At 54.2% G+C, this 115,343-nt stretch carries 107 protein-coding genes, 3 tRNA genes and 1 pseudogene (1 of these 111 running past the window's edge); 45 read left to right on the top strand and 66 right to left on the bottom strand.

Annotation, left to right across the window (positions count from 1 at the left end):
* The 6 genes from QOL67_RS18215 to QOL67_RS18190 all read left to right on the top strand — a co-directional run.
* Positions 1-281, top strand: the 3' portion of a protein-coding gene (locus tag QOL67_RS18215; protein WP_283427412.1) for a hypothetical protein. 151 nt of this gene lie to the left of the window's left edge; the window shows 281 of its 432 coding nt (coding positions 152-432); its start codon lies beyond the left edge, outside the window; its stop codon occupies positions 279-281.
* A gap of 68 nt (positions 282-349) precedes the next feature.
* The gene (locus QOL67_RS18210) at positions 350-1,336 is read left to right on the top strand and encodes a DUF2303 family protein (protein ID WP_283427411.1); all 987 of its coding nucleotides are present in this window, start codon (positions 350-352) and stop codon (positions 1,334-1,336) included.
* A gap of 106 nt (positions 1,337-1,442) precedes the next feature.
* Entirely contained in the window at positions 1,443-2,318 is an 876-nt protein-coding gene (locus QOL67_RS18205) for a DUF5131 family protein (RefSeq protein ID WP_283427410.1), read from the top strand.
* A complete protein-coding gene (locus QOL67_RS18200) occupies positions 2,315-2,455 on the top strand; it encodes a hypothetical protein (RefSeq protein WP_283427409.1) in 141 nt (46 codons plus the stop codon). Before QOL67_RS18205 ends, QOL67_RS18200 begins: the two co-directional genes overlap by 4 nt.
* A 1-nt stretch (position 2,456) precedes the next feature.
* A complete protein-coding gene (locus QOL67_RS18195) occupies positions 2,457-3,143 on the top strand; it encodes a nucleoside triphosphate pyrophosphohydrolase family protein (RefSeq protein WP_283427408.1) in 687 nt (228 codons plus the stop codon).
* 129 nt (positions 3,144-3,272) lie between these two features.
* A complete protein-coding gene (locus QOL67_RS18190; protein ID WP_283427407.1) occupies positions 3,273-4,352 on the top strand; it encodes a tyrosine-type recombinase/integrase in 1,080 nt (359 codons plus the stop codon).
* 80 nt (positions 4,353-4,432) lie between these two features.
* On the opposite strand, the gene QOL67_RS18185 is transcribed toward QOL67_RS18190, so the two are convergent.
* The 12 genes from QOL67_RS18185 to iscR form a co-directional block, all read right to left on the bottom strand.
* A tRNA-Arg gene (locus tag QOL67_RS18185) sits at positions 4,433-4,509 on the bottom strand.
* Between the two features lie 54 nt (positions 4,510-4,563).
* Entirely contained in the window at positions 4,564-5,784 is a 1,221-nt protein-coding gene (locus QOL67_RS18180) for a cysteine desulfurase (RefSeq protein WP_283427406.1), read from the bottom strand.
* Between the two features lies 1 nt (position 5,785).
* The gene (locus QOL67_RS18175; protein WP_283427405.1) at positions 5,786-6,367 is read right to left on the bottom strand and encodes a YIP1 family protein; all 582 of its coding nucleotides are present in this window, start codon (positions 6,365-6,367) and stop codon (positions 5,786-5,788) included.
* Entirely contained in the window at positions 6,364-6,849 is a 486-nt protein-coding gene (locus QOL67_RS18170; protein WP_283427404.1) for a YIP1 family protein, read from the bottom strand. Before QOL67_RS18170 ends, QOL67_RS18175 begins: the two co-directional genes overlap by 4 nt.
* Positions 6,849-8,135, bottom strand: a complete 1,287-nt coding sequence (gene sufD, locus QOL67_RS18165) for a Fe-S cluster assembly protein SufD (protein ID WP_430458969.1) — start codon at positions 8,133-8,135, stop codon at positions 6,849-6,851. Before sufD ends, QOL67_RS18170 begins: the two co-directional genes overlap by 1 nt.
* Positions 8,135-8,890, bottom strand: a complete 756-nt coding sequence (gene sufC, locus QOL67_RS18160) for a Fe-S cluster assembly ATPase SufC (protein ID WP_283427403.1) — start codon at positions 8,888-8,890, stop codon at positions 8,135-8,137. The genes sufD and sufC overlap by 1 nt, the downstream gene beginning before the upstream one ends.
* Before the next feature lie 55 nt (positions 8,891-8,945).
* Positions 8,946-9,260, bottom strand: coding sequence for a heavy metal-binding domain-containing protein (locus tag QOL67_RS18155; RefSeq protein WP_283427402.1), 315 nt, complete (start codon positions 9,258-9,260; stop codon positions 8,946-8,948).
* 1 nt (position 9,261) lies between these two features.
* Entirely contained in the window at positions 9,262-9,468 is a 207-nt protein-coding gene (locus QOL67_RS18150; protein ID WP_283427401.1) for a hypothetical protein, read from the bottom strand.
* A 6-nt stretch (positions 9,469-9,474) separates the two neighbouring features.
* Positions 9,475-9,672, bottom strand: coding sequence for a hypothetical protein (locus tag QOL67_RS18145; protein ID WP_283427400.1), 198 nt, complete (start codon positions 9,670-9,672; stop codon positions 9,475-9,477).
* Complete coding sequence (gene sufB, locus QOL67_RS18140) at positions 9,665-11,188, bottom strand: Fe-S cluster assembly protein SufB (protein ID WP_283427399.1); 1,524 nt, start codon at positions 11,186-11,188, stop codon at positions 9,665-9,667. Before sufB ends, QOL67_RS18145 begins: the two co-directional genes overlap by 8 nt.
* A 9-nt stretch (positions 11,189-11,197) precedes the next feature.
* Complete coding sequence (locus tag QOL67_RS18135) at positions 11,198-12,250, bottom strand: cysteine desulfurase family protein (RefSeq protein ID WP_283427510.1); 1,053 nt, start codon at positions 12,248-12,250, stop codon at positions 11,198-11,200.
* Entirely contained in the window at positions 12,247-12,723 is a 477-nt protein-coding gene (gene iscR, locus QOL67_RS18130; protein ID WP_283427398.1) for a Fe-S cluster assembly transcriptional regulator IscR, read from the bottom strand. The genes QOL67_RS18135 and iscR overlap by 4 nt, the downstream gene beginning before the upstream one ends.
* A gap of 165 nt (positions 12,724-12,888) precedes the next feature.
* Between iscR and QOL67_RS18125 the strand changes: the two genes are divergently transcribed.
* Genes QOL67_RS18125 through QOL67_RS18115 form a run of 3 tightly spaced genes read left to right on the top strand, consistent with a single transcriptional unit; the run spans position 12,889 to position 14,371 of the window.
* Positions 12,889-13,545 (top strand): alpha/beta hydrolase, encoded by a 657-nt coding sequence (locus tag QOL67_RS18125; protein WP_283427397.1) that lies wholly within the window; start codon positions 12,889-12,891, stop codon positions 13,543-13,545.
* Positions 13,545-13,793: a hypothetical protein gene (locus tag QOL67_RS18120; protein ID WP_283427396.1), complete on the top strand. Its 249-nt coding sequence runs from the start codon at positions 13,545-13,547 to the stop codon at positions 13,791-13,793. Before QOL67_RS18125 ends, QOL67_RS18120 begins: the two co-directional genes overlap by 1 nt.
* On the top strand, positions 13,790-14,371 hold the full coding sequence (locus tag QOL67_RS18115) for an HD domain-containing protein (protein WP_283427395.1): 582 nt from the start codon (positions 13,790-13,792) through the stop codon (positions 14,369-14,371). Before QOL67_RS18120 ends, QOL67_RS18115 begins: the two co-directional genes overlap by 4 nt.
* 1 nt (position 14,372) lies before the next feature.
* Here QOL67_RS18115 and QOL67_RS18110 read toward each other — a convergent pair whose 3' ends face one another.
* Both QOL67_RS18110 and QOL67_RS18105 read right to left on the bottom strand, forming a co-directional pair.
* Complete coding sequence (locus QOL67_RS18110) at positions 14,373-14,936, bottom strand: hypothetical protein (protein ID WP_283427394.1); 564 nt, start codon at positions 14,934-14,936, stop codon at positions 14,373-14,375.
* Positions 14,923-16,749: a glycerophosphodiester phosphodiesterase gene (locus QOL67_RS18105; RefSeq protein ID WP_283427393.1), complete on the bottom strand. Its 1,827-nt coding sequence runs from the start codon at positions 16,747-16,749 to the stop codon at positions 14,923-14,925. Before QOL67_RS18105 ends, QOL67_RS18110 begins: the two co-directional genes overlap by 14 nt.
* A 218-nt stretch (positions 16,750-16,967) precedes the next feature.
* Between QOL67_RS18105 and QOL67_RS18100 the strand changes: the two genes are divergently transcribed.
* The 5 genes from QOL67_RS18100 to QOL67_RS18080 all read left to right on the top strand — a co-directional run bounded on the left by QOL67_RS18100 (position 16,968) and on the right by QOL67_RS18080 (position 22,361).
* Complete coding sequence (locus QOL67_RS18100) at positions 16,968-18,182, top strand: NADP-dependent isocitrate dehydrogenase (protein ID WP_283427392.1); 1,215 nt, start codon at positions 16,968-16,970, stop codon at positions 18,180-18,182.
* A gap of 140 nt (positions 18,183-18,322) precedes the next feature.
* Entirely contained in the window at positions 18,323-18,943 is a 621-nt protein-coding gene (locus tag QOL67_RS18095) for a YitT family protein (RefSeq protein ID WP_283427391.1), read from the top strand.
* A gap of 15 nt (positions 18,944-18,958) precedes the next feature.
* A complete protein-coding gene (locus QOL67_RS18090) occupies positions 18,959-19,294 on the top strand; it encodes a DMT family transporter (RefSeq protein WP_283427390.1) in 336 nt (111 codons plus the stop codon).
* Between the two features lie 69 nt (positions 19,295-19,363).
* A complete protein-coding gene (typA, locus tag QOL67_RS18085; protein ID WP_283427389.1) occupies positions 19,364-21,184 on the top strand; it encodes a translational GTPase TypA in 1,821 nt (606 codons plus the stop codon).
* A 175-nt stretch (positions 21,185-21,359) separates the two neighbouring features.
* Positions 21,360-22,361 carry a ligand-gated ion channel gene (locus QOL67_RS18080; protein WP_283427388.1) on the top strand — a complete coding sequence of 334 codons (1,002 nt, stop codon included), beginning with the start codon at positions 21,360-21,362 and terminating at the stop codon, positions 22,359-22,361.
* Positions 22,362-22,365: 4 nt separating this feature from the next.
* On the opposite strand, the gene QOL67_RS18075 is transcribed toward QOL67_RS18080, so the two are convergent.
* The 6 genes from QOL67_RS18075 to recA form a co-directional block, all read right to left on the bottom strand.
* The gene (locus QOL67_RS18075) at positions 22,366-23,148 is read right to left on the bottom strand and encodes a class II glutamine amidotransferase (protein ID WP_283427387.1); all 783 of its coding nucleotides are present in this window, start codon (positions 23,146-23,148) and stop codon (positions 22,366-22,368) included.
* A gap of 254 nt (positions 23,149-23,402) precedes the next feature.
* A complete protein-coding gene (locus QOL67_RS18070; RefSeq protein WP_283427386.1) occupies positions 23,403-23,879 on the bottom strand; it encodes a hypothetical protein in 477 nt (158 codons plus the stop codon).
* Positions 23,880-24,022: 143 nt separating this feature from the next.
* The gene (locus QOL67_RS18065; RefSeq protein ID WP_164642773.1) at positions 24,023-24,310 is read right to left on the bottom strand and encodes a DUF1330 domain-containing protein; all 288 of its coding nucleotides are present in this window, start codon (positions 24,308-24,310) and stop codon (positions 24,023-24,025) included.
* A gap of 78 nt (positions 24,311-24,388) precedes the next feature.
* Positions 24,389-27,061, bottom strand: a complete 2,673-nt coding sequence (gene alaS, locus QOL67_RS18060) for an alanine--tRNA ligase (protein ID WP_283427385.1) — start codon at positions 27,059-27,061, stop codon at positions 24,389-24,391.
* A 131-nt stretch (positions 27,062-27,192) separates the two neighbouring features.
* On the bottom strand, positions 27,193-27,621 hold the full coding sequence (locus QOL67_RS18055) for an MOSC domain-containing protein (protein WP_283427384.1): 429 nt from the start codon (positions 27,619-27,621) through the stop codon (positions 27,193-27,195).
* 113 nt (positions 27,622-27,734) lie between these two features.
* Positions 27,735-28,808, bottom strand: coding sequence for a recombinase RecA (gene recA, locus QOL67_RS18050; protein ID WP_283427383.1), 1,074 nt, complete (start codon positions 28,806-28,808; stop codon positions 27,735-27,737).
* 195 nt (positions 28,809-29,003) lie between these two features.
* Between recA and QOL67_RS18045 the strand changes: the two genes are divergently transcribed.
* Positions 29,004-29,603: a sulfotransferase family 2 domain-containing protein gene (locus tag QOL67_RS18045; protein WP_283427382.1), complete on the top strand. Its 600-nt coding sequence runs from the start codon at positions 29,004-29,006 to the stop codon at positions 29,601-29,603.
* On the opposite strand, the gene QOL67_RS18040 is transcribed toward QOL67_RS18045, so the two are convergent.
* Positions 29,600-31,867 carry an ATP-binding protein gene (locus tag QOL67_RS18040; protein WP_430458973.1) on the bottom strand — a complete coding sequence of 756 codons (2,268 nt, stop codon included), beginning with the start codon at positions 31,865-31,867 and terminating at the stop codon, positions 29,600-29,602. The genes QOL67_RS18045 and QOL67_RS18040 overlap by 4 nt on opposite strands.
* 132 nt (positions 31,868-31,999) lie before the next feature.
* The gene (locus QOL67_RS18035; protein WP_283427380.1) at positions 32,000-33,148 is read right to left on the bottom strand and encodes an RsmB/NOP family class I SAM-dependent RNA methyltransferase; all 1,149 of its coding nucleotides are present in this window, start codon (positions 33,146-33,148) and stop codon (positions 32,000-32,002) included.
* A gap of 278 nt (positions 33,149-33,426) precedes the next feature.
* Here QOL67_RS18035 and QOL67_RS18030 point away from each other — a divergent pair, with 278 nt between their 5' ends.
* Positions 33,427-35,334, top strand: coding sequence for a methyl-accepting chemotaxis protein (locus QOL67_RS18030; protein ID WP_283427379.1), 1,908 nt, complete (start codon positions 33,427-33,429; stop codon positions 35,332-35,334).
* A gap of 85 nt (positions 35,335-35,419) precedes the next feature.
* Here QOL67_RS18030 and guaB read toward each other — a convergent pair whose 3' ends face one another.
* Positions 35,420-36,868, bottom strand: coding sequence for an IMP dehydrogenase (gene guaB, locus QOL67_RS18025; RefSeq protein ID WP_283427378.1), 1,449 nt, complete (start codon positions 36,866-36,868; stop codon positions 35,420-35,422).
* 273 nt (positions 36,869-37,141) lie between these two features.
* Here guaB and QOL67_RS18020 point away from each other — a divergent pair, with 273 nt between their 5' ends.
* Together QOL67_RS18020 and QOL67_RS18015 are read left to right on the top strand one after the other, a co-directional pair.
* Positions 37,142-39,181 carry an ASKHA domain-containing protein gene (locus QOL67_RS18020; protein ID WP_283427377.1) on the top strand — a complete coding sequence of 680 codons (2,040 nt, stop codon included), beginning with the start codon at positions 37,142-37,144 and terminating at the stop codon, positions 39,179-39,181.
* 50 nt (positions 39,182-39,231) lie between these two features.
* A tRNA-Gly gene (locus tag QOL67_RS18015) sits at positions 39,232-39,305 on the top strand.
* 87 nt (positions 39,306-39,392) lie between these two features.
* Here the strand turns inward: QOL67_RS18015 and pgi are convergent.
* From pgi to zwf, 3 genes are read right to left on the bottom strand one after another with little or no spacing between them, the layout of a single operon-like run.
* Positions 39,393-40,994 carry a glucose-6-phosphate isomerase gene (gene pgi, locus QOL67_RS18010; RefSeq protein ID WP_283427376.1) on the bottom strand — a complete coding sequence of 534 codons (1,602 nt, stop codon included), beginning with the start codon at positions 40,992-40,994 and terminating at the stop codon, positions 39,393-39,395.
* Positions 40,995-41,000: 6 nt separating this feature from the next.
* Positions 41,001-41,672 carry a 6-phosphogluconolactonase gene (gene pgl, locus QOL67_RS18005; protein ID WP_283427375.1) on the bottom strand — a complete coding sequence of 224 codons (672 nt, stop codon included), beginning with the start codon at positions 41,670-41,672 and terminating at the stop codon, positions 41,001-41,003.
* The gene (zwf, locus tag QOL67_RS18000; protein ID WP_283427374.1) at positions 41,669-43,123 is read right to left on the bottom strand and encodes a glucose-6-phosphate dehydrogenase; all 1,455 of its coding nucleotides are present in this window, start codon (positions 43,121-43,123) and stop codon (positions 41,669-41,671) included. The genes pgl and zwf overlap by 4 nt, the downstream gene beginning before the upstream one ends.
* A gap of 182 nt (positions 43,124-43,305) precedes the next feature.
* Between zwf and QOL67_RS17995 the strand changes: the two genes are divergently transcribed.
* Positions 43,306-44,247 carry a radical SAM protein gene (locus QOL67_RS17995; protein ID WP_283427373.1) on the top strand — a complete coding sequence of 314 codons (942 nt, stop codon included), beginning with the start codon at positions 43,306-43,308 and terminating at the stop codon, positions 44,245-44,247.
* Between the two features lie 11 nt (positions 44,248-44,258).
* On the opposite strand, the gene QOL67_RS17990 is transcribed toward QOL67_RS17995, so the two are convergent.
* Positions 44,259-44,999, bottom strand: a complete 741-nt coding sequence (locus tag QOL67_RS17990) for a lipid-binding SYLF domain-containing protein (protein WP_283427372.1) — start codon at positions 44,997-44,999, stop codon at positions 44,259-44,261.
* Between the two features lie 250 nt (positions 45,000-45,249).
* Between QOL67_RS17990 and gyrA the strand changes: the two genes are divergently transcribed.
* From gyrA to QOL67_RS17975, 3 genes are all read left to right on the top strand, one after another.
* Entirely contained in the window at positions 45,250-47,982 is a 2,733-nt protein-coding gene (gyrA, locus tag QOL67_RS17985; RefSeq protein ID WP_283427371.1) for a DNA gyrase subunit A, read from the top strand.
* Positions 47,983-48,119: 137 nt separating this feature from the next.
* Positions 48,120-49,691 (top strand): YARHG domain-containing protein, encoded by a 1,572-nt coding sequence (locus QOL67_RS17980; protein WP_283427370.1) that lies wholly within the window; start codon positions 48,120-48,122, stop codon positions 49,689-49,691.
* Positions 49,692-49,825: 134 nt separating this feature from the next.
* Positions 49,826-50,188 (top strand): hypothetical protein, encoded by a 363-nt coding sequence (locus QOL67_RS17975; protein ID WP_283427369.1) that lies wholly within the window; start codon positions 49,826-49,828, stop codon positions 50,186-50,188.
* A gap of 88 nt (positions 50,189-50,276) precedes the next feature.
* Here QOL67_RS17975 and QOL67_RS17970 read toward each other — a convergent pair whose 3' ends face one another.
* The 3 genes from QOL67_RS17970 to QOL67_RS17960 form a co-directional block, all read right to left on the bottom strand.
* On the bottom strand, positions 50,277-51,752 hold the full coding sequence (locus tag QOL67_RS17970; protein ID WP_283427368.1) for a carboxypeptidase M32: 1,476 nt from the start codon (positions 51,750-51,752) through the stop codon (positions 50,277-50,279).
* 16 nt (positions 51,753-51,768) lie between these two features.
* The gene (gene ctaA / locus QOL67_RS17965; RefSeq protein ID WP_283427367.1) at positions 51,769-52,920 is read right to left on the bottom strand and encodes a heme A synthase; all 1,152 of its coding nucleotides are present in this window, start codon (positions 52,918-52,920) and stop codon (positions 51,769-51,771) included.
* 107 nt (positions 52,921-53,027) lie between these two features.
* The gene (locus tag QOL67_RS17960) at positions 53,028-53,771 is read right to left on the bottom strand and encodes an RNA methyltransferase (RefSeq protein ID WP_283427366.1); all 744 of its coding nucleotides are present in this window, start codon (positions 53,769-53,771) and stop codon (positions 53,028-53,030) included.
* Positions 53,772-53,912: 141 nt separating this feature from the next.
* Between QOL67_RS17960 and QOL67_RS17955 the strand changes: the two genes are divergently transcribed.
* From QOL67_RS17955 to QOL67_RS17935, 5 genes are all read left to right on the top strand, one after another.
* Positions 53,913-54,242: a TfoX/Sxy family protein gene (locus QOL67_RS17955; protein ID WP_283427365.1), complete on the top strand. Its 330-nt coding sequence runs from the start codon at positions 53,913-53,915 to the stop codon at positions 54,240-54,242.
* Between the two features lie 84 nt (positions 54,243-54,326).
* Positions 54,327-54,950, top strand: a complete 624-nt coding sequence (locus QOL67_RS17950; RefSeq protein WP_283427364.1) for a thiamine phosphate synthase — start codon at positions 54,327-54,329, stop codon at positions 54,948-54,950.
* A gap of 13 nt (positions 54,951-54,963) precedes the next feature.
* The gene (locus tag QOL67_RS17945) at positions 54,964-55,872 is read left to right on the top strand and encodes a PfkB family carbohydrate kinase (RefSeq protein ID WP_283427363.1); all 909 of its coding nucleotides are present in this window, start codon (positions 54,964-54,966) and stop codon (positions 55,870-55,872) included.
* Entirely contained in the window at positions 55,869-56,786 is a 918-nt protein-coding gene (locus QOL67_RS17940; RefSeq protein ID WP_283427362.1) for a pseudouridine-5'-phosphate glycosidase, read from the top strand. The genes QOL67_RS17945 and QOL67_RS17940 overlap by 4 nt, the downstream gene beginning before the upstream one ends.
* 141 nt (positions 56,787-56,927) lie before the next feature.
* Entirely contained in the window at positions 56,928-57,611 is a 684-nt protein-coding gene (locus tag QOL67_RS17935) for a DUF502 domain-containing protein (protein ID WP_283427361.1), read from the top strand.
* Between the two features lie 16 nt (positions 57,612-57,627).
* On the opposite strand, the gene QOL67_RS17930 is transcribed toward QOL67_RS17935, so the two are convergent.
* From QOL67_RS17930 to QOL67_RS17920, 3 genes are read right to left on the bottom strand one after another with little or no spacing between them, the layout of a single operon-like run.
* Complete coding sequence (locus QOL67_RS17930) at positions 57,628-58,092, bottom strand: hypothetical protein (RefSeq protein ID WP_283427360.1); 465 nt, start codon at positions 58,090-58,092, stop codon at positions 57,628-57,630.
* Positions 58,089-59,114: a patatin-like phospholipase family protein gene (locus tag QOL67_RS17925; protein ID WP_283427359.1), complete on the bottom strand. Its 1,026-nt coding sequence runs from the start codon at positions 59,112-59,114 to the stop codon at positions 58,089-58,091. The genes QOL67_RS17930 and QOL67_RS17925 overlap by 4 nt, the downstream gene beginning before the upstream one ends.
* Positions 59,115-59,128: 14 nt before the next feature.
* Positions 59,129-59,902 carry a 3-hydroxybutyrate dehydrogenase gene (locus QOL67_RS17920; RefSeq protein WP_283427358.1) on the bottom strand — a complete coding sequence of 258 codons (774 nt, stop codon included), beginning with the start codon at positions 59,900-59,902 and terminating at the stop codon, positions 59,129-59,131.
* 294 nt (positions 59,903-60,196) lie between these two features.
* Here QOL67_RS17920 and QOL67_RS17915 point away from each other — a divergent pair, with 294 nt between their 5' ends.
* The gene (locus QOL67_RS17915; protein WP_430458968.1) at positions 60,197-62,014 is read left to right on the top strand and encodes an extracellular solute-binding protein; all 1,818 of its coding nucleotides are present in this window, start codon (positions 60,197-60,199) and stop codon (positions 62,012-62,014) included.
* A 101-nt stretch (positions 62,015-62,115) separates the two neighbouring features.
* On the opposite strand, the gene QOL67_RS17910 is transcribed toward QOL67_RS17915, so the two are convergent.
* Genes QOL67_RS17910 through QOL67_RS17900 form a run of 3 tightly spaced genes read right to left on the bottom strand, consistent with a single transcriptional unit; the run spans position 62,116 to position 65,484 of the window.
* Entirely contained in the window at positions 62,116-63,462 is a 1,347-nt protein-coding gene (locus tag QOL67_RS17910; RefSeq protein ID WP_283427357.1) for a cytochrome P450, read from the bottom strand.
* Entirely contained in the window at positions 63,459-64,676 is a 1,218-nt protein-coding gene (locus QOL67_RS17905; RefSeq protein WP_283427356.1) for a hypothetical protein, read from the bottom strand. Before QOL67_RS17905 ends, QOL67_RS17910 begins: the two co-directional genes overlap by 4 nt.
* Before the next feature lie 55 nt (positions 64,677-64,731).
* Positions 64,732-65,484 carry a cytochrome c biogenesis CcdA family protein gene (locus QOL67_RS17900; RefSeq protein WP_283427355.1) on the bottom strand — a complete coding sequence of 251 codons (753 nt, stop codon included), beginning with the start codon at positions 65,482-65,484 and terminating at the stop codon, positions 64,732-64,734.
* Between the two features lie 93 nt (positions 65,485-65,577).
* Here QOL67_RS17900 and QOL67_RS17895 point away from each other — a divergent pair, with 93 nt between their 5' ends.
* On the top strand, positions 65,578-65,799 hold the full coding sequence (locus QOL67_RS17895; RefSeq protein ID WP_283427354.1) for a sulfurtransferase TusA family protein: 222 nt from the start codon (positions 65,578-65,580) through the stop codon (positions 65,797-65,799).
* Between the two features lie 74 nt (positions 65,800-65,873).
* On the opposite strand, the gene QOL67_RS17890 is transcribed toward QOL67_RS17895, so the two are convergent.
* Positions 65,874-65,963, bottom strand: a tRNA-Ser gene (locus QOL67_RS17890).
* Between the two features lie 158 nt (positions 65,964-66,121).
* On the bottom strand, positions 66,122-67,489 hold the full coding sequence (locus tag QOL67_RS17885) for a class II 3-deoxy-7-phosphoheptulonate synthase (RefSeq protein ID WP_283427353.1): 1,368 nt from the start codon (positions 67,487-67,489) through the stop codon (positions 66,122-66,124).
* Between the two features lie 168 nt (positions 67,490-67,657).
* On the opposite strand from QOL67_RS17885, the gene QOL67_RS17880 reads away from it, so the two are divergent.
* Entirely contained in the window at positions 67,658-68,653 is a 996-nt protein-coding gene (locus QOL67_RS17880) for a GlxA family transcriptional regulator (protein WP_283427352.1), read from the top strand.
* Position 68,654: 1 nt separating this feature from the next.
* On the opposite strand, the gene QOL67_RS17875 is transcribed toward QOL67_RS17880, so the two are convergent.
* Both QOL67_RS17875 and QOL67_RS17870 read right to left on the bottom strand, forming a co-directional pair.
* The gene (locus QOL67_RS17875) at positions 68,655-69,002 is read right to left on the bottom strand and encodes a hypothetical protein (protein WP_283427351.1); all 348 of its coding nucleotides are present in this window, start codon (positions 69,000-69,002) and stop codon (positions 68,655-68,657) included.
* 115 nt (positions 69,003-69,117) lie between these two features.
* Positions 69,118-70,227 (bottom strand): PQQ-dependent sugar dehydrogenase, encoded by a 1,110-nt coding sequence (locus tag QOL67_RS17870; RefSeq protein WP_283427350.1) that lies wholly within the window; start codon positions 70,225-70,227, stop codon positions 69,118-69,120.
* Positions 70,228-70,384: 157 nt separating this feature from the next.
* On the opposite strand from QOL67_RS17870, the gene QOL67_RS17865 reads away from it, so the two are divergent.
* From QOL67_RS17865 to QOL67_RS17845, 5 genes are all read left to right on the top strand, one after another.
* A complete protein-coding gene (locus tag QOL67_RS17865; RefSeq protein WP_283427349.1) occupies positions 70,385-71,572 on the top strand; it encodes an ABC transporter substrate-binding protein in 1,188 nt (395 codons plus the stop codon).
* Positions 71,573-71,666: 94 nt separating this feature from the next.
* Complete coding sequence (locus tag QOL67_RS17860) at positions 71,667-72,449, top strand: ABC transporter ATP-binding protein (protein ID WP_283427348.1); 783 nt, start codon at positions 71,667-71,669, stop codon at positions 72,447-72,449.
* A 98-nt stretch (positions 72,450-72,547) separates the two neighbouring features.
* Positions 72,548-73,375: an ABC transporter ATP-binding protein gene (locus QOL67_RS17855; RefSeq protein ID WP_283427347.1), complete on the top strand. Its 828-nt coding sequence runs from the start codon at positions 72,548-72,550 to the stop codon at positions 73,373-73,375.
* A gap of 5 nt (positions 73,376-73,380) precedes the next feature.
* A complete protein-coding gene (locus QOL67_RS17850) occupies positions 73,381-74,391 on the top strand; it encodes a branched-chain amino acid ABC transporter permease (protein WP_283427346.1) in 1,011 nt (336 codons plus the stop codon).
* A complete protein-coding gene (locus QOL67_RS17845; RefSeq protein WP_283427345.1) occupies positions 74,388-75,692 on the top strand; it encodes a branched-chain amino acid ABC transporter permease in 1,305 nt (434 codons plus the stop codon). Before QOL67_RS17850 ends, QOL67_RS17845 begins: the two co-directional genes overlap by 4 nt.
* Positions 75,693-75,762: 70 nt before the next feature.
* Here QOL67_RS17845 and QOL67_RS17840 read toward each other — a convergent pair whose 3' ends face one another.
* Positions 75,763-77,310, bottom strand: a complete 1,548-nt coding sequence (locus tag QOL67_RS17840; protein ID WP_283427344.1) for a helicase HerA-like domain-containing protein — start codon at positions 77,308-77,310, stop codon at positions 75,763-75,765.
* Between the two features lie 482 nt (positions 77,311-77,792).
* Between QOL67_RS17840 and QOL67_RS17835 the strand changes: the two genes are divergently transcribed.
* Positions 77,793-78,398, top strand: coding sequence for an invasion associated locus B family protein (locus QOL67_RS17835; protein WP_283427343.1), 606 nt, complete (start codon positions 77,793-77,795; stop codon positions 78,396-78,398).
* A 77-nt stretch (positions 78,399-78,475) separates the two neighbouring features.
* On the opposite strand, the gene QOL67_RS17830 is transcribed toward QOL67_RS17835, so the two are convergent.
* Genes QOL67_RS17830 through QOL67_RS17815 form a run of 4 tightly spaced genes read right to left on the bottom strand, consistent with a single transcriptional unit; the run spans position 78,476 to position 82,756 of the window.
* A complete protein-coding gene (locus QOL67_RS17830) occupies positions 78,476-79,684 on the bottom strand; it encodes a beta-ketoacyl-[acyl-carrier-protein] synthase family protein (protein ID WP_283427342.1) in 1,209 nt (402 codons plus the stop codon).
* A gap of 32 nt (positions 79,685-79,716) precedes the next feature.
* Positions 79,717-79,980, bottom strand: coding sequence for an acyl carrier protein (locus QOL67_RS17825; protein WP_283427341.1), 264 nt, complete (start codon positions 79,978-79,980; stop codon positions 79,717-79,719).
* 44 nt (positions 79,981-80,024) lie between these two features.
* The gene (lpxD, locus tag QOL67_RS17820) at positions 80,025-81,116 is read right to left on the bottom strand and encodes a UDP-3-O-(3-hydroxymyristoyl)glucosamine N-acyltransferase (protein ID WP_283427340.1); all 1,092 of its coding nucleotides are present in this window, start codon (positions 81,114-81,116) and stop codon (positions 80,025-80,027) included.
* A gap of 32 nt (positions 81,117-81,148) precedes the next feature.
* Positions 81,149-82,756, bottom strand: coding sequence for a L,D-transpeptidase family protein (locus tag QOL67_RS17815; RefSeq protein WP_430458967.1), 1,608 nt, complete (start codon positions 82,754-82,756; stop codon positions 81,149-81,151).
* Positions 82,757-83,110: 354 nt separating this feature from the next.
* Between QOL67_RS17815 and mepK the strand changes: the two genes are divergently transcribed.
* Positions 83,111-83,656 (top strand): peptidoglycan L,D-endopeptidase MepK, encoded by a 546-nt coding sequence (gene mepK, locus QOL67_RS17810; protein ID WP_430458972.1) that lies wholly within the window; start codon positions 83,111-83,113, stop codon positions 83,654-83,656.
* A gap of 100 nt (positions 83,657-83,756) precedes the next feature.
* Here mepK and QOL67_RS17805 read toward each other — a convergent pair whose 3' ends face one another.
* Positions 83,757-84,698, bottom strand: a complete 942-nt coding sequence (locus tag QOL67_RS17805; RefSeq protein ID WP_283427337.1) for an ABC transporter transmembrane domain-containing protein — start codon at positions 84,696-84,698, stop codon at positions 83,757-83,759.
* 71 nt (positions 84,699-84,769) lie between these two features.
* A complete protein-coding gene (locus QOL67_RS17800) occupies positions 84,770-85,153 on the bottom strand; it encodes a hypothetical protein (RefSeq protein WP_283427336.1) in 384 nt (127 codons plus the stop codon).
* Between the two features lie 216 nt (positions 85,154-85,369).
* Here QOL67_RS17800 and QOL67_RS17795 point away from each other — a divergent pair, with 216 nt between their 5' ends.
* Positions 85,370-87,712: an ankyrin repeat domain-containing protein gene (locus QOL67_RS17795; RefSeq protein WP_283427335.1), complete on the top strand. Its 2,343-nt coding sequence runs from the start codon at positions 85,370-85,372 to the stop codon at positions 87,710-87,712.
* Positions 87,713-87,765: 53 nt separating this feature from the next.
* Here QOL67_RS17795 and QOL67_RS17790 read toward each other — a convergent pair whose 3' ends face one another.
* The 8 genes and pseudogenes from QOL67_RS17790 to QOL67_RS17755 all read right to left on the bottom strand — a co-directional run bounded on the left by QOL67_RS17790 (position 87,766) and on the right by QOL67_RS17755 (position 101,281).
* A complete protein-coding gene (locus QOL67_RS17790; protein ID WP_283427334.1) occupies positions 87,766-89,082 on the bottom strand; it encodes a TRAP transporter large permease in 1,317 nt (438 codons plus the stop codon).
* Positions 89,079-89,663, bottom strand: a complete 585-nt coding sequence (locus QOL67_RS17785; protein WP_283427333.1) for a TRAP transporter small permease — start codon at positions 89,661-89,663, stop codon at positions 89,079-89,081. Before QOL67_RS17785 ends, QOL67_RS17790 begins: the two co-directional genes overlap by 4 nt.
* 339 nt (positions 89,664-90,002) lie before the next feature.
* A pseudogene (locus QOL67_RS22095) lies at positions 90,003-90,343 on the bottom strand (integrase core domain-containing protein); the annotation flags it as partial.
* A 712-nt stretch (positions 90,344-91,055) separates the two neighbouring features.
* Positions 91,056-93,149 carry a glycosyltransferase family protein gene (locus QOL67_RS17775; RefSeq protein WP_283427332.1) on the bottom strand — a complete coding sequence of 698 codons (2,094 nt, stop codon included), beginning with the start codon at positions 93,147-93,149 and terminating at the stop codon, positions 91,056-91,058.
* 1 nt (position 93,150) lies between these two features.
* A complete protein-coding gene (locus tag QOL67_RS17770) occupies positions 93,151-95,454 on the bottom strand; it encodes a glycosyltransferase family 61 protein (RefSeq protein ID WP_283427331.1) in 2,304 nt (767 codons plus the stop codon).
* 2,760 nt (positions 95,455-98,214) lie between these two features.
* Positions 98,215-98,760 carry a hypothetical protein gene (locus QOL67_RS17765; RefSeq protein WP_283427330.1) on the bottom strand — a complete coding sequence of 182 codons (546 nt, stop codon included), beginning with the start codon at positions 98,758-98,760 and terminating at the stop codon, positions 98,215-98,217.
* Between the two features lie 3 nt (positions 98,761-98,763).
* The gene (locus QOL67_RS17760; protein WP_283427329.1) at positions 98,764-100,173 is read right to left on the bottom strand and encodes a hypothetical protein; all 1,410 of its coding nucleotides are present in this window, start codon (positions 100,171-100,173) and stop codon (positions 98,764-98,766) included.
* A gap of 145 nt (positions 100,174-100,318) precedes the next feature.
* Positions 100,319-101,281 (bottom strand): YcaO-like family protein, encoded by a 963-nt coding sequence (locus QOL67_RS17755; protein ID WP_283427328.1) that lies wholly within the window; start codon positions 101,279-101,281, stop codon positions 100,319-100,321.
* Positions 101,282-101,321: 40 nt separating this feature from the next.
* Between QOL67_RS17755 and QOL67_RS17750 the strand changes: the two genes are divergently transcribed.
* Both QOL67_RS17750 and QOL67_RS17745 read left to right on the top strand, forming a co-directional pair.
* Positions 101,322-101,777 (top strand): hypothetical protein, encoded by a 456-nt coding sequence (locus QOL67_RS17750; RefSeq protein ID WP_283427327.1) that lies wholly within the window; start codon positions 101,322-101,324, stop codon positions 101,775-101,777.
* Positions 101,770-103,428 (top strand): hypothetical protein, encoded by a 1,659-nt coding sequence (locus QOL67_RS17745; RefSeq protein ID WP_283427326.1) that lies wholly within the window; start codon positions 101,770-101,772, stop codon positions 103,426-103,428. The genes QOL67_RS17750 and QOL67_RS17745 overlap by 8 nt, the downstream gene beginning before the upstream one ends.
* Positions 103,429-103,900: 472 nt before the next feature.
* On the opposite strand, the gene QOL67_RS17740 is transcribed toward QOL67_RS17745, so the two are convergent.
* From QOL67_RS17740 to QOL67_RS17725, 4 genes are all read right to left on the bottom strand, one after another.
* Positions 103,901-104,557, bottom strand: a complete 657-nt coding sequence (locus QOL67_RS17740; RefSeq protein ID WP_283427325.1) for a CIA30 family protein — start codon at positions 104,555-104,557, stop codon at positions 103,901-103,903.
* A gap of 166 nt (positions 104,558-104,723) precedes the next feature.
* Positions 104,724-105,089, bottom strand: a complete 366-nt coding sequence (locus QOL67_RS17735) for a DUF4864 domain-containing protein (RefSeq protein ID WP_283427508.1) — start codon at positions 105,087-105,089, stop codon at positions 104,724-104,726.
* Between the two features lie 226 nt (positions 105,090-105,315).
* Entirely contained in the window at positions 105,316-106,479 is a 1,164-nt protein-coding gene (locus tag QOL67_RS17730; protein ID WP_283427324.1) for a DUF3095 domain-containing protein, read from the bottom strand.
* Positions 106,480-106,634: 155 nt separating this feature from the next.
* Positions 106,635-107,303 (bottom strand): SDR family NAD(P)-dependent oxidoreductase, encoded by a 669-nt coding sequence (locus QOL67_RS17725; RefSeq protein WP_283427323.1) that lies wholly within the window; start codon positions 107,301-107,303, stop codon positions 106,635-106,637.
* A gap of 408 nt (positions 107,304-107,711) precedes the next feature.
* Between QOL67_RS17725 and QOL67_RS17720 the strand changes: the two genes are divergently transcribed.
* Together QOL67_RS17720 and QOL67_RS17715 are read left to right on the top strand one after the other, a co-directional pair.
* Entirely contained in the window at positions 107,712-107,963 is a 252-nt protein-coding gene (locus tag QOL67_RS17720) for a hypothetical protein (protein WP_283427322.1), read from the top strand.
* A gap of 163 nt (positions 107,964-108,126) precedes the next feature.
* On the top strand, positions 108,127-108,651 hold the full coding sequence (locus tag QOL67_RS17715; protein ID WP_283427321.1) for a DUF3833 family protein: 525 nt from the start codon (positions 108,127-108,129) through the stop codon (positions 108,649-108,651).
* A gap of 259 nt (positions 108,652-108,910) precedes the next feature.
* Here QOL67_RS17715 and QOL67_RS17710 read toward each other — a convergent pair whose 3' ends face one another.
* The 4 genes from QOL67_RS17710 to QOL67_RS17695 all read right to left on the bottom strand — a co-directional run bounded on the left by QOL67_RS17710 (position 108,911) and on the right by QOL67_RS17695 (position 111,639).
* Positions 108,911-109,105 carry a hypothetical protein gene (locus QOL67_RS17710; RefSeq protein WP_283427320.1) on the bottom strand — a complete coding sequence of 65 codons (195 nt, stop codon included), beginning with the start codon at positions 109,103-109,105 and terminating at the stop codon, positions 108,911-108,913.
* Between the two features lie 635 nt (positions 109,106-109,740).
* Positions 109,741-110,265 carry a DUF3833 family protein gene (locus tag QOL67_RS17705; protein ID WP_283427319.1) on the bottom strand — a complete coding sequence of 175 codons (525 nt, stop codon included), beginning with the start codon at positions 110,263-110,265 and terminating at the stop codon, positions 109,741-109,743.
* A 164-nt stretch (positions 110,266-110,429) separates the two neighbouring features.
* A complete protein-coding gene (locus QOL67_RS17700) occupies positions 110,430-110,681 on the bottom strand; it encodes a hypothetical protein (protein ID WP_283427318.1) in 252 nt (83 codons plus the stop codon).
* A gap of 361 nt (positions 110,682-111,042) precedes the next feature.
* Positions 111,043-111,639, bottom strand: a complete 597-nt coding sequence (locus QOL67_RS17695; protein ID WP_283427317.1) for a TetR/AcrR family transcriptional regulator — start codon at positions 111,637-111,639, stop codon at positions 111,043-111,045.
* Between the two features lie 126 nt (positions 111,640-111,765).
* Between QOL67_RS17695 and QOL67_RS17690 the strand changes: the two genes are divergently transcribed.
* The 3 genes from QOL67_RS17690 (at position 111,766) to QOL67_RS17680 (ending at position 113,173) form a co-directional block, all read left to right on the top strand.
* Positions 111,766-112,212, top strand: coding sequence for a DUF4345 domain-containing protein (locus QOL67_RS17690; protein WP_283427316.1), 447 nt, complete (start codon positions 111,766-111,768; stop codon positions 112,210-112,212).
* Between the two features lie 219 nt (positions 112,213-112,431).
* The gene (locus QOL67_RS17685) at positions 112,432-112,854 is read left to right on the top strand and encodes a hypothetical protein (protein WP_283427315.1); all 423 of its coding nucleotides are present in this window, start codon (positions 112,432-112,434) and stop codon (positions 112,852-112,854) included.
* 82 nt (positions 112,855-112,936) lie between these two features.
* Positions 112,937-113,173 carry a hypothetical protein gene (locus QOL67_RS17680; protein ID WP_283427314.1) on the top strand — a complete coding sequence of 79 codons (237 nt, stop codon included), beginning with the start codon at positions 112,937-112,939 and terminating at the stop codon, positions 113,171-113,173.
* Between the two features lie 30 nt (positions 113,174-113,203).
* Here QOL67_RS17680 and QOL67_RS17675 read toward each other — a convergent pair whose 3' ends face one another.
* The 3 genes from QOL67_RS17675 to QOL67_RS17665 all read right to left on the bottom strand — a co-directional run bounded on the left by QOL67_RS17675 (position 113,204) and on the right by QOL67_RS17665 (position 115,305).
* A complete protein-coding gene (locus tag QOL67_RS17675) occupies positions 113,204-113,740 on the bottom strand; it encodes a luciferase domain-containing protein (protein WP_283427313.1) in 537 nt (178 codons plus the stop codon).
* A 427-nt stretch (positions 113,741-114,167) separates the two neighbouring features.
* Complete coding sequence (locus tag QOL67_RS17670; protein WP_283427312.1) at positions 114,168-114,566, bottom strand: hypothetical protein; 399 nt, start codon at positions 114,564-114,566, stop codon at positions 114,168-114,170.
* 418 nt (positions 114,567-114,984) lie between these two features.
* Entirely contained in the window at positions 114,985-115,305 is a 321-nt protein-coding gene (locus tag QOL67_RS17665) for a hypothetical protein (protein ID WP_283427311.1), read from the bottom strand.
* Positions 115,306-115,343 lie beyond the last annotated feature (38 nt).

Genomic DNA, 115,343 nt, shown 5'->3' with positions numbered 1-115,343 from the left:
AAGTGGCCATGGTGGACCACAAAGAGGAACACGGCGCTAAGGGTTGCAAAGGCTCCATGACGATCACCGTGAACTATGCCCTAGGCAAGCAAGGTGACCTGGACATGGGTGCAACGGTGAACTTCACCCACCCCAAAGCACCACCGTCATCTGCCGCCGCCTTTGTGGACGATAAAGGCAATCTGACCCTTTACAGCCCACTTATGAAACGCATGCGCCCCGGCCTGCGCGACGTCACCCCGCACGACCCGGAAACCGGCGAAGTGCGCGACATCGACTAACCCAATTTCATCCAACCAGAGGCCGCGCTTACGGCTTCAATTCACAACATCAAACCAAAGAGCACACCATGTCTGACACAGAAATTCTCGCTGAAAATCCCGCAGAAACCATGCGCAAAGCCATGGAGACGCTTGGCAGTCACGCCGACCTGAGCATCCCTGACAACTTCGACATGTCGCAACCGCATCTGGTGGTTCTGCCAGATGGCCGAAAAGTTGAAGACCTGACGGAACACCATCGCAAGCTTGCCGAGTTCCTAAAACCGATGCGCCGCAAGGGCACGGCAAACCCGAAAGACCTACAAAGCTTCATTGACTGGTCCAACCGCTTCAAAGGCGACACTTCCGCGATCTTCGCCAACCCGGTCATGAGCGACCCATCGCTGACCTGCATTGCAGACTACCACGCAGGGGCACCAGCGGATGTCACCACGCCAAACGGCGACCCCAGCGCGCGCCACTGCCACCACAAAGCCATCTACAACTTCCCGCTTTCAGACGAATGGAAAGCGTGGATGGAGATTTCAGGTCAGGCCCAGGACAAAGACGTCATGGGCGAGTTCATCGAGTCCCATGCGCTTGATGTGGTGGACCCAACACCTGCCCTGATCAAAGGCATAGAAGCGGAGAACAATCAGCCTTGGGAAAACCGCCTGATTGAAATCGCGCAAAAACTGGAAGGCCGTTTTGGCAAACTGGCCGAACTGCTGTCCATGTCACGCCAATTCCAGGTGCATGAAACCAGCAACCTTTCAGTGAAGACCAATCGCGACAGTGGGGAGCAGGAAATCCAATTCCTGAACGAACACAAAGACGCAGACGGCCAACCACTCAAAATCCCGAACCTGATCACAATCGCAATTCCCGTGTTCCTGAATGGCGCGCCTTACCGCATGGCCGTGCGCTTTCGCTACCGCAAATCCGGCTCCAGCGTGAAGTTCATTATGTCGGTGCACAACCCGGAAAAGGTGTTTGAAGCCGCCTTTGATGAAGCGGTGACGCAGGCCCATGAAAACACCAAATTGCCGGTGTTTGTAGGCACCCCCGAAAGCTGACGCCTCTTTCTGGCCCTTGGAAACAGGGGCCAGCGACGGACGTCAACGCAAGACGCGCGCCACAGCCTAACCCCCAAGCGGGTCAATGAAGAAGGAGAGAGACGGAATGGCGGAAAACAGCGGTATCGAGTGGACAACCCACACCTTCAACCCGTGGATCGGCTGCACCAAAGTCAGCCCGGCGTGTGACCACTGCTATGCAGAGGTTCAGACCGCGCGCTTCAAACAAGTTGAATGGGGCCCACACGCGCCACGAAAACGCACCAGCGAGGGCTACTGGAAAACACCGTTGAAATGGAACCGGCAAGCGGAGGGTGCGACGGATCGCCCCCGCGTGTTCTGCGCGTCCTTGGCTGACGTGTTCGACAACCACAAGAGTATTCAGCAATCGTGGCGGGATGATCTCTGGCAGTTAATCAAAGACACACCAAATCTGGATTGGTTGCTACTGACAAAACGTCCGCAAAACCTGTATCGCTTCCTTCCGCAGGATTGGTCGGATCACGGCTGGGGCTACGCCAACGTTTGGCTGGGGACCACGGTTGAAAGCCAAGCCGAGGCGAACAGGCGCATCCCTGAACTTCTGGAACACAACGCGCGGCAGCACTTCCTTTCATGTGAACCCTTACTTGCCCCAATTGACCTCACCACAATTCCCTACAACGGCAATAACTATTTCTTGGATGCACTAAGGGGCAAAGTCTGGATGCCGGAAGGCAGCAACGACCTGACGCCCGGACACCTGCACAACGGACGCGAATACGTCATGCTGCGTCGTAGCGTAACTTGGGTTATAGCCGGCGGCGAAAGCGGGGCAATGCACCGGAAAGCCGACCCGGAATGGTTCCGGAGTTTACGGGATCAATGCCTAGAAACCCAAACCCCGTTTCATTTCAAGCAATGGGAAGGCCGGAACCAAAAAGAAATCAAAGCCTTGGGGCGTAAACTTGATGGCGTCGTTCATGATGGATACCCGACATGACCCTAAAGACGATCACCATAGGCACCTGCGTGTCGATAGTTGGCATCCCCTGCAAATCCCTCCCCGATGGCCGCGTGTCTATCCGGGTTGGGGATGTCGTCTATACCGGAAAACCAGTTTCAAAAGCGAGTGCATAAAATGACAGTGAACTTTGAAGCCCTACGCGCAGCCAACATCGCCCGCCAACAAGAGTGGCCAGGAAACGACAAAGCAGACGCCGCTTTTCGGGCGCTAGAAGTTGCAGATGAAGTGGGCGAGGTCATGGGCGCAGTCAAAAAATGGCTGCGCGCACAACGCGACATTGCCGGAACAACGCTTACCCTTGACGATGTGGCAGATGAAATCGGGGATGCCCTGATTTCGCTGGACCTCTTTGTCAATGAGTTGGGCTTAGGGCGGATCACACCGCTGCACCTTAGCCTATCCCGCCAATTCCCAACACCGGCAAAGCTCGCGCTGGAAGCCTTCGCGGACGCAGGTGAACTAGTGGACGCATACTTGGCGCTTGATGCAGCCCCAAGCGACCGCACCAAACAACACCACCACGACCGAATCCGAGATGCAGTCACCGGGCTGGCATACTGCATTGGCCGCCTAGCGAAACTTTTCGGCATCGATCCCAACGCCGCTGTGGTCGCGAAGTTCAACAAGACCTCTGAGAAATACGAGATGGCGACACGGATGGACGTGCAGGCCTGCAATTTCAGAACCAAACACGTTTACGACGCCTGCACCACCTGTGGCGTGGATGACGTGAAGGACTGCATGACAGAAACCCCAGCCGCATTGAAGGGAGAAACAAATGGCGAAACTTGCGACCCTTGATGAAGCGGCGCTTGATTTGGGCGTCCCCAAGGCGAGCCTACGCACCGCAGCAGAAGAGCACGGCTTTCTAATTCGCATGGGCCGTGCGATACGATTGGACCCAACCCGGTACGGGGAGCTTGTGAGAAAATGCCAAGGCCAGCCAAAGGCGCACGCCTCCACAAATACGACCACCGAGATCAATACTACATCTTCGACACCGGCTGTAAGCCCCGCTCTACGGGCTGCACAAGCCGCAGCGAAGCTGAAAAAGTCCTTGCCGCCTACATCGCCACGAAAGGGCGGCAAAGTGCTGCCAATGAACCCGCAAACATAACTTGCGGTGAGGTTCTGGCGATCTATGCGGAAGAGTACGCGCCAACGGTCGCCGCGCCTGATCGGATCGGCTACGCCATCACCGCCCTTTTGCCTTTTTGGTCTGAACTTAAAGTCAGCCACATCAAAGGCGAGACCTGCCGCCGCTACACGCGGACCCGCAAGAAAGTTACAAAGACCGATCCAAACACGCGCGAGCCAATCGAATTTGCCCCCGTCGCGCCTGGAACAACCCGTCGTGAGCTTGGCGTATTGCAAGCGGCGCTAAGCTATGCCCACCGCGAAGGCTACATCACATCTACCCCAGCAGTGACGCTGCCGGACAAACCAGAAGCAAAAGAGCGCTGGCTGTCCCGTGACGAGGCGGCAAAGCTGCTCTGGACCGCCTATCGCGGCCACAAGTCCAAACACCTGGCACACTTCATCTTGATTGCGCTGTATACCGGCACCCGCAAAGACGCGATTTTGAGAATGGGATTTGAGCCGAACACGGTTGGCGGGTGGTTTGACCTGGAGCGCAATATCATGTTCCGCCGCAGCGACGGGGAACGCCAAACCAAGAAACGCCGAACTCCAGCCAGAATCCCACGTCAACTTGCTGCGCACCTGCGTAGATGGAAAGCCTCTGGCGACCATTGGGCCGTGACCTATCAGGGCGCGCGGGTGGGTGACATCAAGCGAGCATTCACGAAAGCGGTATCGGATGCCGGAATAGAGCACTGCACCCCGCACACGCTGAAACACACGGCCATCACATGGACGCTTCAAAACGGTGCCTCAATCTGGGATGCCGCAGGCTATTTCGCAACCAGCCCAGAGACCATCGAAAAGGTCTACGGCCACCACTCGCCAGCGTTCCAAGAATCGGCGTTGAGGGCGGTCGAAAGGCGCTGATTTTCGAGGGTTTTGTTTACGCGTAAAATTTACACGGCAAAAATCACCGAAGCAAAAACCACCTAAACTATTGAAAAGATTGGCGCACCTGAGAGGATTCGAACCTCTGGCCTCTGCCTTCGGAGGGCAGCGCTCTATCCAGCTGAGCTACAGGTGCCTAAGTTCGGGGTATAGCCAGTGCAGCTACGCCCCGCAATCGCAAAATGAACGTCTAACCAAAGAGTTCGTGCGCCAATTCAAGTGCATCGATGAGCGTGTCCGCTTCATCTGTGGTGTTGTACAAGCCAAAGCTGGCCCGGCACGTCGCGGACACTCCCAGATGCTCCATCAGTGGCCCTGCACAGTGATGCCCTGCCCTAACCGCAACACCCTTTTTGTCAAGGATGGTGGAAATGTCATGTGCATGGGCGGCACCATCCAATGTGAAGCTGAAGATCGCGGCTTTATCAGCCGTTGTACCCTGAATTTGCAGCCAATTGAGACCTGCCAGTTTCTGCATGGTATAGTCACGTAACTTGGCCTCATGTGCCGCGACATTCTCCATGCCCAGCTCCATCAAGTAGTCCAGCGCCACCCCAAAGCCGATGGTCTGTACAATACCCGGCGTACCAGCCTCAAACTTCATGGGGGGATCGTTGTAGATCACAGCCTCTTTTGAGACCTCTTTGATCATGTCACCGCCGCCGATGAACGGACGCATCTCTGTCATACGCTCCGATTTGCAATAGATCGCACCGGAGCCCGACGGCCCATACAGTTTGTGGCCAGTAATGGCATAGAAATCGCAACCGATGTCCTGCACGTCTACCGGCGCATGCACCGACCCCTGCGAACCATCGACCAGCACCGGCACACCTTTTGCATGCGCCCCTTCGGTTATGGCCTTCACGTCCACCATAGTGCCCAAGACATTAGAACACTGGGTCACGGCAATCAGTTTGGTTTTTGGCCCAATCGCGTTAAGCACCACTTGCGGGTCCAATGCGCCTGAACTGTCAACATCCACCCACTTAAGCACAACACCCTGACGCTCGCGCAGGAAGTGCCAAGGTACAATGTTGGCATGGTGCTCCATCACCGACAGGATAATCTCATCGCCAGCTTCTAAACGCGGCATGGCCCAGCCATAAGCCACCATATTGATGCCTTCGGTGGTGCCGGAATTCAGCACAATCTCATCTTCACTGGCCGCATTCAGAAACTTGGCAATCTTGCCGCGCACCGCTTCGTATTTGTCGGTCGCCAGATTGGAAAGATAGTGCAAACCACGGTGAACATTTGCATATTCCATCGAATACGCCTGTGTGATTGCATCAATCACAACCTGTGGTTTTTGCGAAGACGCGCCATTGTCCAGATAGACCAATGGTTTACCATTCACTTCGCGGCTCAAGATCGGAAAATCAGCGCGGATTTTTTTGACGTCATACATTTTAAGACATTCCAATAGCGGTTGCTGCACCCAGTGACAAAAGCAGCGTCATCCCGACGGTCATGCCCAACATGGTGATCAGCACCAACATCACGGCTTTCCCAAGGCTGTTGAACCCATGGATAACATTAATGAAATTCAAAACGACCCAGATCGAATACAGACCGACTCCCATCACGAAGATCAGTGCCAGACCTGGCATAGCCAGCATCAACAACAACGATGCCATCTGAACCGCAAACCGCATGTATTGCAGCCAACCAATGGCCAACAATATATCGTCAAACCGCCCGCGGCCTCCAATCGCACGCCCCCCCCAGTAGAATGAGAAGACAAGCAACACGAGACCACATCCCAAGATGGTCGTGTACAGGAAGGGTGCGGTTAAAAACGGTACATTCAACTCCGGAGGTGCTGGAAACAGAGTCAGTGTTGCAAAATGCGCCAGCGCATTAAGAACAATCCCAAGAGCAAGAACCATCCATGCTACATTGCGCGGCACAGGCCGGCTCATAAGGGCCACGGCCGCCTCACTCGGATCGCGAGCAGTTAGCCAGAACAAAGTGGTCAATTGCTGTCTCATGTGGACACCCTACCCGCTTCCACCAAACCAGAAATCCAGATCCAAACGAAGGCAATGAACCACAACGCGCCAACAATTGTCAGCGCAGAGCTCTCACCGATAAAGCCTTCAACCAAACCAACTAATAGATACAACGGTCCCGTAGCCAGCATTGCCCAAAACAACGCGAAACGCGTGCCATAGCTGGATTGTTTGCGCCCAAATGCACGCAACACCAGATGTGAGACAAAGGCCAGAGAAACCGCAATCAACGGCAATACAAACATCAGCGCAAACAGGTTGGCGCCCAACAAGGGGTTCAACTCTGTTCCAGACAAATGTGCTTCTCGAGCCAGAGCAGGCCAGCGAGACACAAAGATCACGCAGCAAGCGGCCATCAAGACCGCAAAGGCACGATCTTCCCGTTCGCCCATGGCCAAACGGCGGCGTACCACCGCTCTTGGAGAGCGGTAGCTTGCCATCATATCACCCGTCACAGACATCAGCCGCGCCGACGCTCCAACCAGGACTCCAAGCGCCCAATGATCTCATCACGTAGCTCTTCGCTTTCCACTTCTTCCACCGCCTCAGCCACAAAGGACATCACCATAAGATCGGTCGCGATGTCATGTGGAACACCACGTGCACGAAGATAAAACAGTGCATCTTCATCAATTGCACCTGAGGTTGACCCGTGAGAACACGCCACGTCGTCCGCGTAGATTTCCAACTCAGGTTTTGCCAGGAATTGGCTGTCCCCATCCAGCAGCAGCGATTGGCTAATCTGATAGCCATCGGTTTTCTGCGCGCCAGCCTTGACCAGAATTTTACCCTGAAATACGCCGGTGGCGCCATTGCGTAGCACTTTTTTGAAGACCTGTCGGCTTTCACAGTTCACTGCATCATGGGTGACAAAAACTGTGTCATCGTGATGGAAATCACCGTCGCCCATGCAAGCGCCCGCCACATGTGCAGTCGCATCATCACCGGTCAACTCCAGCACCGCCTCATTCCGGGTCAGACGCCCGTTGACGGTCAGAGTGAAGCTCTTAAACACACTTTCGGTTCCCAAACGGCCAAACAAATGTGTCACCGCACGACGTTCGTGATCACGCCCTTGTGCCCGCACATGGTGGAAGGTTGCGCCATCCGCCACGTCCACTTCCATGGATTTGTTGAACCGCGCGGCAGCTGGACCGTTCTCCAGAACCGTCACCTCTGCACCCGCATCCAGTTTTATCACATGATGCAAAATTGCGTCGGAGTTATCAGCTTTGTGCTGATAAACAAGGCTCACAGGCTTCTCAACCTTGCCAGTCACGTGGATCACCACGCCATCAGTTGCAAACGCGGAGTTCAAGGCCGCCAATGGACGCTCAACTGGCTTTTGACCATTGGTTTCCAACTGACCGTACAGGTCTTTGGCCCAATGAATGTCTTTGACCGCCACATCCGCCAGCCGCTCAATGGACAGGCCTTCACCAGCCAACTCATCCGACTGATCCGCGTCAAAGACACCATCGACAAAAACAACCTTGATACGATCAAAGCTGCCAAACAGCGGAGCTTCACCGGTCTCAAAGACTGCAGCCTCAGGCGCATCCGCTTGTGTCAGCGTGTCCGGGCGTGTGTACTTCCAGTACTCGTCCCGACGCTCCGGCAGCCCCATCTCACGCAGACGACCCAAAGCCGCCTCTCGGGCTTCAGAGGCCCACTGACCACCCGCAGGAAGCGTCATTCCGTCAAGACGGGCTGCAACGGCCTCTTGTTTCTTAGCCAGTGCAGCCATTACGCCATCTCCGCCAAGATATCTGCGTAGCCGTTTTTCTCAACTTCCAGCGCCAGCTCAGGGCCACCGGTCTTGATGATGCGGCCGTCCGCCATGATATGCACAACGTCTGGTTTGATGTGGTCCAGCAAACGCTGATAGTGCGTGATAACGAGAAATCCACGGCCTTCATCACGCAGCGCATTCACGCCCTCAGACACCAGTTTCATGGCGTCCACGTCAAGGCCGGAATCAGTTTCATCGAGGATACACATCTTTGGCTCAAGCATCGCCATCTGCAGGATTTCGTTACGCTTCTTCTCACCACCGGAGAAGCCCACGTTTACCGGACGCTTCAGCATGTCTGCATCGATCTTCAACGTCTTAGCTTTGGCGCGAATTTCTTTCAGGAAATCCGCCGCGGACAGCTCTTCTTCACCACGCGCTTTGCGCTGAGAATTCACCGCGGTGCGCAGGAAGGTCATGTTGCCAACCCCTGGGATTTCCACAGGGTACTGGAACGCCAGGAACAGGCCAAGCGCGGCGCGTTCTTCCGCTTCCATGTCCAGCAGGTCTTCGCCAGCCAGCGTGGCTTCGCCTGCGGTCACTTCATAGCCGTCTTTGCCGGACAACACATAAGACAATGTGGATTTTCCTGAGCCGTTTGGCCCCATGATAGCGTGCACTTTACCCGCTTCCACTTTCAGATCCACACCTTTGAGGATCTGCTTGTCTTCTTCTTCAAGTTTGACCTTCAGGCCTTTGATTTCCAACATGTTCATCTTCCTTCGCGTTTCCACGGGATGCCAAAGCACCCGGTCATTTCTTGTCTTATTTCACGGTGACAGCTGTGCCGCTGGCTGAAACCATCAGCATCGTGTCACCCACAACTTCATAATCCAGATCAACACCTACAACGGCGTTGGCTCCTTTGGCGGAAGCGCGTTGTTCCAGCTCAGCCAGAGCCGTTTCGCGCGCATCCTGCAGTTTGCTTTCATAGGCGCCCGAGCGGCCACCGACGATATCTGTGATGGAGGCAAAGATGTCCCGCACGACATTTGCCCCCATGATCGCCTCACCCACAACAATGCCGTGATAGGCGGTAATCTGATGACCTTCGATCGATGGTGTTGTTGTCACAATCATCTCAAAAACCTCCAACGTAAGAAATCGCCATCATCGCGGCCATCGCAACTAACCCACAGACTGCAGAGGTCACAAAAACAGAGCCAGAAATCAGCCCGTCCGAATTCCCTAACCGCATTTTTCTCAGACCAAAGCCCACGGCTGATCCAAACGCGATCCCCGCGCCCACACCTGCTGATTGCTGTATCAACGCCTGGATGGTTTCCATCTGTGCTTACCTATCCAACAATCGCACCAAAACACGTCCCGCGAGCCAGCCACCCAAAATGCCGATTCCAACCCACAAGAACGGGATTGGAAACCCGTCGGCGGTATTGAGGTAGATCACCCCCAACATCCCGCCAATCGCCGGCATAACAAATGGCAAGACCGCAACCAGTTTTTCGCGCATCTTAGAACGATAGTTAGCCAACGGACCCCTCCAGAGAAATCGCCACAAGTTGTTGTGCTTCCATGGCAAATTCCATGGGCAGCGCTTGCAGTACCTCCTTGGCAAAGCCATTCACAATAAGCGCCACAGCCGCTTCCTCATCCATGCCACGCTGGCGGCAATAAAACATCTGCTCGTCATCCACCTTGGACGTCGTTGCCTCGTGCTCCACACGAGACGAATTGTTCTTCACCTCAATGTACGGCACGGTGTGCGCCCCGCATTTGTCGCCAATCAGCAGGCTGTCACACTGTGTGTAATTCCGGCTGTTCTTGGCTTTCGGATGCATGGAAACCTGACCGCGATAAGTGTTCTGCGCCACACCAGCGCTGATGCCTTTAGAGACAATCCGCGACTTGGTGTTCTTCCCCAGATGTATCATCTTGGTGCCGGTGTCAGCCTGCTGGTGGTTGTTGGTGATCGCAATCGAATAGAACTCGCCCTGCGCATCATCACCACGCAGGATGCAGGACGGGTATTTCCAAGTGACGGCAGAGCCGGTTTCGACCTGTGTCCACATAATTTTGGCACGGTCGCCACGACAGTCGGCCCGTTTGGTCACAAAGTTGTAAATACCGCCTTTGCCGTTCTCATCGCCAGGGTACCAGTTCTGAACCGTGGAGTATTTCACCTCGGCATCTTCTTCGATCACAATCTCAACCACAGCAGCGTGCAGCTGACTGGTATCACGTTGTGGTGCGGTACAGCCTTCGAGATAAGACACATAAGAGCCTTTGTCCGCGATGATCAATGTGCGCTCAAACTGGCCGGTGTTTTCCGCGTTGATCCGGAAATACGTGGACAGCTCCATGGGGCAGCGCACGCCCGGTGGTACGTAAACAAACGACCCATCCGAGAACACTGCGCTGTTCAGCGTCGCGTAGAAGTTGTCAGACACCGGCACAACAGAGCCGAGGTATTTCTTCACCAGCTCCGGATGCTCACGGATCGCTTCAGAAATCGAACAGAAAATCACGCCCGCTTCTTTCAGCTCTTTCTGAAAGGTGGTCCCAACGGAAACGGAGTCAAATACCGCATCAACAGCGACTTTACGACCTTCCGCAGGCGCGTCTTCAGCGCCTTCAACCCCTGCCAAAATCATCTGTTCTTTGAGCGGGATACCAAGCTTTTCGTAAGTCGCCAGCAGCTTAGGATCAACCTCATCTAGTGACTTGGGCTTAACTTCCATGCTTTTAGGGCGCGCGTAATAATACTGATCCTGAAAATCCACTTCAGGATAATCCAACATCGCCCACTCTGGTTCCTCTTTGGTCAGCCAGCGCTTAAACGCCTCAAGCCGCCAGTCGGTCATCCATTTCGGCTCTTCGTTCTTGTCTGAAATCAAGCGGACAATGTCCTCAGTCAGCCCTTTTGGGGCATATTCCATCTCGATTTCGGTTTCCCAACCGTATTTGTATTTGCCGCCAACTTCGCGCACGGCATCCACGGTTTCCTGGTCAACACCGTCTTTGACCTGGGTTTCCTCAACTACAGCCATGTGCGTCTCCTAATCTTTCTGTCGCGCCGATGCGCGGTGTTTGTTCATCTGAGCAAGCCACTTATCGGCAAAACCCATGACGTCCTGTTCGCTTGTGTGTGGCCCCAAGCTCACCCGTATGGCGCTTGCAGCCGTCAACTCGTCAAATCCCATCGCGGTCAGCACCTTACTGGCGCGCACCTTGCCTGAAGAACAGGCCGACCCAGCCGAAATCGCGAAACCAGCCAGATCCATTTGCATGACCTGCGTCTCACCCTTCCAGCCCGGCACCGCAACGGCCGTCGTGTTGGGAAGCCGCTTAACTCCTTTGCCAACGATTATGGCATCAGGCGCTTCGGCGGATAGCCTGTCTTCCAGCATATCGCGGAGAGACGCAACCCGATCCCAAACACCATCGGCCAAATCTTGCGCCGCCGCCTTTGCCGCTGCCGCAAATCCTGCGGCACCTATCACGTTTTCCGTGCCCGCACGACGGCCCATTTCCTGACCACCCCCCAGTAACTGTGCTGGCACCTCGGTACCTCGCTTAACCACAAGAGCCCCAATTCCTTTGGGCCCACCTAGTTTATGCGCGGAAATCAGTCCCATCTGCGCACCAGTCCAATTAAAGGCCACCGGCAGCTTGCCAAAGGCTTGCGTCATATCGCTGACGAGCACGCCGTCAGGTAAGTATTGCACCACTCCTGTTTCAGAGTTGGCGAGTTGTACACAACTCGCACTTGGGTCGTGAACCACCACAGTACCCTGCGCATCAACGTCCAGATCGTTTTGTGTCCAAGCGTTTACGGCATCGTGTTCAACGCCAGCCGCGTGAAGTTCACGCCCTGACAAAGCCAAAGCCGCAGACTCTGTTGCACTGCTGGTAAAAATCACATCCGCGCCATCCGCACCAAAGGCCGAGGCAATATCGCCCCGTGCTCGCTCTAGGATCGCTTTGGCTTTTCGCCCCTCGGAGTGTACCGACGACGGATTCCCGTAGACCTCCATGGCGGAAATCATCGCCTCACGAGCTTCAGCGCGCAGTGGCGTTGTTGCATTATGATCCAAATAGGCACGCATCAGGCGTTTTCGTCCGCCATTTCATCAACCACAGAAAACAATGTTGGGACTGCAGGACACGGCGCCAGCTCGTTCTCGACAATATCGGACAGACGGGTTTGGTGCAGAAACACATACACATGCGCAGACAGCCCCTCCCAGAGCCGGTTTGCCATCGACTGCGCCCGAGAGCCACAAGACCCCCCGCTGGCCCCTGCCCCGGTGTGCAAAGCTGAAACCGTCTCATCCACCGCTGCCAAAATATCCGCCACCCGAATCTCGGACTTTGCACGCGCCAAACGATATCCGCCACCGGGCCCGCGCACGGACACAACCAACTCAGCACGCCGCAATTTCACAAAAAGCTGCTCCAAATAGGGAAGCGAAATGTCTTGCCGTTTGGAGATTTCACTCAAACTCACGAGATCTTCAGGCGGTTGAAGTGCAATATCGGCCAATGCAACCACCGCATAACGGCCTTTTGTCGACAGTTTCATGAAGCACCCCTTCGAATTGATTGACCTCAGCCATGCATATGCTTAAGTCGCTAGGACCGGAACGGCTTGTTTTTGAACCGTTCAACTAATTAGAAGCGTTCTAAGGTGACAGAGCAAATTCGTCAAGAATTCGTTCATACCTTTTCAGGGAGAAAAGCGACAAATATGCCAGAGGTGATTTTTCCGGGACCAGAAGGCCGCCTCGAAGGCCGCTATCATCCACAAAAAGAAAAAGATGCGCCAATCGCGATTGTATTGCATCCGCACCCGCAATTTGGCGGCACCATGAACAACAAGGTTGTCTACAACCTGCACTATGCCTTCTACAACATGGGCTTCACAGTGCTTCGGTTTAACTTCCGTGGTGTTGGTCGATCACAGGGTGAATATGATCAGGGTGTCGGTGAGCTGTCTGATGCGGCATCAGCGCTGGACTACCTGCAATCGATGAACACCAATTCCAAGCATTGCTGGGTGGCCGGGTTCTCTTTTGGTGCGTGGATTGGCATGCAATTGCTGATGCGTCGGCCAGAAATCACTGGCTTTATCTCGATTGCCCCACCAGCCAACATGTATGATTTCTCGTTTCTTGCGCCTTGCCCAAGCTCTGGTTTGATCCTGAACGGCACGGCAGATCGCGTTGCACCGCCTGCAGAAACCCACACGCTTGTGAACAAATTGCACGAGCAAAAGGGTATCACGATCACGCACACAGAGATCGATGGCGCGGGGCATTTCTTTGAGACCGACGACTACATGGATCAGATGACTGGCAACGTCACCAACTACGTGAAACGTCGCCTGACAGAGAGCAGCCGCTAATGAGCGCATTGGACACGCTGGCATCCAAACTTGCCGAAGATACAATCAAAGCTCAAAAAGAACTGGGTGACGAACGTATCTTCATGGAGGTAAGTGCGGTGCTTGGCGCGTCCTCGCAGTCGCTTGAAGAGGCGTACCTGATGGAAGTGCGTATACGTATGTCCGAAGAGAAAGGCCGCGCCTTTCTGGTCAATAAAGTAAAGACAGCGCGTGCTGCAGCGGCTGCGAAGACAGAAACCCCCAAATGAACGACCGTCTTTCCGCACAGCTCGCCTTCCTGACCGAAGCAGACAAACTAAAATCTGTCTATCGCGCCACCAATGTTCTGGATGGTCACCGCAAAGAAGACAGTGGCAGCCACAGCTGGCACATTGCGCTCTACGCGATGATCTTGTCGGAACATGCCAAGACAAACATCAATATCGACCGGGTGATCCGCATGTTGCTGATCCACGACTTGGTTGAAATCGATGTGGGTGATAGCCCAATACACGGCGATCACGATATCGCAGCGATGGAAGCTGCGGAAAGCGCTGCGGCAGACCGTATCTTTGGCCTTTTGCCCTCGGATCAAGCGAGCGCCATGCGCACGTTGTGGGACGAGTTTGAAGCGGCAGAAAGTGATGACGCCGTTTTTGCCAAAAGCATCGACAGGGTGCAGCCGGTGGTTGGCAACCTTGAAACCAACGGCGGTACTTGGCCCGAGTACAACGTGACCAAGCAACAGCTTGAAGACCGCGTAGGTTGGAAAGTCGCCAAGGGCGCCCCCGCGATTTGGGACCACTTAAAAACCCGTATCGCCAAATGGTTTTCTGAAAACGGTTAAGTTAAAAACACTGCGGCCAGCCATAGCCCCAACGCCACGGCAGGCCTGAACACGGCAACCCTCCAACACGCACAGCATCATACATGCGTTCCGACACAAAATAGACCGCCGCGGCGACATCATCCGGCGTGCTGTCATATTGCTGCGCAAGCACATCCGCCTCGCTGTCCGCCACACCTTGCACGCACTGCCGCAACGCCTCATCCGCCTCAAGTCGGGCGCGAAACCCAGCTTCCGGAACCGGATCCTCTCCCCCCAAATGATAGGCTTGGTCATGCACCACGCAACAGTCATGCCAAGGCGCTTCATGCGCAAAAACTTGCGCGAACCAGGGAAATGTCTTTGCCATCGCTCCCCAAGCCGCAGACATGCCACCTGAGCAGCCATCTGTTGTGAACGGTACCAAAGCGGCTGGGTCGGTCTCTCGCAAGGCTTGCAATCGACTGTGCCGCCAGATTTCCACCTTGGCCGACCAACCAGGTCCGTCATCTGAATTTTGTGCAGCAGCAGGATCAGTCAAAACACTGACTAAGAACAGAACTGCAAATGCTTCACTGAATGTCATCATCGCCTCGATGTGGCACATCCAGCCCAATCCGCCCCGCCAATCCAAGCACCAACCGCTCAACGCCAGTCAAAGTCTTACGATCTGCCAAAACCTGCCGTGCAAGCGCAGGTTCATCGGTGATCAGCCCGTCGACCCCGTAAGACAACATGCCCGACATCGACAACGCGTCGTTCACGGTCCAAACATAAACCTCTTTGCCGACGTCTTGGGACCCGCGAACCAATTGCCGCGACATGGTGGCGCTGTTCACAGCCAGAAAATCGACATCCAGATCCCACATATTTCCAAGCGATGCCGAAGCCAAAATCCCCACAGTCCAGTTCGGACGCAGCGCGCGCATCTTCGCGACCGAATCCGCCTTCAGCGACATGATCTTAACCTGATCCACCATGCCGGCAGCTTCCACTATGTCGATCACCCGTTGCTCAAGATCTTTGTCATAGCCGTAGTATTTCAACTCAATGACCACGCCCGACTTATCCTTCGTCGCCAGTAGCACTTCTTCCAACGTGGCCGTGCGTTCAGACGAAAACGACGGATCAAACCAACTACCAATGTCAATTTTTTCCAGATCTGCGAGCGTCGCATCCCAGATTTTCAACGGATTTCCAGCCACTTTCATAAAGTCGCTGTCATGCACCACAACCACCATGCCATCCGCGGTTTCCTGCACATCGATCTCCACCCAGTCTGCTTGATCCTCAACCGCACGCGTTACAGCGGCCAACGTGTTTTCTGGCGCCGCGCCGGATGCGCCTCGGTGCGCGATAACGGCAACCGGTCGATCCTGATCAACCCTCATCAGCTCCGCGATGCCAAACCCGCCAAGCAGAGTGACAACAGCCGCCCCAGCCACGACGCCCCCCAAAATCGCCTTGGGCAACTCCCGTTTTTGACCGGCATTGGGCCAGTCAGCGAACCCCATAAAGGCCACAGCCAAGGCGCCGGTGGTCAGGGATGTGAGGATCAGGTTGAGAAGTGCCCATAAAGCCGTCGAAAGCAACAGAAACGCGGCCAGCCCCTTGAGCCCAAATGGCACAAAATACAGACCAAACTGAATAATCACGCCCACAACAAACAAGGCCGCGCCGCCGACCACAGCGCCTAACCCCGCCCAGATTGCCAATCGACCAAGGAATTCTACGCGTCGGCCCGCCATGCGTGCCTGGCTCTCACGTAGGGCCTCCCCTGCCCGCCGATTGTCAAACACCACCAGCGGCAATGCCAGAACCCAGCCCAGTGTCCGCCACACCACCAAAGCCACCATGAGCGCCAAGGCGATGCCGCAAACCACCACAGTTTGTACAAATTTCGGTGGATGGAAGCTGAGGTAATAGTTGATGTCGTAGTCCGTCATCCAGCTGACAAAGGCCAATCCGCAGACCGCCAGAAACGGCAAACACATAACCAAAAGCCGCAGGCAAAACTGAACGGCCAATCCAAGCACAGCAGGCGCACGCGGGAACACCATCGCCACACCGTCCAAAAACCCGCGTGATTTTCCCTCCCGGTCGCGCAATGCCACCGCCATCATGAAAGACACGTCCAACGTCAGCAAAACCAAGGCCAGTCCGACGATCAGCACTCCCGCCACAAACCCAACTGGAGAGAGCAAAAATAGAGCGATGTCAAAATCAGCCAAGGCAGGTTGGCCTGAGAGCTTCAACGCCAGATGCACCGTGCCGGCCATTAAGGGCGCAAATGCCGCTGCCAGCAATAAGTTAAACACGAGATGAGATTGCACAAACGGCACACGCAACTGCCATGCCACTCCGAAACATCGCACCACTTCCGACATTGCCTGCTTCACATCACCACTCCAACACCCGTTTAACGTGATCCTACCCCTGTCCCCCGCTGCGGTCGAGAGGTGGCGGTATTTTGTCAAAAGCAATTGTCATGCTACGTTTTACGCAACAAAAATTCGCGCCCAACCCAAACTGTATACAATAGCATACAAAGCCTTTCCATAGCCCGATATTTCCCTTAGGAGAGGCGCTAATACGACTCGGTTCACAGGAGACCCCCATGACCAAGATCAAAGTGGATAATCCCATCGTCGAAATGGACGGCGATGAAATGACACGTATCATTTGGCAATTCATCAAAGACAAACTGATGTTGCCGTACCTGGACCTCGACCTGCTGTATTATGATCTTGGCATCGAAGAGCGGGACCGCACCGAGGATCAGATCACCATCGACGCCGCTGAAAAAACCAAAGAGATCGGCGTAGCGATCAAATGTGCCACCATCACGCCGGATGAGCAGCGCGTTGAAGAGTTTGGCCTCAAGAAAATGTGGCGCTCGCCCAACGGCACCATCCGAAACATTCTTGGTGGCGTGGTCTTCCGCCAGCCAATCATCTGTCGCAACGTGCCGCGTCTTGTGCCGGGCTGGACCTCTCCCATCGTCGTCGGTCGTCACGCCTTTGGCGACCAGTATAAAGCTACCGATTTCACGTTCCCCGGCGCTGGCAAGCTAACTATGAAATTTGTCGGCGAAGACGGCACCGTAATCGAGAAAGAAGTCTACGATGCACCGTCCGCCGGCGTGTATCAGGCGATGTACAACCTCGACAGCTCGATCATCGACTTCGCGCGCGCCTCGCTGAACTATGGTCTCAACCTAGGCTGGCCGGTATATCTTTCCACCAAAAACACCATCCTGAAGGCTTATGACGGCCGCTTTAAAGATCTGTTCCAGAAGGTCTATGAGGAAGAGTTTGCCGAGAAATTCAAAGCCGCAGGCATCTGGTACGAACACCGCCTTATCGACGACATGGTCGCCTGCGCCATGAAGTGGAACGGTAAGTTTGTTTGGGCCTGCAAAAACTACGATGGGGATGTGCAATCTGACACCGTAGCACAGGGCTTTGGCTCGCTTGGCCTGATGACCTCGCAGCTGATGACACCGGACGGAAAAATTGTTGAGGCCGAAGCAGCGCACGGCACCGTGACCCGCCACTACCGCCAGCACCAGAAAGGCGAAGCCACCTCCACCAACTCGATCGCCTCGATCTACGCTTGGACTGGTGGTCTGAAGCACCGCGCGAAACTGGACAACAATATCGCTCTGCGCGCCTTTGCTGAAACACTGGAACGGGTGATCATCGACACCGTGGAAAGCGGTCACATGACCAAAGACCTGGCCCTTCTGGTTGGCCCGGATCAAGGCTGGATGACCACCATGGGGTTCCTCGAAAAGATCGACGAGAACTTGAACAAAGCCCTCGCAGGCTAATCCCTGAGACAAAATGACCTAAGGCACACTTCTCGTGCCTTAGGCTGTCCTTTACCACTCGTCCGGTAGACCCCCAGCGCATAGCGGCCTTGCGTCGCTCCCTCTAGACAGTCTCGCCGCGCTGCGGCAAAGCCGGTGCCATGGTAAGTTTTATTGAATCTCCAAGTCCCGAAAAACACAGCCCTTTTGATGACATTCAAGGGTTGGTGGTTGGTACATTGCTCGTTGCCTTGTCTGTTCAGTTCCTACAGGCAGTAGACCTCTTTACCGGCCAGATCGCCGGCCTGTCTCTGGTCGCAGCCAAGGCCACTGGCCTCACGTTTGGCGCACTCTTCTTTGTCCTGAACTTGCCATTCTATGTCATCGCCTACCTGCGCATGGGCTGGTTTTTCACTCTCAAGACCTTCGCTGCCGTAGGTCTTCTGACACTTTGGACCTTCTTGCTCCCACAGGTATTCCAAATCGCCACAGTGCACCCACTTGTTGGCGCTGTGCTTGCAGGTGTGACTGCTGGAGCGGGTCTGATTGTTCTTTTCCGCCATGGCGCCACTTTGGGCGGCATCGGCATCGTAGCGGTTTGGCTGCAAGACACCAAAGGCATCAAAGCCGGCTGGGTCCAATTGAGCTTTGATGTTTTTGTCTTTGGGCTGGCGGTGTCGTTTTTTGACCTCAATGCGGTGATGTTCTCGCTGATAGGCGCGGCTGTAACCAATATTATGATCGCAACAAATCACCGTCGCGATCGTTACATCGCGCGCTAACCGTCAGGGACGCGCATGCCTAAAGCCTATCTGATCCTTCTGGTTGCCGTTGTGTTTGAAACCATCGGCACCGCCGCTCTGCAAGCCAGCCAGCAATTCACCAAACCCATCCCCTCGATCATTGTGGTCATCGGCTACGGTCTCGCCTTCTATATGATGGCATTGACTCTCAAGGTTCTGCCGGTCGGCATCACCTATGCCGTTTGGTCTGGGCTAGGTATCATCTCCATCTCAATCATCGCTTATTTTGCCTTTGGGCAAAAACTCGACTTAGCGGCAATTCTTGGCATGGGGCTGATTGTTGCGGGAATCCTCGTTATAAACCTGTTTTCCAAGACTGCAGTGCATTAAGGTACACAAAGGGCTGGCCTTTTGCTGCGACCCGCGATAGGGCGAGCGCGAACAGGAAAGGCTGCCCTTATGGATCTTCGCAACATCGCCATCATCGCCCACGTTGACCACGGCAAAACCACATTGGTGGATGAGCTGCTGAAACAGTCGGGTGCATTCCGGGAAAACCAGGAAGTGGCCGAGCGCGCCATGGACAGCGACGCACTGGAGCGCGAGCGCGGCATTACAATTTTTGCCAAACCCACAAGCGTTGAGTGGAAAGGCACCCGCATCAACATCGTGGACACACCTGGCCACGCCGACTTTGGCGGCGAGGTGGAACGTATCCTATCCATGGTAGACGGTGTGGTGCTGCTGGTAGATGCGGCCGAAGGCCCAATGCCTCAAACCAAATTTGTGACTTCCAAAGCACTGGCACTGGGCCTGCGCCCAATTGTGGTTCTCAACAAAGTTGACAAGCCGGACGCCGAGCCTGACCGCGCACTAGATGAGTGTTTTGACCTCTTTGCCTCCTTGGATGCAAACGATGATCAGCTCGAATTCCCACACATGTACGCCTCTGGCCGCAACGGTTGGGCAGACGCTGAACTGGACGGTCCGCGCCAAGACCTGCACGCATTGTTCAATCTGATTGTAAACCACGTGCCCGAGCCAAAGCAGGTCCACAAACAAGAAGACGATTTCCGCATGCTGGCAACCACATTGGGCTCCGACCCGTTTGTGGGTCGTATTCTGACCGGTCGGGTTGAATCTGGTACGCTAAAAGTGGGCGCAACCGTGCAGGCGCTGTCCCGCATTGGTCAAAAGATCGAACAGTTCCGCGTAACCAAGATTCAGGCGTTCCGTGGCCTGGCCCAACAAGACATCGAAGAAGCCCAAGCTGGTGACATCGTCTCGCTGGCCGGCATGTCAAAAGCCACTGTGGCTGATACCATTTGCGCGTTGGCCGTTGAAGAACCACTTGAAGCTCAGCCGATCGATCCCCCCACCATCACCGTGACCTTTGGCATCAACGACAGCCCGCTGGCTGGTCGTGACGGCAAAAAGGTTCAATCCCGTGTGATCCGCGACCGCTTGATGAAAGAAGCCGAATCCAACGTGGCAATCAAAATCGCGGACACTCCCGGTGGCGAGGCTTTTGAGGTTTCTGGTCGTGGTGAACTTCAGATGGGTGTTCTTATCGAGAACATGCGCCGCGAGGGTTTTGAGCTTTCGATCTCTCGCCCTCAGGTGATCATGCGCGAGGAAGACGGTCAAACAGTTGAGCCTATCGAAGAAGCCACAATTGACGTGGATGACGAATACTCAGGTGCCGTAATCGAAAAGATCACAGGTGCCCGCAAAGGCGAACTGGTCGAAATGCGCCCTGCTGGTGCCGGCAAAACCCGCATCATCGCGCATGTGCCATCCCGTGGCCTGATTGGCTACCACGGCGAATTCCTCACCGACACCCGTGGCACCGGCGTGCTGAACCGTGTGTTCCACGGTTGGGCCCCATACAAAGGCGCAATTGCTGGCCGTCGGTCTGGGGTGCTGATCTCGATGGAAAATGGCTCCTCCGTAGCGTTTGCTCTGTGGAACCTCGAAGATCGTGGCAAAATGATGATTGGCGCTCAAGCTGATGTCTACACCGGCATGATCATTGGCGAACACAGCCGCGAGAACGACCTGGAAGTGAACCCGCTCAAGGGCAAGAAACTCACCAACGTGCGTGCATCAGGTACCGACGAAGCTGTCCGCCTGACAACGCCAATGACGCTGTCCTTGGAAGAGGCCATTGCCTACATCAACGACGACGAGCTGGTTGAAGTGACGCCACAAAATGTGCGGCTGCGCAAACGCTATCTGGATCCACATGAGCGTAAACGCATGTCCAAAAAGATTGGCTAAACGATCACTAAAACGCCGGGGCCACGCTCCGGCGTTTTTCTTTTGACAAATGACTTGAGAAGATCGCGAAAGTACTTGAAATTCGGGCCATAGAATATTCACATTCCAAGGCACCATGTTCACAAAACTGATCTCAGCAGTCTTCGCCTGCCTCCTACTTCTTTTTGGCGACGCATTGCACGCTCAAAGTGGTGGGTTTGGCACCTTCAGCAGTACCGATACGCTTGTCAAACGTACGTCACCGCAACAAATTGGCGTTGGCGTCACACTCGACCAGATCACCTTTGTGGATCAACAAGCGGAGAATTTTGGCGTTGTTGGTACCCTGTTTCTCAAGGCAAATTACCCACAATTCGCTTTTGACTCAGAGGCTCACGGCAGTGATGTCAAAACCTACAGCAACGAAGCATTCCGAAAACTCTTGAACGATGCCGGTGCGCAACCGCCCTATTTTATCCTTCGCAATCAACAAGGGCGCCGCTTCACACAACAAGTCTCAATCTTGCTGAAAGACAACGGTGAAGTCACCTATGCAGAGCGTTTCACCGCAACCCTGCAAGCGCCACACTTCGACTTCAAGCGGTACCCCTTTGATACTCAAGAGTTCTTCGTGGAGGTTTCCTCAATGCTCCCATTGGAGTTTGTCGAATTCTATCCGCTAGAACAACAATCCGGTATGGGGGACTTGCTTGGCGAAGAAGAGTGGATTCTCTCAAATTCTTCTATAGAAAGCGGTTCCGTAGAAGGTATCGGAGGTGCCGAAACAACCATGGTGGCATTGCGGTTTGAGGGCAAACGCCATGTACAATACTACGTTTTGCGCATCTTATTGCCGCTGCTCATCATCTTGTTTGTAAGCTGGGCTACTTTTTTTCTGGAAGAATACCGTCGCCGTATCGACATGGCCTCGGCCAACCTTTTGGTCTTCGTGGCCTTCAACTTTGCGATTTCCACCATGCTGCCAAAACTTGGCTACCTGACGTTTATGGACTCACTTCTGGTGGGCATGTTCCTCATCACCGGCTCCACCGTTCTCATAAACATTGCCCTACGGCGCCTGAAAACCTCTGGCCGCGAAGACCTTGCGCGCAAAATCGACGGATATCTCGTGATTTGGATTTTCCCAATCCTGCACGCAATCTTTCTGTTCTGGGCGGTGAGGTTTTTCCTGATTTAAGCCGTCAGCTCAAAGGTCGAAACGGTTCAATCTCAAAATTGCCGTCTTCGTGGAACCGACAGAAAGACCCCGCCGGGATTTCTTCCCAACCCTCCTCCGCTTCGACCAGCGGTTCACTCACCACAGCACGTCCACTCCGGCTGTCGCTGGCGCGGTGATACACAGTTGGTGCCCGATCATCCGAAGCGTACCGCACTGCATAGAGTGTTTCGCCGTCGCTGAACGCTGCAGCCAAGCGCATATGGGGTGTTGTGCCTCGCTCCCGGCTCATCCGCTCAAGGATGCCAACGGCAATCTGGAGCGACTCTTTTGGGTGCTCATCCATGCCTTCCATAAGGCTCAACAGAAACAACACCTCACTGTCCGTCGCGCCTTTCCGTTCAGGATAGAGTTCATCAGAGATCAGCATATCCGCGCGACGGCGGAAGGTCTCAAACCCACCAACCTGCCCGTTGTGCATGAAAGACCAGCGCCCCACCGCAAAAGGATGGCAGTTGTTGCGGCTGGTAGCCGTACCGGTAGAGGCGCGCACATGCGCCAAAAACAGACTCGACTCCACTTGAGCGGTCAACGATTTCAAATTTGGATCAGACCAAGCTGGCAGAATGTCCCGGTACAGCCCTGGCTCGGGCCGACTGCCATACCACGCCAAGCCAACGCCATCACCGTTGGTCTGTGTCTTGCATTCTGTGGCTTGCATGCTCTGTTGGATCAACGAGTGATCCGGCCGCGTCACAACATCTTCAAGGAAACAAGGTTCCCCAATATAAGCGGCCCAACGACACATACGGCTGTTCTCCCTGCCTGCAGATCCCGACTAAAAGAAACAGGATAAGCGTTCAAGAGCACATATATGCGATGCTACTCGGGGATAAAAGTGTGATTTTCCTATCTGGATCGGAATTTTGACCCAACTGACTACAGATCAGAAGGACACCCTCCCTTTCACATCATGTGGAAAGGTCCTAGCAACTAAAGAAAACGACCTAATTCACCTATCCGGCCAAGCAGGCTGCTGTCCCAGCAGCTTTTCTCGTCAGGTTAGCCCAGAAGAAGACTGCAAGTCCGGGCTCTGACCGAGATGACGGCAATCTCGGTATTGGCTTCGGGCAAAATCTGGATGGCCCTAATATCAGCTCCCGACTCCGTTACATCGAAACCAACGCGCGACATGCCAACAAAGCGCTTGTATTCTCGCTCACCAAGAATGCTGCCGTCTTTGTCGATCAATTGGAAAGTGACGGAAATCCCTTTTTGTGTTTCCCGCAAGGGCTCCTCTGCCCAAAATTCCACACCGACTTGACACGCTGGCTCCCTGAGCCACACCGAAAGTGGATGCGGCGCCAAATCGTGATCCCTCCAATCTGTAGAGGGAAGCCGCGCCGTTAATCCTGGCTTTGTGTGAACCTTGGCGTTAATCGCCAGCAATCCACCGGGCTTTTCTGACGGCAAGGTCGCCGTCAACACGCACCAACTCCGTACCAATGGCAATCCCAGCACCAAAAGCGGGCGCATCATAGATTTGTCCCCTTAACCAAATCCCATCCACCGGCAGCTTTTGCGTTGTTGGCCCCGCGATCGTGTCGATTGGAATGTCCTGGACCACATCAGCAAGGGCTACAGACGATGTCCATAGCCCAAAGAATGACGCCCAAATGAGCTTATTCACTGGTTTCAACTACCATCAACTCACGCTCACTTGCGCCGCGTGCGTGGTTCAGCGCCTCTTGATATTCCGGACTGTGATAGCAAGCCACCGCTGTGTCCACATCCGGGAAGCGCGCCACTACATTGCGTGGCCGCTCCTTGCCTTCCAGCTGCACAAATTTGCCCCCACGTGCGATAAACTCGCCGCCGTGTTTGGCAATCGCTGGGCCAGCCAACTCTGCGTATTTTCCATAGGCGTCCGCGTCTGTCACGGTCACATGTGCAATCCAAAGTGCGCCCATCTGGCTCTCCAATCTTGTTATCCTGCCCGACACTCTACGGAAAATGTCGGGTAGGCCAAGAAGATTTTGACCAAATGGTCAGCCTGCGATCACCGCTTCCGCTGCCGCAAAAGCTTCTTTGGACTTGGAAGCATCCTTGGCACCACCTTGCGCCATATCCGGCCGGCCACCGCCGCCCTTGCCACCCATTGCGCCAACTGCCGCACGAACCAGGTCAACAGCGCTCAGATCACCTTTCAGATCATCCGTCACCCCGGCAGCCACAGCCACTTTGCCATCGGTATCGGCAATCAACAGCACAGCGCCGCTTTCCAAACGCGCTTTGTGCTCGTCGATCAGAGGCGGCAGGTCTTTACCGGACACACCAGAAAGCACCTGCGCAAAAAACTTCACACCGTTGATCTCTTTGGCCTCGGGGCCAGCGCCCTGCCCGGCACCACCAGACATCGCCAACTCCCGACGCAGCGTCGCCACTTCATTTTGCAGAGCCTTGCGCTCATCCAAAAGCGCCTTCACGCGATCCAGAATTTCCGCAGGCTGTGCTTTCAACGTGCCTGCCACTTCGGCAACCCGCTTAGCCTCACGTGCCAGATGTCCAAACGCCACCTCCCCGGTCAACGCCTCAATCCGACGTACGCCAGCTGAGGACGCACTATCCGACAACAGCACAAACACACCAATATCTCCCGTATGTTTGACGTGCGTACCGCCACAAAGCTCAATCGAATAGGTATCCCCATTCTGGCCTTTGCCTGTATTGGCCCGGCCCATGGAGACAACCCGTACCTCGTCGCCATATTTCTCGCCAAACAGCGCCTGTGCACCAATGCCCCGCGCATCGTCAGGTGTCATCACCCGTGTTTCCACCGGAGTGTTTTGACGAATATAGGCATTCACGTCCAAGCCAACTTGAGTCAGCTCTTCCGGGCTCAGTGCTTTGTTGTGACTGAAATCAAACCGCAAACGGTCATCTGCATTAAGCGATCCGCGCTGTGCTACGTGATCGCCAAGCGCCTCGCGTAGCGCTTCATGAAGCAAGTGTGTTGCAGAGTGGTTTGCCCTGATCGATGTGCGACGCCCGTGATCGACAATCATCGCCACCGGATCACCTTTGGAAATTTTTCCACGCGAAACCACGACCTTATGCGCGATCAATTTACCATCGGCAAACTTCTGCACTTCGGACACTTTGGCCATCTCATCGCGGTTTTCCAACCGCTCCACCAATCCGTGGTCCGCAACCTGACCACCGCTTTCAGCATAAAATGGCGTCTGGTTCATCACCAGCCAGCCGTTTTCGCCTTCTGCCAACGCATCCACCAAGGCTCCATCCCTCATGATGGCCTGCACCTGGCCTTCGGCGGTTTCAGTGTCATAGCCAAGAAATTCAGACGCCCCATTTTCATCCGCAACATCAAACCAGACAGCGTTTTCTGCAGTGTCGCCGGATCCTTTGTGGGCTGCGCGAGCTTTGGCCTTTTGCTCTGCCATGGCGGCATCAAAACCGTCTGTATCCACTTCGCGGCCTTTTTCGCGCAGCGCATCTTGAGTCAGGTCCAACGGAAAGCCAAAGGTGTCATACAATTTGAACGCCGCAGCACCATCCAACGCTGCGCCTTCCTCCAAACCGTCCAATTCATCGTCAAGCAGCTTCAGGCCCCGGTCCAGCGTTTGCTTAAACTTGGTTTCTTCCTGCTTCAGCGTTTCTTCGATCAAAGCCTGCGCCTGCCCCAACTCAGGATACGCCTGTCCCATCTGTTGCACCAGCGAAGGCACCAATTGGTGCATCACAGGGTCTTTGGCGCCCAACAGATGGGCGTGGCGCATCGCACGACGCATAATCCGGCGCAGAACATAGCCGCGTCCATCATTGGAGGGCATAACCCCGTCCGCCATCAAGAAAGAAGTTGAGCGCAAGTGATCAGCAATCACGCGGTGGTGCACATTCTGCTCACCGTATGGATCGGTTGAGGTCACATGGGCCGACGACTCAATCAATGCTTTGAACAGATCGGTGTCGTAGTTGTCATGGCTGCCCTGCAGCAATGCGCCAATCCGCTCCAGCCCCATGCCGGTGTCGATCGACTGCATGTCCAGCGCTTTCATGGAGCCATCTTCGAACTGCTCATTCTGCATGAACACCACGTTCCAAATCTCAATGAAACGGTCGCCATCTTCATCAGGGGAACCGGGAGGGCCACCCCAAATGTGTTCGCCATGGTCGTAGAAAATCTCAGTGCAGGGACCACATGGGCCAGTTGGACCCATCTGCCAGAAGTTGTCAGAGGTCGCGATCCGGATGATCCGCTCTTCTGGAACACCAATTTTCTTCCAGATATCATAGGCTTCATCGTCGGTATGATAGACCGTCACATAAAGCCGCTTTGGATCGATACCAAACTCTTTGGTAATCAGGTTCCACGCAAACGGAATGGCTTCTTCTTTGAAATAATTGCCAAAGGAGAAGTTGCCGAGCATTTCGAAAAACGTGTGATGGCGCGCTGTGTAGCCCACATTGTCCAGATCGTTGTGTTTGCCGCCGGCCCGCACACATTTCTGCGACGTGGTGGCGCGCTGGTAATCCCGTTTTTCAACCCCGGTGAAGAGGTTTTTGAACTGCACCATGCCTGAGTTTACAAACATAAGTGTCGGGTCATTGCGCGGCACCAGCGGGCTGGAGTCCACAATCTCATGACCTTGTTTGGCAAAGTAATTCAGAAAGGTCGACCGGATGTCGTTTAGGCTGGCCATGAGCAGATCTCTTAACGTGGGTTTCGGTATTCAAGCGGGTGTATAACCCCCGCGCCTGCCTGTCCACATGGCATTGCGCCCAACTTAGTGCGACAAAGCCAATCGCCCCGCCTTAGCATTCATCAACGCCGTCACACTTTGCGTAATAGATCTCCAGCGTGAATCACACCATCTTGTTCAACGCTGCAAAGAACACCACGCAACCGCAACACCCGATGCTCTGGTTTTCTTATCCACTCGTAAGCAGCCGGCCCATACCTGGCCTTCCACTTCACACAAGCGTCGTTGAAGACTTCTGACACCCGCAAAATAGCAGTGCCAACTGCCAACATCTGACCGGTTGGTAAGTTGCCTTCGGACATATCAAGGTCCGCCGCAAAGGTATCGCCAGGATGTAACACTTCCTCATTTGGGGCCCACACCAAATCCAGCACACGCCGCGGAATGATGCACACTTGTATGCCTGGATGGGGCGCACCAACGTCAGTACGCAGCCAAGGCTGCGTCATCCACCGCTCTCCGGGAATGCCCTGCGCCTTGGTCAGCGTAATCTTTTTCACAAACCGCCGCGTATTACGCTCCGGCCTGAGACATAAATGCGAAATGGCCGCCCCGTCTTTGGGAGCGGCCATCACATGCGGTAACACCCGCGTCAATCTGTCTTTGGAAGGAGTCAATCTTCGACCAGGTCTTCGTCACCTGGCGGCATGTCAAACTCGAGCCCATGTGCGGCGCGGATCTTATCTTCGATCTCAAGCGCCATACGGCTGTTTTCCTTCAGGAACGCCGAGGCATTTGCGCGACCTTGCCCAATCCGCTCATCGCCATAACTGAACCAGCTACCAGATTTCTCCACCACGCCGGCTTTTGCACCCAAATCGAGCAATTCGCCCATCTTGGAGATGCCTTCCCCATACATGATGTCAAACTCCACTTGCTTGAACGGTGGCGCCACTTTATTTTTTACAACCTTCACACGCGTTGCGTTGCCTACAATTTCGTCGCGATCTTTCACCGAGCCTATACGACGGATGTCCAACCGCACGGAGCTGTAGAACTTCAGCGCATTACCGCCTGTCGTGGTTTCTGGCGATCCAAACATCACGCCAATCTTCATCCGGATTTGGTTGATGAAAATCACCATACATTTGGAGCGCGCAATCGACCCTGTCAATTTGCGCATCGCCTGGCTCATTAGCCTTGCCTGAACCCCAAGGTTGCTATCACCCATGTCACCTTCAAGTTCGGACTTCGGTGTAAGTGCCGCAACCGAATCGACCACAACCATGTTCACTGCACCAGAGCGTACCAACGTGTCAGTAATTTCCAGCGCTTGTTCCCCGGTGTCTGGCTGCGAAATCAGCAGTTCATCCAGGTTCACACCCAGTTTCTTGGCATACAGTGGGTCCAGCGCGTGTTCCGCATCCACAAACGCGCAAACGCCGCCTTTTTTCTGCTCTTCCGCAATACAATGCAAAGTCAGCGTGGTTTTACCGGAACTTTCCGGTCCATAAATCTCGATGATCCGACCTTTAGGCAAACCGCCGATTCCTAGCGCGATGTCCAAGCCCAAAGAGCCGGTTGAGGTCGACTCAATCTCTTGCGCAGGGTTGTCCGCGCCCAGTTTCATAATCGAGCCCTTACCAAACTGCCGCTCAATTTGCGCCAGCGCGCTGTCCAGCGCTTTCTGTTTGTCGGGGGATGAGGATTTCTTGGTGGTCATTGTCAAAAGATCTGCCGTTGCCATTTGCTTGGTTCCTTATTCCACACCCGCGCACGGGCGGCAATCACTGCCTGTGTTCACCTCTTGTTCTAAAAACTTATGAGATCAAAAGGAGAACAAATCAAGAGAAAAGAATAGGAACATTTTCCATCCCCTTTGGTTAAGAACTGGTTTACAAACTTAGAGCAACTTGTCTTTCATTTACTCAAGGCCGTACAAATGCTTGTTTTCTGGAAACAAAAACTTGTGTTCCTGTCAGTCCCAAAGACCGGCACAACAGCCATTGAAGAAGCTTTGGCGCCCTCCGCGGACATGGTGATTTCCAATCCACCAGAGCTCAAACACGCCCCGGTTTATCGCTATAACCGCTTTTTCCGCCCCATGTTCGAACGCGCCTGCAAAACCGATGATCTGGAACTGATGGCCGTCATGCGAGAACCTGTGAGCTGGTTGGCCAGCTGGTATCGTTACAGACGTCGCGACTTTATGCGGGGGCATACAAACTCAACCGAGAACGTGAGCTTTGAAGAGTTTGTGCAAGAATACATGAAAGGTGACAAGAAGGCCGCCTTTGCCAATGTTGGCAGCCAGGCCAAATTTCTGGAGCCGCGCCCCAATGGTGTGAAAGTAGACCACCTGTTCCGATACGAGGATCAACCTCAATTGATCTCATTTTTGGAGGACCGGCTGCAGCGAAATGTCCAATTGGAACGCCGAAACAGCTCTCCCACGATGCCACTCGATCTACCCGACGCCACATTGCAAAAGCTGCGCAAAAAATGCGCAGCGGAGTTTGACCTATATGAAAGCCTATCTTAGGAGCTTGAGATACGCGCCTGAACTGCTTCCGTTAAGTCGCTGAGTGAAAATGGTTTCGGCAAGAAACTAGAATTTTCAATACGCGCCTGATCATCCGAAAAACTGTCTTCCGCATAGCCGGAGACAAAAATCACAGGCACATTTGGGTAATCTTCACGGGCTTGGCGCACCCAGCTCGGTCCATCCATTCCAGGCATGATCACATCACTGACAAACACATCAATGGTTGGATGATCCATCTCCAGAACTTCCAGAGCCTCTTCTCCCGACGCAGCCTCAAGCACGGTGAAGCCCCGCATTTTTAATGCACGTGTCGCAAAGGATCGCACTGGTGCTTCGTCCTCTACGAGTAAGACAACACCACTGTGCTGCACCTCTGGCAAGTCAGGACGCTTGCCAAGCTCAGGTGCTGCCACTTGTTCCGCCGCCGCGCCATGTGCTGGGAACATCAACGTGAAAGTGGTGCCCACCCCCTCGGTGCTGTCGACAAAAATGTAACCGCCCGTCTGCTTCACAATGCCATACGCAGTGCTCAGGCCAAGCCCAGTGCCTTCACCCGTCTTTTTGGTGGTGAAAAATGGCTCAAACACTTTCTGGAGCTTGTCGTGCGCAATGCCGATGCCCTGATCTGCCACTGTGACCGACACGTAGTTGCCAACCGGAACAACTACCCGGTCACGTTCCAGTGCCTCGCCGAGCTCAACGCCCTCTGTTGTCACCCGAATCTCACCGCCATCCGGCATTGCATCCCGCGCGTTGACCACAAGGTTCATCAGGACCTGTTCCAACTGCCGCTTGTCTGCGCGGATCGCTGGCAGCACCGGATCATTGTTCAAAGTCAGCGTCACCCGCTCCCCCACCAAACGGTTCAGCAAGTGCGTCAAGTCCGCCAACGTATTGCGCAGGTCCAACACTTCCGGGCGCAGGTTCTGCTTTCTGGAGAACGCCAACAGCTGCCCAACAAGTGCGGCGGCGCGGTTGGCGTTCTGATTGATCTGAATAAGGTCTGCGTAATCCGCATCGCCTTGGTCATGCCGCAGCAACAAAAGATCACAATGCCCTGAAATTGCTGTCAAAAGATTGTTAAAATCATGCGCTACACCACCTGCCAGCTGGCCAATCGCCTGCATCTTTTGACTTTGTACAAATTGCGCTTCCAGAGACTTGAGTTCGGTGGCGTCACTTAACACGGCAATCAAAGAGGTTTCGCCACCTTCGATCACGCGATTGAGGCTCACCTGCACAATCACATCTTTGTCGTCTCGCTTAAGGCGCAGGAACTCCGATTGATTGACCGTTTTGCCTTGCGCGGCTTCCATCAGCCAATCCACAATCGAGCGTCCCAGGCCCTCCATGAGGTCGCCGATGGTGGTCTTCGGTGTGACCTCCATATTGATCAGCACCCGCGCGGCACGGTTGGCCAGAAGTACGTCCCCTTCAGGGGTCACCTTCAGAAGGGCGACCGGCAACTCGTCAAACTGCACCGCGCCATCGCGCATCACAGGTACCTCCGTGGGCAGCAAGTAGATCTCGCGCCGCCCGGCCGTGGCCTCAAATTCCGCTACCAAGCATTGCTGCTCCCCGTTTGACGTATGCACCACAGTTGCGCTGCGCAGATCTTGCACCTCAGGACCAAACACGTCGGCGAGCGTTTTCTTGCGCTCCCCAAGCAAGTGCCGGGCCGCAGGGTTCATAAACAAAACCGTGCCAGACCGTCCCACAGTCAGCATCGGCAAGCGCGGCGCGCCACCGGCATGCTGCGCGTCCGATACCGGGTTGGTTTTTTGGATGTTCCACAGCAGAACGCCGTATTCCAAACTAGTTACGGACAGCCGCATCATCGTGTCGCGCAGAGACAGCTCTTCTTCGCAGTTTCCCTCTGCAAGGCTGGAGGCAATCATATCGCGCACTTTGCCTTCCGCGTCCAAAAACTGATCTGACAGCGCTTCAATCATGGTGTCACGCGCACCCAAACCCGCGTCCATCGCAGCCTTGTTGGCGTAGATCACCTGCCCCTCAGGGTTAGACACAAAGGCCAGATCGGTCGCTTCATCAAACATCCGGCGCAACAGAGAAACCGCCCGCATCTGCGCAGCCTTGCGGCGCAACGACACCATCAAACTCACTGCGCTGCCTAGGCCCAGAAGCCCGCTGGCAAACACCATCGCAATGCGCATGGGGCCAGGCTGCAAAAGAACAGCCGTCACCACCATGACCAAAGCGGCCAAGGCAAGAATACCGGCATGATGTGGTGAGTCCCCCATATGGCGGGGGGAAGGCCCCTTGGCCTTTGTCGAATTGGACACGTCTGCACCTATTCTTTTACGTCTTCGTTAATATGCGTCAAATTATCTTAAACACGCATTAACGAAGACAGAAGAAAAAGCGTAAGCCCTCTATTTTTTACGCAAAATTGCCCCAAAAAATCCATCGCCACCTTCAGAAAGGGCGAATTGGCGCTGCCATTGCACCTCCCAATCCGGGAAATTTTCTACAAAACGATCAATCTGTGCGGTGTTTTCCGCACTCAAAACGGAACAGGTTGCGTAAATTAAGACCCCACCTGGCGCGACCAACTTTTTGGCTTGATCAAGAATCTCTGCCTGTGTGGCCTCCAGTTGCGCCAAATCGTCTTCTGCGAACCGCCACTTGGCATCCGGTGCGCGCCGCCAGGTTCCGCTGCCGGAGCATGGCACGTCACACACCACCATGTCGTAAGGCGCAGTTGTGACCGGATTCTCCACAACCTGCACGGCCACACCAGCGCGTTTGGCGCGGGCCGGCAGGTCCGACATTCGGTGTTCCAAAGCATCATAGGCAAAAAATGTAGCATCGGCACGTCCGGCCATGGCCAGAGTTTTGCCGCCACCACCAGCGCAATAATCAAGAACTTTCAAACCCTGCTCAAGAGGCAGCTGCGCCACCAACGCCTGACTGGAGGCATCTTGCAGCTCAACCAACCCCTCCAAATAGGCGGCGTTCAGCTTAATACGCCGCGCGCCAGCGGTCACTTCCAACGCTGTGTCCACCAAATCCATAGGTCTTGTCTCAATGCCATCTTGCAGCAAGGCAGACTGCGCCTCGGCACGGGTTGCCTTGCGCAGATTAACCCGCAAGATCACTGGCGCCCGGCCTCGCAAGGCTTCATGGGTTGCCTCAAACGCCGCTCCAAGGCTGCTGCGCATGGGATCCTGCAACCACTCCGGCAAATCAAGCGGTATTTCGCCCACAGGTGCTGTGGTTTCCTGTTCGGTCAGCGGAGCCGGTCCATATCCAGCGCCGCTGAAAACCACATTCAGATCCGCGCCGTCCTGACGCAAAACACCAATCATCACGCCGCGCCCGGTCAAATCCCCACCAACAAAAGCCGCGGAGTTTCTTCGACGCAGCGCATCAAAAACGTGATCCCGCACAGCCGCCCGGTCTTTGGAGCCCGCAAACCTGCTGCGCCGCGCCCACCCCGTCAACGCTTTTTCGGCCGGTGTTCCCTCCAAGATGTCATCTAGGATATCTATCGCCGCTTGTACGCGCGCTGCTGGTGTCATGTGCCGCCTCTTTCCATTTTGAGCGCGCACATTGTGGTAATTTCTGCGGCTACTCGTCAGCGCTGCTCTACAACATGGCGTGCCGTGATCGCAACACTTCGCGCAACGCTTAAATTTTGGGCGAAAATCAATCATGGCGATACTATCAAAATTTCAGGTACCGTATCTCGCGTGAAATGCACTTGGGCCTTAAAAATATGGGCGTACCATAAGGCTTCATTAAACACCCGACCGCTACCCCATCACGTGAAACCTCAACAATCAGAGAGTCGACTGCGATGCCAGCCCTCCTCACAAAACTATCTACACGGATCAGTGCCATCGCCGTTGTGGCCTTGGCGCTGGCCATTGTTCTCACCCTTTTGCTGCAAAACCACATGCGCACCACGGTGGAAACCATGTACAACAAGAAGCTCCTCGAAATCACAGAAACGGCGACCAGCCTGCTCGTGAATTTGGAAAAAGCTGTACAAGAGGGCAAGTATAGCCCCGAAGAAGCCCGTACGCTGGGCCGCGAACAACTAGAAGCGCTCAAATATGGTGACTCCGGCTACCTGTTTGCCTTTGACACCGACTACGTGATGACGGCCCACCCACATCGTCCACAGTGGATTGGACACAGTCAAGAAGGCTTAGAAGATCCAAACGGTTTGATGATCTTCCAAGAAATGCGCAAGGTTGCGATGGAAAACGGTAGCGGCACACTGATCTATCACTTCCAAAAACCAGACAGCGACTTGCAAGAGGCCAAGATTGGTTTTGCCTACCACTTTAAGGCGTGGAATTGGATTGTTGGAACAGGTGCGTACCTGTCTGACATCGAAGCGGAAATGACCAAAATCCGTAACAAGGCGCTGACCATTTTGGGGGGCATTCTTGTTGTCCTGTCATTGGTTGCCTTTTTCATCATCCGCAGCGTCACCGGCCCAATGGACAGCCTACGCAAGCGCATGGCAAATCTGGCCGAGGGCGACACAGACGCAGATATTCCGTTCACCCAAACGCAAAACGAACTGGGTGACATGGCCCGCACTCTGGATGTGTTCCGCGCCAATTTGGTGCGCCAACGTGAATTGGAGGAAGGCCAGAAACAAGCCGCAGCTGCACAATCCGAAGTGGTGGAAACTCTATCTAACCATCTGTCCGACCTGTCAAACGGAGACTTAGCCTCAAAGATCACTGTCACTTTCCCTGCGGAATACGAAAAACTTCGGGAAGACTTCAACGCCTCGATCACAAATCTCAGCAGCACCGTTACCGATGTTGTTGACTCCTCCAAATCGATTCACAGCGGCGCGACTGAAATCAGTCAGGCTTCTGATGATCTGTCCAAACGCACAGAGAGCCAGGCTGCCACGCTGGAAGAAACCGCCGCAGCGCTGGATGATCTAACCCGCTCGGTAAAGGCCGCAGCAGATGGTGCGCGTGATGTGGAAGGCACGATGCAAACTGCCAAAACCGCAGCTGAGGAGAGCGGCGAAGTTGTGCGCAATGCAGTGTCTGCCATGACCGAGATTGAGCAAAGTTCCACCCATATTTCTCAGATCATCTCAGTGATTGACGACATCGCCTTCCAAACCAATCTGCTTGCGCTGAACGCAGGTGTGGAAGCCGCCCGTGCCGGTGACGCGGGTCGGGGTTTTGCAGTTGTCGCGTCTGAAGTGCGCAAACTGGCGCACAGCTCTTCAGAGGCTGCCAATGAGATCAAAGCGCTCATCGAAAAGTCATCGGAACAAGTGGACCGTGGTGTGAGCCTAGTGGGTCAAACCGGCGACGCACTGAGCACAATTGTCGAACGTGTGGTGCATATCTCCGGCATGGTCTCGGCCATTGCTGATGGGGCGACGGAACAATCCCAAAGCCTTGCTGAGATCAACGCCGGTGTGATGCAATTGGATCAGGTGACGCAGAAAAACGCGGCCATGGTCGAAGAATCCACCGCCGCCACGCATTTGCTCAAGTCCGACGCCGTGGGTCTCGCAAAAATGGTTGGGCACTTCAATTTGGATGCCAATCCCAAGGCAGCCAAACCTAAGCCCGCAGCAAAGGTAACTGAGGCGGACTGGCAGACAGACAAAAAAGCGGATCAACCAAAGCCAAAGGCAAAGAAAGCCTCGCCAGCTCCGGCAGCGAGAAGCTTCAGCACCGATGGCAATGCCGCAGAAGAGACCTGGACGGACTTTTAAGCACGTGCCAAAAATTAGTTGGAAAGGGCTGAACCCACAAAGGTTCAGCCCTTTCTCGTTTTAGAATGCATACACCTAAGGGAGGTCAGCCAATACGGTAGTTCGGACTCTCACGCGTGATCTGCACATCGTGCACGTGGCTTTCTTTCAGCCCCGCCCCAGTGATTTTCACAAACTTACAGTTACTGCGCATCTCGGCCACGGTTGCGTTTCCTGTGTAGCCCATCGCCGCGCGCAGACCGCCCACCAACTGGTGCACCACGGTGCCGGCTGGACCTTTGTAAGGCACCTGCCCTTCGATGCCTTCCGGCACCAGCTTGTCGCTCGCAGCATCTTTCTGGAAATACCGATCCGCAGAGCCGCGCGCCATCGCGCCAAGCGACCCCATGCCACGATAAGACTTGAACGACCGGCCTTGATACAAGATCACTTCGCCCGGGCTTTCGTCGGTGCCAGCAATCATCGAACCAACCATGGCGCAGGACGCACCGGCCGCAATCGCCTTCGCAAAGTCACCAGAGAACTTGATACCGCCATCCGCGATCACTGGCACATCGCCCGCAGCCTTTGCGCAATCATCAATTGCGGTCAGCTGCGGCACACCCACGCCGGCCACCATGCGTGTGGTGCAGATCGATCCCGGGCCGATACCCACTTTCACGGCATCTGCCCCAGCATCAATCAGCGCTTTGGTCGCGGCGGCGGTGGCAACATTGCCGGCAATCACTTGAACGGAGTTGGACAGGTTCTTCACGCGTGCAACGGCGTCGATCACACCTTGAGAATGCCCATGCGCCGTGTCGATCACCACAATGTCCACACCCGCGTCAATCAGCATCTCAGACCGCGCAAAGCCGCTGTCGCCAACCGAGGACGCCGCCGCCACCCGCAGGCGACCAAGGTCGTCCTTACAGGCAGTCGGGTTCAACACGGCCTGCTCTGTGTCTTTCAGGGTCAGCAGACCGGTCAACTTCCCAGTGCCATCATGCACCAGCAACTTTTCAATCCGGCGCGCCCGCATTAGGCTCTTGGCTTCTTCAAGATCTGCGGGTTCTTGCAACATTGCCAAATCGCTGGTGGTCATCATCGCGTGTACCGGCGTGTCGTCAGACTGTGCAAACCGCATGTCGCGATTGGTCACAATACCAACCACGCGCCCCTGTTCATCAACCACCGGAAAACCGGTGAAACGATAACGCTCAATCAGCGCCTTGGCATCCGCCAGCGTTTGGTTTGGGGTCAGTGTGACCGGATTATACACAATCCCACTCTCAAACCGCTTCACCCGACGCACTTCGCGCGCTTGTGTTTCTGCATCTAGGTTCTTGTGGATCACCCCCATGCCGCCAGCTTGCGCCATGGCAATCGCCATGCGGCTTTCGGTGACCGTGTCCATCGCCGAACTCAGCAGCGGAATGTTGAGATCGATGGATTTTGTGACCTTCGTGCGCGTGTCTGCCGTAGACGGCAAAACAACCGACGCAGCCGGAACCAGTAGAACATCATCGAAGGTGAGTGCCTCACGAATCTCCATCGCAAATCTCCTTTTGCGGGGCTTCATTTGGCACGTCCCTATCGCATGACCTTGATCTGTCGAAAACCCCTAATCGCCGCCATTTGCCGCTTCTAACACCTTCCCGAGCCAAATACTTTGGTCACATCTGCCCTACGCCCATTTTCTGACCCAACGGTCAACTTTTGGCCACCTCGGTGACGCCCATAGACCACCCTATGCCGCTCCTTGCCTTTTTCGGCAAATTTCGGCAGCTATGCTGCCAGCCAAGCGAACAGACTTAAGGCCTTCTCGATGAGCAGCGACCCATTAGTGATCTTCACCCCCTCAGGCAAACGTGGCCACTTTCCAGTGGGCACCCCCGTTCTGACAGCCGCCCGCCAACTTGGCGTTGATCTGGACAGCGTGTGTGGTGGCCGCGGCGTTTGCTCCAAATGCCAGATCACGCCCTCATACGGTGAATTCCCCAAACACGGCGTGACCGTCTCCGAAGACGCTCTGTCAGATTGGAACGCGGTTGAGCAACGCTACGACGACAAACGCGGCCTCACCAAAGGCCGCCGCCTTGGCTGTCAGGCCACCGTGCAAGGCGACATTGTGATCGACGTGCCGCCCGAAAGCCAGGTGCACAAACAGGTGGTGCGCAAACGCGCCGAGGTGCGCGACATCACCCTGAACCCCACCGTGCATCTCACTTATGTCGAGGTTGAAGAACCGGACATGCACAAACCCTCTGGCGACCTGGAGCGCCTGCTCACTGCTCTAAAAGCGGCCACAGGTCACGCAGATATCGCAGTAGACACGCACCTCCTGCGCGCGCTGCAACCTATCCTGCGCAAAGGCAGTTGGGCCGTCACTGCCGCGATCCATCAGGACCACACCGACACCCCGCCACGCCTGTCCGCGCTATGGCCCGGCTATTTTGAAGGTCCAGTCTATGGCCTCGCCGTCGACCTCGGCTCTACCACAATCGCGGGTCACCTTTGCGACCTGACCACAGGCGAAGTTGTTGCCTCGTCTGGCCTGATGAACCCGCAAATCCGCTTTGGCGAAGACCTGATGAGCCGTGTCAGCTACGCCATGATGAATAAGGGCGGTGATCTCGAGATGACCGCAGCCGTGCGCGACGGCCTTAACCAGCTGGTCGTCGATATTGCCAAGGACGCTGAGATCGACCCCACACAAATCCTCGACGCGGTATTTGTGATGAACCCGGTGATGCACCACCTCTTCCTTGGCATCGACCCGTTTGAACTGGGCCAGGCGCCCTTTGCCCTTGCCACCTCAGACGCGCTCTCCCTGCCCGCCTCCGAGCTTGGCCTCAACATTGCCCCCGGCACCCGCGCCTACCTGCTGCCGTGCATCGCGGGCCACGTGGGTGCAGACGCCGCCGGGGTGGCACTCTCCGAAGCTCCGGACAAATCCGAAGACCTCGCGCTAGTGGTAGACGTAGGCACCAACGCCGAAATCCTGCTTGGGGACAAAAACGGCGTGCTCGCCTGCTCCTCCCCCACCGGTCCCGCCTTTGAAGGCGCTCAGATCAGCGCCGGTCAGCGCGCCGCCCCCGGCGCCATTGAACGCGTGGAAATCGATCCCGCCACCAAGGAGCCTCGCTTCCGCGTCATTGGCAGTGACCTCTGGTCAAATGACGAAGGCTTCGCCGCTGCCATCGCAGCAACCGGCATCACCGGCATCTGCGGCTCTGGCATCATCGAAGTGATTGCCGAAATGCGCCTTGCAGGCATTGTTGACGCTTCCGGCCTGATCGGCTCCGCCGAGCAAACCGGCACATCCCGTTGTTTTGCGGATGGACGCACCAATTCCTACACACTTTGGGAAGGCGACGCGGACCAAAAACCCATCACCGTCACCAACGCCGACATCCGCGCCATCCAAATGGCCAAAGCTGCGCTCTACTCCGGCGCCCGACTGCTGATGGACAAACGTGGCGTGGATCACGTCGACCGCGTGGTGCTTGCTGGCGCCTTTGGCGCGCATATTTCCGCCAAACACGCCATGGTTCTGGGCATGATACCGGATTGCCCGCTCGACAAAGTCACCTCTGCTGGCAACGCCGCTGGCACAGGTGCCCGCATCGCGCTGCTGAACAAAGACGCGCGCAGTGAAATCGAAACCCTCGTGCGCAAGATCGAGAAGATCGAAACTGCCGTGGAGCCGCGCTTCCAGGAGCATTTTGTAAACGCCTCCGCCTTACCCAACTCTGCTGATCCATTCCCGATCCTGCGCGGCGTGGTCGATCTGCCAGAAGTAAGCTTCAACACAGGTGGTGGAGATGGCGCCAGTGGCGGCCGCCGACGTCGTCGCCGCAGCTAAAGAAATCCCGCTTGACCCTCCCGCAGCGCTGTCCTACCAACAGGCGTGCTGCGGGTATGGTGAAAAGGTATCACACGAGCTTCCCAAGCTCTTGTTACGGGTTCGATTCCCGTTACCCGCTCCATAAAATCAAACACTTAAGCTGCACCCTTAAAGCAAAATGCCGCATCCCTATGGAACGCGGCGCTGAAGGTTTTCCTTGTAAGGCACGTTAGTCACGCATGCCCAAAATGTGATCCAGCAGAGCAACTGTGGAGGCACTTGCGCCCTCCGGCGCACCTTTGCCTTCCATTGCAGGCACCAGACCGTTGGCCAGCTCTTTGCCAAGCTCTACGCCCCACTGATCGTACGAGTTGATGCCATAAATGACGCCCTCAACAAATACGCGATGTTCATACATCGCCACAATTTGCCCCAACACATAGGGCGTCAAACGTGGGTAGACCAACGTGGTTGATGGACGGTTACCCGAAAACACGCGGTGCTTCGCCAGCTGATCCAGCTTGGCACCAGAAACACCCTTTTCTTCAAGCTGAGCCCGCGCTTCCGCCTCGGTCCGCCCCTTTAACAAAGCCTCCGATTGCGCCAAGCAATTGGCCACCAGAGCGCGATGGTGCTCCCCCAAAGCCGGCTCATGCCCTTCAGCTCCAAGCAGAAATTCACACGGCACAACTTGCTGACCCTGATGGATCAACTGATAAAACGCGTGCTGCCCATTGGTCCCCGGTTCGCCCCAGACCACCGGCCCTGCAACACGTTCAAGCGAACTGCCGTCCAAGGCCACGCCTTTGCCGTTGCTCTCCATCTCAAGCTGTTGAAGATAGGCAGGCAACCGCGCCAACCGTTGCTCATAAGGCAATACAGCGCGCGTGGCATGACCACAGACCTGTTGGTTCCAAATCCCCACCAGCGCCAACAGCACCGGCAAGTTCTCCTCTAACGGCGCGTCACAGAAATGGCGATCCATCGCCTGACCACCTTCAAGGAAACTCTCAAACGCCTTTGGGCCAATTGCCAACATCAGCGAGAAGCCAATGGGTCCCCAGACCGAGTAACGCCCGCCAACCCAATCCTCAAAACCAAACACCCGCTCCGCTGGAATGCCAAACAAAGCACAGCGATCTACAGCCGAGGAAATTGCCACAAACCGCTCCAGCGCATCAGGCCCACCAGCCCAGGCCATAACCGTGCGCGCATTCATTAGAGTTTCTTGAGTGCCAAACGTCTTGGACGCCACGATCACCATTGTGCTTTCCGGATCCAAACCCGCCAACGTATCTGTCGCATCCGCACCATCGACGTTGGAGATAAAGTGGCACTTCGGGCCATCACCATAGGGCTCAAGCGCCATCACTGCCATCAGTGGACCAAGATCCGACCCGCCAATCCCGATATTCACCACATCGGTAATACGCTTGCCGTTGCCCGGAAAGCTGCCATCTCGCACAGCACGGGCCAAGTCGGCCATGCGCTCGCGTGTCGCTTTCACTTCGGGGAGCACGTCCTGCCCATCCACAACCAGCGGTGTGTCGCCAAGATTTCGCAACGCTGTGTGCAGCACCGCACGATCTTCTGTTTCGTTGATCTTCTCACCCGCGAACATCGCTGCGCGCTTTGCCGCAACACTGGCCACATCCGCCAACCGGACCAACGCCGCCTTGGCATCCGCATCGATCGACGTTTTGCTGTAGTCAAACAGCAACCCATCTATCTTCAGGCTAAAATCTTGTGCCCGCACGTCATCAGCCTCAAATAGTGCCGAAATCCGCCGCGTCTCCGCGCTGTCACGCAGCCCGTCCAATTCAGTCCACATACCCAATCACTCCGTCCAATGTACTTCCGCGCCACTTGAAATAGCTTTGATCGGCGCCTCTTCTTTTGGCAGTTTCTGGGCTGCTTGCAAAGCTTCACGCTTATCCGCGCCCTTGATCAAGATGTGTTTGCGCACCGCCGCATCCAACACCCGCGCAGACAAGGTGATACGCACATCCGGCAAATCATCGCGCCGGATTGGCACCAACACAGAGGCATCTGCCGCCAGCGCTGCCTGCACCCCGTCTGCTCCGGGGAACAGCGACGCTGTATGCATATCCGCGCCCATGCCCAGCAAGGCCACATCCACCGGCAGCGCGCCTATGATGGTGGCTTCCAGCTCTGCCAAAACCTCTTCAGGTGCGTCGGCTGGCGCATACAACGGCAGATACCGCGCCGTTATTGCCCGATTGGTCAGCAACCGGGATTTCACCAAAGCAGAATTGGACCGTTCATGATCCTCCGGCACCCAACGTTCATCCGTCAGGATCACATCCACGCGATCCCAATCCAGATCCGCTGCACTCAACGCATCAAAAATCGGTCCCGGTGTGGTCCCGCCTGGCACAGCAAGCACCACACGGTCCTTAGTGTGCAGCGCCTCCGCCAGATCATCCGCCAGCACGCTGGCGACATCCATCGCCATCATCTCTGCGTCGGGGTAGGTGTTGAAGTTCATTTGCCCAATCCTCTCCAGTTTCGCCCGTCCCGGCGCATCATCAAGGCCGCGTCGTCCGGCCCAAAGGAAAACGCATCATAAGGCTTTGGCACATCGCCCCGCGCTTCCCAGCCGCGAATGATCGGGTCGGTCCAGGCCCAGGCCGCCTCCACCTCATCATCGCGCATAAACAGTGTTTGATTGCCACGGATCACATCCATGATCAGCCGCTCATAAGCATCCGCAGCCCCTTGCCCTTTGGGCCCCAGCGCCTCTGCGAAACTCATGTCCAACGGCACATCCACAAGCCGCATCCCTCCTGGACCCGGCTCCTTGATTGTCACCTTTAATGTAATGCCTTCATTGGGTTGCAACTGAATGTTCAACTCATTTCGATGCCGTCCAGCCTCATCCCCAAAAATCGAATGTGGTGTGTCTTTGAACATCACGGTGATTTCACTGTCACGTTCCGACAACCGCTTACCGGTGCGCAAATAAAACGGAGTTCCCGCCCATCGCCAGTTGTTCACCTGACACTTCAGCGCAATGAAGCTCTCAGTCTTGGACCGCGGATTATCGACATCCTCGCGATAGCTGTCCGCCCCATCGGCGGCTGTGTACTGACCGCGCACGATGTGATGCGGCGCCACCGTATCCAGCGCACGGATCACCTTTAGCTTCTCGTCCCGCACCGCGTCCGGCTCAAACTGCGACGGTGGTTCCATCGCGATCAGGCACAGGAGCTGCATCAAATGGTTCTGAACCATGTCGCGCATCGCACCGGAACGTTCATAATACTCACCACGTCCGGCCACCCCAACGCTCTCCGCAACCGTGATCTGAATGTGGTCGATATATTGCGCATTCCACAATGGCTCAAACAGCATATTGCCAAAACGCACTGCCATCAGGTTCTGCACAGTCTCTTTGCCAAGATAATGATCAATCCGGTAAATCTGGCTCTCATCAAAGTACTGCGCCAACTCCTGGTTCAATTTCTGTGCAGTCTCAAGATCATGGCCAAACGGCTTTTCAACCACAATGCGGGTGTTCGCCTCGGTCAAACCGTGTCGCTTCAGCCCTTTGGCCAAGTCCGAGTAGACCCCCGGTCCCACAGAAAAATAGAAAGCTCGGACCGAACCCTCGTTGAGCAGAGCCGCTAAGTCGCCCCACCCGCTTTCTCCGCGGGCATCCACTGCAACATAGTGCAAATGATCACAAAACCCGGACACGGCTGCCACATCCTGCGCAGCATCGCCTGCAAACTCGCGCAGCGCTTCGGCCACAGACGCGCGATACTGCTCTTCCGTCAACTCGCTTCGGGCCGCGCCAATCACTTGACTGCCTTCTGGCATCTGCCCTGAACAGTACCTCTTAAACAACGCAGGCAAAATCTTTCGCCGCGCTAGGTCACCGGTCCCACCAAAGACCACAAGATCAAACGTTTCCACGGGAATGATGCGAGAAACCATCGGGCCTCTTTCCTTGTTGGCTGTCCGGATTTCACCGGAAAATCGTTAGCGCTAACGCCGTCATAACACCGCCACTCTAACATCACAACCACACATCACAACTGTGTCAAACTCCGTGTCGCCGCTTTACTTGCCATTATGTATTTGACTAGTACCAACAGACCACAAGACATGGCAGGCACATGAAAGATCACGTAAATATCGGGAAGTTCAACGATCCCTATATCACCGCCAAAGGTGAAACGCGCGCCCAAGTGGCCCTCACCGATCCTCAAACCCTCTGGTTCAACACCGGTACGCTCTGCAACATCGAATGTGAAAACTGCTATATCCTATCGTCCCCCACCAATGACGCCCTAGTGTACCTGACAGCAGACGAAGTTTCCGATTACCTAGACCAGCTTAAAGCTCGTGAATGGAAGGTCCGTGAAATCGCCTTCACTGGCGGCGAGCCTTTTATGAACCCAGAGATGAACGAAATGGCCCGCCGCTCGCTAGAGCGCGGCTATGACGTGCTTATTCTCACCAACGCAATGCAACCCATGCAGCGAAAACGTGTTAGTGCAGGGCTGCTGAAACTGGCCCAAGACTTTCCGGGCAAATTGACTCTTCGTATTTCCGTGGACCATTGGTCTGCCGAAATGCACGATAAAGAACGCGGCAAAGGCACTTTTGCGCGCACCTTGGACGGCATGCGTTGGCTGCGCGACAACAATATCCAAATGGCCGTTGCGGGCCGCACCATGTGGGAGGAAACCAACGAAATATCTCGTGCCGGGTACGCCAATCTCTATATCAAAGAGAACTTTAAGGTAGACGCCTCAAATCCCGGAGAAACCGTACTTTTTCCCGAAATGGACGAAGAGGTCGAGGTGCCCGAAATCACAGTCGATTGCTGGGGCATTCTGAACAAATCCCCCACTGAGGTGATGTGCTCCAACTCCCGTATGGTTGTCAAACACAAGGGCGCAAAAACGCCCTCTGTTATCGCGTGCACTCTCCTGCCCTACGATCCACAGTTTGACCTGGGCGTAACGCTCAAAGAGGCCGAAAAACCGGTACAGTTGAACCACCCGCATTGCGCCAAGTTCTGTGTTTTGGGCGGCGCATCCTGCTCCGCCTAAATTTGGTTGGATCAATTCAATTCGGGTGAATGCCAGTACTTTGTGCCTTCCAAGCTGCCATTCACACGCCATCGGTCTTTATCGAGAACAAAGACCGACTGACCCTGGGTGAACCGCACCTCGTCCGCACTTTTGTCATCGCCAACCTGCGCGCCACCGCCCGCCGTGGCATCATAGCCGTTGACAACAAACCGTTCATAATCCGCCGGGGTTTCAAACAGGATCACAAACTGCGTGGCAAAGCCGCCAATGCCCAAACTAGCGCCAAGCCCCCCGGTGCCCATATTCAAATATGTCCGCGCGCCAGTGTCTTTGGCCACGGCCACGCCACGTCCGTATCCAGTGGTCACAGGGAAGACTGTCACCTTACGGCTATCAAACGCCGCATAGCCTGCGCTTTCACGATACAACGCATCCGCCTCCGGGTTTTGCGCAAGCAGCACCGCCATGATTTCGTCTGCCATGGCGTCCAGCCGCGCCCTTGTGGCCTCTGGTGTTTCCTCATTGGACAGCAGTTCATCTGTTGACGAAATTGCCTCTCCTACGCTGGTCACACCTTTCTCCACGGTGTTGCCAACCGTATTCGCGCCTTTGCCAATCGCCTCACCAGTGGCCGTGACACCTTCGCCAATGGCTTCACCTGTGTTTTCAGCGCCCCTTTTGATCTTGTCCCAAAGCCCCTGTGCCGCAGACGGACCAGCCAAACTGACCACCATCACCCCAACCGCCAAAGCTTGCCACTTCACCCACATATACGCCTCCACACACGCCAAAATTCCATGGCTCGAATAAAGCACAAAACAGTCGTATGCATCACCCCTACGTGACAACTGGGCAAGTCTCCGCCTTCTTCGGCCAAATTTCTCCTATTCATCAGTCGATTAAGCCATTCACACCGTGAATTACCCCGCATCTCTCACACCACCATTGCACCCTATATGATGCCTCTGATATAAGCATTCCAACAACATATGGACCGCCAATTAGAAGCGAGACTGGGACTTGAGCGACACGCCGGAAACCCCTGAAAACGAAGAAGAAACCACACACGAACGGATGTTCCACGACGGTCCTTCGGTGTCGATCGAAGAAGAGATGAGCGCCAGCTACCTCGACTACGCCATGAGCGTGATCGTCAGCCGCGCCATTCCGGACCTGCGGGACGGCCTCAAACCGGTGCACCGTCGTATCCTTTATGCCATGCACGAAACCGGCAACAGCCACGACAAGTCGTACCGAAAATCGGCCCGTCCGGTTGGCGACGTAATGGGTAAATACCACCCCCACGGCGACTCCGCGATCTATGATGCTTTGGTGCGTATGGCACAGGATTTCTCCATGTCCTTGCCGCTTCTGGACGGTCAAGGCAACTTTGGCTCGATGGACGGTGATAACCCGGCTGCGATGCGTTACACCGAAGTGCGCATGGACAAACCCGCCGCCGCTTTGCTGTCCGACATCGACAAAGATACCGTTGATTTTCAAGACAACTACGACGGCAAGGACCAGGAACCAACCGTTCTGCCCGCGCGCTTCCCCAACATGCTGGTCAACGGCGCTGGCGGTATTGCTGTGGGTATGGCCACCAACATTCCGCCGCACAACCTTGGCGAAGTTGTCGACGCCACTCTGGCGCTGATCGAAGATCCGGACCTCACCTCTGAACAGCTGATCGATTATGTGCCCGGTCCCGATTTTCCGACCGGCGGCATCATGCTGGGCCGGTCCGGAGCCCGCAAAGCTTACCTCGAGGGCCGTGGCAGTGTTGTCATCCGTTCCAAGACCCGCGTTGAGGAAATCCGCAAAGATCGCTACGCGATTGTCATTGATGAAATCCCCTATCAGGTGAACAAGGCAGCGATGATCGAGAAGATCGCCGAAGCCGCACGTGACAAACGTATCGAAGGCATTGCCCACGTTCAGGATGAATCTGACCGTGACGGCGTGCGCGTGGTTGTTGAGCTCAAGCGAGACGCAACCGCCGAAGTGGTGCTCAACCAACTGTTCCGCTTCACCCCGATGCAAACCTATTTTGGCTGTAACATGCTGGCCCTGAACGGTGGTCGTCCGGAACAACTCACTCTGCGCCGCTTCCTGACCTCCTTCATTGACTTCCGCGAGGAAGTGGTGGCCCGCCGCACCGCCTATATGCTGCGCAAGGCACGTGAGCGCAGCCACATCCTCTGTGGTTTGGCCGTGGCCGTCACCAACGTAGACGAAGTTGTCGCCACCATCCGCGCCTCTGCTGATGCAGCTGAAGCGCGTGAAAAGCTGATGACCCGCCGTTGGCCCGCTGAAAGCATCGCAGCCTACATCAAGCTGATTGATGATCCGACCCACACTATGAACGACGACGGCACCTATAACCTGTCCGAAATTCAGGCCCGTGCCATCCTGGAGTTGCGTCTACAACGCCTGACCCAAATTGGGGTATCAGAGGTCACAGACGAACTTGAAGAACTGGCCCGTAAGATCAAGGAATATCTGGAAATTCTGGGGTCACGCGAACGCATCATGGGCATCATCGGTGACGAGCTGCGTGAGGTACGCGAAAACTTCGCGGTGGACCGCCGCACCGAGATTGTCGACTGGTCCGGCGACATGGACGACGAAGACCTGATTGAGCGCGAGGACATGGTGGTGACCGTGACCTCCGGTGGCTACATCAAACGCACGCCACTTGCCGACTTCCGCGCTCAAAAACGTGGCGGTAAAGGCATCTCGGGCATGCAAACCAAAGAAGAGGATGTGGTCACCACTCTCTTTGTGGCCAACACCCACACGCAGCTCTTGTTCTTCACCACCGATGGCATGGCCTACAAGCTGAAGACCTGGCGTCTGCCGCTGGGCGGCCGTACCGCCAAAGGCAAAGCCATTGTGAACATCCTGCCTATTCCAAACGGTGTTTCGATTGCGGCTATCATGCCAGTCGACCGCCCCGAGGACGAATGGGATGATCTTCAAATCATGTTTGCCACCTCGGCGGGCTCTGTGCGTCGCAACCGCTTGTCAGACTTCACCAATGTGAAGTCGAACGGCAAAATTGCGATGAAGTTTGAGGACGACAACGCTGACACAAAGCTGATCAACGCCCGCATCTGTACCGAAGAGGACGATGTGATGCTGGTGACCAACTCTGGTCGCGCCATCCGCTTCCCAACCACCGAAGTGCGGGTGTTCAACTCGCGCTCCTCTGTGGGTGTGCGAGGCATCCGCCTCAACGGCGACGATGAAGTGGTTTCCATGTCAGTGATCCGCCACTTCCGCGCCGAAAGCGAAGAACGCGCCGCATACCTGAAAATGCGCCGCGCCGTGGCGGGCTTGGCTGACGATGGTGGGGACGATGAAGACGCCCCAGCTGGCGAGTTGAGACAAGAGCGTTACGCAGAAATGTCCGCCGCCGAAAACCTGATCCTGACAATCACAACCGGCGGCGCGGGCAAACTCAGCTCGAGCCATGACTACCCGGTTCGTGGACGCGGTGGCCAAGGTGTGGCAGCGATGGACAAAGCCATGCGCGGTGGCGCCTTGGTGGCCTCCTTCCCGGTTGAAATGGGTGATCAGATCATGCTGGCCACCTCCAAAGGCCAATCGATCCGCGTGCCTGTTGACGGCATCTCTTTCCGGTCCCGCTCTGCGGGCGGCGTAAAAGTGTTCAACACCGGCAAGGGCGAAGAAGTGGTCTCCGTGGCCTGGATCGCCGAACAGGACGACGAGGAAGCTGGCGAAGAGTAATCTTCCACCGCATTCCCTATAATCCAAACGGCCCTGCGCAATTGCGTGGGGCCGTTTCTATTTCGGAGCAAATTAATGTTGCTTGGCAAAGTGTTATGTGCCCTTCTTCAGAAAACCTAAATGGCAATGGCGTTCAAATGATCAACTTCTTTTCAGCCCGCGCACTCTCATTAGGCGCCGTTTTTTACCTGTCAGCCACGGGCGCTAGTGCAGCCACCCTTACGCTCAACACAAATGAGCTGCCTTCCGACATCGAGGCCAAATACGGAGGGGCCATTCAGGCACAGAGGTTGACCGGAAAATACGCCAATTGCACGCTGCTTTACGAAGGCGGTGTAGAACGCGGAGACCTGCAAAAATTCCATGCCCTTTATGGCTATGATGGCGAAAACTACCACAATGGCCTGCCTGATGGCGCCACGCTTTGCCTCAGCAGCCCAGGTGGCAACCTCTATGAATCCCTGGTCATCGTAGACTTCCTGCGCGAGGTCTTCGCCGACTTGCAGACCTATGTGGCAGATGGCGACATGTGCGCCTCTGCCTGCTCCAACCTGTTTCTCTCTGGCGCACACACCTTTGAAGGGGAGAGCTATGAGACCATTGCCATGCGCGCCATCGCGCCTACGGCCCTCCTCGGCGTTCATGCCCCACGCATCGTTTTGCCAAATGACGGCGAGACCTACGACGCAGAAGAAGTCGCTGCCGTTTATGACGAAGCAATCCGCGACTCTTCCCACTTGTTTGCCTTTGCGCAGAAAGTCGACGACGAGAGCACACCTTATCTGACGCCTTATCTCTATGCGCGGAGCATCGAAACACCGCCACATGACATGTATTTTGTCGACACTGTGGGGGACGCAATCTTTGCAAACGTGCCGGTTACGGGCGTTTCCTACGATGTGGACCTAAACCCAGACCTGATCGACACCATATGTGACAATGTCTTCCTGCTCGATGACGGGTCTTTCAGCTGGGCCTTTGCGCCAACCTGGAAGCCTCATCCCTTGGCCTCCATTTCGGAAATCTATTCGGAATTTGTGCAAATTCTCGAGCTTGAGGCCCACGAATACCAATCAGAAGACGGCCCATTTTATACGTCCTCACTCAATATCGAGCAAAAAAATGGCGCCATCTACGGCTACCGACGCGGGTACCGCACCGGAGGTGCTTATTGGGCCGAAGATTGCCTCGTTCGCCTGCCCTCGTCAGCGCAAATTGGTGCACAGGCCAACTTTGGCTCAGCGCGCATCGCATGGGACGCGCGAGACAGCCATCCAATCGAAGTGCGTATTGGCACGCAACACCCGCGCAGCGACTACGCCGAGCCAGAAGCACCTCATGTCAACTCCCCTTACGACTATTGGAATATATTGATTCAGAACGATGAAAACCAACTGCACACCTACCCAGCACTGATGCTGTTTGCATTGGGCCGCCCCCTCAGTGATTTGCCCCGGATCACGGGCTTGAACACCGAAACGGAGGAAGCAGCCGCGACCAACGATACTGAATCTGACACGCTGACCTGTGATGACCTCTGGTTTATGAGAAATCGGATTTTCCACAATAACGGCTACTGCTTTGGCTCTCAGCGCGGCATCTCCACCTTTGGCAACGACGGATGTTTCACCAAGTCTCCCAGTCTTTCCGAAACTGACGCGACCATCATGAACGCCATCAAACAAACTGAAAAGGACCTCGGCTGCTAGGTCTCAACCCATCATCCTTCCGAAGGGGCACACAGCCCCTTCAAAACGTCCATTTGATCAAACGCAAACACTTCTCAGCACCGTTCGGCTAAAACTGACCACATCTTGTAAACGCACCCGACTCGGAGACTGTGATGAAAACACCCGCCATCCTCCTGACCTTCGCACTCAGCACCGCCCCACATTTTGCTCTGGCAGAGGCAACATTGCTGGGTGCCGACACAGCCCATGCTGCGCTCAGCGGCGTGCATTACACCTGCGACTTGGGTGAAATGAAATTCGACATGATATTCAAGAATGTACCGGCCAATGCTAAAGCGTTCCCATACGAATTCAAAGCAGGGGAACGCACCTCCGAGGACGCCTACATCCTCACAGACACAGGCGAGATTCATTTACAAAGTGCAAAAGAAGCCCGCTTCCTGACGGTGGACAAGGGCATCCTTGGTATCGCCAAAACGCCTGATGGCCGTGCCGCCAGCTGCAAGGCAATGTAAACACCTTCGCAGGCAATCACATTCTTCAAATATCCAAAACAAAAGGGACGCCAAAGCGTCCCTTTTTCAAGTCAACATCCTGCAAGCCTTACAGCTTATAGATGTCCCTGAATTTGGCCTCCAAATAATCCAAAAGTGGCTCCCCGCTTGGCGCTTTTCCGGTGGCATGCACAATGGTGTCCGCCGGTTTGCGCAGCCCGCCATGCTTTTGCAGACTTTCGCGCAACCAGCCAGTCCCACCCGAGGTATCGCCCTGCGCCAACTGCCCATCCAGGTTTGGCACCGCCGACCGCATCGCTTCGTTCAAGCAACCCGCATAGACATTGCCCAGCGAGTAAGTTGGGAAGTAGCCAAACAGCCCCACCGACCAGTGCACATCCTGCAATACCCCGTTGGAGGGCTTGTCCACCGCATAGCCAAAGTCAGCCTTAAACCGGTCATTCCACGCTGCTTCCAGATCGCCCACTGCCAGATCTCCCAGCATCAGAGCCCGCTCCAGATCAAAACGCAGCATTATGTGCAGATTGTACTGCACCTCATCAGCCTCGGTGCGGATATAGCCATCGTTCACCCGGTTCACAGTGCCATAAAACGCTTCAGCCGAGTCGATGCCAAAGTCGCCGAATTCCGCTTTCATCTGCTCATAGAGCCAGCTTGTGTAGGCCCGTCCGCGGCCCATCTGGTTCTCATAGATCCGGCTCTGGCTTTCGTGCACGCCCATCGACACGCCGCGCCCAAGCGGCGTCAAAAGATACGCATCATCAATGCCTTGCTCATAAGCGGCGTGGCCAACTTCGTGGATCGTGGAATAGAAGCAGTTGAACGGATCACTTTCGCTGGTGCGTGTGGTTATGCGCACATCTTTGCCAGAGCCAGAGCAGAACGGATGGGTCACACAATCAATGCGCCCATGGTCAAAATCGTAACCAAAGCTTGCCGCCAGCTTGGCCGTCAGCGCCATCTGTTTGTCCGACGCAAAGTGGCCAGACAGCTTCTGCGGTGCCTCCGCAGCCAAAACGGCCGCCCGCAACGCCACCAGTCGTGGTCGCATCGCGTCAAACATTGCTGCGATTTCCTCGGCGGTCATCTCCGGCTCATAGTCATCAACCATGGCGTCATACACATCGCCGCCAGCCGCCAGCGCCTGACCTTCTTGACGCTTCAGGTTCACCACCTCTTCCAGAGTTGGCAAAAACCCGGCCACATCTTCATCCGAGCGCGCCTGCGCCCAGATACCCTGCGCTTGACTGGTCACCTTGGCAATTTCTGCTGCCAGATCGGCTGGCACCCTGGAGGTCCGCTCATAAGATTTGCGGATGTGACGCACCTGAGCGCGGCCCACCTCATCAAGCTGCGCCTCATCAATCGCGGCCAGCCAGTCGCCCACCTTGGGATCAATCCGGCGCGCGTGCAGCACACTTTCCATCGCGGCCATCTCTTCGGCCCGCTGCGGCGCGGCACCAACCGGCATAATTGCCTCCTGGTCCCAGCCCAAACGGCCTGCCACTTCGCCCAACGCCTGTGTGGTATGGGTAAACCCCATCAACTGCTCATATGCAGACATTCTTGTTTTCCTTCTCTCAGGATGCGTCACGCACCGAGGTTGCAATCGGATAATGGCTCAGGAACCGCGCCCGCAGGATCAAAACCCAGACCACAACAGCAATGGCTTGGTGCGTAATCGCAATATGCACCTGTGCCGCGTAGAGCACTGTCGCGATGCCAACGGCAATCTGCACCGCAATTGCAGCAAACGCAGCATTAAATGCAAACCGTGTGTGCCCATGCGCAGAACCTTGCCCACGCCGCCACACCACGATGGCAAAAATCAGCAAGAGATAGCCCCAAATGCGGTGGGTAAACTGCACAAACCCCGGATTCTCAAAGAAGTTCCGCCAGATTGGCTCCATATAAAGCGCATCCGCCGGGAACAGGTTTCCACCCATCATCGGCCAATCGGTAAAGCTGCGCCCCGCATCAATTCCAGCCACCAACGCGCCCAAAAGAATTTGCACCCCGGTCATATGCAACAGCCCGGTGGACATGCCAAACAGCTTGGCTTCTTTGCCGCGCCGCGCCTGCATCAAGTCCCGTTCACTGCGACCTAGCAACAGAATGTACCATGTGATGAAGCCCAGGATCACAAAGGCCAGCCCAAGATGAGTGGCCAAACGGTAGCTCGCCACCGTGGTCACGCCTTCGCCCGAAGTCACGCCGCTCGCAACCATCCACCAGCCAACAGCGCCTTGTAGCCCGCCAAGCGCACCAATCAGGACCAACCGTCCCGTCCAACCGGTTGGAATTTGCCGCGCAAGGGCAAATCCTGCAAAACCAAGCGCCCAGACCAGGCCAATCACCCGGCCCAGCTGGCGATGCCCCCATTCCCACCAATAGATGGATTTGAAGTCCGCCAGCGTCATCCAGTTGTTGTCGATCGCCCATTGGTCAATCTGCTTGTATTTGTCGAACTCACTTTGCCAATCCGCCGCACTCATTGGCGGGATTGCTCCGGTCACCGGACGCCATTCCGTGATCGACAAGCCACTGTCGGTCAGGCGGGTCAGCCCCCCAACGGCAATCATCACAAACACCAAGGCAAACAGGATCATCAACCAGATGCGAATGCCCCGCCGCGCGCCTTTGGCACCGCTGTCAATCACACCCACCGCTTTGGGGGCCTCTTTAAGGCCGGTGTCGCCGACCTCTTCAAAAATGCTGCGCTTCTGGCTCATCGCTGTCTCCAAATCTTGGCGCGAGCCTAGTGGGACCAAGCGCCAGCTTCAACCACTCTCAGAACGGAATTGAACATTAGTTCAGGCGGTCCAAATGCCTCGCCAAATCAGTCTTTTTCTTTCCAGCGCACCATCTGACGCATCACACCATGCAACATCTGAACATCCGCCCGTGTCAGGCGCATCCGGCTCCACATATTGCGCAGATTGACCTTCATGTTTTCAGCTTTTTCCGTTGGGAAAAAGAAGTTGGCCTCTTCAAGCCGCTCTTCGTAATGGCGCCCCAGCGCATCAATATCCGCATTGCTGGCCCAGTCGGTTTTGGCCATATCCACCCGCTCGTGCACAATCTCAGCACTGGCCCGACGCCACTCATAGGCTGTCAGCAACACACATTGTGCCAGATTGAGCGACGCATACTCCGGGTTCACCGGTACATTGATGATCGCATTGGCCCGCGCAATGTCTTCGTTCTCAAGCCCTGCCCGCTCCGGCCCAAACAACACCGCCACCTTCTCGCCCCGCGCAATCATCTCGGCGGCCTGTTTCATCGCTGTCTCCGGCGTCACCACCGGTTTGGTCAGCCCCCGCGCCCGCGCCGTGGTGGCAAACACATAGTGACAATCTTCCAGCGCCTGCTCGGTGGTTTCGGTGAGCAATGCGCCATCCAGCACCCGCCCTGCACCCGAGGCCATGGCGACCGCGCGCTCATTGGGCCAACCGTCGCGCGGATCAACAATGCGCATTTTGTCCAAGCCAAAGTTCAGCATCGCCCGCGCCGCGCCACCGATGTTTTCGCCCATCTGCGGGCGCACAAGAACAAAAGCAGGCTGCGGCGTGGCACTGGTCATGACGGTCTCCAGACTGTCCAAAGTAAAAATCCGCCCGCTGATACCCCTGCGCCCCCAACAAAACAAGCTGTTCAGCATTCACTTTCTACAAATATCCGCGCCGCAGGCCTAAACTCGTTTTGACAACAGAGAGGAATCACCATGGCTTATGACGAAGGACACGCCACTTTGATGCGTGAAGACTTGCAAGACATCGACGGCATCTCTGAAAAGAAGATGTTTGGCGGGCTGTGTTTCCTGCATCACGGCAACATGGTCTGCGGCGTACACAAAGGCGGCGGCATGGCCCGTGTTGGCAAATCCCGCGAAGCCGAAGCCCTGCAAATAGACGGTGTCGACCCGCTCTCATTCACCGGCCGAAAGATGGGCGGCATGGTGGATCTCTCCGAAGATCTGCTGGGCGATGATGGCCTGCGTGCAAAAGTGATCGCGCTGGCTTTAACCAACGCACAAAGTCTTCCGCCCAAATAGCCAACTCCTGATAGCCAAGCAGTAAAATCCGCGCTATAGCGACGCGATCCAAAAACTCGCACAAAGACCACCTGGAGCCCGAGCATGTCCGACACAGAGTTGCCGCAGATCTACCTGATCACCCCGCCGGAAATCGAGCTCTCCCGCTTCCCGGATCAACTGGCCGCCGTGCTGGATGCCGCCGACATTGCCTGTGTGCGCCTGGCTCTGGCCACCAAAGACGAAGACCGGCTGTCACGCGCGGCAGACGCGCTGCGCGAAGTGGCCCATGCCCGCGACGTCGCCATTGTGATCAACGAACATGTGCAACTGTCCGAACGCTTGGGCCTCGACGGGGTGCACCTGACTGATGCGGCACGTTCGGTGGCCAAAACCCGCAAAGAACTTGGCCAAGACGCTATTGTCGGTACGTTTTGTAGCGCCTCCTCACACGAAGGCATGTCCGCCGGAGAAAGTGGCGCAGACTACGTAGCCTTTGGGCCCGTTGGCAGCACCAATCTGGGCGATGGTACCCTTGCAGAAAAAGACCTGTTTGAGTGGTGGTCCACCATGATTGAGGTGCCCGTTGTGGCCGAAGGCGCGTTGGATACAAGCATTATTGCAAAACTCTCCCCCTTCACCGACTTCTTTGGCATCGGCGAAGAAATCTGGCGCAGCGACGATCCCGTGGCCAAGCTCAAAGAGCTGCACAGCGCCTTCACCGCGTGATTTAGGAGCGCCCATGACCGCCGCACAAACTCCTGAACAGCCTGACATTCTCTGCATCGGTTCCGTCCTCTGGGACATCATAGGCCGCGCGCCAAGCCACATGCGTCAAGGCTCTGACGTGCCCGGCCGCATCTCCCGCCTGCCCGGCGGCGTGGCTTGGAACATCGCTATGACCTTGGCCCGCTTTGGTGTGCGTCCCGCCACACTCACCGCCATCGGCCAGGATGTCGAAGGCGACGAACTGATGACAGCCTGCACTGAAATGGGCGCGATCATGGACTACGTCTATCGATCTGCAGACTTGCCAACCGACACCTATATGGCGGTTGAGGGTAAAAACGGGCTGATCGCGGCCATTGCAGACGCACACAGCCTCGAAGCGGCTGGGGACAAAATCTTGACCCCGCTCGAAGACGGCACCCTGGGCAGCGAAGCTGCACCCTACTCCGGCCTCATCGCATTGGATGGCAATCTAACACAGCGCCTACTTGATCAGATCGCCCGCAGTCCCCTGTTTTCATCCGCCGACTTACGCGTCGCCCCGGCGTCACCGGGCAAAGCGGAACGGCTGATGCCCTTCCTGATGCATTCCCGGGCCGTGCTCTATGTGAACCTCGAGGAAGCAGGTTACCTCTGCAAAACCGAATTCACATCCTCTAAAGAGGCCGCAGCTGCCCTTCTGGAGCGCGGCGCTGCTCGCGCCTTGGTGACCGATGGCGGCAACGATGCGTCTGACGGCACCGCTGACGGGGTGATCACCCAACACCCCCCTGCCGTTCTGGTGACCCGTGTCACCGGCGCAGGCGACACTTTTATGGCCGCGCACATCGTGGCTGAATCTCAAAACTGCTCTCGTGAAGATGCGCTCAACCGCGCATTGACGGCAGCCGCAAAATACGTTTCCGGAGAACACGCTACATGAGCCTCATTTCCCTTGATCTGGTCCTTTCCCCCGAAGTTGAGGACGCCAAGAAAAACGGCACGCCCATCGTGGCGCTGGAAAGCACCATCATCACCCATGGCATGCCGTATCCACAAAACCTCCAGGTTGCGAAACAGGTCGAAGCCGACATTCGTGCAAAGGGTGCCGTGCCTGCCACAATGGCTGTGCTCAACGGCACGCTGCATGCTGGTCTGACCGAAGCGCAGCTCGAAGAGCTGGCCCAGGCCAAAAACGTCGCCAAAGTCTCCCGCGCAGACATGCCGGTGATCATGGCCCAAGGCCGCACCGGCGCCACCACTGTGGCTGCCACCATGATTGCGGCTAATCTGGCTGGCATCGACGTCTTTGCCACCGGCGGCATCGGCGGCGTGCACAAAGGCGCAGAAGACAGCTTTGACATCTCCGCCGACCTCACGGAACTGGCCCACACCCCGGTGACCGTAGTCGCGGCAGGTGCCAAAGCCATCCTGGATGTGCCAAAAACCCTCGAAGTCTTGGAAACCAACGGCGTACCTGTGATTACCTACGGCCAGGACAGTTTCCCGGCTTTCTGGTCCGCCACCTCTGACCTGGCGTCACCTTTGCGTATGGACAACGCCGCTGACATCGCTGCCGCCCACAAAACCCGCGGCGCCATGGCCTTACCTGGCGGTCAGCTGGTGGCCAACCCGATCCCGACAGCGGATGAAATTCCAGCCTCCGAACTGGCCCCGGTGATTGCCCAAGCCACACAAGAAGCTGCAGACAAAGGCGTGAGCGGCAAAGACGTCACACCCTTCCTGCTGGCGCGCATCTTTGAGCTCACAGACGGCAAATCGCTGGTCGCCAACATTGCCCTGGTACGCAACAACGCCCGCCTCGCGGCCGACATTGCCGCCGCGCTGAAGGCCTAGGCTCAAGTTTTGCGCAAATAACTGGCTGCCACGGCGTTGTGACACGTCGTGACAGCTTCCAAATGTCGCTCTCTTGCAATCGTCATTGCAGCGCCCCCCACAAATGCCTAACTAAACACTAGGCTTACCCTAGGACCCCTCATGACGACACCCTTTGACGAAAACGACGCCCCGCACAAATCCGGCTTCTTTGCCCGGCTGCGGTCCAGCTTTCTGACGGGTATTGTGGTCATTCTGCCCATTGCCATGACCATTTGGCTGGTCTGGACCTTTGTGGGTTGGGTGGACGGATTTGTCCTGCCGCTGATCCCTTCGACAATCCAGCCAGAGAAATACATCGGCATCAACCTGCGCGGCGTTGGGATGATCATCTTCTTGATCTTCACCATCCTGGTGGGCTGGATCGCCAAAGGCCTGATGGGCCGGTCTCTTTTGCGAATAGCCGAGAACCTAGTGTCCCGCATGCCGGTGGTACGCTCGATCTACTCCGGTGTGAAACAAATCGCCGAAACCGTCTTTGCCCAAACCGAGCGCAGCTTTGAAAAAGCCTGCCTGATCGAATACCCCCGCCGTGGCATCTGGGCGATTGGTTTTATCTCAACCACTGCCAAGGGCGAAGTTGCTGGGTCCGCCCCCACCACCAGCCCGCTTGTCGGTGTGTTTGTGCCAACAACACCCAACCCGACCTCCGGCTTCCTGCTGTTTTTTCCAACGGATGACATCATCGAATTGGAAATGTCTGTTGAGGACGCCGCCAAATTGGTGATTTCCGCAGGTCTGGTTTACCCAAACCCAAAAGATCCATCCCAGCCACCGGAAGAGTAACCGGTAAGCGCTCGCTTCAGTTAAGGGCCTCTACAGTTCCATAGAACACAGCCCACGCTCTCTCCTGTTGAGGAAGCATGTTGTTTGCACCTGACACCAAATCTTCGGGTAAGGCCCAATTCAAATTCAAGGGCAGTGCCGCAGAACAAAGCTTTTTGGAGTTTTCGGCGCTAATAGGCGTGCCTAGCAAAACTGAGAGCGTCTCCACATTTTGAAGGGCTGCCAGATGGGAAGGTATCTCTGCGGCTTCCGCTTCTTCAGGGAAGGCGTCAATGAGGCGGTTAATCTGTACAAGATCGTTGGTCCTCTCCCCCCCACAGACCCACTTAACTGCGATGGGTGTCAGAACAAACTCAAACCCGAAAAATGGGTTCATGATCATTGTATCCTGCGCCCGCAACGGCTCGCCCATCGTCACGACGGCGCATAACGACGCCAGTACACTTGGAATCTTATCGTTCAGATACCTGCTCCAACTCATCCATACATCTCCGCCAAATCCACGGTTCCACGCGCGTTCAAATCGGCCTTATGCGCGCTCAAAAACCCTTTGGCCGCCGCCTGCCCGGCTTCTTTCAAATGAAGCAGAACCGAGGTCACAGGCCAGCTCTTGGTGGCCACCGACAAGCGGTTCATCAGCGCGTCATCCGCAATCATATGCACCTTCACCTCCCGCTTTTCTTCACGACTCAACGCACCTTGCGCGATCAGCTTTTGCACAAATGCAACGGCGCGCAGCTCGCTCAATAGCGATGCGTTAAAACTGATCTCATTGATCCGGTTGCTGATCTGCTGAGGTGTCACCGGCAGAGTGTCTCGTCTCAACGGGTTGATATTCACAATCACCACATCTTCTGGCAAATCCTGTCGGTACAGCGGCCAAAGCGACGGGTTGCCGGTGTAGCCGCCATCCCAATACGCTTCAGTCTTGCCTGTGGTCTGATCAAACACGGTCACCGCTTTGAACAGAGTTGGCAAACAGGCCGAAGCCAGCAACGCATCAGTGCTGATCTCGCGCCCTTCAAACACCCGCGCCTTGCCGGACCGCACGTTTGTGGCACAGACAAACAGCTTCGGCCCTTCCTCGGCACAGACCTGATCAAAACTGAACTGATCCACAATATCGCGCAGCGGATGCTCATACAGCGGCCCCATGGCGTAAGGCGAGGTCAGCCGCTGCATCATATCCGCCGCCATAAACGGCCAGCTATACTCCAGCGCGCGGCTCACCATGCCTGGCGGCACGGACGCAAACCAAGCATCCATTCCTGGCACCTGCGCCGCGCCCATCTGCTGCCAGAACCAGTCGAGATTGGCCCGCGCGCCCGCGCGCCCGCCTTGCAACAAACCGGCCTTCAATGCCGCGCCGTTCATCGCACCCGCAGAGGTGCCGGTGATCCCGGCAATCTCGATGTCTTCGTCCTGCAAAAGGACGTCCAAAACGCCCCAAGTGAAGGCCCCATGCGCGCCGCCACCCTGCAATGCCAGATTGATACGCTTCATGAGGCCACCTCCTTTTACAATGCGGTCCAGCCGCCATCCACGCTGATGGTGGTGCCGGTGATCTGCGCCGCCGCATCAGACGCCAAAAAGCACACCGTGCCGCCCAGCTGCTCTACCGTTGCAAACTCGCGGCTAGGTTGACGTTCCAACATCACCTTTTTGATCACCTCATCGCGACCCATGTTGTATTTCTCCATGGTGTCCGGGATCTGCGCCTCCACCAGCGGGGTCAAAACATACCCGGGGCAAATCGCATTACAGGTGATCGGCTCCTCAGCGGTTTCCAGGGCCACGGTCTTGGTCATGCCCACCACACCATGCTTAGCCGCAACATACGCCGACTTAAACGGTGACGCTGTCAGACCATGCGCACTGGCGATGTTGATCACCCGGCCCCAGCCCCGCTTGCGCATATGGGGCAGCGCCGCCGCTGTGGTGTGAAATGCCGAATTCATGTTAATCGCAATAATGGCTTCCCATTTCTCAATCGGGAACGCGTCAATCGGCGCCACGTGCTGAATGCCCGCATTGTTCACCAGCACATCACAGCCACCTGCATCCTCGATCAGCTGGCGACACTGGTCCCCCTTGGACATATCCGCCGCGATGTATCGCGCCTTTACGCCGAACTCTGCCGCAATCTCGGCTGCCAGCGCATGATCTTCGTCCCGGTTGGTAAAAGAATTCAGCACAACATCGGCTCCAGCCCGCGCCAATTCCCGCGCCACGCCCAGACCGATTCCCGAATTGCTGCCCGTCACAATTGCCGTCTTGCCCTGCATTGTCATCTGTCTTGTCCTCTCATCTCGGTTGCGCGCAGCATATCATGCTGCACCCGCAAAATAAGGGAAATTCACACGTACCGTAATCTTACGTAAGCCTGCCAAAAGGCCAAAAAAAACGCCCGCGCGAAGCGGGCGTAAAGTTATTGAGGCAGGTTTCATACAGGCAAGAAACCTATCGAGCAGTGACACCTTTATAAGCGTTACTGCGCCGGTCTCCAAGCTAAAAGTTTGATAAGCCACCAATACCCCGCTACTTTTTGGGTAAGCAAAAAACGAACCAACAGGATTGTTCAGGCAATGACACCAATACGTTTCCCCAAAGTCACCAGTGCGGCCGCTGTGCTTGCGCTATCACTTGTCGGCACCCAAACCATTGCGGACCCCCAGCATGGCATCGCTATGTATGGTGAGCCCGCTCTGCCACATGATTTTGTGTCTCTGCCCTACGCCAACCCCGATGCCCCCAAAGGCGGGCGTGTGGTTACCGGCAATGGCGGCAGCTTTGATTCCCTGAACCCATTTGTGCGCAAGGGCACGGTGCCGTGGCAGCTTCGCTTCTTTGGCTATGAGTCCCTCATGGGGCGCAACTGGGACGAGCCATTCGCCCTATACGGTCTTTTAGCCGAATCGATTGAGACACCAAAGGACCGTTCATGGGTGGAATTCACCCTTCGCGAAGAAGCCCGATTCTCTGATGGCAGCCCGGTGACCGTCGAAGACGTGATCTGGTCTTATGAAACCCTCGGCACAGTTGGCCATCCCCGCTACCGCGGCTTCTGGGGCAAAGTGGGCAGCATCGAAGCCACTGGCGACCGATCTGTGCGCATCACTTTCAACACCGAAGACCGCGAGTTGGCCCTGATCGCCGGCCTGCGCCCCATCCTGCAGAAGGCGCAGTTTGACGGCAAATCCTTTGAAGACATCACCCTTCAAGACGTCCCGCTTGGAACCGCGCCTTATGTGGTCTCCGACTTTGAAGCAGGTCGCTTTGTCACCCTATCGCGCGACGAAGACTACTGGGGCAAGGACCTGCCGTTTCGCAAAGGCACTCACAACTTTGACGAGATCAAAATCGACTTCTTCGGCGACGGCGATGTGATGTTTGAGGCTTTCAAAGCGGGGGAGATATCCTTCACTCGCGAATTCAACGCTGAAAAATGGGCCGCTAACTATGATTTCCCACTCGCTCAATCCGGCGACATTGTGAAATCGGAAATTCCTCACCAGAAACCTTCCGGCATCACGGGATTGGTGATGAACACCCGCAAGGCGCCACTGGATGACATCCGCGTGCGCGACGCGCTGATGCATGTCTTCAACTTCGAATTCATCAACGACACGATGACCGGCTCCCGCCAACCGCGCATCACGTCTTTTTTCTCCGGCTCCCTCCTCGGAATGGATGAAGGTCAAGCCCAAGGACGCGTCGCTGAGTTCTTGCAACCCTTTGCTGACGAGCTGCCACCAGAAGCACTCTCTGGCTACACCCTGCCCGCCTCTGACGGCTCCATCCGCAACCGCGCTAACTTGCGCAAAGCCATGGCTCTTATGGAAGACGCAGGCTACTCCGTGGTCGACGGCAAGCTGCAAAATGCAAATGGCGAGGTGCTCACACTCGAAATCTTGCTCAAGCAGGGCGATTCCGAGAACAAGGCAATTGTCGACATCTACTCCAAAGCCCTCGAAGGTCTTGGTGTGGAATTGACTGTGACACAGGTGGACGGCCCGCAATATGCCGAGCGCACTGCCGCGTTTGACTTCGACATCACCAACTACCGCCGCGCACTCTCTCTGTCCCCTGGCAACGAGCAAAACCTCTACTGGGGCTCTGAGGCGGCCGATCAAACCGGCTCGCGCAATTTGATGGGCGTGAAATCTCCGGCCATCGACGCCATGATCAACGAGATGCTGACCTCAACATCGCAAGACGACTTTGTCGCCGCAACGAAGGCGCTCGACCGCGTGCTGACTTCTGGCCGCTACGTGATTCCTGTGTGGAAATATGCCGTTGGTCGCATCGCCCACCAGAAAGAGCTGCACTACCCCAAAGACAACCTGCCGATCTATGGCGACGGGGTTGAATGGCTACCAAGTGTCTGGTGGCATCAAGACTAAACGCAACACAGGGCGCCTTCGGGCGCCCTGTTCGTTAACAGCTCACATTTGGCAAATGTGCACCTCCGCAAGACAGTCGCGTTACAGACGCTATACCGACGTCAGTTTCGCCGCTTGATTCGAAGCTTAATGCCATCCCGAGACCGCACTGTCAGATGGGCAATTGGCACCGGTACGTCACCCTCTGGTGTGATCTGGAAATGCTTCAATATCATCGACAACATCAGCACACCTTCGACCATGGCGAACCCCGCGCCGGTGCAAACACGACTGCCTGCGGAAAACGGAACATAGGCCTCTCGCATGCACTGTTTGCCGTTGTCCGTTTGCCACCGTGTTGGGTCAAACCCGTCCGGATTGTCCCACAGCCTTTCCTGTCGGTGCAAATGCCATGGGGAGATAACCACCTGAGATCCTTCGGCAATATCGCGATCCCGGAAGTGTTCTGGACAGGTTGTCTCCCGCACCATCATTGGCACCGGCGGATACAGGCGCAGCGCCTCGCGGAATACATCCCGGCATATCCTCATTTTGCTGACCGAGCCAAACTCCTCGGTTAAATCTGTTGCTTCCTCAGCGATTTTCTCCTGCCAATCCGAGAACAGAGCACACAAGTACAGCGCCCAGGCCAAGGCCGACGCGCTGGTTTCATGGCCAGCCAAGAAAAAGATCGCAACCTGGTCAACCATCTCATTGGTATCAAACGTTTTTCCATCCACCGGATCAACCGTTGTCATGATCTTGGTGGCCAAGTCATCCGGCGCAGTTCCCGCCTCAATCGCCGCCATCCGCTCCTCGGTGAGCTGCGTGATCAAACCGCGAATACTGGCTGCCGTTCGCTTGGTGTCTTTCCGGAAAAATCTTGGAAACCAACGAGGTAGAGGCAGAAATGCGCCCAAATTCACAATTGGTGCGCTGCGTTGATAGGTGCGAAATTCATCAAAAACCTTGCCTGCAACTTCATGCTCAATCGGGATCGAGAACAAAGTTCGAAAAATAACGTCCGCCGCCGCGTGGCTGGTTTCCTCTTCAATCTCAATAACTTGCCCAACGTGCGTCTCAAGCCGTGCCACCGCAGCCTGGCTTGCAGCCCACATCGCTGGAAACGTATCGCGCAGCCGTCCGCCCTCAAAAGCCGGATCAATAATCCGCCGCTGTCGCTTCCACGTCTCCCCATTGGTCAGAAACACAGACTCCCCCAACAGCGGTTTCAACCCTTCGCTAACCCGTTGAGATTTAGGGAAATCATCAGGCCGTTCTTTCAAAACAGTTTTTATGAGCGACGGTTGGTTGATCATGTAGGAGCGGAAAAACGGCGTGCGAAACTCCGCCATCCAAGCACGGTAAAGCTTGGCAGGCTGTGCCGACAAAAGGTCTTTGCGAAAGAGCTTAACATATTGCCGCAGCGTGACTTTCTCCGGCCGCGGTGTCGGTTTGGGAGGAATCATGAGGCCACCGAAGTGAATTTATTGATCGGCTTTTCGATACGAGAACCAGATGCCTTGCGCCCCTCATAGCGCTCCGCAAGTGTTTTTGGTCCCGCCGTGATGCGGAAATAATCGTAATCTCCCGGCCGGTCAAACGCGCAAAGGTATTGAAAATGCAGTCTAAAAAACCGCCACCGCAATTCCGCCCACCGCGCCTCAGATAGTGTCTGCGTGAAGGCTGCAGAGACTACCAGAGGCCACCGTTTTCCCTCCTCAGGCGCAACTCCAGACACAGACACCGGATCACACAGAGCAAATGCACAGCCATCCCCCGGCGCGGTCACATCCACCCAGGTCAACTCCTCTCGTTGGCACAGAAACGCCAGATCCGCGCGAAGCCGATCCGCCTTTGGCAAGAAACTCACCATCGGCACAACCTGCCCCAACGACAAAAAACCAAGAGTTGGACCCGTCCCCGATACGCGCCCGTCGCGGATCAAATCCGCCAAAACGGAGACTGCCAAATGCGCGCCACTGGAATGGCCGACTACGAGAACTTCGTCACACTCCGATTGCAGGGCCTCTGCAATCCGATCGGCAAACTCCGCCATCCGTGCCTCCAATGCGGGTGGATTGGCGCCTTTTGTTGAGGCTGAATAGGCATAGTCATGCATCAGGTAATAGGCAAAGAACTTGCCGTCATGCTTTTGAAACCATTGAAGAATTGGCAAAACGACAATCAATCCGAATACCGCTGTCCACTCTGGCAAAACCAATGACACCGCCTTGCCTATGCCCCAAGCCGCCAGCAGGGCCAACAACAACTGCACCAACAAAAACAGAACTGGATAAAGCGCGGCAATCACCGGGCCTTTGCGCAACTGCATCAACCGCCAAAGCGCTCCGGACCCAATATAGGTCCACGCAGTGCGCAGCAGTTGCCCATAGGTCGACACAATGCCCTGCTCCATGCTGTCACGCACAATGTCAGACCACACCAGCACCTCAACGTCGCACTGCGTCTCCTGCCCCTCGATTTGGCCTGTCACATGCCAGCCGTAAGGGCCACCTTTGGATGTTTTTGGAGACAGAGCCAGCTCATAGTCGGAAATCTCCGCCTGTGCCGCGCCCTCCTTGCGATACAGCTCCCGATAGCGCCGCGGATGAATCGGATCATAGCCGGGGACATAGAATACCCGCCGCTTCCTTACGTGCCTGTGATGGGGCTCTGCCATGGCCTGCCTCTCCTTTGCGGAAGAGTGTAACCATTCACTTTGGCAAAATTAAGCCTTATCCGAGGGTTGCAAGCGCTGGAAAGGTTTCTAGAAGCCAATAAGAGAAGGTTGAGAAAGCGCCCGTCACCAACATCACGCCCACAAACAACAACAAGCCGCCCATCACCTTCTCGATGGTGCCCATGTGGCGCTTGAGCTTGTTCATGACCCCCATTGCGCGATTGAGGAAAATTGCAGCCAACAGGAACGGAATGCCCAACCCTGCTGCGTAAACCCCCAAAAGGATGGTGCCACGTGCAATCGACGCTTCTCCTGCAGCGAGGGAAAGAATCGCCCCAAGCTGTGGCCCAATGCAAGGCGTCCAGCCAAAAGCAAACGCAAGCCCCAATACATAGGCGCCAAATGCAGACCCACCTGTTTCTCCTGTCTCTATCCGTGCTTCCCGGTCCAGAAACGGTATGCGGAACACATTCAGAAAATGCAGGCCAAAGACAATCACCACTCCGCCGGCAATTTTGCTGAAAAGCTCCTGATTTTGAAGGAAAAATGCGCCAAACACGGAGGCCGTGAACCCGAGGAACAAAAACACCGTCGACAGCCCCATCACAAAGAACAGAGCCGCCACAATCGCCTTGCGCCGCGCCTCTTGCTCTGTCGTGAGTTCCGACATGCTGACACCGCTCATATACGCCAAATACGGCGGTACAATCGGCAGCACACAGGGGCTGAGAAACGAGATCATACCCGCTGCAAGCGCCACAAACATCGCAGGCAAAAGTCCTGCGTCGATGATATCTATTCCAAACATGCCCCACCCTTAGAGCAACTCATATGGAAGGTCACGTGTACAGGTGGTCACATCCCTGTGGACAGGCTGAAACATCACGCCTATGTCCGCATTATGGATTTAGAAATTGATGCAATCGGCTTGCTGTGCCCCCTGCCCGTCTTGCGCCTGCGCAAACGTATGGAACCCTTAAACTCTGGCTCAAAGGTACGCTTGTTGGTGGATGACCCCGCTGCAATTGTGGATGTTCCGCATTTTTGCAATGAAGCCGGTCACAAGTTCGTTGGCATGAAAGAAACAGAGGGATGTCTCGAGTTTATCGTTCAGAAAGGCTGACGGTCTAACGGTGGTCAAAATTCCACCGAAGCGGCAAGCCCTTGAAAGTCTTTATCTATCCAACTGAAGGGTTATGGCGGAGAGACAGGGATTCGAACCCTGGAGACGGTCTCCCGCCTACACACTTTCCAGGCGTGCGCCTTCGACCACTCGGCCACCTCTCCGCAACAGAGCGTTGGCCTGTCGACCGTCTCTCTGTGGAGCGGTGTTTAGCTTCAACTACTAGGGGGATGCAAGAGGCAATTTGCGGATATTTTTGGTTTTCCCAACAAAAAAGAGCCGTGCAATCGCGCGGCTCTTATCAGCTTGATGTAGAGGTGCTTCAGACAGCTCTTACGGCCTGTTCTTGATCCCGGTTTGACAGCTCTTCAGCCACCAAGAAAGCAAGTTCAAGCGACTGGCTCGCATTCAAACGCGGGTCACAGGCTGTATGGTAGCGCGCAGACAGATCCTCTTCGGTCACTGCACGCACGCCACCGGTACATTCAGTCACGTCTTGGCCGGTCATCTCAAAGTGTACCCCACCAGGAATGGTACCTTCGGCTTTGTGTACGCCAAAGAACTCGCGTACTTCGCGCAAGACACTGTCAAACGGACGGGTTTTGTACCCAGTGGCCGACTTGATGGTGTTGCCGTGCATCGGGTCACAGGTCCAAAGCACATTGGCACCCTCTTCCTGAACCGCTTTCACCAGGCGCGGCAGGTGGTCGCCCACGCTGCCCGCACCAAAGCGTGCAATCAGTGTCAGGCGGCCTGCTTCGTTCTCTGGATTCAGTTTTTCCATCAAGATTTTAAGATCTTCTGCGGTGGTGGTCGGACCACATTTCAAGCCAACCGGGTTTTGCACACCACGGGCGAACTCAACATGTGCGCCGTCAGGTTGACGGGTGCGGTCGCCAATCCAAATCATGTGACCGGAACCGGCCAGCCACTTGCCGGATGTCGAATCCAAACGGGTAAGCGCCTCTTCATACTCAAGCAGTAGAGATTCGTGACTCGTATAGAAGTCGACTGTCTGCAGGGAGTGCAGACGATCAGACGTGACTCCAGCCGCTTTCATGAAATCCAGAGTATCGCTGATACGGTTGGCCATATCACGATACTTCGTTGCGTTTTCACCTTCAGTGAAGCCAAGTGTCCAAGAGTGCACTTGATGGACATCCGCATAGCCACCTGTCGAGAAAGCGCGCAATAGGTTCAAGGTCGCTGCGGCCTGTGTATAGGCCTGCAACATCTTGTTTGGATTGGGAATTCGCGACTCTGGCGTAAAATCCAATTCGTTGATAATGTCGCCACGGTAGCTTGGCAACTCAACACCATCAACGGACTCCGTAGGGGCCGAACGCGGCTTTGCGAATTGACCTGCCATACGGCCAACTTTCACCACAGGCACTTTGGCGCCATAAGTCAGCACCATTGCCATCTGTAACATCACTTTGAAGGTGTCTCGGATGCCGTCCGCACTGAATTGCTCAAAGCTCTCGGCACAATCCCCACCTTGCAACAAAAAGGCCTCGCCGCGAGAAGCGGCACCAAGCTGAGCTTTGAGGCGGCGCGCTTCGCCGGCAAAGACCAATGGCGGATAACTTGCGAGTTTGGCTTCCACAGCCTTCAGCTCAGCATCATCCAGATAATCAGGCATCTGAACCCGGGGCTTTGTGCGCCAGTCAGATTTGTGCCAGTCAGCCATTGTCTTTACTCCAATTAGACAAGTTAATGAGGCCTTATACAAAAGCTCTTGTCCCGGCGCCATAGATGAAATATCCGGCCTTGACGCGTTTGGTAAATGTTTCGTTTAATCGGTCAACTTGCCACACTTTGCTGTGCGCACCCCCTCATGGAAAAGGAAACGATGTCAATGACTTCGGCACTCGCTCCTGGTCAAAACGACGCGAAATCGCGGCGCTTTGTATTTGTGCTTTTGGACAAGTTTACCCTGCTGTCCTTTGCATCTGCTATTGATTGCCTGCGTCTGGCTAATCGTCATATGGGCGGAGATCATTATTCCTGGATATTGGTTGGTGAGGGCGGCGACACTATAAGCTGTTCAACAAACACAACTTTTAAGCTTGACGACGATCTAACCGAACTCCGAAGAGACGACACCATCGTGCTGTGCGGTGGCACTAGCATTCAGCAGGCCACAACCAAAAAACTACTCAATTGGCTGCGCCGTGAGGCACGTAAAGGTCCGCCGATCATCGGGCTCTGTACCGCTTCCTTTTGTATGGCCAAAGCCGGATTATTGGATGGAAAACGCGCTACGATCCATTGGGAGAATCAGGATAGTTTTGCCGAAGAATTCGATGAGGTGGAGCTGTCAAAGTCAGTTTTCACCATCGACACCAACCGCATGACCACAGCGGGCGGCACGTCTTCCATTGACCTATTTTTAAAATTGATCGCCCAAGATTTGGGTGAGGACGTCGCCAATTGGGTTGCGGACCAACAAATCTACAGCTCCATCCGCACTGACCAAGACACACAGCGTCTCTCAGTGCCAACACGAATTGGGGTGCGCCATCCAAAGCTGTCGATGGTCATCCAAATGATGGAAGCCAATATCGAAGAGCCGATAAGTCCGTCTTTACTTGCAAAGGACGTTGGCATGTCGACCCGTCAATTGGAACGGCTGTTCCGCCGCTATTTGAACCGATCACCCAAGCGCTACTATATGGAATTGCGCCTTCAAAAGGCTCGAAACCTATTGATGCAAACGGATATGAGCGTGATCAACGTTGCGCTGGCGTGCGGGTTTGCGTCCCCCAGTCACTTCTCCAAATGCTACCGTGCGCACTACGAAACCACGCCTTATCGCGAACGTGGCAGCCAGAGTTCCCGCCTCTCTATCTGATTTAGAAGCGGGAAATGAATTTGGAAAACGTGGTGCTGTGCTCAACATGGATGACCTGCTGTTGCGCCCCTTGAGTATGCATCACGAGGTAAAGGTAAAGGTAATCTCCACCCTCTGTCCAATAGGCCAACATTTCCTGACGGAACCCGCTTTTCAAAGCTTCGGACTGCACCGTTGCCGACCCAATAAACGGATCTGGAAACGCATCTGACAGCGCCGAGTTGTACTCTTGTTTTTCGGCATCACTCAATATGACATCAGGTTGGATCATATCCAAAGCCTCGCCGATCTCCATGTTCATAACCATTTCATTGAACAGCGCCAAAGCCTGATTGAACTGAGTACGCATATTGGTCTGCGCGACAAGCACAGTAGACGTCGCTACCACTACAGCAGTTGAAAGAAGTAGGTTTTTTATCATCTGATTTCCGTAGTCAGTTGGAACACAATAGGTTTTCCGAAACCTAGCCGCCTGGAGCCATACGGTAAAGAGTGCCTTTGTCTTCTGATAAGAACCAAATCCTGCCAAACGGCCCTTCCCGCACATCTCTCACTCGCTTTGTGCTCATACCTTGCAGTTTCTCTCGCTCCTTTAATGGCGTACCTGACAAGCGACTGATGTAGTCAAACTTCAGGCTTCCCACAAAGAAATGTCCTTTCCATTGAGGCCAGAGTTTGCCGGAGTAGACCATCAAGCCGGACGGTGCGATGGATGGATCCCAATAGAAGTTCGGCTGTTGCAAACCAGCTTTTGAAGTGCCTTCACCAATCTTAAGGCCTGAGTAATGGGTTCCAAAGGAAATCACGGGCCAACCGTAATTGGCGCCTTTACGAATGAGGTTAAGCTCATCACCTCCCTTTGCTCCATGCTCAACAGCCCATAAACGCCCTGACAAATCCAGCGCCAGACCTTGAGGATTGCGATGCCCAAAGCTCCATATTTCCTTTTGGGCCCCTTTTGTTTCCAGAAACGGGTTGTTCGACAAGATAGCCCCCTCGGGCGATATCCGTACAATAGTGCCTTCATGGCGCGCGAGATTTTGGGCTTCTGGCCGGTCTCCTCGCTCTCCAATCGTCACAAATAGAGACCCATCTTTCGCGTGAACAATGCGGCTGCCAAAATGGCGCCCGCCAGAGCTTCCAGCGGTCATCTCAAATATCTTTCTTTGATTTGTCAGAGTCTTCCTGTCCTCTGACAAGCGCGCTCGCATCACCGCAGTGCCCGAACCGCCCGTTTGCTTGGTGACATAAGAAAAAAATACGTTTCGTGACTGTACAAAGTCGTTGGCCACTATGACGTCCAGTAAACCGCCTTGCCCCTTAACATGAATCGCTGGAAGGCCTTTGACAATGGACCTCTTACCGCTAGCGTTAACATGAAGAAGCTTCCCCCGTTTCTCGGTGATCAATAACTCGCCACCAGGTAGAAATGCGAAAGCCCAGGGCCCTTTTAATCGCTCAACAACAGCTGAAATGTGAACCTTACCTTGGGAGGTTTCAAGTTCAGATGGCACTCCGATCGACGGACAGGAAACAAGTAAAGACAAAGCAATAGCCCAAATTCTGCAACGCATAGCGCCCCCTATAGGAGATGGAAATATCTTGCACTCATCCTCACATATCCCGCTCCAAAATGATGGTCAAAAATCAGTCATCGACCTCTTTTCTTTTGAAATCTCCCCGCATAGGCTCACCCTCGGAACAACAAAAAAACCAATAGGGAGTTTCCAAATGAAAAAGTTGCTTTTGGCATCCGCCGCGGGCGCACTGCTGGCTGGCGCCGCATCCGCAGAAGAAATCAAGCTGGGCGTGATCCTCGGCTTCACCGGTCCAATTGAATCTCTGACACCATCCATGGCTGACGGTGCTGAGCTGGCTATGAAAGAAGTCTCTGACAGCGGCAAGCTGCTTGGCGGTTCAACTGTTGCTTCGGTTCGTGCAGACTCCACTTGTGTTGACGCTGCGGCGGCTTCTGCAGCGGCAGAGCGTTTGATCACGTCCGAAGGCGTGAAGGGCATCATGGGCGCAGATTGTTCTGGTGTGACTGGCGCAATTCTGAACAACGTCGCCGTTGCCAACGGAGTTGTGATGGTGTCCCCGTCCGCAACATCTCCGGGCCTGAGCCACGCAAACAACGAAGACAATGGCCTGTTCTTCCGTACCGCACCATCTGATGCCCGCCAAGGTGTTGTGATGACCGAAGTGCTGATGGAAGAAGGCATCAAAGAAGTTGCGGTGACCTACACCAACAACGACTACGGCAAAGGTCTGGCAGACAGCTTCCAAGCAGCATTCGAAGCGGCCGGTGGCTCTGTTACCATCAACGCAGCACACGAAGACGGCAAGGCTGACTACTCCGCTGAAGTTGGCGCGCTAGCCTCTGCCGGCGGCGATCGTCTGGTTGTTGCGGGCTACGTTGACCAAGGTGGTTCCGGCATCGTGCGTGCGGCAATCGACTCCGGCGCGTTTGACACTTTCCACTTCCCGGATGGCATGATCTCCAACAAACTGCAGGAAAACTTCGGTGATGAAATCGAAGGTTCCACCGGTCAGCACCCTGGTACTGATAGCCCAGGCGCAGCGAAGTTCTCTGAGTTGGTTGGTGACTCCTTTGACGCAACCTCGCCGTTCACTCCAGAAAGCTATGATGCCGCGGCACTGATCCTTCTGGCAATGCAGGCGGCTGGCTCCAGCGATCCGGCAGCTTACAAAGAGAAAATCATGGATGTGGCCAACGCGCCTGGTGAACAAATCTTCCCTGGCGAGCTGGGCAAAGCGCTCGATATCCTCGCCGGTGGCGGTGAGATCGACTACGTGGGCGCAACAGCAGTTGAACTGATTGGTTCAGGTGAGTCGGCCGGTAACTACCGCCAGATCGTTATCGACGGTGGCAAGATCGCAACGGCTAAGTACCGCTAATCACTTGTTGATTTGAGATCCAAAACAGCCCGGCTTGTCCGGGCTGTTTTTCAATATATAAGGCGCGGCACGAACTGCGCATGGGGGAAATGCTATGATCGTCGTAGAAGACGTTCACAAACATTTTGGGGGGTTTCGCGCTGTAGACGGGGCGAACCTAAAAATTGAACCGGGATCAATCACCGGACTTATCGGGCCAAACGGCGCCGGAAAAACAACTCTTTTCAATGTGATCGCCGGGGTTTTACAACCAACCTCCGGGCGCGTGACCATGGATGGTGAGGAGATCACTGGCTTGCCACCACACGAGCTCTTTCACAAAGGGCTGTTGCGGACGTTTCAGATTGCACATGAGTTCAGCTCGATGAGCTGTCGTGAGAACCTGATGATGGTGCCTGGTGCACAATCTGGTGAGACTCTTTGGAACACCTGGTTTGGTCGCAAACGGATTGCGAACGAAGAGCGAGCGTTGCGGGCAAAAGCCGACGAAGTGCTTGAATTCCTTACCATTGAGCACCTTGCCGACCACAAGGCGGGGCAAGTCTCTGGGGGTCAAAAGAAACTTCTGGAACTTGGTCGGACCATGATGGTGGATGCCAAAATTGTGTTCCTGGATGAGGTGGGCGCGGGTGTGAACCGCACGCTGCTGAACACCATTGGTGATGCGATTATCCGTCTGAACAAAGAGCGAAATTACACCTTTGTGGTGATCGAACACGACATGGATTTCATTGGTCGCCTATGCGACCCGGTGATCTGCATGGCCGAAGGAAAAGTGCTCGCAGAAGGCACTTTGGATGAGATCAAAGCCAACGAACAGGTGATCGAGGCCTACCTCGGCACCGGGCTCAAAAACAAGGAACAGCTGAACGCTTAAGGGTCATGTTTGCACGTCGGTATTGCGTCTGTATCGCGACTGTTTTGCGGAGGTGCAAAAATGACCCAAAATGAGCGGATTCAGGGGGAGAAAATGGGATGACGGGGAACCCGTATCAGGACGATCGCGGCAACAAAGATGCCACGATAGCCAACCCCAAAGGTGGTAGCGACATGACGCCCGCCATGGGGACCGGAAAAGAAATGAACACAACGGACGCATTTTTGGTCGGCGACAGTATGACCGGTGGTTATGGCAAAGACGGGCCGGACATTTTGCATGATTGCACAATTGCCGTGAACCCGGGTGAGATTGCCGTGATTGTAGGCCCAAATGGTGCTGGCAAATCCACCGGCATGAAAGCGGTTTTTGGCATGTTGAACTTGCGCCAAGGTTCGGTGCGGCTTGATGGTGAAGATATCACAAGCCTGTCGCCACAGGACCGTGTTGCCAAGGGCATGGGGTTTGTGCCGCAAACCAACAACATTTTTACGTCGATGACGGTGGAAGAGAACCTTGAGATGGGGGCCTTCATCCGCAAAGACGACTTTCTCGACACGATGGAACAGGTCTATGGCCTCTTTCCAATCCTGAAAGACAAACGCAACCAGCCCGCGGGCGAGCTGTCCGGTGGTCAGCGTCAACAAGTGGCCGTCGGCCGCGCGTTGATGACCCAGCCAAAGGTGCTGATGCTGGATGAACCAACTGCAGGTGTATCGCCTATCGTGATGGACGAGCTGTTTGACCGGATCATCGAGGTCAGCCGCACCGGCATTCCCATCCTGATGGTCGAGCAAAACGCCCGTCAGGCGTTAGAGATTGCTGACAAAGGCTATGTGTTGGTGCAGGGGCGCAATGCCTTTACTGGCACTGGCAAAGACCTTCTCGCGGATGAAGAAGTCCGCAAATCGTTCTTGGGGGGCTGAGGCACATGGATTTATTCAACGCCCTTGTGGCGCTTTCTAACTTTGTCATTATCCCCGCGATTGCATATGGCAGTCAGCTCGCCCTTGGCGCGCTTGGGGTCACGCTGATCTACGGCATCTTGCGGTTTTCCAACTTTGCCCATGGCGACACCATGGCTTTTGGCGCAATGCTGGCCGTGTTGATCACCTGGCTGTTGCAGTCGATGGGCGTGAGCTTTGGCCCACTGCCAACGGCGCTGCTCGCCCTGCCCTTTGCAATTTTGGGCACAATGGCGTTGGTTCTGCTCACGGATCGCGTGGTGTACCGCTTTTATCGCGAGCAAAAAGCCAAACCGGTGATCCTTGTGATCGTGTCGATGGGCGTGATGTTCATCATGAACGGTTTGGTACGTTTCATCATTGGACCAAACGATCAGCGGTTCTCTGATGGCGAACGATTCATCATTTCAGTGCGTGAGTTCAAAGCATTGACCGGCTTGAAAGAGGGGCTGGCGATCAAAACCACGCAGGGCATCACTGTTGTGGTGGCCATCATCTGTGTGGCGCTGTTGTTCTGGTTCCTGAACCGCACCCGCACGGGTAAGTCGATGCGGGCTTATTCGGACAACGAAGATCTGGCGCTGCTGTCCGGTATCAACCCGGAGCGCGTGGTGATGTACACATGGCTGATTGTGGCCGCCTTGGCGACGACAGCCGGTGTGCTTTATGGTCTGGATAAATCCTTCAAACCCTTTGTCTACTTTCAGCTTCTGCTGCCCATCTTTGCCTCGGCAATTGTTGGCGGCCTTGGCAGCCCGTTGGGTGCCATTGCCGGGGGATTTGTGATTGCGTTTAGCGAAGTCACGATCACCTACGCCTGGAAGAAAGTGCTGAAGTACGCGATGCCGGAGAGCCTTGAGCCGTCCAGCCTCGTGCAGCTTCTCAGCACAGACTATAAATTTGCCGTCAGCTTTGTGATCCTGATTGTGGTCCTGCTGTTTAAGCCAACCGGCCTGTTCAAGGGGAAATCGGTATGAGCGATACTACAAGAACTGCCGCTCTTTTTGGGCTGGTCTTTGCGATGATCGCGCTGACTGGCTTCATGCAGAGCTGGAACGTCGCGCTGTTCATTCTCAACATGGGTTTGATTTCAGCCATTATGGCGCTGGGTGTGAACTTGCAGTGGGGTTTTGCCGGGCTGTTTAACGTAGGTGTCATGGGCTTTGTCGCGCTTGGCGGCTTGGCTGTGGTGTTGACCTCTGCAGCTCCAGTGGAAGGTGCGTGGAGTGCAGGCGGCTGGCGGATTGTTATTGCCCTTTTGGCAGGTGCAGGCACCATTGTGGGTACCGTGATGGTACGCCAGCGGATGGCTAAAGGCCGCGCACGAACCATCGCAACACTTTCCATTCTCGTGGTTGGGTTTTTTCTATATCGCGGCATTTTTGATCCCGCTGTTGAGGCGGTTGAGGCAATCAACCCCGCCCTGCAAGGCAACCTGGGAGGTCTAAATCTTCCGGTTCTGCTGGCGTGGCCCATGGGCGGTTTGCTGGCAGCTGGTGTGGCTTGGCTGATTGGTAAGACAGCGCTTGGATTGCGCTCGGATTACCTTGCCATCGCAACGCTGGGCATCGCCGAGATCATCATTGCGGTGATGAAAAACGAAGACTGGCTTGCCCGCGGTGTGAAAAATATGGTGGGGCTGGACCGTCCGGTGCCATATGAGATTGACCTGCAGAACACATCGAGCTTTGTGAATCGCGCAGAGGGTCTGGGACTGGATCCAGCAACAGCAAGTTCGCTGTTTGTCAAACTCAACTACTCCATGCTGTTTACGGTTGTCCTGGTGATTATCTTTGTGATGGCACAATTGGCTTTGAAAAGCCCATGGGGCCGGATGATGCGCGCGATCCGTGACAACGAAGTGGCGGCTGAAGCCATGGGCAAGGATGTGACCAACCGTCACTTGCAGATCTTTGTGCTCGGCTCCGCTGTGTGCGGCATTGCCGGTGCGATGATGACCACGTTGGACGGCCAGCTGACACCTGGCACCTACCAGCCATTGCGCTACACCTTTCTGATCTGGGTGATGGTGATTGTTGGCGGGTCCGGCAACAACCTTGGCGCGGTGCTGGGTGGTTTCCTGATCTGGTTCCTTTGGGTGCAAGTGGAACCCATGGGACTGTGGTTGATGGAAATGATCACCGTAGGCATGCCGGAAGGCAGTGGACTGAAGAAACACCTGATCGACAGTGCTGCGCATATGCGATTGTTGACCATGGGGGTGATTCTACTGCTGGTTTTGAGGTTCAGCCCGCGCGGTTTGATCCCAGAGAAGTAACAAGAAAGGCGCCCCACTGAGGGCGCCTTTTGCTTTCGGCGAGGATATTTTGGGAAAATGAAGGTTCGGATCAGCGCCCTTTGAACAGACCGCCCAGCACGCCACGTACAATGCGCCGACCGGTGGTTCCAGACAGCTCTTTCATCACCATTTTGGTCATTGCCTCGCCAAACGAGTCATCCGCGCGCACACGCAAGGTACGGGCCGAGGAGCGGCGCACGCGGGAGCCGGAGTAGCGACGCGCAGACGTGAACTCGCGCTCCATGGTTGTCATCTCTTCTTCGCGCTCTTCCAGTTTCTCAGCGTCTTGTGCTGCCACTTTGGCGCGATTGGTGAGGATTTCATATGCCGAACGCCGATCCACCGGTGTGCTGTATTTTCCTGCCAATGGCGATGTGGCCAGCACCTCTTTGCGTGCCATTGAAGACAACGGACCAAGCTGGGAGGATGGCGGGCGGATCAAAGTGCGCTCGACAATGCCGGGTACGCCTTTCTTCATCAGCATAGAGGTGACAGCCTCACCGACACCCACTTCTCGGATCGCTTCTTCGGTCACAAACCGAGGGTTTGGACGGTAGGTCTCAGCCGCTAGCCTCAGCGCCTTCTTGTCACGCGCCGTGAAGGCACGCAGGGCGTGCTGGACGCGGTTTCCAAGTTGGCCAAGGATGTCTTCGGGGATGTCATCCGGATTCTGGGTGACAAAATAGACGCCAACGCCTTTGGAGCGGATCAAACGCGCAACCTGCTCAACCTTATCCACGAGCGCTTTGGGGGCGCCATCAAACAGCAAGTGGGCTTCGTCAAAGAAGAAGACCAGCTTTGGTTTGTCGGGATCGCCTACTTCTGGCAGGCTTTCAAACAACTCGGAGAGAAGCCACAACAGGAAAGTCGCGTAAAGCCGTGGTGCTCCCATGAGTTTGTCCGCCGCCAGGATGTTGATCTGGCCACGCCCATCAGAGGCAGTACGCATCAGGTCATCCAGTTCCAGAGCTGGCTCGCCAAATAGCTTGGACGCTCCTTGGTTTTCCAGCACCAAAAGGCGACGCTGGATGGCGCCAATGGAGTTCACCGAGATGTTGCCGTAACGCAGTGCCAGTTCTGCACGGTTTTCTCCAACCCAAACCAGCAGGGCCTGGAGGTCTTTGAGATCCAGTAACGGCATGCCCTGTTCGTCTGCCAAACGGAAAGCAATGTTGAGGATACCTTCTTGGGCCTCGCTGAGTTCCATAAGACGGGCCAACAATAGAGGCCCCATTTCCGCAACGGTGGTGCGTACCGGGTGGCCTTGTTCGCCAAACAGATCCCAAAAGGTGACCGGAAAAGCCTCATAGACAAAATTGCCAAATCCGATTTTCTCCGCACGTGACGTGAAGGCTTCATGCAATTTGAAATCCGCCGATCCCGACGCAGCCAATCCGGAGAGATCACCTTTTACGTCTGACAGGAAAACCGGGACCCCAGCCGCAGAGAAGCCCTCCGCGAGAATCTGCAGCGTTACAGTCTTGCCGGTGCCCGTTGCACCAGCAATCAAACCGTGTCTGTTGGCATATTTCAGTGTCAGACCCTGTTTTTGCGCATAATCTTCACCACCGCCACCCAGAAAAATCTTACCATCCATCAGTCGCTTACCCTTCAGATCCCTTATTTATAACGCTCCAAATCGCGCGTCACACATATTGTTAACCTTTATATGGCAGTTTCGTAACTGTTCTGGAACAGCCCAAACGGGTTAGGAACAGAACTCCTCCCTGTTGAGACTGGCCGCACTTCATGTGCGGCCTTTTTTTTGAACAAAAACAGCACAAGAACTTTCCTTTTTCCGGTTGACCGAAGGTCCATTTCTTCGTAGCGTTTCGACAATAAAATAAGTCGGCCAGTCCGACGGGGAGTGAAAAATTTGGAAGAGGGCCTTTTTGAGGCCCTTTTCTTTTTTGTGCATAGCCTTCGGTACCGGCCGCTCACATTCAAACCATCCCCTACATTGGAAATAAAATCAGCAAGTTTCTGCTCGAATGCAATGGCTTTTAAGAAAGCCAATCCTGACAAGTCTGCTGGGCCATGGTAAGCGAGCATAACGACATCCAAAGGACTGAGACAGACATGCGGAACTTCACTTTCTTTGCGACAGCCATTTCTCTGACCTTGATGGCTGGACCAGCTTTGGCGCAAGGTGTCCCCTCTCTCGCGGACGGCTCGTTGGCTATGGGGGAAGCCGTGAGTGAAGCCGCGCAACCGCAATCCCCGGCACAGCTGGAAGAGAATGTGTCGTCCGAAATCATCGGTGATTGGGATCTACAATGCGCAACCACTGGACCGGAACCTCGCCCTTGTCGCCTTTATCAACTTATGCGCGACGACACCGGCAACCCTGTATCAGAAGTGACGCTGTTCTCTCTACCAGTTGCAGAGGGTGAAGCCGTTGCCGGTGCCACAGTGATTGTCCCGCTGGAAACCCTCCTGACCGCTCAGCTGACCATGTCAGTGGATGGCAAAACCACACGCCGCTACCCTTTTGCATTTTGTAACCAACTGGGCTGTATCGCTCGTATAGGATTGAGTGCCGAGGACATTGCAAACTTCAAGAACGGCAACAAAGCTGTTTTAAGCATTGTACCTGCGCTGTCACCCACCCAATCCGTGAATGTGAACATGTCCCTGGCCGGGTTCACCAAGGCCTTTGATAAAGCCGCCAATAACAGCCAGTAACACAGTCGCAACAAAACTTTGAAGGAAGCCGTCGTCTTCACAACTGGCGGCTTTTTTTGGCATGCAGAAGTTGAGCGTTATACGCGGCGCAGCGCCAACACGGCATTTAAGCCGCCAAAAGCAAAGGCGTTGGACAACACAACGTCCACTGACGCCTCGCGGGCCTCGTTGGGCACAACATCCAATGCACATTCAGGATCTGGCTCTTCATAGCCAATGGTTGGCGCAATCACCCCGTCGCGTAACGCCATGATGCAGGCCAACAATTCCACCGCTCCGGTTCCGCCAATCAAATGGCCATGCATCGATTTGGTCGACGACATCATTAAAGTATCTGCGTGAGGACCAAACACATCCGCAACAGCGCTGCATTCGGTTTTGTCATTGGCCGCTGTGCCTGTGCCGTGGGCGTTGATGTAGCCAACTTCTTCCCGATTGACCCCTGCATCCTGAAGGGCGCCTGCGATGGCCCGAGACGCGCCCTGACGAGACGGCATCACGATATCTGAGGCATCTGACGTCATGGCAAAGCCAATAACCTCAGCCAAAATTTCTGCCCCCCGCGCCTTGGCGTGGTCCATCTCTTCAAACACAAACACACCAGCGCCTTCGCCCTGCACCATGCCGTTGCGGGTAGCGGAAAACGGCCGACATGCGTCTTTTGACATGACACGCAAACCTTCCCAGGCCTTCACGCCGCCAAAACACAACATGGACTCGGTTCCACCCGTGATCATCACCGGCGCCATGCCAGAGCGCACCATCTGAAAGGCTTGTGCCATGGCGTGATTTGAACTTGCACAGGCAGATGCCACGGTGAAACTTGGCCCCTTAAGATTAAACTCCATACTGATGTGACTTGCGGCCGCGTTGTTCATAAGTTTGGGCACCACAAAAGGATGCACGCGGTTTTTGCCGTCTTCATAAACGGTGCGGTAGTTCTCATCCAAAGTTTGCATTCCACCGCCGGAGTTGCCCATCACAACACCGGATTTGGCAGACAAGGCACCGGAAAACTCGAGGCCAGACTGTGCCAACGCCTCACGTGCGGCAATCAGCGCAAACTGGGTGAAACGATCATAGAGCGCGAGTTGCTGCCGATTGAAAATAGTGTCTGACGCAAACTCACGGACCTGCGCCCCAATTTGTACAGCGAGCCGCTCAACATCGCGCATTTCAAGAGGGCCAATGCCACAGTGACCTTCTTTCATTGCCGCAAGTGTTTGTGGCACGTCGTGCCCCAAGGCGTTGATGGTTCCCGCGCCTGTAATGACGACCCGTTTCATAATCCCTGCCCTACTGACTTGGAGAAGTTTTGTTACGCGGCTGGAGCGCTGTCCACCAGCTTTTCAATCCCGGCGATGATGGTGGCCACCGAAGAGATGTCAAAATCGCTCTTCTCTGGCTCATTGGCATTAAAGGGAATGGTGATATCGAACTCTTCTTCAATGGCAAAGATACTCTCAACCAAGCCGAGGCTGTCAATTCCCAGGTCTTCAAGTGTGTTTTCCAAGGTCACATCAGAAGGTTCCAGCACCGCTTGTTCTGCGACGATGGCAATAACACGGTCTTTGACACTCATAGTCTCATCCTTTGATAGACGGCGCGCTCATTTTGGGAGGCGGTTTAAGTCTTTGAACCCAGTTTTGAAACAGTTTTTTGAAGATCGGAAAATTGCTTGGCCAAACGGGGAAGTCGCCGCAAGGCCTTATACATTTCCAGGTTGGTTTCCATCTTGACCGCTGGGGAGCCAAGCACAACCTGACCTGCGGGCACCTTGCTCATCATTTTGGTGGCACCGCCTGCAATGACATTGTCGCCAATGGTGGTGTTATCGGTGACGCCACATTGGCCGCCAAACACTACGTTATTGCCAATGACGGTAGAGCCCGCGATACCCACTTGGCCCGCGAAAAGGCAGTCGTTGCCGACCACAACATTGTGGGCGATGTGTACGAGATTGTCGACTTTGCAGCCATTACCGATGCGGGTGTCCCGCACAGTACCGTAGTCGATACAGCTGTTGGCACCGATTTCGACGTCGTCACCAATAGTCACTGCACCAAGGGAGTGAATGCGCGCCCAAGCCTGCTCCCGCACGTCGCCCTGATCCCCCAAAGAGGCACGGGCCTTCTCAACGCCACTGGCTTCCGGGGTCACGAATGACATACCATCCGCGCCGATACGCGCGCCCGGCTGGCACCAGAATCGATCGCCAATGGTGACGCGCGCACCAACGGAGATATGATCACGCAAGACCCCGTTTTTACCAATACTGCTGTCGGCACCGATGTGGCAAAATGGACCAATCACTGTACCAGCACCAATGCAGGCACGCGGACCAATCACCGCGTACGGTGCTATTGTGACGCCTTCCGCAACACTGGCGGTCTCATCAATCAATGCCGTTGGGTGAATGCCTTCGGGGAATTGTTGCCCGGGATCCATCATGCGCGACAGGCCTGACATAGCATAGCGGCCCCGTTTGGCGGTGATCGCGGCCTCAAGCCCCATGGCTTGCCAATCTGCCCCATCCCAAAGCAGTGCAACACGGGCCTGACCTTTTGTAAGGCCGTCTGCAAATTTGGGATTGGTCAGAAGCGCAAGGTCGTCAGGGCCGGCCGATGCCGGCTCTGAGACACGTTCTACAATCAAGTCGGTGTTGCCATGCGCCTCCGCGTCAATTGCCGCAGCAATTTCCTGAACAGTGAACGCCATGCGCGGTCCTCCGAAGTGATCTTGGAGGCGTTTTATCCCTGATGAGAGGCTAACACCACCCCTTCATTGGTCAGCGCATTCCAGATCTTGGCATCACGCCCATAGATATCCCGGCGATACTGCACTGGGCCTTTGGCCTCGGTGTACGCGGTGCGGTAGATGATGTGCACTGGGATCGGCTGATCCAGATCAACACGCGTTTCTCGACTGGTTTTCAACGTCTTGTGGAAGAACGCTTTTGGCGCGCTCTCTTGTGGCTCCAGCAAGGTGTAGGCAAAATCAAACGGCTGCTGCAGACGGATACAGCCGTGGCTGTAGGCGCGCATTTCGCGTTTGAACAGTGCTTTCTGCGGCGTGTCATGCAAGTAGATGTTGTGCTTATTCGGGAACATGAATTTGACCAATCCCAACGCATTGCGATTACCTGGGGCCTGTTTCATGTCGAATGGAAAGTTGCTCGTGGTGAATTGCGTAAAGTCGACAGAGCCACGGTTCACGGTCTGGCCACGACTGTTCACCAGACGCAGATACCCAACCGCGTTTGGATTTCGCTTCAACATAGGCAGGTATTCTTTGGTCGCAATTGAGCGTGGTACGTTCCAGGTTGGATTGATCACCATATGGGTCATGGTGTCCGAAAACTCCGGGCTGCGACGATCTGATTGATTTTTGCCAATCACGGACCGCGTGCGGAAGGTCAGCTTGCCGTCGTCAATCACCTTGGCTGTGAAATCGGTCAAGTTGACCAAAATCTCACGACCAACGATTGTCCGGGTCAGCCAGCGCTCACGTTCCATGGCCACCATGACCGACTTCAAGCGCTGTTCCGCGGAAACGTTTATTTCGGTGATGGTGCCTTTGCCTGCCACACCATCACTTTCCAACCCATGCGCAATTTGAAACGCTTGTACAGCCTTCTCCAGATCGCGGTCATATTGGGCCGTCGCCGAGCGCGGCATAAAGTCCATGCGCATCAAACGATCGCGCAGAGCAACGACAGAATCCCCGGTGTTGCCTGGTTCCAATTTGGCCACTGGTACAGTTTTGCCCCAGCCACCGCTGGCGATCAGACGCTGCAGGCGCAGCTTTTCTTTCATCAAGCGGGTGTATTCTTGTGTCTGCGGCGCAAGAGACCGCAAAAACGCTTTGGGATCGTCAGAAGTTGCGAAGCTCTGGATCAGCTCAGTTCGGTCCCGACGCGCGATCTCACGCACGATGCCGCTGTCTACGCGCGAAGGCACCAGTATGCCGGAGTTGATGTCACGGGCATATCGCAGATAGGCTTTGGTAAGCGCCACTTCGACCATACCCAGATCACGCACACTGCGGGCTCCGGCCATTTGAGCAACCAATTGATCAGTGTTGTACCGCTCTGCGGGAAGGGCGTGATCCTCTACTCGACCAAGGGCGGAAATGAGTGCCTTGCGCCGCGCAACAAAGGAATCACCCTCGCCTGTCCACACCGGTTCATAGGCTGATTCCCGGTAAAACGTGGCCACATCCGCGTCGCGCGCGGCTGCCTCTGCAACAGCTTGCTTAAAAGCTGGAAAAGCTTGCGCAACGCTCGAAAGCAAAAAAACCGCGAGAAGCGGCGCGAAAAAAACACCAAAAAACCCGCGCGTTAGCATCCTGTGAACCATGTTACATTCCCAAAGTAAAAAGCCGTCCTGTAGGGTGGCTGACTATAGTCTCACCTGTCCAATCACAAGTTCGCAAACTGAATAAACCTTTATTCAACTGTTGCCGTGTTACCCAGATGATGTCGGGGCCAGATGGAACCAAATTCTCCATCACTTAAGCAAAGTTTCGCCGAAATATGGCGCTTAGCTTGGTCAAGACAGAAAAGAACTCTTGGTTGAATATTCCCTATGTGGCATAAAATCCGCACATCTGAGGGGATGAAGATGAACATACGCCCGCGTAACATCGCGGTGGCAGGTTAGCGACGGGACAGGCGCTGAAACATGAATGAACCAAATGACTGCTCTTTGAGCATGACGCGGCGCGGCCTATTGGGCGCGTTTGCAGCAACCGCACTTGTGGCGGCCCCAACCTACTCCAAGGCCGCAGGCTTCCTGCGCGGTGGAGGCGACATTCGACGTTTGAAGATGTACTCCGGTCGGACCGGAGAGCGCATCGACACCATCTATTGGGTCGAAGGCAAGTACATCAAAGACGCGGTGAAAGAAATCAACGCATTTATGCGGGATTGGCGCACCAACGAGGTGATCAACGTCGACACACGTACAGTCGACATCATGGCAGCGGCACACAACCTTATGGATGTGAATGAGCCCTACATGTTACTTTCTGGTTACCGCAGCCCAAAAACCAATGCGATGCTGCGCTCCCGCTCTCGCGGTGTGGCCAAGAACTCGCTGCATATGAAGGGTCAGGCTGCTGATCTGCGACTGGGTTCGCGCTCGGTACACCAGATGGCCAAGGCCGCCGCGGCATGTCGTGCCGGTGGCGTGGGCCGCTACTCCGGGTCCAACTTTGTGCATATGGATTGTGGTCCTGTGCGTCAGTGGGGCCGCTAAACATCCCTCGTGTTGGTGGGTGTCCCACCATCAACTCACGGAATTTCAATTAAAAGGCGCCGGTTTCGGCGCCTTTTGTCTTGCGGCGAAGTCAAACCACTTAAGCTTTCTGAGCTGGTTTGGCTGTTAGGCCTTCCCCTACAATCAGATCAAATTTGACCCGTACCGAACTGAGTTCTTTATAGAAATTCAGAAGCAACCGCCAAGGCCCGTTGATTTTCTCAAGCGCGGAAATGGACGCGACCACTGTCCCGATATCCGAGCGTCCTTCCATCATCAAAAAGCCACCGATCATCAGAATTCCTACGAGACCAATGCCGCTGAGAATGTTCATCAAAAACTTCATCGAGAGCTTCAGACGGAAAATGCCTCGCCGGGTTTCGTAGATGTGATCAAAATCGTCGAGCACCTGCTGTTGGGCCTCTTTCATGTCAGCCAAGTTTTCTTCTGACAACGTGCCGGTAGCGTTTCGCAGCACAATCGTGCGTTCTTTTACGCGTTTATTCACCCGCTCTTGTAACAGCAGAACAATCAAGGCCTGCGGCACAACCACCGCTACGAGAAATCCACCAAGATAGGGTTGGGTGGCCGCAACGAAGGACACCACGGACACCAATGTGCCAAACTGCACCACCGGATTGGCCAAAGCCTGGCCAACAAAACGCCCTACTTCCTCTGATTCAGCGGAAATAATGGTCGCAATGGTACCGGTGGACTGTTTTTGGATCGCCAAATCCTGGGTGGCGTCATGGCGCGCCGTATAAACAGCCGCACGAATACGCCGAATCGTGGCCTCCCCCAGCAGGCTACTGCGATAGTTCAGTATGAATTTGAAGATGTTGGTGACCACAATCACCGCTAAGTATCCACCGCACATCCAGACCAACGTCCTGACCTCAAGGCTCGGCCCAAGGCTGTTGATGATGTCTTTCTGAAACTGCAATGGCACAGCCGCAAGCGCCGCGACAATCAAGGAAAGCACTACCAAGAGGATTTGCGACCGACCAGTGGCGTGTAAAATTCGGGCGTAAAAGCGGATCATTTTCTCATCCCTTGGGGGACCTGCGGACAGGCAAAATCAAAGCAAACTCAATCACCTGACCGCAAAAATGTCTAGCCTTCGTAGCGCCAGCCTCCACGCCGCTCCGCCAACTCACGTTCCCCAGGCAAGAGTGTACCAAGTTTGACTTGCCCCGCCATGGTTGCAGTCGCCGCCTGAACCGGTTCAGACGCGACTGAGGTTGGGGGTTCTGCAGCCTGCTCAGGCGCCGGGCTGGTTTCTTGCGGCGCGTGTGCGGCTTGCACTGGGGACGTTGGTGCCGAGGTTGTCGTTTCCTCTGGCTTTGTCCCCATTTGACTAACTGCAAAAAACGCCACCGCTGCGAGCGCGGCTGACAAAAGCACGTTCCAGCCCAGTCCTAAGATCGTGATGAGCAAAACCGCAAAGGCGGCCAACAAGGCAACTGTCGAACTTTTCTTCTTTGAATTTTGTGCCATGTGCGTTCCTCCCCGAACTGGCAAAACTATAGATCTTCCCTGCCCCACCACCTAGGAAAACATAGACTTTGCCAATTGGCCTTTGGTCGCAAGTTCCGCTTTGGCAACGATCTCCGTCCGCAAATTGCCCGCATTTTACGCATCGCCGAGTCAATTTTCAGAGTCTCTCAACTTCTTCTCGCTAGTCGATATAGACCAACCAGTGGGAGCTGAAAATTGGATCAACTAGTAAAAGCCGCCTCCGCAGAAGACCTCTTTGCGTTGATTGATGCGGCGCCAAACGACGTTCAGGCCGGCCCAATTGCAGGGCTGATGAAGAACGGCGACATCTCGGACCTGATGTTATCTGTGGCTGCCGGCGATTTAGACGCCGTGCGCGAAAACGCCAAAGTTGGCAGCGGCGTTAATTTTCAGGGCGCCTTTGGCACCAGCCCTTTGCTGTTTGCTGCTACACTCAAGGAGCCAACGATTTTCCGGTTCCTCATCGAGAATGGCGCCCGCCTCGACTTGAACCTCAACGGCGATGCATCCGCCGTGACCTGGGCCGCACGCTATGCGTCGGTTGAAACCATGGCCTGTGTCATCTCAGCAGCCTTACAAAGGGAAGACCGCTCCCACGCGATATTCTTCCAAGCGTTGGACGGCGCAGTCCAGGCGCATGATCCGGAAGCCAAACTCGACCGCCTGGTTGGGTTCGGCTTCAATTACATCCTGCAGAACCCACAAAAATGGGGCCCAATGCATGTGGCGGCACGTTTGGGCACCGTAGATGTCATCAAAAAAATGATGCGTTTTGGCTTGGATGTCTCTGAAGCCGGGGACAGTGGTCGCACGCCGCTTCATGTTGCGGTGGAGGCTTCCAACTACGAGACTTTGAAAGCATTGATTGCGCTGGGTGCCAACCTTAACGCGCCCGACAATCGCGGCGAAACCCCCGTTTTTTATGCGTCCAGTGGCGATGGCGGGCGCATGTTTGACACATTGGTTGAACTTGGAGCGGATGCCACGGCGCGACGCAAAGACGGTGGGACCATTCTGCACAAGGCCGCAAGCTCAGGCGATGTGCGCCTGTTCGAACGCTTGATCTCCAAAGGTATAAGCCTTGAAGATCAGGACTCCAAAGGCAATACGGCGTTGCACGCGGCCTCCGCAGCAAGTCAGTTGGTGGCAATGCGTAAGTTACACACCCTTGGGGCCGATTTAGAAGCGCTGAACGGACGTGGTGAGACGCCAATTTTCCTAACCATCAACGCGGACAATCCAGCCTCTTTCAGAGCACTGGAAACTCTCGGAGCGGATCTGACTAAGCATCGTAAATACGGTGCGAGCCTCTTGCACGACGCCGCGCGTTGGGGCCGAATGGAAGTTCTCGAAACGTTGCTGAAACGCGACGTGAATGTGGACAGCAAGAACGAGTTTGACGAAACTCCTCTGCACTTTGCAGCCAAGTTTGGACACGTGGAAGTGATCAAGAAGCTGCATGAATTTGGCGCCGATTTGGAAGCTGAAAACAAGCAAGGTGAAACACCGATCAACAGCTCCATGGAGGCATTGGGGCGTGTGTCCTTCGCGACCTTGTCCCAGCTGGGTGCAAACACAAAAACACTAAACAGATTTGGCGAAGGTCTGATCCACTCCTCTGCCCGCTGTTCGGACTTCGGTATTTTTGAGAAAGTCATTGAGGAAGGTGTTGATGTCAACGCCACGTCTGAGATTGGCGAAGGCGCTTTTCACTACGCGGCGCGGTCCCCCTTGGCGCACAAAAAGTTTGAAGTCCTGACCCTGCTGGGCGCAGAGATCGAAGCCGAAGACGACCGAGGCCGCACCGCGATGCATTCTGCTGCGGAGGCCAAAAACATGCCGGGGATTACTGCGCTGTATGATATGGGCCTCAGTCCTGTTGCGCAGGACAAGCAAGGCGTGACCCCACTGCATCTGGCCGCTGGTTCCAGTCGCTCTGAAGGGACCAAAGCGATCAAGTCCTTGATCGGCATGGGCGCTGATCCAAACGCGATGGACAGCAACGGACGCACGCCTCTACATGCGGCCGCCGAATCTGGTCATGCCAGCAACATTCGCGCGTTGATCAAGCTTGGCGCAAAAATCGACGTGGTTGACCCCAACAAAAACACGCCGCTGCACCTTGCCATCATCGCAGAAAAAAAAGACACCGCTGATGAGCTTTGCAAACAGGGCGCCAATATGGACGCCCGCAACACAGATGAGCGCAACCCGCTGCACCTGGCCGGTCAGGCGCAAAGCCGCCGAATGGCATTGATCCAACTCCTGATCAAGCGGGGAACGGACATCAACTGGCGCACAGGAAAAGGCGAAACCGTGGCCCACATGATTGCCGAAGACAACGATCTGAAGCCGATTGTGCTCATCCGCCATATGGAAGAGCTGGCTGATTTGGGCGTTGATTTTTACTTCCGTAACCGCAAGGGCCTTGGCGCATTGCAGATTGCACAAGAACACATCGAAAGCTTTGGAGAAGAGTGGGAGCTCAAAAAGATCGCCGAGATCCGCAAAAAGCGCGGGCGTGCCAGTAAAAAATAGCGGATCTGAGTGTAGAAAAGGCGGCCCATGAGGCCGCCTTTTTTCGTTTCGTCTTATCCGGGAAGCAAAAACAGCGTGATGGCCGGGAAGGCCACCAGCAGAACGACCCTAACTATGTCAGAAGCCACGAACCATATCACCGCCCTATAAGTCTCTACCATCGGCGTAGAACGATCCATCGCGTTGATAATGAACAGGTTCATGCCCACCGGCGGCGTGATCAAGCCAACCTCCACAACAATCAACACCAGTATGCCGAACCAGATCGCCACATGCTCGGCGCTCATGCCAAAATCCAACCCAAGGATCACCGGGAAGAAAATTGGGACGGTCAACAGGATCATGCTCAAGCTGTCCATCAAACAACCGAAGACCAAGTAGAAGGCAAGGATCAGACAAAGTACCATCCATGGACCGTAACCAAGACTGATGACCCAATTGGACAGCTCCTGCGGAACCTGGCTTAACGCCAGAAAGCCGTTGTAGATGCCAGCCCCCAGAACGATGAAAAAGATCATTGCGGTGCTGGTGGCGGTCGAGATGATGCAATCTTTAAGAATGGACCACGTGAGATTGCCTTTGACCAAAGCAATCAGGCCGGTGCCCGCGGCGCCAACAGCTGCGCCTTCGGTGGGCGTGAACCAACCAAAATAGATACCGCCAACAACAGCGCCAAACACCAAAAGCACCGGCCAGACGTCCAACAGCGCGCGGTAGCGCTCAGACAGGGGAACAGGTGGACGTGTTCCAGCGGAGTCCGGGTAAAGGCGCACATATATCGAGATCGTCAGCATATAGCCAAGTGCCGCAAGGATACCGGGAATGAAGGCCGCCAGAAACAACTTTGCAATGTTTTGCTCCGTCAGGATGGCGTAGATCACAAGGATCACAGATGGCGGGATGAGGATTCCCAAGGTGCCGCCCGCTGCCAGCGTGGCCGTTGAGAACCCGCCCGAATAGCCGTAGCGACGCATTTCCGGCAAGGCCACGCGGCTCATGGTGGCGGCCGTGGCCAGAGACGATCCACAAATCGCACCAAAGCCCGCGCAGGCCCCCACAGACGCCATGGCTACACCACCTTTTTTGTGGCCAAGCCAGCTCTCTGCAGCCTTAAACAGCGCCTTGGACATGCCGGATTGGGTGGCAAACTGTCCCATCAATAGGAACATCGGAATGATGGTCAAAGAATAGCTGGAGAAAGTTGTGTAGGTTTCTGATTTCAGCTTCGCCAAAAACATATTTGGGTTACCGGTCACCAAATAAAGGCCACCCAAGCCACAAAGCATCATTGCGAGCCCAATTGGCGCCCGCAAAAAGATCATCACCAGCAGCACTGGGAAGGACAGGTAGCCAAGTTCCAGATTGGTCATTGCGCGGTCTCCCCGATTGCGGTCATGGACCCTCGGCCAGTGAGGGCCGACCAAACACGCATGACAGCGCAATACACAGACACCAAAGAGGCCACGGAGGCCGCTGCAAAGCTGGCCGCATAAGCCCACCACACTGGAAACTGCAGCAGGAAAGTGGTTTCTCCATAGGCATGTTTGCTTTGCAAACCAGCAAAGAGACGCCAAGTTATCAGCAGTATCACAGCCGCGAGTACGCACTCCCAAAACGCAATCAGGAAACGATTGATGCGGGTTGGCAAAAGGTTGGTGAACACGTCTACGGTGGCGTGCGCTCCATGTAGTTGACAGATCGGTAAGAAGGCAAAAATTGCAAAGGCAACTCCTGCCTCAAGCAGCTCAAAGTCACCATTGACCGACCCCACTCCGGACGCCTGCAACCATGTGGCCAAACCTTGTGCGGCACTCTCCAAAAACGGTGCGTGTGCAACCGAGCTGATTGTTCGTCCTAAAATGCTGATACATGTAAGAATAATGAGCGCGGTTAGCACCAAACCGCCCAAAATCGCCGTGCTCTGCGCAATGGCTCTGATTGCCCTGTGCATGTTGCCTCTCCCCCTGCTCTTTGAGACGCCAATTTGGAGCGCCTTCCTCGGTTGATCCATAGTGCTAGGGGGCATGCGTGGCGTTTGCCAGCAAATTTGCGGGTCTGATGCAAAAAATGTGACACGGAAGCCGGAATTCGGCCACGCTCGTAACGCATATTCAGTTCAATACTTTACGGGTATGTGGTGCCCAAGGAGGGATCCTTTTGCAAATTGCAACAATCCAATTCCCCCCTTCAATAGTTGCGGTTTGCAACATCAAGCGTCAGCATTTTTGCAACTTGGTGCAAACCACAGGTGGGGTAACCCCCCGGTTTTATTGGGGTCCAGCTATAGAATTCACGTAGCAGTCTTCAGCTTCATGGCGGGTGTGATGCCGCCAATGCCCATGTTGGAGCGCCCGTTGTTGTAGGTCCGGAGCCAATTGGTGGCTTGGTCTTGTGCCGCCTCGATGGTTTCAAAGATGTATTGGTCCAGAAATGCGCCGCGAACCGTGCGGTTGTAGCGCTCGATAAGGCGTTTTGCTGCGGTTTGCCGGACTGGATGCATTCGAGCCGAACGTTGCGTTTCTTAGCCCACTCCATCATCTATCCACTGATATATTCAGGGCCATTGCCAACTCGAATTGCCTGCGGCATGCCGCGCCATACGATGATCTGGTTCAAGCTATGCGCGACCCGTTCGCAATCTCTTCATTCTCGTCGTTCATCACTGGGCTGCATCTGAAGCAGGTCTCGCTGATCCATCGGCTGGCAGGTGATGTTTACATCGCTGAGAAGCTAAAACGCTCGGCAGGCCAGCGCAGTGCTGACCCCATGTCGTGCAACCGCGTTTATTGCCATCTCCCGTCGCAAAGACGCCCTTAACGCGCACATCTATTGTCCTCGGACAAATAGCAGAAAGCGGACTGCTTCCAGGTGCCTCCTTCAGCAGATCGTTCTGCATGTTCATCTCAGCATGCATGCGATACAGGAGGCGGTTCTCGTCCTCCCTATCTTTCATCTCAGACATCAAAGACGCGCCATGCCGCCAAACTAGGCACGCCATTTATAGAAACTAGCGCTGCTTATTCCGTGCTCTCAGCTGAGCTCCGAGACCGGCACACCACCCTCGCCCCGATTAAGGATTGCCATGATCTTCGCTTCGCAAAATCGCCCCTGCTTCATCTTAATCTCCTCAGAGATCTTGTCGAGAAAATTGGAATTTTGAACACCACAACTTTGGGGGGATAACCCCGAGGCTTAGATTACATCCACGCAAACATGTGCGCGCCAAGGCGCCCTCGGGCTCTACTTTGGTTGGCAATCACACGGCAAAGAAAATGCCTAATCGTCCAAATTTTGCTCCATTTGGGCGATGACAAAGTATATGGATTACCATCCGAAGCGTCTCTCAGTTTTGATGGCCGGTGGAAATTTTTCTAAGTGCTAATTCGACCCGGTTTTGTCGACTTTGGCCGCCGCTTGCTTTCGCACGCTTGAGCAAGTTCATTCCGTAGAGCTTGTCCGTTCGACACTGCCTGTATAGCCGGTGGAGCGCGGGAACGCTTGCCTCGTCTTCTACAATACTGCGAACAACCTTGCTTAGAACCCCCCCATTTCGGAGCACAAGCGCTGTTTTGTGATCCGCATTTCGCAGAGGAACACGGATCACATTCGGGCTTTTGAAACGTTCCACATGTCGCACGTCAAGCGGCATATGTGGATCGTAGAAGATCCAAGCTTTTTCGGCGGTAATCACTTCTTTGCTCGCATCCACGAAAGCGCCAGCCCAATTGGCTCGACGCCCTGCTGGATAACGCGGCTCCCAAGGAACCAAACCTTTGGACAGAGTTGATTGCGGTGAAAATGCTGCAACCCGGCAACCAGGAACAAGAGAAGCAAAGGCGCAGGCGGCATAAGCGCCCATTGATGTTCCAAAAAGTGTAACACTCTGGAAACGAGTGAAAAAACCTGAATCCCGTAAAGAGATTAGGTATTCATGCAACGTTTCGTCGCGGTACCACCCTGGTACAAAAGTCATCACTCCAAGATGTGACCAACCGGCTTTTTGCACAAAGCCGTAACCCCAAGGTTGCCGTTCAACAGGGTTTTCCGAAACAGAGGACAAGTTATCAAATGAAATCAAAAGATGCTCTTGGCTACGGGCTACGTAGCTACAAGCATAGTTCGGCATCGAGTGATAAAACCCATGTGCATTTCCCGACAGCCTGAGATCGCTCAGCCAATTCGGAGCATGGTTTTTGTCAGGCATGTCTGCTGTGTTTTCAAGCCCTTTTGGTACGTCATTTTCGTCTGCGAACATATCTTCTTCGCTCAACTCCAGCTTTGACGCACCGTGTTTGGCCGCCCAAATCGAGGCGGTTTCTGACATTGGTGGGAGCGTTGTCTCAACACCCATCGGAACGTCCCACTTATACATGCTCGCAGCTGGAAGTTTTCCGGACAAAAACATATTGATTGCGGCAATGGCCTGAGGGTCCTGCTTGACCAGAAGCCTCTCCAGTCTTCCTCCAAATTCTTCAACGACCGCGTTATGCACATCCCTAATGGATGGCGCGGCCTCAAAAAGGGCGTCCCTGGCCTCTTCAAGTCGACTGATGTCTCTATCCAACCCTGAAACCTTAGTTTGAAGGAAGTTGAACCGCGAGTAATTTTCAATCGAGGCTTTTAACATTTCTGGCGTGATAAAACGAAGCGTGTTTGATGAGTCCGTTTTCCGAAGCAGCCATGTCTCAGGGTCTTGCGAGGCAAAAGAAACAACACGCGCATGCCCAAACCCAGGGTCCGCCTTCGGCGCTCTCCAGCCCTTTTCGCGATAACGCTCAAACACCTCATGCCCGGCACCATCCAACCACTCAAGCGCTTCTTTGCCTTTCTTGTATTTGGGTTTTAATTTCGGACGGTTGGGCTGCACAGACGCAGCTATAGATGGTCGAAACAGGGTGCGAAGTGATGTTGCAAACACTGGACCACCTTCACCCGTGCCTGTTCCGGCATCGAAACGGCGCATGAGCATTTCCGGCTGGTACGTTAACTGCCTGCTTCCTCCAACCATTTGTGTAGTCAAGCTCAATAAATCGAGAGACGGCGGCAAGACGTCTGCCAAATCCAACAGTCGACCTTCGCCGACTGAAACAACGACAAAATCCTCTGGAGCCAGCCACAAAGCCAGTTCATTTCGATCAGCTTTGGCACGGTCTAGCATGTGTTCCATACTCGCTTGTTCACGCGCCTTCTGAACACTTAGGCCCTCTAGTTTGGTTGGTATGTAACGGATCAACTTTGCGTCGTGGAGTGCACAACACAGTGCTTCAGCCTCAGAATTGGCGCCATCACCGTAAATTGTGATTTGTCCGAACCCTAGAATGCGATGATGCAGCACCCATTCCAGTAGCGTCGGGGCGCTGTCACACATCGCCATAAACAGGCTAACGCCTGGCAATGCTGGCCATTTTTTTTCAAAATCGTCCAAGATGTGAGACATTCTATACTCCATCGACATTTGGAGCTGCATTGTTGTGGCGTAACAATTCTGCCCTCTTTTTTATGCGCTCTGCGTAGCCGCGCAGATCATTCGCAACGGCAAAACGCGCAACACGGTCCAAAAGCTCGGGGCGTTTAGCCTCTTCCGCACGTTGGCAAACTTCTTGCAGGAACCATGTCCGGGATCTCATTGTGCGATACTCAGTATTGAAACGCGCCCCGTCCATCTCGTCCTCGGCAACAGCACGCATTAGATTCCCCAACATGTCCGATTGAACCAGTCGCAAAACGCTGTTGCTGCCAGTGTATCGCATTTTTAGGTGGACAACATTTGGCGAAGAGAAACGCTTTGCGTGTTGAAGATCAGATACCTCGAGAGGGTCATATACAAGATACACTCGCTGTGCCGTACTGACCTCAGTTGCAGCATCCGCATAAGGCCCCTCCCATCCGGCCGCCCGTCCCGTGGGAAAGCGTTGCTCCCATGGCACCAATTTCTCGTCCAGTGTCGACTGAGGTGAGAAAGCCAAAACTTGGGCACCCTCGACCAAAGAAGAAAAAGCGCAGGCCGCATAACCGCCCATGGAAATGCCACTCATAGTCACGCTTTTAAATTGCTTGAAAAAGCCACCGTCACGAAGGCCGTGCAGGTAGTCAAATAATGTCGGGTCCCGATACCAATTCGGGCTGAATGAAAAAATACCAAGATGCGACCAGTTTGATTTAGCTGCCAATCCATAGCCCCAAGCTTCGCGGTCAATTTGGTCGTGCCGCGTCGCGGCGGTGTCGTCAAAAGATACAAACAGATGATCGCCCCCTCGATTTGCAAAAAGTGCCGCGAAGTTTTCTTCGGAATGGTAGAAACCGCGACGCCACGCTGAACGCCGCAAGTCTACCAACCATTTTGGAGCATGATTTGGTTTGGCTTCCTTGTTTGTGTTTGTCGTTTCGACCGACGGCGACGCATGGGAGGGCGAAACGGAGGTTGGCCGCGGCTCCCATGGCGTTGCGATCTTGATTGGCATCAAGGGTGTAATGACGGTGGATTGTTGCGTTGAAGTCTGCGCGCTTGTCTTTTTTTGAACTGGATCGGCAACCGTGACAGTCCGTGCTGCTTGATCGCGCTGCTTAGCCTCACGCTCGGCAAGTTTCGCCTCACGCTCTGCAAGTTTCGCGTCACGCTCGGCAAGTTTCTCGTTACGGATGGCAATGTTTTCGTCCAATGGGTGAAAGGTCTTGTCGTGCAGCTGCGCAATCCGATCCAAATCGTCTTGACGTTGAGCGTCTGTCAACGCTGGCCAAGGCGTTTCACCGGATAGCATGCCTTGAGAATGCAGGCAGTCCCAAGCTTTCGGAAAATTCATCTCCCCAAATGAACTTCGGCTGGGACGTAGACCTCGACCAGGAATCCAATCACGATCTAACGCGTCAACTTCAAACGCAATCCCATTGTTGAATGCTTGTAGCTGCCGCACAAAGTCAGCACTGAATGCCATGCTGCGTCGGGTCAGAATACCCACCTTCTGTGATGCATTTCCAACATAAGCAAGTAGGTGCAACGGGGAACAATCAACTGCAATTATATGTGTGGCGGCTTTGTAAGCCGCAATCTGTTCGGCGGCCGAATGGTTCTGCGGATGATACATTTCGTAGCCCTCTGCAGCGAGGTACGTCTCAAGAATGTTCTCGCAAATCAGTCCGCCACGATGTGGTGGAAGCTTGCTTCGCGAGATGTAGATCTTTGATGCACCCTCTGAAGGGATATTTGCGCCGGCACGACGCCTCATAAAATCGCGAAACTTCTGACTACCCTCCATAAGATCATGCATTCCGACGCCCTGCCGCGGCACGTACAGTGTGTCGACACGCGTAGGCGCGAAAGCCACCCGCGCCTCAACGTCGACCCCAAGCGCCTCCATCAGTGGACGTAATTGTTTGATAACTTGTTCAAATTGGGGGTCGTTGCGCTTCGGCGTGAAAATCACGCCATCAATTTGTCCGCGTAGCTCCTCCAGCGCCCAGATTCTACTGAGCGACTCCAGAATAAAATGTCCGAAATGCCCGTACAGCGTCCCACCAAACATCCAGGTTCCGGCCAACGTTTCCGTTTCCGATGGCATATCAGGCTTTGAGTTTACTGGACTGTTGCCATCGGTCCAGCTGATGGAATTACTGACCATTTTACCGTCGGGCCAAAGAACCCCGCTTGGATGATTTCGGGAACCTTTTTCATCCGACGAGGGAACGATAACCGCGTTTTTAACGCTTTCCAGATCACCGGCGACATCAAGTTGGAGCTTTTTCACAAATCATCCCTAAATTCTAAATCCAAAAGTCAGCCTATTTGGTCGTCATGTTCAATTTGTGTCCTTAGCCGACAAATTTTTGCCTGCTTGAAGCATTTGCCTCTTCAATGAGCTTTTAAGTTAGACCGTTGGTTGCAAAATTTTTGCACCAGTTTGATCAATATACATAGCAAATTATTCAGTACGGTCGACGAATGGAGAGAGGATTTGCACTGTTAATCAAGTAAGGCGATGTGGTTTTCGGTGCATAAACCGGCCTGAAGCTTTGCGATTTGGTGAACGTACGTTCCCAGCGCATCATGCCCGTAAATTTTTGCCTTAGCTTTCCCCTCCAAACCGCGCGCGAAAGTCTGGTTCTCCAATTGGGGGTCTGGATCAAGCTCCTTTTCCTTTTGTTAATAGAACAGGGATCGCATATCCGGTTCACGCTTCCTTTCGCAGTCTGTTTTGGCGTTCGAAAGGCGTCGCTGCATGCATGTGTCGGATTGCAAGTGGAGAACCCGTTTTCCGGTGCGCTTCAATTTACGCCGTAGACATTTTCGGTTCCATCCACGAACCTCGTCCGGATTGAACTATCCCATCAGATTGGGTGGTTGGGGTTTCAAGTCATGCGGTTTCTCCCGCCTGTTCCTGACGGAGTTCCATGCCTTTGACCCAAATCGGACGCAGAAGAACACCTAGTTTCCGGGCAAAGGCTAAAACTGAGCGTCTGCGCCCTATGGTGCGCGTCAACCGCATTCCCCAAGTCATGATTTTCGATCCAGCCATCGTACGCATGAGCAAAGCGTTCGCCGCATAGAGTGTGACCAGCACATCTCGGTCACCCGCTTTTGATATCCAATCGGGTTTTTCGTGTTCGCCGGACTAGTTTCGTCTGGGTGTAAGTCCAAAGTGTTCGACGACCGTCCGTGATCGATTGAAACGGCTTGGACCATCGGCAGCAGCTTGAATGTGATTGCCGCAATCGACCCAACTCCTGGCACAGTCATCTCGCGCAAGCAAAACCGCGCCCCGAGAGGCCGCGAGTTTCACTCTTTTATCCAGTTCCAGATAGTTCCGAAAGAAAACATCTATACATAAAGAAGAGGAATGATCGCGTGCGCCGGGATTGAATCCATTCCAATCATGGGGCGCACCCCTCCGTCGAAGCGACCGTGTTTGACTGTCTTGGGTAGCCTGACGCCGAAGGTTTCCAACAGGCCACGGACTCAATGGTTAGAGTCATGGTTTCCTTAAGCAACGCCTATCGTGTGCTCAGAAAGCGCTCACAGGTCATGCGCCTCGTAGATCTTCATGTGAACTGCGCTAAACCAACCGGTGCGCAGTATTTGCGCTATTCCCTTTGGTCAGTTTGTCTGTCTTGTTTCGTAAATCTGACAGCGCTGCGCTGATCTGTCTGGCTTCCAATCAGACGATGCCAAAGCCCATTCTTGCAATCCCATGAATAGATGCGCTTGGTGCACCTGCTTCAACCCCGACCTGTTCAATGGTGCGCCCAAATTGGGTATGGAAATCAGCGATATCTTCAACTTCGCATGGTAAACTCCGTTCCTAACGTCCCCCTCCCTTCCCATTGATGATGCAAAGCGCGTACGAGCGATGAGATACGTCTGGTCCAACATAAAATTCCATCTTAGGCCTCCCTTTTTCACAGTTATGCGTGATCCTATCGGGAGCTCGACCACAGTGCAGATTCAGCGCCGTTACACATACTTTCGCAGCTTTGAGGATGTAGTATTACCAACTCAAGACCGGCATTTGTTTGACGTGCAATGATTTTCCCATTTCGTTCCACGTCAGGTTGATGTCGCTGGATGAAGCCGGAGACATAGCTTCTCATTTCTCCACGTAACAAGTTTCACGTCATTCATACGGCATCAGGCGGAACAGGGTGCACCGCCAAAAAATGCGGAGATACTAAAAACCTATATGTTAGGCGAAAATGAGCTTTCCACCACCAATTTGAAGGTCTCAGAGGTGGAGGAGGTGTTTGAAAAGGCGTGATCCTAGCAATCATCCTGCGTGGGGTAATATGTGGAGTGAAGCGGAATCGCTTTACCCATTTCCATTACCTTACAGTTATTTGATATGGATATGTGGTGCCCAAGGAGGGAACCTGTCTCTTATTGCAACTTGTTGCAAATTGCGTTTTTTCCTTTTTCCTGTCGCTCATAGCGACATTTGAGGCAAGCAAACCACCGCAACTTGTTGCAAGCAATTGGAGGCACAAAGGTGGCTCAAATGGTGGCTTAAAACTCAATTACGTCGCTGGCACTGAGCGGCCGCTGACAGGGTCAGCAAACGCCGCATTGCAGCTTTCCCAAAGCTGCCGCTGGAGCATAAGTGCAGCACTTTGGTGCGTTGGGCGTCAGCAGTGCGGACAAACCTGCCGTTACCCCAGTATCCGCTCTAGCGCTCTTGCTATGGATTTGACGCCATCAATTACTCAGCGGATTTGCAATCCTAAGCATCGCGCTGTTTACATTCAATTTAAATGTAAAATGCACCGCGAAGGCCTCACGGAGTGTCAATGAGTTGTTCGAGGTCTGTAAAACGGAAAATGAGCATATTCTTGTAGCTTACGGACAACGGGCTAGAAGCTAAGAGCTCTCTTTGATCGGAACGATGTTACAAAGACCGCTGCCTGTGCTTCGACTAACTTCGCCCACCTCAGAAAACGACGCCATTAGAGCCTACGTTTCAGATCCATCTCCAAAATCTGAGGGTTGCGATCAGCATGTGACCGCAACCTTCATTCTATCATCTGGTTAAGAATACCCTCAAGCGAACACCGCGGACATCTGTTCGTGCAATAACTCGGAAGCCTTTTGGAACGACCAGTTCTCTTACAGCTCCAACAGCAGACAGATCCAAAGGTCCTGTATCCACAACAACAGTGTTCTCAACTACAGGGAACTCGTTAACCCGTTCGTTCTCATCCACCAGAATACCAAGAACTCGAATGCTGGTTTGCGACTCAAGCTGAAGACAACGGCTAGTGCGATCCTTGCAAACCATCTGGATGTTTACCCGTAGGTCACGACCTGATTGATTTGCATACACGTCAAACCAATCGTTGGTCTGATTGGCATTGACAAAAAACAGCGTATTTCCAGCCAATTGCGTTTCCAAGTCACTGATGCGCCTTGTATTGCGCCCAACGCTTTCGGAGGTTTGGTCTGAAGCTTGCTGGAGAGCACTCGTCGTTTCCTCTAAGGCAGCGACTTGGCTCTCCAAAACTTCGATCCGATCACATCCGGCGAAAGCAAAGGTGGCAATCAGCAAGAGGTTGATAGATCGAAACATTGATCAAAAACCCCCGCCTTCAAACTCCCAGTTCAGATCTTCATCTGGATCAGGGGATTTGTTCAACATGGAGCACTCAAACCCAATGATCTGCATGCCCGGTATAGAAATTGCATTCTGATCCTGAACGAAGTCATGAGTTGTAGTTTCATTTCTACGGTAGTAATTGGCTTTGACGCTAAATGGTCCCCAACCACCAGAAGCGCTCGCAGTAATCTCACGCATTGCATAAGAGTTGGCTTCAGACTCAGTGTCAAATTTCAGAGTTACGTTTCTTGCGATGATCAAGGCAGAAACGTAACCAACCATGCTTCCATCTGGAGGTGTATTCCCGTCGCTCAGTTGAGTAGAGTCTAGCTGAGGATCGAACTGCCATGCCTTGCTTTCGAATACGTTCGCATCCCACCAAGAGCGTCGAAGCGGAACACGTAGGACTTCAAAATCTACTCCCTCAAAACTTGAGTCAGATTTTTCGTCCCGTTTTATCTCGTGATACTTCGCTGAGCCGCCAATGTTCCACAGGCCGAAGTTACCTCCGGCTTTACCGCCCCACTTCGTTTCACTTTCCGTTTTGATAGTGTGAACCTCGCTATGCTTCATCGAAAAGCGTGTCCAGCTATCGTTATGTGAATCTTTCCAAAAATTGGCAGGGAAGTACTTTGTGACAAGGTACTCTTCACCGTCGGCATTTCGCCGGATTGAACGTACTCGCCGTTCTTCAAGGTCCAACCAATATTTGAAGTATCCGCGTCCCTCCAGTGCAGAAATTACGCCAATTGCCTCTTCGACTTTCTCCTTTCCGCCTGCGATCCAGCGTTGCCGTGCAGCATTTACCTTTTGCTCGTAAGCAGGCGACAGTAAGTTCCATTGCTGCAATGCTTCTGGGTCGTCCGGTCTCGCTGTTAGGTCAGCTTGTAGCGTTCGGTATTTTATTAGCTCGGAGATGTAGTTTTCTTGCCGTTCTTGATACAGTTCGTATAGCGGGCTATCGACTATGACCTTCTGTACGTCTCCGGTGATTAAGTCGATCGCTTCCGCTTCCTTGTTGAGGATGGATTTCGCGCGCTCAAGGCGCTCTTCTTCTTCATCAGAAAGCTCCGAAACAGGATACACCGATGTATTCAGAACTCTGGTGTATTGATCATTCACCTTTCTATCATTTGCTTCCCAACGACCTAAGCCGGTAGGAATAGTGTTGACCAGATCGGCAAAATCTGCGCCCGCCTCAAATTTTTGGGCGTTCTGCGAAAGAAAACCAAAATCTAAGTCCTCATTGCCAATGCTGATTCCCGGCCTCGAAAAGGCTATGTAGTTCCCTCCCGGCACGGCGACGTTGTTGACCGGATCGTCGCCAACAATTACTGAATGCATCTTCGCCATAAGCGCGTTCATGATCTCTGGATCGGTCGCCATAGACCTCACTCCTTCTGCTGTTTTCGATTAAACGGAAACAGCTTCAAGTGTAGGGCATCAATTTGGTGTCAGTCGGACGTCAAGCCATTGGAATTACTATCTAATGCGGATTTCAGATGTGGTGATTTGGCTGAAATTGATGTTCTCAGTTCATTAGATGCACTTTTGCGACCGGTATTTTGAGTTCTCGAGAGGTTAAGTCAAAAACCTTCACGTTCTTGCCTGAGATTACTCGGAGGACTTCGATTGGTTCTGCGAGTTTTGCTACTCTGGGCAAAGGGTCGAATGTACTCGGAGTATTCTGGAGGCCCCGGTAAATTTCTAGACATACACGATCATTCTCTGGCAAGTCAGCAACAACCACCCCTGATCGCTCAAGTTCAATCATGTTTCGCCAAAGCAACGTAGACTCTTCAACTGCCCTGCGAGCACCGTCCTCGTAATCATGTGATACCGCGGAGCCCAAAGTGGGGCGGCTGCCATTCAAGTCTGAGCACACTGCACAGAAGGCGAACAACCCGTTCAACTCCAAAAGGTGGATTTCGACTTTGCGCGCCTGACTACTCAGAAAATCGATATGAAGTTGCAGGCGGGATATAGCGGTTTCAGAAATCTTCTGAAAGTCGCCACGCAGTTGCCCATTGGGAGACACCAACTCGCTCTCGATACACTCCAGAATGGCTCGTTGGCAGGCGTCTTCGATTGTTACACCTGTCGCTGAGCCTCTGCTGGTTCTGGTTCGTTTGGTCGGAGAGCCAATTGTTAAATCGCAGGTAGCTTCCGCCGCAGAGTCCCTCCCAGTCCAAACAATTGGGTTCAAATCAGACGGCATGTTTGTCGAGTATTGAATGGAGTAGCGTTCGGCACCCTCGCAAAGGGCCTTAAAGGACGCGGTTTCCGTTTCAGGTCCAGTGCCTGAAGATACCCTTAGTCCAAATCTCGACTCTGGCGGCAGGCAAGCTGGAGGAAGACTGACTGTGCAAATTGCTGCTTTGAAGGGGGTGGCGTCTGGTAACGGCAGCATGTGGGGACGAGAAACCAATCCTAACTCGACTGCTTTGAAGAGCTTATCGGTTAGAGATTTTTCTTGAAGTTTCATATCACACATTCGATGCTTTCAGGACCGATTTTTTAGTGGGAGTATTTGAATGGCACGTTTAAAGTTGAGGGATGGGGTAACGTATGGCGACGTTGGCGATATAGTTGCAAGGCTGGCTGGTGAGGCGCAAAACGGCGTTGAGCTAGAGACTAGCGAAGCGATCAAGGAGTTCAAAGCCCTTATAGATGAAGAACTGGAGACAGTGTCTGGTTTGAAGGTGAATGAAGTCTCTCTTTCCTCGGTCCCCAGTGTTGAGGATGACTCTGTTTTCGTGAACTTTCATTTGGATAGAACCTTCATGGATTCCGGCAATAGGGTACGAATAGTAAATGTTGTTATTCCTGACTTTAACGACAAGCTCACCGCTATAGTTCGGCAGGGTCAACCGCAGGATTCGAGCCTTTGGAAAGACGGGGAACCTGAACTGGAAAGGTCTTTGGCTGACCTCAGCCAAGTGGCTAAAGAAGCTTTCGGATTTATTGTGATTTGTGGTTGCGTTGGATAGCAAACCCTCTAGCTCAACCTACTATTACATTGCGCTCTTTGGTGCTTTCTCCATTAAAAATGGTAGTGGAGAAGACTGCACGCCAGTAGGTCAAAACTCCAAAGCGATTTTAGCAATGCTTGCACTGGCAAAGAATGGGCGTAGGTCTCGTGCTTGGATCCAAGACAGGCTTTGGAGCCAGCGGCCTCAAAAGCAGGGGCGAGCAAGCCTCAGGCAAGAGCTCACGAACTTGCGGAAGCACTTTGCAGTATTTGGCATCATTCCGATAAAAACGTCCGGTGACGATGTCATGCTTGACCCCGTTTTTGTTGATGTAGACATCTACTCTCATGAAATTCCTGCCCCCCATGTAGATCTCCTTGAAGGCTTCGACGGAACCGACCCTGAATTTAATGAATGGATAAGCGAGGAACGGGCGTTTTGGTACTCAAAGCTCGACCAAGGTGAGGCAGCGAAACTTGCGGCCCGCACTGACAAGGGGGGCGCTCTAAGTGGCCATCTAGTTTTCCCTCGGTTGGCTGTTCGTAGGGTGAAGGTTCTTGGTCAGAGCGATTGGCTGAGCCATTTTGGGGAAGGAATTTGTGACGAGCTGCGGACCTCGTTGAGCGCTATTTCGGGTGTCTATCGAATAGTCTCCCCGAGCGCTGATGGGGCGGAAGCGGCGACAGACTACATTCTCAACGTATCCGTTAGGTCCGCAAACGGTGTGCGAGTTCATGCAGAAGCCATTAAGACAGATGGCGGGGAGCAAATCTGGAGCGGTCGCTTTGACTTGGAAGAGAAAGCAGACTTCGAAGTTCAAGAGAAGCTGGCACGACGGATTATTGACTCTATCTTGGAATCACTCAGCGATGGCCAGTGGGTACAATATTGGGCAACTAGCGAGACCACTACCGCAGCTTGGGAGCACTTTCAAAAAGGAAGAGTGCAGGAACAACTAGGTGAACGTATTTCGTTGGCCAAAGCAATCTCCCACTACCGGATAGCCGCTGGACTTGATGCAAGTTTTCTTCAGGCACAGATATCTCTCGGTTTTTGTCTTGTTGATGGTTTGAGGCTTTGCCTTTTCGATGATGATGAAAAGGCTCAAGTTGAAGCAAAGAACATAGTTCAAAAGGTCAGGAATTTCGCGCCGCGTAATCTGCACGGGCGGGCGCTAGGTGCATTCTACTATTGTTATGAAGGAATGTTCGATCAATCTCTTGAGATCATGCATGATGTTCACAGCCGGGCCCCCACCAGCCCAGAAATGCTTGGCTACTTCGCTGCTGTTCTAGGCTACTGCGGGGAGTATGAGAAAGAGCAGGCAATATATAAACATGCTCTAAGTCTTACCTCGCATCCACCGGCTTGGATCAGGACAAATTTGGCGTTTTCCTGTTTGCTATCCGATGTCAGTGTCGACGAGCGAGACCTAAAAAACATCATTGCGGAAAAGCCGAACCACTTGCGCGCATTGGTTGCTCTCGCCGCTTATCAAGCAAGTTGCGGAGCGTTTTCTGAAGCAAAAGAAACTTCGAGCAAGATCTTGGCTATTGATCCCCTGTTTCGCGCCAATGAATGGAGATCCGATCGTTTCTTCAAAAACTCGGTCGATCAAACCAGACTTGCAAAGTTGTTGTCAGAAGCCGGTCTACCATCGGCGCGCTGAGATGCCTGAAGCGCAGGATGGGCTCAGAGCCGCCTTGCGGCGGTGCGGCAGCACGTCTGCGGCAAAATCACGTGGGAACACGGTCGCCAAATGGCGGGTGCCAGCCCTAAGCGGACTCATATAGGTCGCAATGAGCCATCGATGCTGCATCAGCAATATTTGATCGGAAGTTTCCCGAAAACAGACATTCAGCGGATCAATTGTTCGCAGCTACTGCGCCTGTGGCAGCAATGCGCAGGAAGCGGACTTCGCAAAATTCAACAATCGCTTACAAAGGAGGATAAAGCATCCCGGGACGGATGTCCGTTTCTTGACCAAACTCTTCCAACTTAAGACCTTAACGGAAGTCGCAATCGGTTTTAGGTGACCGATGCCTGCGACGGGCACGTCATTCGCTGGGTGACTGGAGGCGCCAAGTAAACTCAGTCATTAAAGTAGCGTGGGCCTTCAATCTGAAAACTCTAAGCACATTTCAGTACCACTCCACTTCGCGTGCATCGATCAGGGCCGTATGGTCCTTTCCAAATGCCACAATGCCAATAGACGTGATGGTATCGGCATGGGGGGTGTTCCTGAGGAACTGACCGGACGGCGAAAACGCGGTTAATGGCAACTGGACGTCGATCCAATCTCCTGTGCTTTCAAACTGTGCCTGATAGTATTGCCAAGGCAAACGCGTGCCGCGTGTCCGCAGATGCACAAAATACACTTCGCCGTTGCCGCGCACTTTCAGGCGAATTCCTTTGGTGCTGTCTGGCAACTTGCTGGATAGTTTACGACGCACCTGGATGAAACCTCCGTTGTTTGCGGTGCTCACTTCGCCCGCCAAACGGACAAAGGAGCCGGAGGCATCGCTGTCAAAGGTGGCATCACCCGTAGATACGCCGCCCATTACAGTGTCCGCGAAAAAGACCCACCGAGATGCCGGATCGTTATCAAAGGTTTCAAACATCTCTTCTGCACCCGCACCTGAGGACAGATTAAAAACCACAAGAATTGCTAACAGATAGTAACGCGATATCACTTCACAGCCTCTCCAATTTAGAACCGCAATGGACAGGTTCAACAAACTCGCAAAGCTGCCCCAGACTAAATACGGCACAAAGCCCGAAGCTGACAGCCGGTTCACCGGCCGTTGTCCTTCCTGCGAAAATTCCGTCCAGATCAAATTTTCGATCTGACAGTTTCTCCCACTCCAATAATCGGGCGCCTGAGCAGCCAGTCAGCAGTAACAAGAAAGAGAAAACAAGAAACGCAGCATTTTTTGACTTCAGGTGCGATCGGGTACGGCAAATTCATGCGCTCACTTCGTTCGTTTTGATTTTGAATACACCGTTTATCTTCCACGCACCGGAAACCTTAATCATTTCGTAAATAAATGAATAGCCTATGCCCCGTGAATCCATGAACCACATTTCCTGATACACTAAATCCCCCACACTTCGCTGCTTCCTGAACTCCACATCCGAAGGTTGCCATACCATCGGATACCCTCTTTGAACCATCGCTCCAAAGTTCCGGGGAGACCGAAAAATGTTTTGAACTTTTGGAGAGGCATATGTGAAAGCTTCTTCCACATCCTCGTTTTGAAAAGCTTCGATCTGGGCTGATATGACGTCCCCAATCGACATTTCCTGTGCCATTGCCGTCGTGGCGACCACCAAAGCACAACTCCAAACTAGAGCTCGAATGCACATTTTCTTCACTCCTTTTGTCTGTTTACGCGCAGCAGAAGCGTTTGGATCAGTGAAGACCTACGGATCGACGATAGCGCCTTGTCGGGATGAACATCGATCTTTCCACGACACCGGCGCCTCACGCGACCTGATATTTCGTGGATCCTAAGCCGAACAGCTCGATGTTTCGAGTGTCCGTGGACCAAAACTCTCAGGGAGTGCGGTTGCCGGTCATCATCGTTGCGGCGGCTGCGTAGCCACCGTTTGCGCCGTCCACAAAATGTACGTGATCGTCGTTCAGGGCGGATATTACGATGCAGGTCAGAAATGCTTCGGACTGTTCGGTAAGCCCATAATTTATCGATCCCTGATCTCTGGCGGCTTCAAGATGCTGCTTCATCCACTCCAGCGTTTCAGCATCACAATCAATAGTCATTTTCAACCCGTCCTCGTACTTTCGTGAGTCAGTGTTAAACCCCGTCTGCCGAGCATAGTGCCGAGGGTCGAAACTTGCCATCGACCAACCTGTCCGAAACAATATCCATATCAGAAGGTTTTGCGCACTTAGAGCCAAATACCGAAGCAGCCAAAAGCTGCCTCCTGTTGCCCGCGCTTCGATGGACATTCCAGGCGGAGGATACTGGACCTGCGGCCCTTCTTCCGAAACCATTCTGTTGCTATTGCCAAAATCATCGATCCTGGAAAGAAGCGACTGGGTTATTTGCAGAAACTGCTGATCGGAAACATCGGTAACGGGTTCAATGACTAGAGAGACAATCCGTCCGCGTCGAGATTTAAGATTGGACCAACGGCAGGACAATCCTGTCAGATCGGGTCGAGCCTTGGGCTCGGAAAGATGAACAGAAACGTCTCCGGATTTCACAAGATCTTCAAGCCGTCTAACACCGCCACCTGAGAACGCAGCATAACTGACGTTCGAAGAGGCCGCATATCGGGCTGTTCTGACCTCGTATCCCGATTGCCTAAGGTCCGCGACGGACATCAATCCGGCACGAAGGTTCAGATCGAAAGTCTCGGAAGCCCACCTCCTCAATATGGAAAGGACACGCGAGGCGCTTTCCAGATGATGTCCCGGTATTGCCAGACTTGCGCCGTCCCCGCCGAAAACAAACGGAAACTCTACGTCTTTAAGTTGGTTCTTGAAAGCTGCGATCGGGGACGCTCCGACGAGGTTAACCGTCTTGTAGCGGCCGGAATTGATCGCTGATCTGGACGCTTCGATGTCAGTCACAACAACAATCCAGTCATCAGGTAAAGGAGTGTGGGTCCGGGTGTTCGCGAAACGCGAAAAATCTCGTGTAGTAGGCAGACGAGAGTAGAAATTAGTGCCGGTCTGTTGGTCATCGTCGGACATTGATTGCCCCTCTGCTTTAGAGATCTCCCGAACCAAGCATCAGTACAAACAGAATAACCGAAATGATAAATGATGTTACTGGATTCTTTGACTTCAAAAACCAATACGCGAGGGCAGAAATTTTGGATCAGCGAGAATCAAAACTTGTCGCGGGTTCACCATGGGACGGGTTTTCCAGCCCAATCGAAGAAGCAGCCGTTGTGAACCTCGGTCAGACCACTAATCAAAGTTATTAAATTGGTCGCGGCCTCGTCCGTCGAAACCTTTGGTTGCGTGGGATATGCCTCGGTAAAGCGCGTCTCAACTGTACCTGGATGCAAGGCCACAACGACGGACTTTTTTCGGCTTCGCGCGATCTCTATAGCGGCAGTGTGCACGATCTGATTGGCGGCCGCTTTCGCCGCCCGATAGCTGTACCAACCGCCCAATTGATTGTCGCCGATAGAACCCACACGTGCTGTAAGAACGCCCACTACAGACCTGGTGTCACGAGGCAAAAGCTTGGGAATATGTCGCAGGACCAATGCCGGACCAATGGCGTTTACTGCCATAACTTTCGCCATATTGGCAGCGTCGATTTCGGTGAGAGACTTCTCCGGCCTCACATTCGGTGGGGCAAGTATGCCAGTTGCGATCAGAACCGTGTCGAAAGCTCCTTCGAGGCTTTCCATGTGTTTCTGGACTTTGTTTGGGTCAGTGACGTCGAAATCGTCAATCGACCTCGAAACCTCAATCACGACAGCGCCCTGTGCCCTCATAATTTTGGTCAAAGATGCGCCGATGCCGCCGGATGCACCGACAACCAAAGCCCTTTTAGCCGTCATGACATCACACCAGTTGGACCATTGACAGAGAGTAATCTTGCAATTGGTTTTCGCTCTCGTCCATCATATTCCTCCAGGTCCGAATGAAACTTTGAATGACATAACATTCTCCATTTTGGATTGTTACGATCCGATCCCGATTGCGGATCATGCAGGGCGGCCCGGTTGAAGTAAATTGAACCCCAGATAAGGCGTCACAAATGAAGAGCTCTCCGGGCTGCCTTTTACCTTTGGAGCATTATAGGCGAACGTCACCTTCGTCCCGTTCAGCCTACCTCTCGCCCCCCCCCCAAAAAAAAATTGTGCGGCAACCGTGACCAATGACCGCTTCACACGCGGCACTGTAGCGTTGGCTGTGTGATCCAAAACCTCCAGCGGCGCGTAATTTTAGACAATGGAGGAAAACAAATGAAACTGTTCAAAGAAGAAAGCGCCGGTTGGTCGGCGATCATGAATGAGACGAAAAATCCGCTAAAGAGCTACTCGCTACCTGTCGCCCACATGATGATGCAAATGTTGGCTTGGATGTGGAGCGTGATCTTCTCAATTTCGCTTGGTAGCTTTTTTGTTTTTGGGATCAGCTCTGTCGCCCACGTGACCATTATTGCCGGGGTTTTCATTACAATGATGGCTTTTGAAAACGCTGATGCCAACCGATGATTATCGCTAACTGCCCACTCAATGAACGCCCGCGTCGCCTTTTTGAAAGACATGTGAAGGTTTCATGCTTTCATCCCTCATCGCCACCATTATTGAATATGGGGAAATCCTTACTCAAATACATCGCGACCTTTGAACGCGCGTTTATATAATAGGTTGGAAAATGTCGGTCACCCGCCGCTCTATAATTCTTGGCTCTTTTGGACTTGCTGCATGTGCTCGTATGCCCACTTCGCCTGAAGGACCTCTCGCGCCCATCACGCTCGATACGGCCTTTTCAGGTCGAGCGAACGGAGCAGGAGTGTTTCGGGTAGACCTAACCGGTTCAGAACGTCGTTTCACCGCACGCCTAAACAGTCGCCTGCATGGAGATCGGCTTACAATCGTTGAAGATTTCTTCTACGATGATGGTGAGGAGAACCGTCTAACATGGGTCTTTGACCGAGCAGGTCCAGGTCGATGGAAGGGGCAACGTGAAGACACCGTGGGAGAAGCAGAAGTTATCGAGGGTGGCAACGAAATCCGACTTTCATACGTGGCTGACTTTCGTTCAGGCGGCGAAGTTATCAGACTGGGTTTCGAGGATGTTATCTATTTCAGTTCAAATGGCCGCGTTATCAACGACGCGATTGTTACAAGGCTCGGCATTCCAGTCGGGCGCGTACGCTTCGAGATGCAGCCAGCCTGATATAGCGGTACCGGTAGGGTATTCCAAAACACGTGCCCCCGGTTCATACCTTTATCCAGTTCTTAGTCCTTGGGTTCAGGACCCATTAACTGATGGAGCTTGTCACGAAGTCATGATTCAAGAGTCCCGGTTTTAGGGGGTTATGATGGGCAATCTATGTTGGCTGACGGAGGCGCAGATGCAGCGAACTAGTGTGCTTTGTCCACCTAACGCCACCCCCCCCCTGAATTTCGCTACAGCCCTCATCAATGACCGCTTCTCACACTGCATCGCAGCGATCGAGGGCTGTATTCAAAAGCTGATAAGCGGAATTTGCAAAGGTCGCAATCTGCGCATTGCTGACCTTGATGGCTTGCGCAGCATTGAAGCTGGGGTATTTCACTTTTGGATGGCTGCTTTCCTCAAGCTCAGGCAACAACCATGCACGGGCATCTAACGGCGGCTTCTCGATCAATGTGGTAGGTATCACCACCCGTGCGTTATCGAAGCAAGCAGTACGGGCTGCGAACGTCCAATGTTCACCAGGTTGACGTAACTAGATGAAGTAAGAGCGGCTGAAGAACTACAAGCTCGGCGGCAATAAGCATTCCACGCCTCACTTGAAGGCCGCAGAGCTGGAGTGTTTGTTTTAAGAAGCGTGATCCTAGCGAAAGCCAAAAGGTGGCTCAGATGGTGGCTTGAAACTTCAAGTCGCCATTTTTTCTTTTTAAAATCAGTAGATTAATGCGGATATGTGGTGCCCAAGGAGAGCATGACAAAAACATTCAATGACGGGATTTTAGATTACGATTGGCGTAAAAAATGCGTTTTATGGCTTCTAGATTGAAAGCTACGACTATTCTCGCATTTTGCTCCGTCAAATCCAAGCTTCGTCAGGCGCCTATCCCGATTCGAATAGCTTTCATGCCTTAGGGAGTTCAATCCTTAGGCATTTCCTTCGCTACGAGCTCCTGCCTAGCTTACTGCCGATCGCGGCACCTTTTCACTCCATAGATCTCGCCGAATTCTGTTCGGCTTAAGGACTAGGCGCTATATATCCGTATGAACTGGGGGCACGTGTTTTGGAATAGCTTACACGATGCCGCGATGTCAGACTGGCTGCATCTCGAAGCGTACGCGCCCGACTGGAACGCCGAGCCTTGTAACAATCGCGTCGTTGATAACGCGACCATTTGGGCTGAAATAGATAACATCCTCGAAGCCCAGTCTGATAACTTCGCCGCCTGAACGAAAGTCAGCCAAGTATGAAAGTCGTATTTCGTTGCCAGCCTCGATAACCTCTGCTTCTCCCACGGTGTCTTCGCGTTGCCCCTTCCAGCGACCTGGACCTGCTCGGTCAAAGACCCATGTTAGACGGTTCTCCTCACCATCATCGTAGACGAAATCTTCAACGATCGTAAGCCGATCTCCATGCAGGCGACTGTTGAGTCGTGCGGTGAAGCGACGTTCTGAACCGGTTAGGTCTACCCTAAACACTCCCGCTCCGTTCGCTCGACCTGAAAAGGCCTTATCGAGCGTGATGGGCTCGAGAGATCCTTCAAGCGAAGTGGGCATACGAGCACATGCAGCAAGTCCAAAAGAGCCCAGAATTATAGAGCGGCGGGTGACCGACATTTTCCATCCTATCATGTAAACGCGCGTTCAAAGGCCGCGAGGTATTTGAGTAAGGATTTCCCCAAAATCAGTAATCGTGACGGTGAGGGATGAAATCATGGAAACCTTCACATGTTTTTCAGGAAGGCGACGCCGGCGTTCATTGAGTGGGCAGCTAGCGATAATCAACGGTTGGCGTCGGCGTTTTCAAAAACCATCATTGTAATGAAAACCCCAGCAATAATGGTCACGTGGGCTACAGACGTGATCCCAAAAACAAAAAAGCTACCTAGCGAAATTGAGAAAATCGCACTCCACATCCAAGCCAACATTTGCATCATCATGTGGGCGACAGGTAGCGAGTAGCTCTTTAGCGGGTTTTTCGTTTCATTCATGATCGCCGACCAAACGGCGCTTTCTTTTTTTAACCGTTTCATATGTTTTCCTCCATTGGTTAGAAATACGCTCCGATGGAGGTTTTGGATCACACAGCCAACGCTACAACGCCGCGTGAGAAGCGGCTATGGATGAGAGTTGAAGCGAAGTCTGGGGGGCAGCAATGCGGACTAAGCGACCGTTGCCCTCGACGGCAGCTATGACCATTTTCAGCCCAAAGCGGCCAACTAGAATTGACTTGGAGCGAGCATGCTGCAACTGCAATCTATGAATCTCACGTTCCTTAAAGCAGACGTTCCAAAAGCCTACAGCTGATTTTGCTATCAATGACCGGACTGAGCCCAGACCAGCCGATGCTACGAGATATACGAAGGTCAGCTTTTCATCAAATTGCGAGTTGGTTTACTCAATTATGCTCGATAGTAACTGCTCGGTCATTGATGATGCGTCAGACCAAGGGTAATCGGGGATCGTATTCGCACAAAGAGCGATACCGATCATTCCGGATAAGAGCGTGTCGGTCCTAACTTCAGCTTCAAGATCTTCCGGCATAACCTCTTGAAACAAATCCGAAAAAATCAAGAAGTACGCCAATGTACATTCGTCCTTAATAAACGTACTGACATCCGCCCGCGTCACATCGTTAGACATAAAGACAAGTCGAAAATGATCGGGGTGAATAATCCAATATTCGACAAAAGTTTGCGCGGCGGTACGCAGCCGTTCACGCGCTCCAACGACCGATTTCAGCTTTTTCTCGATATCACGAGACATGTCGCTGAGTACGTCTGCCCAAAGGAATCTTAGAATATCCGTCTTTCCCTCGAAATGCGCATAGATTGTCATCGGGGCGCAGCCGACCTCCTTGGCTAAACGGCGCATTGAAACCGCTCCGAAGCCCTCCGCTCGGTAAATCTCAAGCGCGTGCTTCCCAATCTTTGATCGGAACTCCTGAATTTCAGCCTTGGTGCGGGTTGGCCTGCCAGCAGATTTAGCCATGGTTGGACCCTTTCAAGATTAATATGTAACGCGTACCAATTAATGCTTGCCCTTGCAAGATAGAAATAATATAGGACGCGTGCCAAATATTAATCGCCCATCGGGTATGCATTGAGGAAAAGTGACATGCACAAGACAAACTTACTGAACGCGGTTGTTGTGATAATTGGCGCTGCCATTATCTTTTTGGGACTGAATATCGGCCTGGGCGGGATTAAGACACTGGGGTGGCAATCGACGCGCGATTTTGTTGCGATCACGGATGCGGCAACCTTTCAAACCCAAGACAGCCACATTCGATTCATCGGCGGGGTCTGGTTCGCAGTCGGCGCTGTGTTTGTGATCGGCGGCTTTGCTCTACGCAGGCTTCGCCCGACACTGATTATTCTGTCGGCTATGATCGCAACCGCGGGACTGTTTCGACTGAGTGGCATGGAAACTGAGGTCCTATTTAGTGCTGCCATTGCCCCGTCACTGATATTCGAACTGGTAGGTTTTCCGCTACTTGCTTGGTGGCTGATGGCGTCCAGCAAAAGCGATGCGAAGATTATCAATGGTGTGCAAGCCCAATAGCAGACCTTCATGCGCCTAACCTGTTTGTCCGCTCAGCCGTCCTTGAGACCTGACAGTAGCGAGTTTGGCAATCAGGGATTGCCTAACGTCCGGATTGTGTCCAAAACAACGGATGCTGCGCTACGAATATAGGTCTCCAACAAGCTTGAATGTCTGCTTTACTGAACAGCGATAGATAGCGCGTGAATTGGCGCCAGCCAAATGGGTCTAGAAAAAGTTATGCCTGTAGAATTTACAATCTTCCCCCAACGCGGCCTTGTTGTGGTTCGATACTTTGGCTACGTCGCTATCAACGATACGTTAATTGCAACGGAAACCTACGTTTCGCATCCAGACTATGTCGCGGGCCAAAAACAACTGGTCAATATGACCGAGGTCACTGGTTTCGAAAAAGACTATGTTCAGTTTATGGGTATGCAGGCCCGATTAACAGAACGGCTTATTCGATCTGATTTGCAATCGCTTGTCGTATACATCGCACCTACGAACATAAGTCGAGAATTGAGTGCCGTGTTCGTACGTTCCTGGATTGACATAGGTTCTGTTGTACCGCTGGTCCAAGATTCTGAAGCCGATGGGCTCGCCCTTTTGGGGCAGCCAGAAGAAACACTTGATGTTCTGCTGGCAACATTGGCGAATTGATCCAAATTTGGCAGAAGTTCAATTCACGGCGTTTTGGCCACGCGCTGATGAATGGCGCGGTCGTCCCGGAAGCAGTCCTTCAATGCAACGCTTTAAAAGGCGAGTTTGTCCAGCACAGTTGCACCCCCCGCCGAATTTCGCTGCAACTCTCATCAATGACGGCATTTTATGCGGCGACGCAGCTATCGAGAGCTATGTTACCTGGCCGAAGGGCGGACTTTGCAAAGGTCGCAATCTGCGCATTGCTGCCGCTCGTGCCGCGCGCATCATCCGTTGGAAAGTGAGCTTTCTGCCGCTGCCAGCCAAAGCGCTTGAGTGACTGCTTTGGGCCGTATGGAGACCAGTTGGACTATGGGATGATCGCACGGCCTGTTACATAATTGTATGATTGAGCAACCAGCTCCATTACAATGTCGAGCTCTTCTACGTTTGTTGGTGTGTAAATCATGACAAATCCGCCCCACCCTTCACGCTGCTTTGCCCAAGGATGCGCAATCGCCCAACCTGCCTGAACAGCCTTTTTTGCCAGGTCCGGATCTAGCGACGCATGCAAACTTCCGTCAGGGTGGAGATGCGCAAACTCGCGACCACCTACAATAACCTCTGGATGTGCCAAAAACATACCATCTTCCAACTGAAACCCAACCGCACCTGGAAGAGAAACTCTCGTCGGCCCGGTGTTGACCCCAGGAAACTGCGCGACACGTTCAAGTAGTTTTTCAGATATATCTGGGTCTGGCCTAATTCCCAGTTGAACATGAGGAACGCCATTCGTTGTTTCAGGAATCGGAGTCTCGCGCGAGGGCAGGATTAGACTTTCTGCCGACACGGTTTTTGCCAAAGCAGCAAAAACAATAGTGACGAAGACGATATTTCCAAAGGTCATGGGATCAAGGGCTCCTTGTTAAGCTAATCATGGTTGGAGAAATGAATTTGGTCAATTCTCAGCTTCAGCGAATGTCAGGAACGGCGCGGCGCGCAGCTGCAACTTGAGAAGGCGGTGAAGACCCGCAATGGACCGTTCACTGACTATGCTGGCAGCCAAGCGACCAGACTTTACAAAGGTCGCAAACTGCGCTTCGCTGACCTTGGAGCCGGCCGCAGCATCAGCCAGGGCCGTAGCAGCCTGCTGAATGGCCGTTTACGGGAAATTAGCCGCTAATTCTCGCAACCGCAGCAAATATTTCGTTGCGCCTAGTGTGAAGGTTGAGTTTGGGCTGGTAGCCGCCTAGCCGCACCGAACAAAACCCGCCAACCTTTCGGCCGACGAGTCCTGCCCTCCCTTCAGCAGATCAACTAGCGCGTCCCTTCGACTAGAGGATCCGCAGAGGCGGATAACCTTCAGGTATTATGTCTAGAGAGTGACCTTCCACGTCTTTGGTGCCAACCATATCAACCAACAGTGTAGTCAGTGCATCATTCAATACAAAATTGGGAATATCCATCAACGTGGTCACCCAGCGTTGAAGATGAGAGCGGTTTATGGCCACAACTTCACAGGCTTCAGATTCTTCGACAAGAGGAATTAGTGTGTCTTTCTCGTAATCTTCAATACTCTCAAGAATTGTATTTAGCGCTTCTTCCAAGAAGTAAGTCTGTCGTTCTTCCGGCGACATCCCCGCTAGGGCAATGAGTTCGGCCACATCTTTCTTGCTTCCTATCTCACCCAGATAATTTAGTTCCTCCCCACCCTCAAAAATGCGTTTCGTCATTTCGGGTACTCCACAAATAACCTTCTTTACTTGTTACAATTTGAAGTGACGCTGGCAGTTCGCGATACCAACAGATCAAATTTATATTAAAAACAAATTAAAAAAGCCTTAACCGTACGCGCTACGTTTCCCCAATGTTCATGATATGTAGCAGGGTTTTCATTACCCTTTACGGTGTGCCTCCCCCCCTAAAACTCCCAATTGCCGTAATGCCAGCAGAGTTCAATTTTGATTAATGGCAATCCACCTCTAATTGAGCGCGTGACGCACCCCATCATATGCCTCGACGGCTAAGCCCCGTTTGCCGTTGCACGAAATCAGCTCATCACCCAATCGCCCGGCAATGATTTCCCAATCCCCTGCCCTCAAGAACGCGCGCGGATCTGTACAAGAGCTGGTGACTGTAGCTGGGAGCGGCTCAATACGTAGAGCCCCAACGCCTTTGGAGCCGCCGCAAGCTGACATCAGAAGGCACACGGCTAGGGGCTTGATCATCGCGGGCTTCATTCTCTATTCCTTCTGATTTGGCCTTTTGCGCCACCTCTTGAGCCACAAGGCGCGCATTGGTGACGCTGAGTTGGTCAGCTGCGTCAAACAGGTCTGTCTGGGTATCGCGCAATGCGGCAGCGTTTGCGGACTCACAGGCAGCCTTACCGGCGCGAAAGCCCTGCCAGCCTGAAATACCGCTCGCGATCAGAACAAGGGCCACCACCGCCAGCAGGAACCGCGCGCTTGGCATCAGGTCAGCCCCTTCATGCACAATCGGTATTCATGCGC

Origin of the sequence: Shimia sagamensis (genome assembly GCF_900182745.1) — a bacterium.
GTDB classification, from domain to species: Bacteria; Pseudomonadota; Alphaproteobacteria; order Rhodobacterales; family Rhodobacteraceae; genus Shimia; species Shimia sagamensis.
Note: the sequence above shows the minus strand (reverse complement) of the source record. Positions and strands in the feature narration are given on the sequence as shown.

What these genes read in the sequence shown, in the direction of transcription:
- QOL67_RS17790 (WP_283427334.1), bottom strand. Translation starts at nt 89,082, where the DNA reads ATGACCAATCTGGAACTTGGCTACCTGTCCTTCCCAGTGCTGCTGGTG.
- sufB (WP_283427399.1), bottom strand. Translation starts at nt 11,188, where the DNA reads ATGGCTGTAGTTGAGGAAACCCAGGTCAAAGACGGTGTTGACCAGGAA.
- QOL67_RS18095 (WP_283427391.1), top strand. Translation starts at nt 18,323, where the DNA reads ATGGTAAGTTTTATTGAATCTCCAAGTCCCGAAAAACACAGCCCTTTT.
- QOL67_RS17955 (WP_283427365.1), top strand. Translation starts at nt 53,913, where the DNA reads ATGGCTTATGACGAAGGACACGCCACTTTGATGCGTGAAGACTTGCAA.
- QOL67_RS17700 (WP_283427318.1), bottom strand. Translation starts at nt 110,681, where the DNA reads ATGAAACGGTTAAAAAAAGAAAGCGCCGTTTGGTCGGCGATCATGAAT.
- QOL67_RS17825 (WP_283427341.1), bottom strand. Translation starts at nt 79,980, where the DNA reads ATGAGTGTCAAAGACCGTGTTATTGCCATCGTCGCAGAACAAGCGGTG.
- QOL67_RS17785 (WP_283427333.1), bottom strand. Translation starts at nt 89,663, where the DNA reads ATGCACAGGGCAATCAGAGCCATTGCGCAGAGCACGGCGATTTTGGGC.
- QOL67_RS17940 (WP_283427362.1), top strand. Translation starts at nt 55,869, where the DNA reads ATGAGCCTCATTTCCCTTGATCTGGTCCTTTCCCCCGAAGTTGAGGAC.
- QOL67_RS17910 (WP_283427357.1), bottom strand. Translation starts at nt 63,462, where the DNA reads ATGATTCCTCCCAAACCGACACCGCGGCCGGAGAAAGTCACGCTGCGG.
- QOL67_RS17765 (WP_283427330.1), bottom strand. Translation starts at nt 98,760, where the DNA reads ATGTTTCGATCTATCAACCTCTTGCTGATTGCCACCTTTGCTTTCGCC.
- QOL67_RS17830 (WP_283427342.1), bottom strand. Translation starts at nt 79,684, where the DNA reads ATGAAACGGGTCGTCATTACAGGCGCGGGAACCATCAACGCCTTGGGG.
- QOL67_RS17865 (WP_283427349.1), top strand. Translation starts at nt 70,385, where the DNA reads ATGAAAAAGTTGCTTTTGGCATCCGCCGCGGGCGCACTGCTGGCTGGC.
- QOL67_RS18120 (WP_283427396.1), top strand. Translation starts at nt 13,545, where the DNA reads ATGAGCGCATTGGACACGCTGGCATCCAAACTTGCCGAAGATACAATC.
- typA (WP_283427389.1), top strand. Translation starts at nt 19,364, where the DNA reads ATGGATCTTCGCAACATCGCCATCATCGCCCACGTTGACCACGGCAAA.
- QOL67_RS17800 (WP_283427336.1), bottom strand. Translation starts at nt 85,153, where the DNA reads ATGGCACAAAATTCAAAGAAGAAAAGTTCGACAGTTGCCTTGTTGGCC.
- QOL67_RS17855 (WP_283427347.1), top strand. Translation starts at nt 72,548, where the DNA reads ATGACGGGGAACCCGTATCAGGACGATCGCGGCAACAAAGATGCCACG.
- QOL67_RS17915 (WP_430458968.1), top strand. Translation starts at nt 60,197, where the DNA reads ATGACACCAATACGTTTCCCCAAAGTCACCAGTGCGGCCGCTGTGCTT.
- QOL67_RS18065 (WP_164642773.1), bottom strand. Translation starts at nt 24,310, where the DNA reads ATGGGCGCACTTTGGATTGCACATGTGACCGTGACAGACGCGGACGCC.
- QOL67_RS18030 (WP_283427379.1), top strand. Translation starts at nt 33,427, where the DNA reads ATGCCAGCCCTCCTCACAAAACTATCTACACGGATCAGTGCCATCGCC.
- QOL67_RS17720 (WP_283427322.1), top strand. Translation starts at nt 107,712, where the DNA reads ATGAAACTGTTCAAAGAAGAAAGCGCCGGTTGGTCGGCGATCATGAAT.
- QOL67_RS17670 (WP_283427312.1), bottom strand. Translation starts at nt 114,566, where the DNA reads ATGACGAAACGCATTTTTGAGGGTGGGGAGGAACTAAATTATCTGGGT.
- QOL67_RS18175 (WP_283427405.1), bottom strand. Translation starts at nt 6,367, where the DNA reads ATGAGACAGCAATTGACCACTTTGTTCTGGCTAACTGCTCGCGATCCG.
- sufD (WP_430458969.1), bottom strand. Translation starts at nt 8,135, where the DNA reads ATGGCTGCACTGGCTAAGAAACAAGAGGCCGTTGCAGCCCGTCTTGAC.
- QOL67_RS17905 (WP_283427356.1), bottom strand. Translation starts at nt 64,676, where the DNA reads ATGGCAGAGCCCCATCACAGGCACGTAAGGAAGCGGCGGGTATTCTAT.
- QOL67_RS18115 (WP_283427395.1), top strand. Translation starts at nt 13,790, where the DNA reads ATGAACGACCGTCTTTCCGCACAGCTCGCCTTCCTGACCGAAGCAGAC.
- QOL67_RS17685 (WP_283427315.1), top strand. Translation starts at nt 112,432, where the DNA reads ATGCCTGTAGAATTTACAATCTTCCCCCAACGCGGCCTTGTTGTGGTT.
- QOL67_RS17925 (WP_283427359.1), bottom strand. Translation starts at nt 59,114, where the DNA reads ATGAAGCGTATCAATCTGGCATTGCAGGGTGGCGGCGCGCATGGGGCC.
- QOL67_RS17870 (WP_283427350.1), bottom strand. Translation starts at nt 70,227, where the DNA reads ATGCGTTGCAGAATTTGGGCTATTGCTTTGTCTTTACTTGTTTCCTGT.
- QOL67_RS18100 (WP_283427392.1), top strand. Translation starts at nt 16,968, where the DNA reads ATGACCAAGATCAAAGTGGATAATCCCATCGTCGAAATGGACGGCGAT.
- QOL67_RS17995 (WP_283427373.1), top strand. Translation starts at nt 43,306, where the DNA reads ATGAAAGATCACGTAAATATCGGGAAGTTCAACGATCCCTATATCACC.
- lpxD (WP_283427340.1), bottom strand. Translation starts at nt 81,116, where the DNA reads ATGGCGTTCACTGTTCAGGAAATTGCTGCGGCAATTGACGCGGAGGCG.
- QOL67_RS17860 (WP_283427348.1), top strand. Translation starts at nt 71,667, where the DNA reads ATGATCGTCGTAGAAGACGTTCACAAACATTTTGGGGGGTTTCGCGCT.
- QOL67_RS18155 (WP_283427402.1), bottom strand. Translation starts at nt 9,260, where the DNA reads ATGATTGTGACAACAACACCATCGATCGAAGGTCATCAGATTACCGCC.
- QOL67_RS17950 (WP_283427364.1), top strand. Translation starts at nt 54,327, where the DNA reads ATGTCCGACACAGAGTTGCCGCAGATCTACCTGATCACCCCGCCGGAA.
- QOL67_RS17835 (WP_283427343.1), top strand. Translation starts at nt 77,793, where the DNA reads ATGCGGAACTTCACTTTCTTTGCGACAGCCATTTCTCTGACCTTGATG.
- QOL67_RS17970 (WP_283427368.1), bottom strand. Translation starts at nt 51,752, where the DNA reads ATGTCTGCATATGAGCAGTTGATGGGGTTTACCCATACCACACAGGCG.
- QOL67_RS17990 (WP_283427372.1), bottom strand. Translation starts at nt 44,999, where the DNA reads ATGTGGGTGAAGTGGCAAGCTTTGGCGGTTGGGGTGATGGTGGTCAGT.
- QOL67_RS17975 (WP_283427369.1), top strand. Translation starts at nt 49,826, where the DNA reads ATGAAAACACCCGCCATCCTCCTGACCTTCGCACTCAGCACCGCCCCA.
- QOL67_RS17840 (WP_283427344.1), bottom strand. Translation starts at nt 77,310, where the DNA reads ATGGATGGTAAGATTTTTCTGGGTGGCGGTGGTGAAGATTATGCGCAA.
- QOL67_RS17690 (WP_283427316.1), top strand. Translation starts at nt 111,766, where the DNA reads ATGCACAAGACAAACTTACTGAACGCGGTTGTTGTGATAATTGGCGCT.
- QOL67_RS17715 (WP_283427321.1), top strand. Translation starts at nt 108,127, where the DNA reads ATGTCGGTCACCCGCCGCTCTATAATTCTTGGCTCTTTTGGACTTGCT.
- QOL67_RS17680 (WP_283427314.1), top strand. Translation starts at nt 112,937, where the DNA reads ATGCAACGCTTTAAAAGGCGAGTTTGTCCAGCACAGTTGCACCCCCCG.
- QOL67_RS18150 (WP_283427401.1), bottom strand. Translation starts at nt 9,468, where the DNA reads ATGGAAACCATCCAGGCGTTGATACAGCAATCAGCAGGTGTGGGCGCG.
- QOL67_RS18075 (WP_283427387.1), bottom strand. Translation starts at nt 23,148, where the DNA reads ATGTGTCGTTGGGCCGCTTATATTGGGGAACCTTGTTTCCTTGAAGAT.
- QOL67_RS18195 (WP_283427408.1), top strand. Translation starts at nt 2,457, where the DNA reads ATGACAGTGAACTTTGAAGCCCTACGCGCAGCCAACATCGCCCGCCAA.
- QOL67_RS18180 (WP_283427406.1), bottom strand. Translation starts at nt 5,784, where the DNA reads ATGTATGACGTCAAAAAAATCCGCGCTGATTTTCCGATCTTGAGCCGC.
- QOL67_RS17775 (WP_283427332.1), bottom strand. Translation starts at nt 93,149, where the DNA reads ATGTCTCACATCTTGGACGATTTTGAAAAAAAATGGCCAGCATTGCCA.
- QOL67_RS17750 (WP_283427327.1), top strand. Translation starts at nt 101,322, where the DNA reads ATGGCACGTTTAAAGTTGAGGGATGGGGTAACGTATGGCGACGTTGGC.
- QOL67_RS17665 (WP_283427311.1), bottom strand. Translation starts at nt 115,305, where the DNA reads ATGCCAAGCGCGCGGTTCCTGCTGGCGGTGGTGGCCCTTGTTCTGATC.
- mepK (WP_430458972.1), top strand. Translation starts at nt 83,111, where the DNA reads ATGACGCGGCGCGGCCTATTGGGCGCGTTTGCAGCAACCGCACTTGTG.
- alaS (WP_283427385.1), bottom strand. Translation starts at nt 27,061, where the DNA reads ATGGCCAGCCTAAACGACATCCGGTCGACCTTTCTGAATTACTTTGCC.
- QOL67_RS17900 (WP_283427355.1), bottom strand. Translation starts at nt 65,484, where the DNA reads ATGTTTGGAATAGATATCATCGACGCAGGACTTTTGCCTGCGATGTTT.
- guaB (WP_283427378.1), bottom strand. Translation starts at nt 36,868, where the DNA reads ATGGAGATTCGTGAGGCACTCACCTTCGATGATGTTCTACTGGTTCCG.
- zwf (WP_283427374.1), bottom strand. Translation starts at nt 43,123, where the DNA reads ATGGTTTCTCGCATCATTCCCGTGGAAACGTTTGATCTTGTGGTCTTT.
- QOL67_RS17895 (WP_283427354.1), top strand. Translation starts at nt 65,578, where the DNA reads ATGGATTTAGAAATTGATGCAATCGGCTTGCTGTGCCCCCTGCCCGTC.
- QOL67_RS17850 (WP_283427346.1), top strand. Translation starts at nt 73,381, where the DNA reads ATGGATTTATTCAACGCCCTTGTGGCGCTTTCTAACTTTGTCATTATC.
- QOL67_RS17755 (WP_283427328.1), bottom strand. Translation starts at nt 101,281, where the DNA reads ATGTGTGATATGAAACTTCAAGAAAAATCTCTAACCGATAAGCTCTTC.
- QOL67_RS18110 (WP_283427394.1), bottom strand. Translation starts at nt 14,936, where the DNA reads ATGACATTCAGTGAAGCATTTGCAGTTCTGTTCTTAGTCAGTGTTTTG.
- QOL67_RS18020 (WP_283427377.1), top strand. Translation starts at nt 37,142, where the DNA reads ATGAGCAGCGACCCATTAGTGATCTTCACCCCCTCAGGCAAACGTGGC.
- QOL67_RS18205 (WP_283427410.1), top strand. Translation starts at nt 1,443, where the DNA reads ATGGCGGAAAACAGCGGTATCGAGTGGACAACCCACACCTTCAACCCG.
- QOL67_RS18040 (WP_430458973.1), bottom strand. Translation starts at nt 31,867, where the DNA reads ATGGGGGACTCACCACATCATGCCGGTATTCTTGCCTTGGCCGCTTTG.
- QOL67_RS17725 (WP_283427323.1), bottom strand. Translation starts at nt 107,303, where the DNA reads ATGACGGCTAAAAGGGCTTTGGTTGTCGGTGCATCCGGCGGCATCGGC.
- QOL67_RS18045 (WP_283427382.1), top strand. Translation starts at nt 29,004, where the DNA reads ATGCTTGTTTTCTGGAAACAAAAACTTGTGTTCCTGTCAGTCCCAAAG.
- sufC (WP_283427403.1), bottom strand. Translation starts at nt 8,890, where the DNA reads ATGTTGGAAATCAAAGGCCTGAAGGTCAAACTTGAAGAAGAAGACAAG.
- QOL67_RS17980 (WP_283427370.1), top strand. Translation starts at nt 48,120, where the DNA reads ATGATCAACTTCTTTTCAGCCCGCGCACTCTCATTAGGCGCCGTTTTT.
- pgi (WP_283427376.1), bottom strand. Translation starts at nt 40,994, where the DNA reads ATGTGGACTGAATTGGACGGGCTGCGTGACAGCGCGGAGACGCGGCGG.
- QOL67_RS17920 (WP_283427358.1), bottom strand. Translation starts at nt 59,902, where the DNA reads ATGACAATGCAGGGCAAGACGGCAATTGTGACGGGCAGCAATTCGGGA.
- QOL67_RS17880 (WP_283427352.1), top strand. Translation starts at nt 67,658, where the DNA reads ATGACTTCGGCACTCGCTCCTGGTCAAAACGACGCGAAATCGCGGCGC.
- QOL67_RS17885 (WP_283427353.1), bottom strand. Translation starts at nt 67,489, where the DNA reads ATGGCTGACTGGCACAAATCTGACTGGCGCACAAAGCCCCGGGTTCAG.
- ctaA (WP_283427367.1), bottom strand. Translation starts at nt 52,920, where the DNA reads ATGAGCCAGAAGCGCAGCATTTTTGAAGAGGTCGGCGACACCGGCCTT.
- QOL67_RS17875 (WP_283427351.1), bottom strand. Translation starts at nt 69,002, where the DNA reads ATGCGTACTCAGTTCAATCAGGCTTTGGCGCTGTTCAATGAAATGGTT.
- QOL67_RS17805 (WP_283427337.1), bottom strand. Translation starts at nt 84,698, where the DNA reads ATGATCCGCTTTTACGCCCGAATTTTACACGCCACTGGTCGGTCGCAA.
- QOL67_RS17730 (WP_283427324.1), bottom strand. Translation starts at nt 106,479, where the DNA reads ATGTCCGACGATGACCAACAGACCGGCACTAATTTCTACTCTCGTCTG.
- recA (WP_283427383.1), bottom strand. Translation starts at nt 28,808, where the DNA reads ATGGCAACGGCAGATCTTTTGACAATGACCACCAAGAAATCCTCATCC.
- QOL67_RS17935 (WP_283427361.1), top strand. Translation starts at nt 56,928, where the DNA reads ATGACGACACCCTTTGACGAAAACGACGCCCCGCACAAATCCGGCTTC.
- QOL67_RS17760 (WP_283427329.1), bottom strand. Translation starts at nt 100,173, where the DNA reads ATGGCGACCGATCCAGAGATCATGAACGCGCTTATGGCGAAGATGCAT.
- QOL67_RS18210 (WP_283427411.1), top strand. Translation starts at nt 350, where the DNA reads ATGTCTGACACAGAAATTCTCGCTGAAAATCCCGCAGAAACCATGCGC.
- QOL67_RS18125 (WP_283427397.1), top strand. Translation starts at nt 12,889, where the DNA reads ATGCCAGAGGTGATTTTTCCGGGACCAGAAGGCCGCCTCGAAGGCCGC.
- QOL67_RS18070 (WP_283427386.1), bottom strand. Translation starts at nt 23,879, where the DNA reads ATGATGCGCCCGCTTTTGGTGCTGGGATTGCCATTGGTACGGAGTTGG.
- QOL67_RS17945 (WP_283427363.1), top strand. Translation starts at nt 54,964, where the DNA reads ATGACCGCCGCACAAACTCCTGAACAGCCTGACATTCTCTGCATCGGT.
- QOL67_RS17815 (WP_430458967.1), bottom strand. Translation starts at nt 82,756, where the DNA reads ATGGTTCACAGGATGCTAACGCGCGGGTTTTTTGGTGTTTTTTTCGCG.
- QOL67_RS17930 (WP_283427360.1), bottom strand. Translation starts at nt 58,092, where the DNA reads ATGAGTTGGAGCAGGTATCTGAACGATAAGATTCCAAGTGTACTGGCG.
- QOL67_RS18090 (WP_283427390.1), top strand. Translation starts at nt 18,959, where the DNA reads ATGCCTAAAGCCTATCTGATCCTTCTGGTTGCCGTTGTGTTTGAAACC.
- pgl (WP_283427375.1), bottom strand. Translation starts at nt 41,672, where the DNA reads ATGAACTTCAACACCTACCCCGACGCAGAGATGATGGCGATGGATGTC.
- QOL67_RS18170 (WP_283427404.1), bottom strand. Translation starts at nt 6,849, where the DNA reads ATGTCTGTGACGGGTGATATGATGGCAAGCTACCGCTCTCCAAGAGCG.
- iscR (WP_283427398.1), bottom strand. Translation starts at nt 12,723, where the DNA reads ATGAAACTGTCGACAAAAGGCCGTTATGCGGTGGTTGCATTGGCCGAT.
- QOL67_RS18200 (WP_283427409.1), top strand. Translation starts at nt 2,315, where the DNA reads ATGACCCTAAAGACGATCACCATAGGCACCTGCGTGTCGATAGTTGGC.
- QOL67_RS17845 (WP_283427345.1), top strand. Translation starts at nt 74,388, where the DNA reads ATGAGCGATACTACAAGAACTGCCGCTCTTTTTGGGCTGGTCTTTGCG.
- QOL67_RS17695 (WP_283427317.1), bottom strand. Translation starts at nt 111,639, where the DNA reads ATGGCTAAATCTGCTGGCAGGCCAACCCGCACCAAGGCTGAAATTCAG.
- QOL67_RS17705 (WP_283427319.1), bottom strand. Translation starts at nt 110,265, where the DNA reads ATGTCGGTCACCCGCCGCTCTATAATTCTGGGCTCTTTTGGACTTGCT.
- QOL67_RS17675 (WP_283427313.1), bottom strand. Translation starts at nt 113,740, where the DNA reads ATGACCTTTGGAAATATCGTCTTCGTCACTATTGTTTTTGCTGCTTTG.
- QOL67_RS17960 (WP_283427366.1), bottom strand. Translation starts at nt 53,771, where the DNA reads ATGACCAGTGCCACGCCGCAGCCTGCTTTTGTTCTTGTGCGCCCGCAG.
- QOL67_RS18190 (WP_283427407.1), top strand. Translation starts at nt 3,273, where the DNA reads ATGCCAAGGCCAGCCAAAGGCGCACGCCTCCACAAATACGACCACCGA.
- QOL67_RS18035 (WP_283427380.1), bottom strand. Translation starts at nt 33,148, where the DNA reads ATGACACCAGCAGCGCGCGTACAAGCGGCGATAGATATCCTAGATGAC.